The 112,677-nt window shown below is 64.1% G+C and carries 104 protein-coding genes, 1 tRNA gene and 1 riboswitch (1 of these 106 only partly in view); of the genes, 71 read left to right on the top strand and 34 right to left on the bottom strand.

Translation table 11 applies throughout. The annotated features are described in order from the left end of the window. The 6 genes in view from ACFVSI_RS08645 to ACFVSI_RS08620 are tightly spaced (at most 37 nt apart) and all read left to right on the top strand, a layout consistent with a single transcriptional unit that may run on beyond the window. Positions 1 to 538: the 3' portion of an ABC transporter permease gene (locus tag ACFVSI_RS08645; protein ID WP_387821975.1), read on the top strand. Its footprint begins 419 nt before the window's first position; 538 of the gene's 957 nt are visible here — the last part of the coding sequence; its start codon lies beyond the left edge, outside the window; its stop codon occupies positions 536 to 538. A 3-nt stretch (positions 539 to 541) separates the two neighbouring features. Next, the gene (locus ACFVSI_RS08640) at positions 542 to 2,653 is read left to right on the top strand and encodes a dipeptide/oligopeptide/nickel ABC transporter permease/ATP-binding protein (protein WP_387821973.1); all 2,112 of its coding nucleotides are present in this window, start codon (positions 542 to 544) and stop codon (positions 2,651 to 2,653) included. After that, positions 2,650 to 3,447 carry an ATP-binding cassette domain-containing protein gene (locus tag ACFVSI_RS08635; RefSeq protein ID WP_387821970.1) on the top strand — a complete coding sequence of 266 codons (798 nt, stop codon included), beginning with the start codon at positions 2,650 to 2,652 and terminating at the stop codon, positions 3,445 to 3,447. Before ACFVSI_RS08640 ends, ACFVSI_RS08635 begins: the two co-directional genes overlap by 4 nt. Positions 3,448 to 3,484: 37 nt before the next feature. Continuing rightward, the gene (locus tag ACFVSI_RS08630; protein ID WP_387821968.1) at positions 3,485 to 4,402 is read left to right on the top strand and encodes a dihydrodipicolinate synthase family protein; all 918 of its coding nucleotides are present in this window, start codon (positions 3,485 to 3,487) and stop codon (positions 4,400 to 4,402) included. Between the two features lie 6 nt (positions 4,403 to 4,408). Then, positions 4,409 to 5,395: an ROK family protein gene (locus tag ACFVSI_RS08625; protein ID WP_387821965.1), complete on the top strand. Its 987-nt coding sequence runs from the start codon at positions 4,409 to 4,411 to the stop codon at positions 5,393 to 5,395. After that, complete coding sequence (locus tag ACFVSI_RS08620) at positions 5,392 to 6,078, top strand: N-acetylmannosamine-6-phosphate 2-epimerase (protein ID WP_387821963.1); 687 nt, start codon at positions 5,392 to 5,394, stop codon at positions 6,076 to 6,078. Before ACFVSI_RS08625 ends, ACFVSI_RS08620 begins: the two co-directional genes overlap by 4 nt. A 59-nt stretch (positions 6,079 to 6,137) precedes the next feature. Here ACFVSI_RS08620 and ACFVSI_RS08615 read toward each other — a convergent pair whose 3' ends face one another. Beyond that, positions 6,138 to 6,977 (bottom strand): sulfurtransferase, encoded by an 840-nt coding sequence (locus tag ACFVSI_RS08615; RefSeq protein ID WP_387821960.1) that lies wholly within the window; start codon positions 6,975 to 6,977, stop codon positions 6,138 to 6,140. 155 nt (positions 6,978 to 7,132) lie between these two features. On the opposite strand from ACFVSI_RS08615, the gene ACFVSI_RS08610 reads away from it, so the two are divergent. The 5 genes from ACFVSI_RS08610 (at position 7,133) to ACFVSI_RS08590 (ending at position 12,953) form a co-directional block, all read left to right on the top strand. Further along, positions 7,133 to 8,590: a dihydrolipoyl dehydrogenase family protein gene (locus tag ACFVSI_RS08610; protein WP_387821958.1), complete on the top strand. Its 1,458-nt coding sequence runs from the start codon at positions 7,133 to 7,135 to the stop codon at positions 8,588 to 8,590. A gap of 70 nt (positions 8,591 to 8,660) precedes the next feature. Beyond that, a complete protein-coding gene (locus ACFVSI_RS08605; RefSeq protein WP_387821955.1) occupies positions 8,661 to 9,434 on the top strand; it encodes an ABC transporter ATP-binding protein in 774 nt (257 codons plus the stop codon). After that, complete coding sequence (locus ACFVSI_RS08600) at positions 9,431 to 11,467, top strand: YhgE/Pip family protein (protein ID WP_387821953.1); 2,037 nt, start codon at positions 9,431 to 9,433, stop codon at positions 11,465 to 11,467. Before ACFVSI_RS08605 ends, ACFVSI_RS08600 begins: the two co-directional genes overlap by 4 nt. Next, the gene (locus ACFVSI_RS08595) at positions 11,464 to 12,096 is read left to right on the top strand and encodes a TetR/AcrR family transcriptional regulator (RefSeq protein WP_387821949.1); all 633 of its coding nucleotides are present in this window, start codon (positions 11,464 to 11,466) and stop codon (positions 12,094 to 12,096) included. Before ACFVSI_RS08600 ends, ACFVSI_RS08595 begins: the two co-directional genes overlap by 4 nt. A gap of 143 nt (positions 12,097 to 12,239) precedes the next feature. Then, positions 12,240 to 12,953, top strand: coding sequence for a hypothetical protein (locus ACFVSI_RS08590; protein ID WP_387821947.1), 714 nt, complete (start codon positions 12,240 to 12,242; stop codon positions 12,951 to 12,953). Between the two features lie 43 nt (positions 12,954 to 12,996). Here the strand turns inward: ACFVSI_RS08590 and ACFVSI_RS08585 are convergent, their stop codons facing one another. After that, positions 12,997 to 13,908, bottom strand: coding sequence for an EamA family transporter (locus ACFVSI_RS08585; protein ID WP_387821944.1), 912 nt, complete (start codon positions 13,906 to 13,908; stop codon positions 12,997 to 12,999). Between the two features lie 72 nt (positions 13,909 to 13,980). Between ACFVSI_RS08585 and ACFVSI_RS08580 the strand changes: the two genes are divergently transcribed. Next, positions 13,981 to 14,892, top strand: coding sequence for a LysR family transcriptional regulator (locus ACFVSI_RS08580; RefSeq protein WP_387821942.1), 912 nt, complete (start codon positions 13,981 to 13,983; stop codon positions 14,890 to 14,892). A gap of 6 nt (positions 14,893 to 14,898) precedes the next feature. Here the strand turns inward: ACFVSI_RS08580 and ACFVSI_RS08575 are convergent, their stop codons facing one another. The 3 genes from ACFVSI_RS08575 to ACFVSI_RS08565 all read right to left on the bottom strand — a co-directional run bounded on the left by ACFVSI_RS08575 (position 14,899) and on the right by ACFVSI_RS08565 (position 17,981). Next, positions 14,899 to 15,423: a histidine phosphatase family protein gene (locus ACFVSI_RS08575; RefSeq protein WP_144661558.1), complete on the bottom strand. Its 525-nt coding sequence runs from the start codon at positions 15,421 to 15,423 to the stop codon at positions 14,899 to 14,901. 192 nt (positions 15,424 to 15,615) lie between these two features. Next, entirely contained in the window at positions 15,616 to 16,482 is an 867-nt protein-coding gene (locus ACFVSI_RS08570) for a winged helix-turn-helix domain-containing protein (protein WP_144661557.1), read from the bottom strand. 563 nt (positions 16,483 to 17,045) lie between these two features. Continuing rightward, complete coding sequence (locus ACFVSI_RS08565; RefSeq protein ID WP_387821939.1) at positions 17,046 to 17,981, bottom strand: hypothetical protein; 936 nt, start codon at positions 17,979 to 17,981, stop codon at positions 17,046 to 17,048. A 200-nt stretch (positions 17,982 to 18,181) separates the two neighbouring features. On the opposite strand from ACFVSI_RS08565, the gene ACFVSI_RS08560 reads away from it, so the two are divergent. The 7 genes from ACFVSI_RS08560 to ACFVSI_RS08530 all read left to right on the top strand — a co-directional run bounded on the left by ACFVSI_RS08560 (position 18,182) and on the right by ACFVSI_RS08530 (position 27,958). After that, positions 18,182 to 18,922, top strand: a complete 741-nt coding sequence (locus tag ACFVSI_RS08560; protein ID WP_387821937.1) for a response regulator transcription factor — start codon at positions 18,182 to 18,184, stop codon at positions 18,920 to 18,922. A gap of 3 nt (positions 18,923 to 18,925) precedes the next feature. After that, the gene (locus tag ACFVSI_RS08555; protein ID WP_387821935.1) at positions 18,926 to 20,425 is read left to right on the top strand and encodes an ATP-binding protein; all 1,500 of its coding nucleotides are present in this window, start codon (positions 18,926 to 18,928) and stop codon (positions 20,423 to 20,425) included. A gap of 108 nt (positions 20,426 to 20,533) precedes the next feature. Then, positions 20,534 to 20,718: riboswitch (cyclic di-AMP (ydaO/yuaA leader) on the top strand. Positions 20,719 to 20,721: 3 nt separating this feature from the next. Then, entirely contained in the window at positions 20,722 to 21,579 is an 858-nt protein-coding gene (locus ACFVSI_RS08550) for a hypothetical protein (protein WP_387821932.1), read from the top strand. Positions 21,580 to 21,712: 133 nt separating this feature from the next. Beyond that, a complete protein-coding gene (locus tag ACFVSI_RS08545) occupies positions 21,713 to 23,068 on the top strand; it encodes a glycosyltransferase (RefSeq protein ID WP_387821930.1) in 1,356 nt (451 codons plus the stop codon). Then, positions 23,065 to 25,140, top strand: a complete 2,076-nt coding sequence (locus ACFVSI_RS08540; RefSeq protein ID WP_387821927.1) for a glycosyltransferase family 39 protein — start codon at positions 23,065 to 23,067, stop codon at positions 25,138 to 25,140. The genes ACFVSI_RS08545 and ACFVSI_RS08540 overlap by 4 nt, the downstream gene beginning before the upstream one ends. 1 nt (position 25,141) lies before the next feature. Continuing rightward, positions 25,142 to 27,169 (top strand): ArnT family glycosyltransferase, encoded by a 2,028-nt coding sequence (locus tag ACFVSI_RS08535; RefSeq protein WP_387821925.1) that lies wholly within the window; start codon positions 25,142 to 25,144, stop codon positions 27,167 to 27,169. Between the two features lie 42 nt (positions 27,170 to 27,211). Next, complete coding sequence (locus ACFVSI_RS08530) at positions 27,212 to 27,958, top strand: MerR family transcriptional regulator (protein ID WP_387821922.1); 747 nt, start codon at positions 27,212 to 27,214, stop codon at positions 27,956 to 27,958. A 12-nt stretch (positions 27,959 to 27,970) separates the two neighbouring features. Here the strand turns inward: ACFVSI_RS08530 and ACFVSI_RS08525 are convergent, their stop codons facing one another. The 4 genes from ACFVSI_RS08525 to upp all read right to left on the bottom strand — a co-directional run bounded on the left by ACFVSI_RS08525 (position 27,971) and on the right by upp (position 31,212). After that, positions 27,971 to 29,362 (bottom strand): pyridoxal phosphate-dependent decarboxylase family protein, encoded by a 1,392-nt coding sequence (locus ACFVSI_RS08525; protein ID WP_387821919.1) that lies wholly within the window; start codon positions 29,360 to 29,362, stop codon positions 27,971 to 27,973. Between the two features lie 67 nt (positions 29,363 to 29,429). After that, positions 29,430 to 30,119, bottom strand: a complete 690-nt coding sequence (locus tag ACFVSI_RS08520) for an HAD-IA family hydrolase (RefSeq protein WP_387821916.1) — start codon at positions 30,117 to 30,119, stop codon at positions 29,430 to 29,432. A 32-nt stretch (positions 30,120 to 30,151) separates the two neighbouring features. Beyond that, complete coding sequence (locus ACFVSI_RS08515; protein ID WP_387821913.1) at positions 30,152 to 30,529, bottom strand: VOC family protein; 378 nt, start codon at positions 30,527 to 30,529, stop codon at positions 30,152 to 30,154. A 47-nt stretch (positions 30,530 to 30,576) separates the two neighbouring features. Next, a complete protein-coding gene (gene upp / locus ACFVSI_RS08510; RefSeq protein WP_144661546.1) occupies positions 30,577 to 31,212 on the bottom strand; it encodes a uracil phosphoribosyltransferase in 636 nt (211 codons plus the stop codon). Positions 31,213 to 31,234: 22 nt separating this feature from the next. Between upp and ACFVSI_RS08505 the strand changes: the two genes are divergently transcribed. Further along, positions 31,235 to 31,777, top strand: a complete 543-nt coding sequence (locus ACFVSI_RS08505; protein WP_387821910.1) for a nucleoside deaminase — start codon at positions 31,235 to 31,237, stop codon at positions 31,775 to 31,777. Positions 31,778 to 31,811: 34 nt separating this feature from the next. On the opposite strand, the gene ACFVSI_RS08500 is transcribed toward ACFVSI_RS08505, so the two are convergent. The 3 genes from ACFVSI_RS08500 to ACFVSI_RS08490 are packed head-to-tail and all read right to left on the bottom strand — an operon-like array spanning position 31,812 to position 34,211. Continuing rightward, positions 31,812 to 32,807 (bottom strand): glycosyltransferase family 4 protein, encoded by a 996-nt coding sequence (locus tag ACFVSI_RS08500; protein ID WP_387821907.1) that lies wholly within the window; start codon positions 32,805 to 32,807, stop codon positions 31,812 to 31,814. After that, positions 32,808 to 33,206, bottom strand: a complete 399-nt coding sequence (locus ACFVSI_RS08495; protein ID WP_387821905.1) for a 6-pyruvoyl tetrahydropterin synthase family protein — start codon at positions 33,204 to 33,206, stop codon at positions 32,808 to 32,810. Between the two features lie 3 nt (positions 33,207 to 33,209). Then, entirely contained in the window at positions 33,210 to 34,211 is a 1,002-nt protein-coding gene (locus ACFVSI_RS08490) for a zinc-binding alcohol dehydrogenase (RefSeq protein WP_387821902.1), read from the bottom strand. 137 nt (positions 34,212 to 34,348) lie between these two features. Between ACFVSI_RS08490 and ACFVSI_RS08485 the strand changes: the two genes are divergently transcribed. Beyond that, positions 34,349 to 34,438, top strand: a tRNA-Ser gene (locus tag ACFVSI_RS08485). A gap of 126 nt (positions 34,439 to 34,564) precedes the next feature. Here ACFVSI_RS08485 and ACFVSI_RS08480 read toward each other — a convergent pair. Next, entirely contained in the window at positions 34,565 to 35,752 is a 1,188-nt protein-coding gene (locus ACFVSI_RS08480) for a type II toxin-antitoxin system HipA family toxin (RefSeq protein WP_387821899.1), read from the bottom strand. Further along, complete coding sequence (locus ACFVSI_RS08475; protein ID WP_387821896.1) at positions 35,745 to 35,948, bottom strand: helix-turn-helix transcriptional regulator; 204 nt, start codon at positions 35,946 to 35,948, stop codon at positions 35,745 to 35,747. The genes ACFVSI_RS08480 and ACFVSI_RS08475 overlap by 8 nt, the downstream gene beginning before the upstream one ends. A gap of 244 nt (positions 35,949 to 36,192) precedes the next feature. On the opposite strand from ACFVSI_RS08475, the gene ACFVSI_RS08470 reads away from it, so the two are divergent. From ACFVSI_RS08470 to ACFVSI_RS08435, 8 genes are all read left to right on the top strand, one after another. Next, positions 36,193 to 36,768 (top strand): SRPBCC family protein, encoded by a 576-nt coding sequence (locus ACFVSI_RS08470; RefSeq protein ID WP_387821894.1) that lies wholly within the window; start codon positions 36,193 to 36,195, stop codon positions 36,766 to 36,768. A 2-nt stretch (positions 36,769 to 36,770) separates the two neighbouring features. Then, entirely contained in the window at positions 36,771 to 37,178 is a 408-nt protein-coding gene (locus ACFVSI_RS08465; protein ID WP_387821892.1) for a hypothetical protein, read from the top strand. Continuing rightward, on the top strand, positions 37,175 to 38,347 hold the full coding sequence (locus ACFVSI_RS08460; RefSeq protein ID WP_387821890.1) for a cation:proton antiporter: 1,173 nt from the start codon (positions 37,175 to 37,177) through the stop codon (positions 38,345 to 38,347). The genes ACFVSI_RS08465 and ACFVSI_RS08460 overlap by 4 nt, the downstream gene beginning before the upstream one ends. A 49-nt stretch (positions 38,348 to 38,396) precedes the next feature. Continuing rightward, on the top strand, positions 38,397 to 39,017 hold the full coding sequence (locus ACFVSI_RS08455) for a hypothetical protein (RefSeq protein ID WP_387821888.1): 621 nt from the start codon (positions 38,397 to 38,399) through the stop codon (positions 39,015 to 39,017). A gap of 107 nt (positions 39,018 to 39,124) precedes the next feature. Beyond that, on the top strand, positions 39,125 to 39,862 hold the full coding sequence (locus tag ACFVSI_RS08450) for a YcnI family protein (protein WP_387821885.1): 738 nt from the start codon (positions 39,125 to 39,127) through the stop codon (positions 39,860 to 39,862). A 102-nt stretch (positions 39,863 to 39,964) separates the two neighbouring features. Continuing rightward, positions 39,965 to 40,612, top strand: coding sequence for a DUF4232 domain-containing protein (locus ACFVSI_RS08445; protein ID WP_387822110.1), 648 nt, complete (start codon positions 39,965 to 39,967; stop codon positions 40,610 to 40,612). Positions 40,613 to 40,668: 56 nt separating this feature from the next. After that, complete coding sequence (locus ACFVSI_RS08440; protein ID WP_387821883.1) at positions 40,669 to 45,642, top strand: DEAD/DEAH box helicase; 4,974 nt, start codon at positions 40,669 to 40,671, stop codon at positions 45,640 to 45,642. Next, positions 45,635 to 46,465, top strand: coding sequence for a DNA-formamidopyrimidine glycosylase family protein (locus ACFVSI_RS08435; protein ID WP_387821880.1), 831 nt, complete (start codon positions 45,635 to 45,637; stop codon positions 46,463 to 46,465). The genes ACFVSI_RS08440 and ACFVSI_RS08435 overlap by 8 nt, the downstream gene beginning before the upstream one ends. Before the next feature lie 224 nt (positions 46,466 to 46,689). Here the strand turns inward: ACFVSI_RS08435 and ACFVSI_RS08430 are convergent, their stop codons facing one another. Then, positions 46,690 to 47,952, bottom strand: a complete 1,263-nt coding sequence (locus ACFVSI_RS08430; RefSeq protein ID WP_387821877.1) for a ricin-type beta-trefoil lectin domain protein — start codon at positions 47,950 to 47,952, stop codon at positions 46,690 to 46,692. Positions 47,953 to 48,250: 298 nt separating this feature from the next. Between ACFVSI_RS08430 and ACFVSI_RS08425 the strand changes: the two genes are divergently transcribed. From ACFVSI_RS08425 to ACFVSI_RS08415, 3 genes are read left to right on the top strand one after another with little or no spacing between them, the layout of a single operon-like run. After that, entirely contained in the window at positions 48,251 to 50,143 is a 1,893-nt protein-coding gene (locus tag ACFVSI_RS08425) for a glycosyltransferase family 2 protein (RefSeq protein ID WP_387821875.1), read from the top strand. A 54-nt stretch (positions 50,144 to 50,197) separates the two neighbouring features. Next, positions 50,198 to 50,635, top strand: coding sequence for an STAS domain-containing protein (locus ACFVSI_RS08420; protein WP_387821873.1), 438 nt, complete (start codon positions 50,198 to 50,200; stop codon positions 50,633 to 50,635). 1 nt (position 50,636) lies between these two features. Further along, entirely contained in the window at positions 50,637 to 51,896 is a 1,260-nt protein-coding gene (locus ACFVSI_RS08415) for a glycoside hydrolase family 26 protein (protein WP_387821870.1), read from the top strand. A gap of 77 nt (positions 51,897 to 51,973) precedes the next feature. On the opposite strand, the gene ACFVSI_RS08410 is transcribed toward ACFVSI_RS08415, so the two are convergent. Further along, entirely contained in the window at positions 51,974 to 52,603 is a 630-nt protein-coding gene (locus ACFVSI_RS08410; protein ID WP_306843663.1) for a YitT family protein, read from the bottom strand. Between the two features lie 61 nt (positions 52,604 to 52,664). Here ACFVSI_RS08410 and ACFVSI_RS08405 point away from each other — a divergent pair, with 61 nt between their 5' ends. Continuing rightward, positions 52,665 to 54,113, top strand: a complete 1,449-nt coding sequence (locus ACFVSI_RS08405) for a PLP-dependent aminotransferase family protein (protein ID WP_387821866.1) — start codon at positions 52,665 to 52,667, stop codon at positions 54,111 to 54,113. A gap of 73 nt (positions 54,114 to 54,186) precedes the next feature. On the opposite strand, the gene ACFVSI_RS08400 is transcribed toward ACFVSI_RS08405, so the two are convergent. After that, positions 54,187 to 54,681 carry a DUF4188 domain-containing protein gene (locus tag ACFVSI_RS08400; RefSeq protein WP_387821863.1) on the bottom strand — a complete coding sequence of 165 codons (495 nt, stop codon included), beginning with the start codon at positions 54,679 to 54,681 and terminating at the stop codon, positions 54,187 to 54,189. Between the two features lie 75 nt (positions 54,682 to 54,756). Between ACFVSI_RS08400 and ACFVSI_RS08395 the strand changes: the two genes are divergently transcribed. Then, the gene (locus tag ACFVSI_RS08395) at positions 54,757 to 55,332 is read left to right on the top strand and encodes a TetR/AcrR family transcriptional regulator (protein WP_387821860.1); all 576 of its coding nucleotides are present in this window, start codon (positions 54,757 to 54,759) and stop codon (positions 55,330 to 55,332) included. Between the two features lie 30 nt (positions 55,333 to 55,362). Here the strand turns inward: ACFVSI_RS08395 and ACFVSI_RS08390 are convergent, their stop codons facing one another. Together ACFVSI_RS08390 and ACFVSI_RS08385 are read right to left on the bottom strand one after the other, a co-directional pair. Continuing rightward, positions 55,363 to 56,055, bottom strand: a complete 693-nt coding sequence (locus ACFVSI_RS08390; RefSeq protein ID WP_387821857.1) for an SRPBCC domain-containing protein — start codon at positions 56,053 to 56,055, stop codon at positions 55,363 to 55,365. Next, the gene (locus tag ACFVSI_RS08385) at positions 56,048 to 56,698 is read right to left on the bottom strand and encodes an ArsR/SmtB family transcription factor (RefSeq protein ID WP_387821855.1); all 651 of its coding nucleotides are present in this window, start codon (positions 56,696 to 56,698) and stop codon (positions 56,048 to 56,050) included. The genes ACFVSI_RS08390 and ACFVSI_RS08385 overlap by 8 nt, the downstream gene beginning before the upstream one ends. Before the next feature lie 171 nt (positions 56,699 to 56,869). On the opposite strand from ACFVSI_RS08385, the gene ACFVSI_RS08380 reads away from it, so the two are divergent. Continuing rightward, positions 56,870 to 57,802 (top strand): RluA family pseudouridine synthase, encoded by a 933-nt coding sequence (locus tag ACFVSI_RS08380; RefSeq protein WP_387822107.1) that lies wholly within the window; start codon positions 56,870 to 56,872, stop codon positions 57,800 to 57,802. A gap of 68 nt (positions 57,803 to 57,870) precedes the next feature. On the opposite strand, the gene ACFVSI_RS08375 is transcribed toward ACFVSI_RS08380, so the two are convergent. After that, positions 57,871 to 58,410, bottom strand: a complete 540-nt coding sequence (locus ACFVSI_RS08375) for an O-acetyl-ADP-ribose deacetylase (RefSeq protein ID WP_387821852.1) — start codon at positions 58,408 to 58,410, stop codon at positions 57,871 to 57,873. A 54-nt stretch (positions 58,411 to 58,464) separates the two neighbouring features. Between ACFVSI_RS08375 and ACFVSI_RS08370 the strand changes: the two genes are divergently transcribed. Further along, complete coding sequence (locus tag ACFVSI_RS08370) at positions 58,465 to 59,115, top strand: DedA family protein (RefSeq protein WP_387821849.1); 651 nt, start codon at positions 58,465 to 58,467, stop codon at positions 59,113 to 59,115. Here ACFVSI_RS08370 and ACFVSI_RS08365 read toward each other — a convergent pair. From ACFVSI_RS08365 to ACFVSI_RS08350, 4 genes are all read right to left on the bottom strand, one after another. Next, positions 59,112 to 59,417 carry a hypothetical protein gene (locus ACFVSI_RS08365; protein ID WP_144661514.1) on the bottom strand — a complete coding sequence of 102 codons (306 nt, stop codon included), beginning with the start codon at positions 59,415 to 59,417 and terminating at the stop codon, positions 59,112 to 59,114. The genes ACFVSI_RS08370 and ACFVSI_RS08365 overlap by 4 nt on opposite strands. 103 nt (positions 59,418 to 59,520) lie before the next feature. Beyond that, the gene (gene ppc, locus ACFVSI_RS08360) at positions 59,521 to 62,319 is read right to left on the bottom strand and encodes a phosphoenolpyruvate carboxylase (protein WP_387821846.1); all 2,799 of its coding nucleotides are present in this window, start codon (positions 62,317 to 62,319) and stop codon (positions 59,521 to 59,523) included. Positions 62,320 to 62,477: 158 nt separating this feature from the next. Further along, on the bottom strand, positions 62,478 to 63,383 hold the full coding sequence (locus ACFVSI_RS08355) for an ATP-grasp domain-containing protein (protein WP_387821843.1): 906 nt from the start codon (positions 63,381 to 63,383) through the stop codon (positions 62,478 to 62,480). A gap of 23 nt (positions 63,384 to 63,406) precedes the next feature. Next, on the bottom strand, positions 63,407 to 64,870 hold the full coding sequence (locus ACFVSI_RS08350; protein ID WP_387821840.1) for a sigma-70 family RNA polymerase sigma factor: 1,464 nt from the start codon (positions 64,868 to 64,870) through the stop codon (positions 63,407 to 63,409). 235 nt (positions 64,871 to 65,105) lie between these two features. Here ACFVSI_RS08350 and ACFVSI_RS08345 point away from each other — a divergent pair, with 235 nt between their 5' ends. Both ACFVSI_RS08345 and ACFVSI_RS08340 read left to right on the top strand, forming a co-directional pair. Then, a complete protein-coding gene (locus ACFVSI_RS08345; RefSeq protein ID WP_387821838.1) occupies positions 65,106 to 65,888 on the top strand; it encodes a hypothetical protein in 783 nt (260 codons plus the stop codon). Positions 65,889 to 66,132: 244 nt separating this feature from the next. Next, a complete protein-coding gene (locus tag ACFVSI_RS08340; RefSeq protein WP_387821835.1) occupies positions 66,133 to 66,960 on the top strand; it encodes a DUF1684 domain-containing protein in 828 nt (275 codons plus the stop codon). On the opposite strand, the gene ACFVSI_RS08335 is transcribed toward ACFVSI_RS08340, so the two are convergent. Beyond that, complete coding sequence (locus ACFVSI_RS08335; RefSeq protein ID WP_387822104.1) at positions 66,957 to 68,228, bottom strand: acyl-CoA dehydrogenase family protein; 1,272 nt, start codon at positions 68,226 to 68,228, stop codon at positions 66,957 to 66,959. The genes ACFVSI_RS08340 and ACFVSI_RS08335 overlap by 4 nt on opposite strands. Next, positions 68,228 to 69,019, bottom strand: coding sequence for an SDR family NAD(P)-dependent oxidoreductase (locus ACFVSI_RS08330; protein ID WP_387821833.1), 792 nt, complete (start codon positions 69,017 to 69,019; stop codon positions 68,228 to 68,230). Before ACFVSI_RS08330 ends, ACFVSI_RS08335 begins: the two co-directional genes overlap by 1 nt. A 214-nt stretch (positions 69,020 to 69,233) precedes the next feature. Between ACFVSI_RS08330 and ACFVSI_RS08325 the strand changes: the two genes are divergently transcribed. Both ACFVSI_RS08325 and ACFVSI_RS08320 read left to right on the top strand, forming a co-directional pair. Then, on the top strand, positions 69,234 to 71,108 hold the full coding sequence (locus ACFVSI_RS08325) for an ATP-dependent endonuclease (protein ID WP_387821832.1): 1,875 nt from the start codon (positions 69,234 to 69,236) through the stop codon (positions 71,106 to 71,108). A gap of 35 nt (positions 71,109 to 71,143) precedes the next feature. Further along, positions 71,144 to 72,292: a glycoside hydrolase family 76 protein gene (locus ACFVSI_RS08320; RefSeq protein WP_387821831.1), complete on the top strand. Its 1,149-nt coding sequence runs from the start codon at positions 71,144 to 71,146 to the stop codon at positions 72,290 to 72,292. Here the strand turns inward: ACFVSI_RS08320 and ACFVSI_RS08315 are convergent. Further along, positions 72,289 to 72,897 carry a YdeI family protein gene (locus ACFVSI_RS08315; RefSeq protein ID WP_387821829.1) on the bottom strand — a complete coding sequence of 203 codons (609 nt, stop codon included), beginning with the start codon at positions 72,895 to 72,897 and terminating at the stop codon, positions 72,289 to 72,291. The two genes, ACFVSI_RS08320 and ACFVSI_RS08315, sit on opposite strands and share 4 nt — an antisense overlap. Positions 72,898 to 72,982: 85 nt before the next feature. Between ACFVSI_RS08315 and ACFVSI_RS08310 the strand changes: the two genes are divergently transcribed. The 5 genes from ACFVSI_RS08310 to tgt all read left to right on the top strand — a co-directional run bounded on the left by ACFVSI_RS08310 (position 72,983) and on the right by tgt (position 77,568). Next, complete coding sequence (locus tag ACFVSI_RS08310; RefSeq protein WP_387821827.1) at positions 72,983 to 73,705, top strand: hypothetical protein; 723 nt, start codon at positions 72,983 to 72,985, stop codon at positions 73,703 to 73,705. Between the two features lie 78 nt (positions 73,706 to 73,783). Further along, positions 73,784 to 74,323, top strand: coding sequence for an NUDIX hydrolase family protein (locus ACFVSI_RS08305; RefSeq protein ID WP_144661505.1), 540 nt, complete (start codon positions 73,784 to 73,786; stop codon positions 74,321 to 74,323). A gap of 73 nt (positions 74,324 to 74,396) precedes the next feature. After that, a complete protein-coding gene (locus tag ACFVSI_RS08300; RefSeq protein ID WP_387821826.1) occupies positions 74,397 to 75,428 on the top strand; it encodes a DUF6707 family protein in 1,032 nt (343 codons plus the stop codon). 71 nt (positions 75,429 to 75,499) lie between these two features. Beyond that, the gene (locus tag ACFVSI_RS08295) at positions 75,500 to 76,210 is read left to right on the top strand and encodes an SRPBCC domain-containing protein (protein ID WP_377547176.1); all 711 of its coding nucleotides are present in this window, start codon (positions 75,500 to 75,502) and stop codon (positions 76,208 to 76,210) included. Positions 76,211 to 76,257: 47 nt separating this feature from the next. Further along, positions 76,258 to 77,568, top strand: coding sequence for a tRNA guanosine(34) transglycosylase Tgt (gene tgt / locus ACFVSI_RS08290; protein ID WP_387821825.1), 1,311 nt, complete (start codon positions 76,258 to 76,260; stop codon positions 77,566 to 77,568). 82 nt (positions 77,569 to 77,650) lie between these two features. Here the strand turns inward: tgt and ACFVSI_RS08285 are convergent, their stop codons facing one another. Further along, a complete protein-coding gene (locus tag ACFVSI_RS08285) occupies positions 77,651 to 78,361 on the bottom strand; it encodes a queuosine precursor transporter (RefSeq protein WP_387821824.1) in 711 nt (236 codons plus the stop codon). Positions 78,362 to 78,614: 253 nt separating this feature from the next. Between ACFVSI_RS08285 and ACFVSI_RS08280 the strand changes: the two genes are divergently transcribed. The 9 genes from ACFVSI_RS08280 to ACFVSI_RS08240 all read left to right on the top strand — a co-directional run bounded on the left by ACFVSI_RS08280 (position 78,615) and on the right by ACFVSI_RS08240 (position 86,904). Beyond that, on the top strand, positions 78,615 to 79,277 hold the full coding sequence (locus ACFVSI_RS08280; protein ID WP_387821822.1) for a TetR/AcrR family transcriptional regulator: 663 nt from the start codon (positions 78,615 to 78,617) through the stop codon (positions 79,275 to 79,277). Beyond that, positions 79,274 to 80,167: a TIGR01777 family oxidoreductase gene (locus tag ACFVSI_RS08275; protein WP_387821821.1), complete on the top strand. Its 894-nt coding sequence runs from the start codon at positions 79,274 to 79,276 to the stop codon at positions 80,165 to 80,167. The genes ACFVSI_RS08280 and ACFVSI_RS08275 overlap by 4 nt, the downstream gene beginning before the upstream one ends. Beyond that, positions 80,164 to 80,664, top strand: a complete 501-nt coding sequence (locus tag ACFVSI_RS08270; RefSeq protein WP_387821819.1) for a hypothetical protein — start codon at positions 80,164 to 80,166, stop codon at positions 80,662 to 80,664. The genes ACFVSI_RS08275 and ACFVSI_RS08270 overlap by 4 nt, the downstream gene beginning before the upstream one ends. Positions 80,665 to 80,760: 96 nt before the next feature. Continuing rightward, a complete protein-coding gene (locus ACFVSI_RS08265; RefSeq protein WP_387821818.1) occupies positions 80,761 to 81,129 on the top strand; it encodes a hypothetical protein in 369 nt (122 codons plus the stop codon). A gap of 354 nt (positions 81,130 to 81,483) precedes the next feature. Further along, complete coding sequence (locus ACFVSI_RS08260) at positions 81,484 to 82,866, top strand: MFS transporter (protein ID WP_387821815.1); 1,383 nt, start codon at positions 81,484 to 81,486, stop codon at positions 82,864 to 82,866. 113 nt (positions 82,867 to 82,979) lie between these two features. Then, on the top strand, positions 82,980 to 83,642 hold the full coding sequence (locus ACFVSI_RS08255) for a response regulator transcription factor (protein ID WP_387821812.1): 663 nt from the start codon (positions 82,980 to 82,982) through the stop codon (positions 83,640 to 83,642). After that, positions 83,639 to 85,054, top strand: a complete 1,416-nt coding sequence (locus tag ACFVSI_RS08250; protein ID WP_387821809.1) for a sensor histidine kinase — start codon at positions 83,639 to 83,641, stop codon at positions 85,052 to 85,054. Before ACFVSI_RS08255 ends, ACFVSI_RS08250 begins: the two co-directional genes overlap by 4 nt. Next, positions 85,047 to 86,024 (top strand): TAXI family TRAP transporter solute-binding subunit, encoded by a 978-nt coding sequence (locus ACFVSI_RS08245; protein WP_387821806.1) that lies wholly within the window; start codon positions 85,047 to 85,049, stop codon positions 86,022 to 86,024. The genes ACFVSI_RS08250 and ACFVSI_RS08245 overlap by 8 nt, the downstream gene beginning before the upstream one ends. A 43-nt stretch (positions 86,025 to 86,067) precedes the next feature. Beyond that, positions 86,068 to 86,904: a hydroxymethylpyrimidine/phosphomethylpyrimidine kinase gene (locus ACFVSI_RS08240; protein WP_387821803.1), complete on the top strand. Its 837-nt coding sequence runs from the start codon at positions 86,068 to 86,070 to the stop codon at positions 86,902 to 86,904. A gap of 61 nt (positions 86,905 to 86,965) precedes the next feature. Here the strand turns inward: ACFVSI_RS08240 and ACFVSI_RS08235 are convergent, their stop codons facing one another. Further along, on the bottom strand, positions 86,966 to 87,895 hold the full coding sequence (locus tag ACFVSI_RS08235; protein WP_387821801.1) for a cytochrome b/b6 domain-containing protein: 930 nt from the start codon (positions 87,893 to 87,895) through the stop codon (positions 86,966 to 86,968). Between the two features lie 257 nt (positions 87,896 to 88,152). Here ACFVSI_RS08235 and ACFVSI_RS08230 point away from each other — a divergent pair, with 257 nt between their 5' ends. Next, positions 88,153 to 88,812, top strand: coding sequence for a TetR/AcrR family transcriptional regulator (locus tag ACFVSI_RS08230; RefSeq protein ID WP_387821799.1), 660 nt, complete (start codon positions 88,153 to 88,155; stop codon positions 88,810 to 88,812). A gap of 165 nt (positions 88,813 to 88,977) precedes the next feature. Here the strand turns inward: ACFVSI_RS08230 and ACFVSI_RS08225 are convergent, their stop codons facing one another. Then, on the bottom strand, positions 88,978 to 90,492 hold the full coding sequence (locus tag ACFVSI_RS08225) for an XRE family transcriptional regulator (protein WP_144661492.1): 1,515 nt from the start codon (positions 90,490 to 90,492) through the stop codon (positions 88,978 to 88,980). A gap of 155 nt (positions 90,493 to 90,647) precedes the next feature. On the opposite strand from ACFVSI_RS08225, the gene aceA reads away from it, so the two are divergent. Both aceA and aceB read left to right on the top strand, forming a co-directional pair. Further along, positions 90,648 to 91,964 carry an isocitrate lyase gene (gene aceA / locus ACFVSI_RS08220; RefSeq protein ID WP_387821795.1) on the top strand — a complete coding sequence of 439 codons (1,317 nt, stop codon included), beginning with the start codon at positions 90,648 to 90,650 and terminating at the stop codon, positions 91,962 to 91,964. Between the two features lie 243 nt (positions 91,965 to 92,207). Then, positions 92,208 to 93,860 carry a malate synthase A gene (aceB, locus tag ACFVSI_RS08215; protein WP_387821793.1) on the top strand — a complete coding sequence of 551 codons (1,653 nt, stop codon included), beginning with the start codon at positions 92,208 to 92,210 and terminating at the stop codon, positions 93,858 to 93,860. Between the two features lie 189 nt (positions 93,861 to 94,049). Here the strand turns inward: aceB and ACFVSI_RS08210 are convergent, their stop codons facing one another. Next, the gene (locus tag ACFVSI_RS08210; protein ID WP_387821791.1) at positions 94,050 to 95,243 is read right to left on the bottom strand and encodes a CynX/NimT family MFS transporter; all 1,194 of its coding nucleotides are present in this window, start codon (positions 95,241 to 95,243) and stop codon (positions 94,050 to 94,052) included. Between the two features lie 85 nt (positions 95,244 to 95,328). Continuing rightward, entirely contained in the window at positions 95,329 to 96,546 is a 1,218-nt protein-coding gene (locus ACFVSI_RS08205) for an ROK family transcriptional regulator (RefSeq protein ID WP_387821788.1), read from the bottom strand. A gap of 182 nt (positions 96,547 to 96,728) precedes the next feature. Here ACFVSI_RS08205 and ACFVSI_RS08200 point away from each other — a divergent pair, with 182 nt between their 5' ends. The 10 genes from ACFVSI_RS08200 to ACFVSI_RS08155 all read left to right on the top strand — a co-directional run bounded on the left by ACFVSI_RS08200 (position 96,729) and on the right by ACFVSI_RS08155 (position 106,591). Beyond that, positions 96,729 to 97,469, top strand: coding sequence for a sugar phosphate isomerase/epimerase family protein (locus ACFVSI_RS08200; protein ID WP_387821785.1), 741 nt, complete (start codon positions 96,729 to 96,731; stop codon positions 97,467 to 97,469). Beyond that, entirely contained in the window at positions 97,466 to 98,608 is a 1,143-nt protein-coding gene (locus tag ACFVSI_RS08195) for a Gfo/Idh/MocA family protein (RefSeq protein ID WP_387821782.1), read from the top strand. Before ACFVSI_RS08200 ends, ACFVSI_RS08195 begins: the two co-directional genes overlap by 4 nt. Positions 98,609 to 98,672: 64 nt before the next feature. Beyond that, positions 98,673 to 99,998 (top strand): ABC transporter substrate-binding protein, encoded by a 1,326-nt coding sequence (locus ACFVSI_RS08190; RefSeq protein WP_387821779.1) that lies wholly within the window; start codon positions 98,673 to 98,675, stop codon positions 99,996 to 99,998. Positions 99,999 to 100,060: 62 nt separating this feature from the next. Continuing rightward, entirely contained in the window at positions 100,061 to 101,068 is a 1,008-nt protein-coding gene (locus tag ACFVSI_RS08185) for a carbohydrate ABC transporter permease (RefSeq protein ID WP_144661484.1), read from the top strand. Further along, positions 101,061 to 101,900 carry a carbohydrate ABC transporter permease gene (locus ACFVSI_RS08180; protein ID WP_377547119.1) on the top strand — a complete coding sequence of 280 codons (840 nt, stop codon included), beginning with the start codon at positions 101,061 to 101,063 and terminating at the stop codon, positions 101,898 to 101,900. The genes ACFVSI_RS08185 and ACFVSI_RS08180 overlap by 8 nt, the downstream gene beginning before the upstream one ends. Before the next feature lie 60 nt (positions 101,901 to 101,960). Continuing rightward, entirely contained in the window at positions 101,961 to 103,163 is a 1,203-nt protein-coding gene (locus ACFVSI_RS08175) for a Gfo/Idh/MocA family protein (RefSeq protein ID WP_387821774.1), read from the top strand. Between the two features lie 2 nt (positions 103,164 to 103,165). Further along, complete coding sequence (locus tag ACFVSI_RS08170) at positions 103,166 to 104,167, top strand: sugar phosphate isomerase/epimerase family protein (RefSeq protein ID WP_387821771.1); 1,002 nt, start codon at positions 103,166 to 103,168, stop codon at positions 104,165 to 104,167. A gap of 10 nt (positions 104,168 to 104,177) precedes the next feature. Then, complete coding sequence (locus tag ACFVSI_RS08165; protein WP_387821770.1) at positions 104,178 to 105,077, top strand: TolB family protein; 900 nt, start codon at positions 104,178 to 104,180, stop codon at positions 105,075 to 105,077. Then, positions 105,067 to 106,113, top strand: coding sequence for a Gfo/Idh/MocA family protein (locus ACFVSI_RS08160; RefSeq protein ID WP_387821767.1), 1,047 nt, complete (start codon positions 105,067 to 105,069; stop codon positions 106,111 to 106,113). The genes ACFVSI_RS08165 and ACFVSI_RS08160 overlap by 11 nt, the downstream gene beginning before the upstream one ends. After that, entirely contained in the window at positions 106,106 to 106,591 is a 486-nt protein-coding gene (locus ACFVSI_RS08155) for a heme-degrading domain-containing protein (RefSeq protein WP_387821764.1), read from the top strand. The genes ACFVSI_RS08160 and ACFVSI_RS08155 overlap by 8 nt, the downstream gene beginning before the upstream one ends. Here the strand turns inward: ACFVSI_RS08155 and ACFVSI_RS08150 are convergent. After that, positions 106,578 to 107,246, bottom strand: coding sequence for a response regulator (locus ACFVSI_RS08150; protein WP_387821761.1), 669 nt, complete (start codon positions 107,244 to 107,246; stop codon positions 106,578 to 106,580). The genes ACFVSI_RS08155 and ACFVSI_RS08150 overlap by 14 nt on opposite strands. Further along, positions 107,243 to 108,841: an ATP-binding protein gene (locus tag ACFVSI_RS08145; protein WP_387821758.1), complete on the bottom strand. Its 1,599-nt coding sequence runs from the start codon at positions 108,839 to 108,841 to the stop codon at positions 107,243 to 107,245. The genes ACFVSI_RS08150 and ACFVSI_RS08145 overlap by 4 nt, the downstream gene beginning before the upstream one ends. A gap of 257 nt (positions 108,842 to 109,098) precedes the next feature. Between ACFVSI_RS08145 and ACFVSI_RS08140 the strand changes: the two genes are divergently transcribed. Genes ACFVSI_RS08140 through ACFVSI_RS08125 form a run of 4 tightly spaced genes read left to right on the top strand, consistent with a single transcriptional unit; the run spans position 109,099 to position 112,584 of the window. Then, positions 109,099 to 110,109, top strand: coding sequence for a Bug family tripartite tricarboxylate transporter substrate binding protein (locus ACFVSI_RS08140; protein ID WP_387821756.1), 1,011 nt, complete (start codon positions 109,099 to 109,101; stop codon positions 110,107 to 110,109). Beyond that, entirely contained in the window at positions 110,106 to 110,609 is a 504-nt protein-coding gene (locus tag ACFVSI_RS08135; RefSeq protein WP_387821754.1) for a tripartite tricarboxylate transporter TctB family protein, read from the top strand. Before ACFVSI_RS08140 ends, ACFVSI_RS08135 begins: the two co-directional genes overlap by 4 nt. Beyond that, complete coding sequence (locus tag ACFVSI_RS08130) at positions 110,609 to 112,195, top strand: tripartite tricarboxylate transporter permease (RefSeq protein WP_387821752.1); 1,587 nt, start codon at positions 110,609 to 110,611, stop codon at positions 112,193 to 112,195. The genes ACFVSI_RS08135 and ACFVSI_RS08130 overlap by 1 nt, the downstream gene beginning before the upstream one ends. Next, positions 112,192 to 112,584, top strand: coding sequence for a universal stress protein (locus ACFVSI_RS08125; RefSeq protein WP_387821749.1), 393 nt, complete (start codon positions 112,192 to 112,194; stop codon positions 112,582 to 112,584). Before ACFVSI_RS08130 ends, ACFVSI_RS08125 begins: the two co-directional genes overlap by 4 nt. Positions 112,585 to 112,677 lie beyond the last annotated feature (93 nt).

The raw sequence follows: 112,677 nt of genomic DNA, 5'->3' as shown, positions 1-112,677 counted from the left end.
AGCCGCCATCGCCACGCCGTCATTCTGGCTCGGCATCCTCCTTATCCAGTGGTTCGCACTCGGCGAGAACCCGATGTTCCCCTCGGGCGGTATCGCGACGCCGGAATCCGGTTTCGGCGGTTGGCTCAACTCGATGGCCCTCCCGGCTTTGGCGCTCGGCATTCCCGTCTCCGCCTCCCTGATCCGCGTGGTCCGGACGTCCATGGTTGAAGAACTCGACCGCGACTACGTCCGCACCGCCATCGGCAACGGCGTCCCCTACCGCGAGGTCGTCTCCAAGAACGTCCTCCGCAACGCGCTCGTCACGCCGGTCACCGTGCTGGGACTCCGCGTCGGCTACCTCCTGGGTGGCGCCGTCGTGATTGAAATGATCTTCGCACTGCCCGGCATGGGCCAACTGATCCTCAACGGCATCACCAACCTGGACGTCAACCTGGTCCAGGGCGTGGTGCTCACCATCTCGGTCACCTTCGTTCTGGTGAACATCGTGGTGGACCTTCTTTACCTGCTCATCAACCCCCGAATCAGGACGGTATAGCTCATGCGCAGCAAGCTCGCAGAACGGCTGAGCGCGCCGGGCCTTCGTTTCAAGGCCCTGCCCTGGGGCTCCCGCATCGCCCTGTCTTTCCTCATCCTCATTGTCCTTGCGGCCATCCTGGCGCCCGTCCTGGCGCCGCACGATCCGCTGGAGACATTCATCCCGGCAACTCCCCCGGGCGCCGAGCACTTCTTCGGAACGGACCGCCTGGGCCGTGACATTTTCTCCCGGCTCCTGTTCGGCGCCCAGTCCTCGCTGATGATCGGCCTCGGCGCCGTGGGCCTGGCGATCCTGGTGGGCGCGCTCTTGGGCTCGTTCGCCGCGACGTCGAGCAAGTCCGTCAACGAAATCATCATGCGGATCATGGACATCCTCATGGCGTTCCCGGGTATCGCGCTGGCCGCCGTGCTCCTGGCGGCCTTCGGCAACTCGGTCCCGACCATCATCATCGCGATCGCCATCATCTACACGCCGCAGCTGGCCCGCGTGGTCCGCGCCAACGTCCTGGCCCAATACGGTGAAGACTACGTCCGCGCCGAGCGTGTGATTGGCGCCGGCCGTTTCTACATCCTGGTCAAGCACATCGTCCGCAACACCGCAGCGCCGGTCCTGGTGTTCGCCACGGTGATGGTGGCCGATGCCATCATCCTCGAGGCATCCCTGTCCTTCCTGGGTGCCGGCGTGCAGGATCCCGCTCCCTCCTGGGGCAACGTCATCTCCTACGGCCGGAACCTGGTCCTGTCCGGCGGCTGGTGGGCCACCACCTTCGCTGGGCTGACCATCCTGCTGACCGTCCTGTCCCTGAACATCCTCGCCGAGGGCCTCACCGATGCGATGGTCAACCCCAGGCTTCGCAAGGCTCCGGTGGTGAAGGACGACGACGGCTCCTCCGCTTCCGTGGCCGTCGACACCGAGGTGGCTACGTCAGTTGCCCAGCCTTCCGTTGTTGAGGAACACGAGCTCGACGGCGTCCGCGCGGCTTCCGGTTTGGGTGCCACTGCCGAGGCCGGCCAGTCCGCCCTGCTCACCGATGTGCGCACCGCCGCAGCCAACCCGCACCTCCTCCTGGACCGCGAACTGGAACTCCTTGCCTCGATCGAAGCCAAGCGCACCGACCGCCTCCCCCAGGTACCGGCAGACGCACGCAACGTCCTTGAAGTGAAGAACTTGTCCATCCGTTTCCCCGGCCGTTTCGGAGACATCCCGATCGTGGACAACGTGTCCTTCACAGTCCGGGAGGGCGAAACCATGGGCCTGGTTGGCGAGTCCGGCTGCGGTAAGTCGATCACGTCCCTTGCCGTGATGGGCCTGCTGCCGAAGACTGCCCAGGTGACTGGCTCCATCGTCTTTGACGGCAAGGAATTGTTGGATCCCAAGACGAAGCACAGCAACCCCAAGGCCTACGTTGGTCTCCGCGGTGAGCAGATCGCCATGGTGTACCAGGACGCGTTGAGTTCGCTGAACCCGTCCATGAAGATCAAGGAACAGCTGGAGCAGCTCACCAAGCGTGGCGGCCGCAAGACCCCCACGGAGCTGTTGGAAATGGTCAAGCTGGACCCCGTCCGGACGCTGGCCAGCTACCCCCACGAACTCTCCGGAGGCCAACGCCAGCGCGTGCTCATTGCCATGGCGTTGTCCCGTTCGCCGAAGATCGTGGTTGCCGACGAGCCCACCACTGCCCTGGATGTCACCGTCCAGAAACAGGTGGTGGACCTGCTCAATGAGTTGCGGGAACAGCTCGGTTTCGCCATGGTGTTCGTCAGCCATGACCTCGCTTTGGTTGCTTCCCTCGCGCACCGGATCACCGTGATGTACGCCGGGCAGGTGGTCGAATCCGCACAGGCTTCCGAGCTGTTGCAGAACCCGAAGCACGAATACACCCGCGGCCTGCTGGGCGCTGTGCTCTCCATCGAAGCCGACGCCGCAAGACTCCACCAGATCCCCGGCACGGTTCCCTCACCGCACGATTTCGCTGTGGGAGACCGCTTCGCGGCACGCTCGCTGCGGCCCGATGCCGACCCCAACCAGAAGCTGGTCCTCACCACTGTCCCTGCGACGAACGGTGACGACGCCGACCACTACTGGGCGAGCCACCTGAAGGAGGATGCAAAGTGACTGCCACCCCAGTGATTGAACTCAAGGACGTCAAGGTCTACCACCGGGCGCGCACCGGCGGCTTGTTCCGTCCCAACATCGTCAAGGCCGTCGACGGCGTGGACTTCAGCATCAGCCGCGGCGAGACCGTCGGCATCGTTGGCGAGTCCGGCTGCGGCAAGTCCACCCTCGCGTCAGTGCTCGTGGGACTCCAGCCGCCGACGTCGGGCCAGGTCCTGTTCCACGGCAAGCCGGCCATCAAGCGGAACGCCGCCATGCGGAAGGAATTCGGCCGCTCCGTCTCCGTGGTCTTCCAGGATCCGGCAACGGCGCTGAACCCGCGCATGACCATACAGGACATCCTCACCGATCCGCTGCAGGTCCACGGCATCGGTACCGCCGCGAGCCGTCTGGCCAAGGTCAAGGAACTGTTGGCGCTGGTTGGCTTGCCGCAATCGGCGGCCGAAGTGACGCCGTCGCAGGTTTCCGGCGGCCAGCGGCAGCGTGTGGCGATCGCCCGCGCACTGGCGCTGGACCCGGACATCATCGTGGCGGATGAGCCGACGTCGGCTTTGGACGTTTCGGTACGGGCCCAGGTCCTGAACCTGCTCTCCGACCTGAAGACCCAGCTGAACCTCGGTATGGTCTTCATCTCGCACGACATCCAGACCGTCAGGTACGTCTCGGACCGGATCTGCGTCATGTACTTCGGCAAGATCGTCGAACAAGGCACTGCGGCCCAGGTCTTCGACAACCCCAGCAACGACTACACCCGGAAGCTGCTCGGCGCCGCGCCGAGCTTGCTTCACATCTAGTTTTCCCCCTCACAAGCTACAAACAACGGAGATTTCTGTGTCCACTCAGTTCCAGGGCGTCATTCCCCCGGTCATTACGCCCCGCCACGCAGACGGCAGCATCGACGTCCAGTCGTTGAAGAACGTCACCAAACACCTGATCGACGGCGGTGTGTCCGGGCTTTTCGTCCTGGGCTCCTCCGGCGAAGTCCCCTACCTCAGCAACGAAGAGCGCGAGCTGGTAGTGACCACCATCGCGGACGCCAACGCCGGGGCAGTGCCCCTGATCGTGGGCGCCAACGAGCAGACCACCAACCGTGTCATCGAGGAAGCCCGCAAGGTGGTGGACCTCGGCGCCGACGCGATCGTGGTGACGTCGATGTATTACGCCATTGGCAACGCCGCGGAAACAGAGACACACTTCCGCAGCATCCACGAGGCCATCGACAAACCGATTTTTGCCTACGACGTTCCCGTCCGGACCCACTTCAAGCTGCCCACCGACCTCCTTGTCCGGCTGGGCCGCGATGGCGTCATTGCCGGTGTGAAGGACTCCTCGGGCGACGACGTTTCCTTCCGGCAGCTCCTCCTGGCGGCAAAGGACATCCCGAACTTCGACATCTTCACCGGTCACGAAGTCGTGGTTGACGGCGCCCTCCTGGGTGGCGCGCAGGGTGTTGTTCCGGGCCTCGGCAACGTTGATCCCGCCGGCTACCGCCGCCTGTTCGACGCCGCACAGGCCGGCGACTGGGCCGGTGCTGCCCGCGAGCAGGACCGCTTGGCCGACGTCTTCGAGATCGTTTACACCCCTGGTGGCCGGGTGTCGGGCGGTGCCGCAGGCTTGGGTGCCTTCAAGACCGCCCTCCAGGTCATGGGCATCATCGAGTCCAACACCATGAGCTCGCCGATGCTGTCCCTGAACGAGTCCGAGACAGCCGCGATCCGCGAAATCCTGGAACGCAACGGGCTGGTCTGACCTTCCGTGACCGCTCTCCTGGCCCAAGCGACGCACGTGATCGGCGTTGACCTCGGCGGCACCAAGACCGCCGCCGGGGTTGTCTCCTCCTCCGGGGAGGTGCTGTTCGCAGACACCGTTCCCACACTGAACCGTGCCGGTGGCGAAGCGATCCTTGATGCCACCGCCGCACTGGTTGCGGGCTTGGTGGGGCGCGCCGCCGACGCCGGACTGACCGTGTCCGGCGTCGGCGTCGGCTCTGCTGGGGTCATTGATGCTTCTTCCGGCACCGTTGTTTCAGCAACAGATGCGATTCGTGATTGGGCCGGGACTGCGCTTGCCGGTGGATTGTCCTCGCGGCTCGGGCTGAAGGTCCGCACCGTCAACGATGTCCATGCCCACGCCCTCGGCGAAGCCTGGCTCGGTGCTGCTGCCGGTACCTCGAGTTCGCTCATGGTCGCTTTCGGAACGGGGGTTGGCGGCAGCTTCGTCCTGGACGGCACCCCCGTTCTTGGCCACCACTTTGTTGGCGGGCATGTAGGGCACTTCGCTTCGCCCTTTGCCGCTTTTGAGGGCCGCGCCGTGCCGTGTGTGTGCGGTTCTGCCGGGCATGTCGAGGCCATTGCCTCCGGACCCGCCATCCATGAGTCCTTCCTGCGCTTTGGTGGCTCTCATGCTGAAGCGGCGGACACGCGTGGCGTGTTCGAGCTCGCCAAGGGAACCCCCGACGGCGGTGCTGTCGCGGCCGCGGCGCGTACCGCCGTCGAACTCGGTGCGGTAGCCGCAGGGCAAGCGGTGGGTGGGCTGATCAACATCCTCGATCCCGAAACCGTGGTCATTTCCGGTGGCCTCGCTGATTCCGGCGAGCTGTGGTGGAAGCCCATGGAAGCCGCACTACGGCAGGAGCTGCTGGCTCCCTTGGCCGCCGTTCCTGTTGTCCGCGCGGCCCTGGGTAACAGCGCCGCCATTGTTGGTGCCGCGAAACTCGTTCTCCCTAAAGGAATTGTCCTGTGATCCTCACGTCCGAAAGCCTCGAAGCCCTGCGTTCCCAGCTGATCGTCTCTTGCCAGGCGTATCCGGGCGAGCCCATGCGGGATCCCCGGACCACGGGGCAGGTGGCAGCGTCGGCGGTGATCGGTGGTGCTGCGGCGGTCCGCGTTCAAGGGCTTGCCGACGTGCAGTTCACGCGTGCCGCCGTCGAAGTTCCTGTGATTGGACTCTGGAAAGACGGGCACGACGGCGTCTTCATCACGCCCACGCTCCGTCACGCACTGGCCGTGGCCAATGCCGGGGCGCATGTGGTGGCTATTGATGGAACGCGGCGTTCACGTCCGGACGGTCTTTCCTTGGCCGAGACGGTGGCCGGAATCCACGCGGAATCGCATGCACTGGTCATGGCGGACTGCGGTTCTTTCGATGACGCCGTTGCTGCTGTTGAAGCCGGCGCAGACCTCATCGGCACGACGCTGGCGGGGTACACCGGCGAGCGCCCGAAGACGGACGGTCCGGACCTGGAGTTGCTGGCGGAGATCGCTTCAGGGGACCTGGGCAAACCGCTCATCGCAGAGGGCCGCATCCACACCCCGGCCCAGGCGCGTCAGGCCCTCGACGCTGGTGCCTTCGCCGTGGTTGTGGGCACGGCGATCACCCATCCGGCCAGCATTACGGGCTGGTTCAAGGGCGCGATGCACGCCTAGTTACATTTTCTGCTGGATCATTCGTAGACCCATCCTGCGTCTTCCCTACCTGGCGCGGGTTACTCAAGGTGCAGCACCGAATGATCCAGCAGAATCTCCACTGGCCTGTCCATCGCATGTCCGTACTGGGACCACCCTCCGACGAACAGCTTGCCGTGCCCCATTCCGAGGTGTTCCATCATCAGCAGGTTGTGGCACGCGGTAACTCCTGAGCCGCAGTAGGTGATGGTCCCCGGTGCAGAGACAACGCCTGCCCGTTCGAAGTTTTGCCGAATCTTCGGTTCCGGCAGAAGGTATCCGGCGGCATCGAGGTTCTCCCGGCAAGGGACGTTCACGGCGCCAGGGATGTGCCCGGGTCGCGGATCGATGGGGTCTTGCCGGCCCTCGAAGCGGTAACGGTTCCTGGCATCAACCGCGGCGCCTGAAGCTGCCTCCGAAATGTCCGCAATGAACCGCGAGGGCCATGCCCCGGCTGTGAAACTGCCCCTGCCCGGCGAAGGGGTGTCCGTCGAGGGCTCCCCCGAGTAGGCACCCATTCCCCCGTTCAAAATCGCCGCGTTGTGCCCTGTAGACCGGAGCATCCACACGAGCCTGGCCGCAATGACTCCGCCGGCGTCGTCGTAAGCAACCACGGTGTCAGAGTCATTGATGCCGGCTTCCCGCATCCCTTCGGCGAACACCTCGGGATCGGGCAACGGGTTGCGCCCGGCTTCCGGGGACGCCGGGCCCGAAAGCCAGCGGTCCAAGTCCATGAAGACCGCACCGGGAAGGTGTCCACGTTGGTACGCGTCCAGCCCGGAAGCGCCATCGAGATACCAGCGGCAATCTGCAAGAACGAAGGTTCCGGCCCTGGCCGCACACCAGTTCCAGTCGACAAAAGGCTTCAGCTCATCACCCATACAGTGCAGCCTAGTCACGCGTTCCACATCGCAAGACGCCTATCCCATTATTTGGACAAGCGCCGCACTTGTGAGGCCTGCTCTGCGCCCCAAAACACACTCCAAGCACGCAGAACGGGCCTCACAAGGGGAAGGGTCCGGCGTAGGCTTTCCCCATGACTGCCGAAAGCTCCCGCGAGTACGACGTAATAGTGATCGGCGCAGGCGCCGTTGGGGAAAACGTGGCCGACCGGGTGGTTCGTGGCGGCCTGTCGGCGGTGATCATCGAAAGCGAACTGGTGGGCGGCGAGTGCTCCTACTGGGCCTGCATTCCCTCCAAGGCGCTCCTTCGCCCCGGCAGCGTCCTGCACGCAGCCCAAGGAATCCCCGGTGCCACGGAAGCCATCACCGGAACCTTGAACGCACCGGCAGCCCTGAAGCACCGGGACTGGTTCACCAACAACTGGCAGGACGGCAGCCAGGTCGAATGGCTGGACAGCGCCGGCATCGACCTGATTCGTGGACGGGGCAGGATCACGGGTCCCCGCGAGGTCCACGTGGATGCGCTCGACGGCAACAGCTACGCCCTCAAGGCCAACCATGCGGTCGTCGTGGCAACGGGTTCAACGCCCACCATTCCGGACATCGAGGGGCTCAAGGGCGTACCCTACTGGACCACCCGCGGAGCGACCGCGGCCCAGGAGATCCCCAAGCGGTTCGTGGTGCTCGGCGGCGGCGTGGCCGGCGTGGAACTGGCCCAGGCGTTCGCCCGGCTCGGCTCCGATGTCACGCTTGTTGCCCGCGGACGACTCCTGAGCAGCTACGCCGAGGAAGCGGCGAACCTGGTTCTGGCCGGGCTCCGCGCCGATGGAGTGACGGTCCACCTCCACACCGACGTCACCAGGGTTGAGAAGAACGACGACGGCGCCATCACCGTCACGCTCGACGGCAAGACACTCGACGCCGACCAACTCCTGGTCGCGTCGGGCAGGCGTCCCGCCCTGGCCAATCTCGGCCTGGAGAGCGTCGGCATTGACGGCGAGGACGGCAAAGCTCCGCGACTCACGACCGATGCCAGCGGCCTCGTCGAAGGACCGGCCAGTGATGGCACCAGCGGTTCCTGGCTGTACGCTGCCGGCGATGCCGCAGGGAAGGTTCTCCTGACGCATCAGGGCAAATACGAGGCCCGGGCCACGGGTGACGCCATCGTCGCCCGCGCCAAGGGTGAGCTCAAGGGCAGCCCGCGGCCGTGGAGTCCGTGGGCACACACAGCCAACGACCACGCCGTCCCCAGCGTTGTCTTCACGGACCCCGAGGTGGCCTCGGTGGGACAGGGCCTCGAGGAGGCACTCCTGCAGGGAAAGAACGTGGCCGGGGTTGAACTTCCCATCAATGTCAGTGGCTCCCAGCTGCACTCCCCGGACTATAAGGGGTGGGCCCAGATCGTGGTGGATGAGGACAAGAGGGTGATCATCGGAGCCACTTTTGCAGGCCCCGGCGTTTCTGAACTCCTCCATTCGGCAACCATTGCGATCGTTGGCGAGGTTCCCTTGGACAGGCTCTGGCATGCCGTGCCGTCGTATCCGACCATCAGCGAAGTGTGGCTCCGACTGATGGAGAAGTACGGCCTTTGAGTTCTATTTGAACTGACCAGTCAGTTTAGTTAGACTTATCGCAGACAACAGTTCTGCGAAAGGCTTCATTGTGCTGTCCGTACAGCAACTCCAGATCAACGGCCGCCGGGACGACCTCCTCCCGGCCACGTCGCTCCAAGTTCACCGAGGCGAACTCCTGCTGGTCGCCGGAGAAGGCCAGGACCAGCGCACCGCCCTCGCCTTGGCGTTGAGCGGCCGCATGAAGCCCGGCAACGGTGTGCTCAGCTGGGATAACGTCACCAAGACCAAGAAGATCCGGCTCGCGAGCGCTTTGGTGGACTCCCCCGGCGTCAACGAACCCGAGCAGCACCTCAGCGTCCGCGACCTCGTCACCGAAGACCTTTCCCTGATCCCCCGCCGCTACCGTGGCGCGCTGCTGAGCAAGCCGTGGCTCAAAGTGAACAGCTTCGAAGACATCGCCGGACTCTGGATCGAGCAGCTCCCCGCCTCCCGGCGCCTGGAACTCCTGACGGCACTGGCCCTGGCAGACCCTGCCACGGACCTGTTGATCGTGGACTCCCCCGACCGCCACAGCGCCGATCCCGGGACCTGGCTGCCGAGGCTCCAGGCTTTGGCCTCCGACGCCGGGCGGCCGCTTGCCGTCGTCGCCGTCGTGGGTGCCCTCCCGGAGAACTGGACCGGCCCGGCAGCGGTGATCGGCAACTCGGTCCGGCATCCCCCTGAACCGGAACCAAAGCCTGCGCCCGCACCCACTCAGCCAGCCGTCGTCGTCGAGCCCAAAGCCAAACACGCCGCCGAAGCCGCGCCGGACCTGGCCGAAGAAGAACCTGAAACCGAAACCCTCCAAAGGACTGCAAAGTGACTGTTCTGCGGCTTGCCCGCTCCGAACTCAAGCGCATGACCGGCGGGCTCCTGCCCAAGCTGACCATCCTCGCCCTGACCATGGTGCCTCTGCTGTACGGCGCCGTGTACCTGTACGCCAACTGGGATCCGTACGGAAACCTGAACCAGATCGACGCGGCATTGGTGGTCGAAGATACCGGCGCTACCGCGAAGGACGGCACGCAATTGCAGGCCGGCAAGAAAGTTGCCGACAGCCTGGTGGAGGGTCACGTTTTCAACTGGAAGCAAGTCTCCAACGCTGAAGAGGCAGACGCAGGGGTAAAGACCGGCGAGTATGCGTTCGCCCTGCGCATACCCAAGGACTTCTCGGCCAACCTCGTCTCCCCGGGCAGCTTCGACGCCGCAAACCAGGCCATGCTGCACGTCACCACGAACGACGCCAATAACTACCTCCTGAGCACCATCGTGGACAAGCTCACCACGGCAGTGCACTCCACGGTGGCCAAGGAGGTCGGCGAAGAAACCGCCAACCAGCTCCTGACCGGTTTTGGCACCATCCACGCCTCCATCGTGAAGGCCGCGGACGGCGCCTCCGAGCTGGCCACCGGAGTGGGAAAGCTCAGCGACGGCGCCGCCACCCTCCACACCGGCACGGGGCAACTGGTTACCGGCGCGGACCAGCTTGTGGCCGGCCAAACCCAGTTGCGCGACGGCGCTGTGCAACTGAACGCCGGTGCCGGTCAGCTGAGCTCCGGACTCACGGAGCTGAAGAACAAAACGGCCACCCTCCCCGCGGATTCGCAGAGGCTCGCCGATGGCGCCGCCCAGGTAGCCGCTGGAAACGCCGAGTTGAACGCAAAGGTCCAAGAAGTCGTCGGGCAATTGGACGCGGCGGACAAGGGCCTTCGCAACCGGGTGGTCGAGTCCAACGCGCGGCTTGTCGCTGCCGGCGTGCTGACCCAGGAGCAGGCCGACAAGGTCCTCGCCGACTTCGATGCCGCCGCCGCTTCCAGCCCGGTGACGGACGCCAAGGCGACAATCTCCGGTGATGCCGCGAAGATCCAACAGCTCTCGGATGGTTCTGCCGCAGTCAGCGCTGGCGCCCAAAAGCTCGCGGGCGCAACACCGGCTTTGACCGATGCCATCTCCCAGGCGGCAGCCGGAGCAGGGCAGCTGAATTCCGGGGCGGCCACCTTGGCCGCCGGTCAGCAGACCGCTTTGGATGGCGCTGTAAAGCTCGACGACGGCGCCCACCAACTGGACGACGGCGCCGGTCAACTGGCCAGCGGCGCAGTGACCGCGGCCGACGGTTCACACACGCTCGCCACGGAGCTCGCCAAGGGCGCGGGAGATATCCCGAACCCGAACGATGAACAAAAGAGCAACGTCTCCAAGGTCATCGCCGATCCCGTTGCAGTGAACAACGTCTCCCAAGCGAAGGCGGGTTCTTACGGCGCGGGTCTGGCCCCCTTCTTCCTGACGCTGGCCCTCTGGATCGGTGTGTTCATGCTTGTCCAGGCGATGCGACCTATCACCCAGCGGGCCCTGGCCTCGAACGCCCCCGCCTGGAAAATCGCCGTCGGAGGCTGGCTGCCGTTCTTCGTAGTCTCGGTGTTGCAGGCCACCATCCTGACCGTTGTGGTAGATCTCGGTCTGGGCCTGAATCCGGCCCACCCGATCGGGATGTGGCTGTTCATGCTGGCCGCGGTGATGGCGTTCAGCGCGATCATCCAGGGCATCGTGGCGCTGCTGGGTACGCCGGGCAAGTTCGTGGTCCTCATCCTGCTGGTCTTGCAGCTTGTGTCCTCCGGCGGCACCTTCCCGTGGCAGACCACCCCCATGCCGCTGCATGTGGTGCACGAGGTCCTGCCCATGGGCTACGTCGTCACCGGCATGCGGCACCTGATCTATGGCGGTGAACTCAGCATGATCTGGCCTACCGTGCTGGGCCTGCTTGGATACACTTTGCTGGGAGCGGCACTGTCCACACTGGCAGTCCGCAAGCACAAAATGTGGACCCTTAAGACCCTGAAGCCGGAGATCGCAGTATGAGCACCACCGAGCCGGCCCCTGCGGGAACTGCCGGGAAGAAGCTCCGTCCGGGCCGCACCAACGCCACCAAACAGCGCTTGTTCGAAGCGTCCATGGAACTGATCGGCGAACGTGGTGCGGCGGGAGTGACCGTGGACGAAATCGCGGCCGCGGCCGGGGTGTCCAAGGGGACGGTGTACTACAACTTTGGCAGCAAGTCGGACCTGATCGCCCAGCTTCTGCGGCACGGCGTGGACATCATGCTGGTCAGGCTCCAGGACGTCCAGGGGCAAAGCAGCGACCCCCTGGAATCCATGCAGAACATGGTGGGCCAGGCCATGGAGTTCATGGACGACTACCCCTCCTTCGCCCGGCTCTGGGTCAGCGAAAACTGGCGGACCCCCGGCGAATGGAGCGCTGTCTTTGCCGAACTCCGGGCCGAACTCCTGGCGGTAATCGGTTCCGCCGTGGAACGCGTCGCGGCCGGCTACACGGTGGATACGTCCATTGCCCGGGGCAGCCTTGAAGCGGCCATCTTTGGGGCCATCTTCGTTGTGGGCCTGGACCGGCAGACCTACAACCCGGAACGAACCCGCGAGCAAAGCGTGGCTGCGGTGATGACCATCATGCACGGGTACGTCATCAAGTAACGCCTCCCCCACGTTGCGAGGCCTGCTCTGCGTCCCATGGCATGGCCATTGGACGCAGACCGGGCCGCACAACGGTATCCAACTGCAATGTACGACGGCGTGGCGCAGCCACTTGGTCGGCGATGATTAACCTCATGCGTCACATGGGGAACAGCGGGAAGCTTGCGGTGGTGTCCGCCTTTGTAGCACTGGCGCTGTTGGTTCTTGCAGCGGTGGTGCTCGAAGAACTGGTGCTGTACTTGTTCCTCGGCAGCGTGCTGCTCTGCTACCTCGCGTCCCTCGTGCAGCTCTTCAACCGGCGACGCTACTTCGTAATCTTGCTCGGCGCCGTCGGCACGAGCCTGTTCATTGGTTGCAGCATCGCCTTCCTGCGGATGTGGGGCATCGCGTTCACCCAGGACGCCAACGCCCTTGGCGGTTCGGTGAGCGCCGGCAGCGCAGTGAGCACAAAAGATTCGGACATCTACTTCTACCTGGCGGCCGCTGCGGGGGTGTGCACCCTCGGCGTGATGTTCCTTGGAGCGGTGGTGCCCTCGTTCGGATTGCGGGCAGCTGCTCCGGTCAAACGGGCGGCACCTGCTGCCAAACGGGCACCTGGCCAGCGAAACCCTGCCCAACGCCCGGGCGGCCAACGACGCCCCGCAGCACAGCAACGTCCGGCCCAGGCCCAACGTCCCGTCAAGCGACCGGCCGCCCCGACCCCGGGTGCCAAGCGCCCGGCCACCCCGGCTGCCAAGCGTCCTACGCCTCAGGTGACCCCGGCTGTCAAGCGTCCCACGCCCCGTACGCCCGCCACCCCAGCCAAGCGACCGGCGTCGAGCGCTTCATCCCAACGCAAGCCATCCCCCAAACGCTGACTCCCCCGCGTTGCGAGGCCCGCTCTGCGGCCTTACGGACGGCTTACACGCGCAGAGCGGGCCTCACAACGGGTGCGCCGGGGCGCTTCCGGGAGGCGCCCAGCACCGCCGTCGCCACACCCAGAAGCAGGATCACGCCTCCCGTGATTTCGGCGGGCGTCGGAATTTCGTTCAGAACCAGCCATGCGGCCGTCATGCCCACCACCGGGACCAGGAGCGTGAAGGGCACGACGTCGGAACTCGGGTACAGTGACAACAGCCGGTTCCAGATGCCGTACCCCACCAAGGACGCGAACAGTGCGGTGTACACGGCGCTGAGGACGGTAGCGGGCTGCAGGTCGGTGAGCGTTGCCCACACGACCCCCGGACCATCCACCACCAAGGACAACGCGGCCAGCGGAACCGGCACCACGGCACCGGACCACACCACCAGGCCCAGTCCGGAGGCTGCTTTCGAATGCCGGGCCACCACGTTTCCCACTGCCCAGGACAGGGCTGCAGCCAGCACGATCATCAGCGGAAGAACCGGAGCCACGGCACTTCGTCCGACCGCCACCACCCCCAGTCCCACGATGCCCAGCACCACGCCAAGCAACTGGCGTCTGCTGGGCTTCTCCCCCAGGAACCGCGCCGCAAGCAGGATGGTGAACAGGACCTGCGCCTGCAGCACCAGCGAGGCCAAACCGGCTGGCATTCCGAGTGCCATGCCCAGGTAAAGCAGGCCAAACTGCCCCGCGCTCATAAAGAGCCCGACGCCGGCAATCGCCTTCCAGCCGACGTCAGGTTTGCGGATGAAGAAGATGAACGGAAAAACGACGAGCAGGAAGCGCATGGCCACGAAAAGCAAAGGTGGGACATCACGGCCGTTGGAGTGTAGCCCGAGGTCGATGGCGACGAAATTGACGCCCCACAGGACGGCTACAAGAACAGCGAGGAAAGAGTGGCGAAGGTTCACCACTACACTCTGACGCTCTTTTGGATGAAGCACCAGCATTGAATTCAGCATGAAACCACGTAGATTTGCTTCATGATCGATATTTCGGCTCTGCGGGCCCTGGTCGCCGTGGAGCAACACGGCTCGGTAGTAGCGGCCTCTGATGTCATGGGCTACAGCCCCTCCGCGGTGTCGCAGCAGATCAAGAAACTCGAAAAGCAAACAGGCGTTGCCGTCCTGGAGCGAAACGGCCGGGGCGTCCTGCTGACGGAACGGGGCCTGGCGCTGGCAGGTTACGGCCGACGGATCATGGGCGAACTCGAGGAACTCCAGGCGACGTTGCTGGCCGATCCGGCCAAGCCATCCGGGCTGTTGCGGCTGGTGGCTTTCTCCACGGCATGCCGCGGACTGGTAGGACCGGTCCTCGGGCGCATGGCCGCCAGCCACTCCGCCTTGGACATCACCGTCCTGGCCGAGGACCCGCGCGAAGCCGTGCAGCGGGTCGCCTCAGGCGAAGCGGAACTTGCGGTGGTCCACAACTGGAATTCGGTCCCGCTGGTGATCCCGGAGAACCTGGTGCACGAAGACCTCTGCATCGACCAGGCCGATGTCCTGGTCAACAGCACACACGCACTCGCGGGGCGGACCGCCGTCGAGCGTGAAGACCTGCTGGACGAGACCTGGATCAGCACCCCGGCGGGGGCCATCTGCAACGAGGCCCTCCTGCAGATCTTTGCGGGGCTGGGCCGGGTGCCTGACATCCGCGTTTACGACCCCGACTTTTCCACCCACATCGCCATGGTGGAACAAGGCGTGGCGGTCGCTCTGGTCCCCCGGCTGGGCAGGCCGCCGCTGCCGACAGGCATCGTGGCTATCCCCGTGGTCAAACCCACCCAGCAGCGTTCTGTTGGCATTGTGTATCGGAAAACCATGACGGCAAGCCCCAACATCAGGCATGTTGTCCGCTTGCTGCGGGAGGCAGCCGCGGAGCAACTGGATCACTAGCTGGCGCTAGTGCCGTGGCACCGTGAAGTGCGTCAGCCGGGCATCCTGCCCATCGAGCTCTGCCCAGGACTTCTCTGTCTCCATGACTGTCAAGGCACTGGTCGGGTACCGGGTGGCGGCATCCATGTAGGCGTCGTGGTCGGAGTCGCGGGAAGCCAGGTGCATGGCGAGGTCCTGCACGCCCGGCATGTGCGATATCACCATCAACGTTGTCACGGTGTCAGGAACGTGGTTGATCACTGTCAGCATCCGGTTGGCCGAGGCGGAATACAGCCCGTCCTCGAGCTTGGGTGTGGGTGCCTTCTCCCCCAGTTCGTCGCACACCCAGGTACATGTCTGCCGGGTCCTCAGGGCAGAAGAACAGAGGATGAAATCGGGAACTACGCCGTGCTTGAGCAACCATTTCCCGGCGAGCGGCGCTTCGCGATGACCACGCTCCTCCAAGGGACGCTCGTGATCCGGCACGCCCACAGGCCAGTCCGCCTTGGCATGGCGCATGATCACGAGTCGCTTGATGTGGTGGTCGCTCATGCAACAACCCTATAGCCGCGAAGGCACATGCTCACTGGCCGGACAAGCGGAAAGGCGGCACGTCCCGATAGCGCCGTTGTTGCTGGGCCCACGCCGCCCGGATTCCCTGACCGAGCTTGCGAGGTGAGGGAGGCGGTGGGGAGGAACGAGCGCAGGCGCAGAGAAATGTGCCGCCTTTCGGCAGTCAAAAGATCAGATCGAGTATTCCGGAGCGGCCCAGACGATGACCTCGGGGTGCTCGTAGAAGCGGTAGCCCTGCCCGCGGACCGTACGCACGGTGTTGGCCAGGCGGCCCAGCTTTGAACGGAGACGGCGGATGTGGACGTCGATGGTGCGCTCGTTCGGCACTTCTTCGGCGTTGCGCCACAGGCCCTCAAGCAATTCATCGCGACCCACAGTGCGCGTCCCGTTTTCGACAAGGTAGTTGAGGAGCTCGAACTCCTTGAAGGTCAAGTTCAGCGACTCGCCATCCAGGTGTACCTCGCGGCGGGCAAGATCGATCAGCACACCGGAGGGACGGGCCTCCTGCTGGGGCGCCGGACGCGGAGCTTCAGCACGCTGGCGGGAAGCCACGGTGGGGTCGCCGAAGGTGGAACGTACGACGTCGAGGGCGGAGCCGGGTGCCCCGGCGGGGGCGACGGCGACGGCCGCGTAGCTCTCGGCACCGGTCACCAGGGACTGCGCATAGGCGCGGATTTCCTGGGCGAGCTTTGCAATGGAAGTTCCAGCCGCGGCCGCAGTCTCTTCGTCAATGCCCATGTAGAGCACGAAACCACGGGCCACGTTGTCGTTGGCAACGGGGCGCAGCCTGTCCGAGTGTGCGATCACCGGGGTGGGGGCGGTAATGGGTGCCGGCTCGGTGGTGGGTACTGCACGCAACTGGCCGTAGGAGTTGGGGTTGTAGCCCTGGGGCACATAGCCGGGAGCCTGCTGGCCGGCACCCTGCGAAGCAGGAGAATAGCCGGGGCGGTTGCCGAAGCCGGGGCGGAGCCCCGCGTTCGATGCGGCCTTGTTGGCGTTACGGACGGAGATGTGGACGTATCCGGATGCAACTGACATGGAGTGCTTACCTCAAAAGTGAATAGCCGTCATCGCGGCTTCGAATGCTGAGTGTCCCCGCAATGAGTTTGGGGAGGGGCGCCCAACGCTGGGCTAGGGGGCGAATGCCTGAAACTTCTTGGGGTGGAAAGTTAGGCTTGCATTCGACAACAGCGGTCATCATGGCCAGCGGGTGTGCTGGACCAGGTTGCTGCGGCTGCAGGTGCTGTTGAGTTCTTGTTCACATTGGAAGTGTGCAACGTAACAAAGGCAACACGCAAGTAACAAAGCTCAGAACCGTCCACATTTTGAGACGTAGAGGTCTATTGTGCCGCAAATCACAATTCCGCAGAGTCCTGAATTGAACGCCGCGAGATTCGGAGTATGGAAGAAATATTCGCCTTCCAGTGAATTTTCTTCGGCCGATGAGGCATGATTCGCACCTTAAGGAACACCAAGCCTTCCCCTGCGGAATCTCACGATCTGAAACATGTGTTGTCCAATCGGCGCCTGAGCCGATCTCGATTTTTTTGGCTGAAATCTGTTAAAAGCGGCGAAATCGGGCTCGGCAAGCACCCGTCTTCTCAGGACGTCGTCCCTGAGCCGGACGTGGAGCCCTGCCCGGTTGACGACGTTCCAGTGGTCAACCGCACAGATGTAGCGTCGTAGCTGTCCCCACTCTTGGAAGCCGAGACCCGGACCGTGGCACCGGACGTTATGTCGGCCACGGTCAGGTTGCTGGACGTGCTGCCACGCTGCCGCGTTCCTTGCGCCACGGCAGTGTCCGGGCCGAGGACGTATGTTCGCGTGAATCCATCGGTACTCTTGACGGTCAACGAGTTCGAAGAGACCTCGCTGACAACTCCCACCTGATCGGCCATGGACACGTACTCGTTGTCGCGGAGAATGACGTATTCCGAATGGATGGCGGCGTTCAAGCCCCCTCCGAACCCATCGGGTGCCATCCCGCCCATCTGACCGGGCATTCCCTGGCCGGTTCCGCCCTGGCCGGTTCCATTTTGCCCTGTTCCGCCCGGCCCCAGTCCCTGTCCAGGTACGGTCTGGCCCTGCTGCCCACCCAATCCACCGGCCTGGCCCAAGGGAACGTTGGCAGCATCCGCAGAGCCTGCATTGCCCAGGGAGTAGAAGCCGGCGGCGGTGCCTGCCGCGACCACCACGGCAACACCGGCCACTATCAGCGTCCTCTTGAGGGTCCACCGGTTTTGCGCGCCCGTCCTGTCGTTGGCCACGGGCGATGCCCCCCAGCCGGACCCGGACGTTTCCGAAGACGGCGCGCCCCACCCTCTCGACGGCCCGTTGCTGCCCGGCTGGCTGCTTTGGGCCTGACCGGCCTGGGCCTCGCCCCAGGCCCAGGATGATCCGGGGTTGGGGGCGGCGGTTTCGGAAGGCTGCGGCCATGCGGCTTCCGGCTGCGGGTTGGCGGGGGTCGGCCCCTGCTGTGGCTGAGGCCCCGGGGTGTGGGGGAACTGGTGGTTTTCGGGGTATTTCTGCTCGCTCATGGTGGTCTCTCTTGTCTGTGGTTGTCCGAATACGCCCAGCGTCGGTGCCGTGGCTGTGCGGAAGCTGTGTTGGGGAGCAGTTGCTCCTGTGACCTGCAAATTCCTGTGTGTGCGGACTCCCACCTCGCTAGTGTTGACTTCACAGGGTCCTCACAGGAGCGGCTCAGCGCCGGCAAACCAGCAGAATGGAGAGTTGTCACATGGCCTCCCCGCACTCCATGACAAACAACCTTCCCCAGCTCACGCACCCGGACGGCTCGCCTATCCGCGCCTTGGTGGTTGACGACGAGCCGAGCCTTGCCGAGCTCATGAGCATGGGCCTCCGCATGGCCGGCTGGTCAGTAAGCGTGGCCGCTGACGGGCCCGAAGCCGTAAAGGTCGCCAAGGAATTCCGCCCCGACGTCCTGGTGCTTGATGTGATGCTCCCCGGTTTTGACGGCGTGGAAGTCCTCAACCGGATACGGGCCTTCGCCCCGGAAGTGCCTGCCCTGTTCCTGACAGCCAAGGACGCGGTGCAGGACCGCATTGTGGGTCTGGCGGCCGGAGGCGACGACTACGTCACCAAGCCCTTCAGCATGGAGGAAGTGCTGCTTCGCCTGCACAGGCTGGTCCAGCGCTCAGGTGTCGCTGCGATGGACACCGCTGAGCTCGTTGTGGGCGATCTGACCCTGAACGTGGACACCCGGGAGGTGACCCGCGCCGGGGAGGACATCACCCTGACGGCAACCCAGTTCGAGCTCCTGCGCTATCTCATGGAGAACCCGAAACGGGTTGTCAGCAAGGCCCAAATCCTGGACCGCGTGTGGGACTACGACTTCGGCGGCCAGGCCAACATCGTGGAACTCTATATTTCGTATCTACGCAAGAAGATCGAAGCGAACCACCCGCCGATGATTCACACGGTTCGCGGAGCCGGCTACGTCATCAAACCTGCGGACTAGGCCTTGAGCACACTCTCGGGGATTGCCAGGAGCCCGCAGCGCAGTTGGCTCAATCCCTCCACATGGCATCTACGCACGCGTTTGGTCCTGGTGGCCATGGCTTTGCTGGTGGCCATTTGCGGTGCAGTCGGGCTGGTCAGCTACGCCTCGATGGACATGGTTTTCAACAAGCAGCTCGACAGGCAGCTGGAACAGGCGTCGCGCCGCGCTGACGACTTCGGCAGGCCGCCGTCGAGCTTTCCGAATTCGCCAACAGGGCGCCCGGACCCGCTGGAGGCCCGCGGGCAGGCGGCCGGCACGCTGAGCGCCCGAATCGATGGATCAACGGTGCGCAGCTCCGGGCTGATTGACGCCGGGGGCAACCGCGTGTCTTTGTCCGCCGCCGACGAGCAGGTCCTCCTGGCGCTGCCGACGGGCGACCGTCCCGTGGACCGCTCGCTGTCCAACGGCGACTACCGGCTCATGGCCGTCAAAACCAATTACGGCGACGTGATCGTCACGGGCCTGCCACTCGCGGACAAACAGACTGCAGAGGCTTCGCTGGTCTGGACCATGGTGCTGGTGTCACTTGGCGGCCTGGTGGTGATCGGGCTGGTGGGAACGGTGATCATCCGTCGCACCATGCGGCCCCTGGAGCAGCTCTCCGAGGTCGCCACCAAGGTTTCACGACTGCCTCTCGACGCCGGCGAGGTGGCACTTGCGGTGCGTGTACCGCCGTCGGCCTCCCATCCCGGAACTGAAGTGGGCAGCGTAGGCCACGCCCTGAACCAGATGCTGAACAATGTCTCCAGCGCGCTGGAGGCCCGCCAGGAAAGCGAGACAAAAGTGCGGCAGTTCGTGGCCGACGCCTCGCACGAACTGCGGACGCCGCTGACGGCCATCCGTGGCTACACCGAGCTGCTGCGGATGACCGAGAACTTCACCGACGACGGCAGGAAGTCCCTGGCCCGGGTCCAGAGCCAGTCCGAACGCATGACGACGCTGGTGGAGGACCTGCTGTTGCTGGCAAGGTTGGACGAAGGCCAACCGGTGAAGGTCACGGACGTGGACCTGACACAGTTGGTGATCGAGACCGTGAGCGACGAGAAAGTCATGGCCCCGGACCACATCTGGCAGCTGACCTTGCCGGACGAACCGATCACGGTGCGCGGAGATGCCACGCAGCTGCATCAGGTATTGGCCAATCTCCTCTCCAACGCCCGCAAGCATACGGATCCCGGAACCACGGTGGTCACCGGGGTGATGCTCTCGGCAGACGGCAGCGCAGTGGTTACCGTAACGGACAACGGGCCCGGCATTCCCGGAGATTTCCAGGGCAGGATTTTCTCCCGGTTCGCCCGCGCCGATGCCGCAAGGTCGGGATCGGAAGGGACGTCCGGCCTGGGCCTGTCAATCGTTGAATCCATCGTCGAAGCCCACGGCGGAAGCGTGGAGGTGACGTCCAAACCTGGACGGACGGAGTTCGCTGTCCGGCTACCGGCCGCCAACAGCAACCGCGCATAGCGAAACCGGCAAGGCGACTCACCGGCGTCGTGATCTCTGTTACCTAAATGTGACTTCTGCGGAATCGTCCTGTACCGTCGAAAGGGTGGGTCGCTCAAAAGGGCCCGCATCCGGGATGCGCCGAGCTCTGCCACTTCCCGGAGTCCGTTCTTACTCCGAGGCAGAGACGGGGGACCCAGAGTCTCCGGGCCCAGGCATTCGCCGGCCCTTGGGGTGAAGCCGCAGCATGACGCGCGGCCGGATGACCTCATCCGAACCCGACAGCTAACTCCGCAGGCGCTGAGAGGTAATCACACATGTCTGAATTTAACGATCAGACGCGCCCTTCCGCGCGTCACCGCGACCAGAACGACTCCCCGTTGAAGAAGTCGCAGACCGTCCTCAAGAAGGCCGCCCGTGAGGGCAAGTCCGGCAACCGCATGCCCGTGGTGGCCGGCGTTATTGCCGCCGCGCTGGGCGTTGCGTCCCTCGGAACGGCTGCCAACGCCGCTCTTAACCTTCCCGAGGCAAGCCGCGTTGCCGAGACCCGGACCGCCGTCGAGGCCAGCAACGCCAAGGCCGCTGAGGAAGCCGCCGCCGCCAAGAAGGCCGCTGACGAAAAGGCTGCTGCCGCCAAGGCCGCCGCAGACAAAGCAGCAGCTGACAAGGCCGCAGCCGACAAGGCCGCTGCGGACAAGGCAGCGGCCGACCAGGCCGCCGCTGCGCAGGCAGCAGCTGAGAAGGCCGCTGCCGATCAGGCCGCAGCAGAAAAGGCTGCCGCTGACGCAGCCGCCAAGCAGGCAGCCGACGCCGCTGCTGCCGCCGCCGCAGAAGCCGCAGCCGCCGCAGCAGCCCCCAAGGCTGTTGACGACCCCGCTGCTGCCAAGGCCTACGCTGCCAGCATTCTGGGCAGCTACGGCTGGAGCGCCTCCGAGATGACGGCACTGAACACGCTGTGGGAGAAGGAATCAGGCTGGCGGACCACTGCCACCAACGCTTCCAGCGGTGCATACGGTATTGTCCAGTCGCTCCCGGCCGGCAAGATGGCTTCTGCCGGTGCGGACTGGCAGACGAACTACCAGACCCAGATCAAGTGGGGCCTGAACTACATCAAGGAACGCTACGGCTCCCCGTCAGCTGCCCTGGCCTTCCACCTGGCCAACAACTGGTACTAAGCCAAGAGATTCACTGAAAAGCCGCTCCCATTCCGGGGGCGGCTTTTCGCGTGGAAGAGGCCCTGAACACTTACACAGTCGCATCACAGCTTCCGCCTAAAGCCCTCACAATCGGCGGCCCCACTGTGAATGCATGACGCTCATAGATCCCGCCACCAGTGCGCTGCCGAACCCCGCCCATGCGGGGACCTTCGCCGCTCCTGCCTTGCCCCACCGGCAGCCGCGGCGTTCTCCCGTGGATACGCGGACCACGGTCCCTGTCCTGGACGTCACCATTCCCGTACACAACGAAGAGACCGACCTCGAGGAATGCCTGCGCCGCCTGCACGGGCACCTGGTGGAGACGTTTCCGCATACGTTCCGCATCACGGTGGCGGACAACGCGAGCACGGACAACACGCTGAAGATCGCCGAGCGTCTGGCCCGCGAGCTCCCTGAAATCGTCGTCATGCGCTTCGAGGAAAAGGGCCGGGGCAACGCCCTCCGCCAGGTCTGGCTCGCCTCGCCGTCCCCGGTGCTCGCCTACATGGATGTGGATCTTTCCACTGATCTTGCCGCCCTGGCGCCCCTGCTGGCTCCACTGATCTCCGGCCACTCAGACCTGGCGATCGGCACCCGGCTCTCCCGCAACTCCCGCGTAGTCCGCGGGCCAAAGCGCGAGTTCGTCTCCCGCAGCTACAACGTCCTCCTGCATACGTTCATGGGTGCCCGTTTCTCTGACGCCCAATGCGGTTTCAAGGCCATCCGGGCAGACGTCGCCCGCAGGATCCTTCCCCACACCATGGACAACGCCTGGTTCTTCGACACCGAACTCCTGGTCCTCGCCGAGCGCTGCGGTCTCCGCGTCCATGAAGTCCCCGTCGACTGGACGGACGATCCCAACTCAAGTGTCGACGTCGTACGCACCGCCCTCGCCGACCTTCGCGGAATGGCGCGCCTGACGCGCGACCTCGTCACCGGGCGCATCCCCGTCCCCGAACTGCGCGCGGCTCTGGCCCGCGGTCCGTTGCTTGCTTCATCGCGGACCTCCGAATCGACCCCACGCGCCAGCCTGTTCGGGCAATTGGTGCGCTTCGCGTTCATCGGTGCGGCCTCCACAATCGCCTACTTGCTGATCTTCCTGCTGTGCCGTGGATTCATGGACCCGCAGCTGGCCAACTTCCTGGCACTCATCGTGACGGCCGTCGCCAACACGGCCGCCAACCGCCGCTTCACGTTCGGCATCCAAGGCGGCAACCATGCCCGCCACCACTTTGAAGGCCTGATTGTCTTCAGCATCGGCCTGGCCCTCACCTCGGGCGCACTGGCCCTGGTGCACGGAGCCACGACGCCGGACCGCTGGCTTGAGGTGGCAACCGTTGTTGGCGCGAACCTCGCCGCGACCGTCGCACGGTTCCTGCTGTTCCGCCTGTGGGTGTTCCGCCGCCCCGCGACACCAGCCGCTCGCACCGAGGGCTCCGACACGACCACAGAGGTGGCAGCGAAATGATCACAGCCCTTCAGCCAAGCCATGCCGTTGACGAACCCGTGAAGAGTACGGAAACACCGACCCGCCTGCAGCGCATCGCTTTCGGGCAGCAACCCCGGTGGGTGCGTCCGTCCGCCATCGGGCTTCTGGTGGGGACCGCGTTCCTCTATCTCTGGAACCTTGCCGCCACCGGGTACGGCAACTCCTTCTACGCAGCAGCTATCCAGGCCGGCACCAAGGACTGGACTGCGCTCTTCTTCGGCTCGCTGGATGCCGGCAACGCCATCACGGTGGACAAGCCGCCGGCGTCCCTCTGGATTCCGGCCCTGGTGGGCAGGATCTTCGGCTTCTCCCCTACCAGCATGCTGGTTCCGGAGGCACTCATGGGGGTCGCCGCCGTCGGGCTTCTGTACCTGACGGTCAAGCGCGTATCCGGTCCCGCGGCAGGGCTCCTCGCCGGTGGCGCCCTGGCCCTGACACCCGTTGCTGCCTTGATGTTCCGCTTCAACAACCCCGACGCCATGCTGACCTTGTGCCTCGTGCTGGCCGCGTACCTGACGACCCGTGCCATTGAGAAGGCCGGCTGGAAGTGGCTGGCCGCGGCTGGCGCAGTGGTAGGCCTGGCTTTCCTGAGCAAGATGCTTCAAGGGTTCCTGATCGTGCCGGGCTTGGCACTGGCGTATCTCTGGGCCGCTCCCACAACTCTGCGCAAGCGGATCCTGCACCTCCTTGCGGCGGGCGCGGGCATCGTTGCCGTGGCCGGTACCTACATTGCGATCTTCCAGCTGACTCCGGCCTCGGCCAGGCCCTATATGGCCGGCTCGACGGGCAACAGCTTCCTGGAACTCACCTTCGGCTACAACGGGCTGGGGCGCATCACCGGCTCGGGTGAAGGCGGTGCCGGTGGTGGCATGCCCGGCGGTTCCGCTGGCGGCCTCGCTGGTGGGCCGGGTGGCGGCTTCGGCGGCGGCGGCTTCGGTGGTGCCGCCGGCCTCGGCCGGATGTTCGGAACCAGCTTCGGCGGTGAAGTCTCCTGGCTCCTGCCCGCAGCGTTGGTCCTGCTGGTGGCCGGGCTGTGGTTCACCCGTCGCGAAGCCCGCACTTCGCGAAGCCGCGCTGCCCTGTTGATGTGGGGTGGCTGGCTGATCGTCACGGCAGGCATCTTCAGTTTCATGAGCGGCATCGTCCACCCCTACTACGCAGTGGCCCTGGCCCCGGCGATTGCCGCCCTGATCGGGATCGGGTGCGTCGAACTCTGGCGCGGCAGGGCCTCGTGGATGGCACGGATCGTGCTGGCAGTGGTGGTGCTGGGCAGTGCGCTGTGGTCCGCAGTGCTCCTGGGCCGGGACGCCTCATGGCTGCCGTGGCTGCGGATCGTCGTGGTGGTCCTTGGTGTCCTCGCAGCAGCGGCACTCCTGCTTCGTGTGGATCAGCTGGGTGCCTCCAGGCTGAAAGGCGCCCTGAGGCGGCTGCCTGCTGCCGCCGTCGTCGTGGTGTCGTTGCTCGCCGGAGGGCTGGGAACCGGGGCGTGGACAGTGGCCACTGCGGCGACTCCGCACTCAGGCTCCATCCCGACGTCGGGACCTTCCGGCGCGGCCAGCGGCGGCTTTGGCGCCCGGGCAGGGATGGACGGAAGGAACCGCGACGTCGGCGATGCAGAGAACGGCCTCAGCGGAACGCCCGACCCGACAGCCAACGCCTTCCCGGGCGCCGGAGGATTCGGTGGCACTGGAGGATTCGGTGGTGCCGGAGGCGGGAGCACCGCGAACGCCGAGCTGACGGCCCTGCTGAAGTCCACCACCACCACATGGTCTGCCATTGTCTCCGGAGCCACCCAGGCTGCCGATCTGGAACTCGCCACGAACACCAGCGTGATCGCCCTCGGCGGCTGGAACGGCGGCGACCCCTACCCCACGCTGGCCCAATTCCAGGACATGGTGGACAAAGGCCAGATCAGCTACTTCATCTCCGGCGGCGGCATGGGCGGCGGCATGGGCGGCCGCGGCGGCAACTCCGAGGTCGCAGCCTGGGTAGCGGCCAACTACCAGGCCCAAACCGTCGGCGGCACCACCGTCTACAAGCTGGTGGGCTGACATGACCACGTACTTCAAACCGCTGACCGAACCAGCAGGCCAGGCGAGCGCGGCACCAAGCCGCCTGGCACAAGGAAGCTGGGCAGGACGTCGCAGCAACCGAGGCCCCGTCCGGCACCGCCTCGAACTCACGGCAGTCCTTGTGGGAACTGCGGTCCTGTACATCTGGGGCCTCGGAGCCTCCGGCTGGGCCAACGCGTTCTACTCCGCTGCGGCCCAGGCCGGCTCGCAGGACTGGACAGCGTGGTTCTTCGGTTCCTCCGACGCAGCCAACTCCATCACCGTGGACAAGCCTCCGGCGGCACTCTGGATCACTGGGCTGTCCGTCCGATTGTTCGGCTTGAACTCCTGGAGCATCCTGGTTCCGCAGGCCTTGATGGGGGTGGCCACCGCGTGGATCATGTACCTGGCCATCCGCCGGGCAGCGCTCCCCGCCACGGACAACCTTCGCTTGGCACACCGCGCCGGCCTCCTGGCCGCCGCGGTCCTGGCCCTCACCCCCGTTGCCACGCTCATGTTCCGCTTCAACAACCCGGACGCTTTGCTTGTCCTGCTGATGACCGCAGCGGGTTACGCCGTGGTCCGCTCCATCCAGGACCGGAAACTGCGATGGCTCATCCTTGCCGGGGTATTCCTTGGTTTTGGCTTCCTGGCCAAGCAGCTGCAGGTCCTCCTGGTGGTTCCGGGCTTCGCGCTCGCCTACCTTGTCTCGGCCCACCCCAAGCCAAGCAAGCGGGTACTCCACCTCCTCGCGGCAGGGGGCGCGATGGTGGCGTCGGCTGGTTGGTGGATTGCCGCCGTCGAACTTGTCCCCGCGAACCTGCGGCCCTATATCGGCGGGTCGCAGAACAACTCCATCCTCGAACTGACGTTTGGCTACAACGGCTTGGGCCGACTCAACGGCGACGAGACCGGCAGTGTGGGCGGTGGCGGCAACGGGTGGGGAACCCCGGGCTTGCTGCGCATGTTCGGCACGGAGTTTGGTGGCCAGATCGCCTGGCTCATTCCGACCGCGCTCATTCTTGGCGGTGCCCTCCTGTGGCTGGGCCGCCGCGCGCCGCGAACCGACGTGGTCAGGGCCTCCGTCATTGTGTGGGGTTCGTGGCTGCTGGTGACCGGGCTGGTGTTCAGCTACATGCAGGGCATCATCCACCCCTACTACGCAGTGGCGCTGGCTCCGGGAATTGCCGGGCTGGTTGGCCTGGGCGGTGTGCTGTTGTGGCAGCGGCGCCCGCAACTCCCTGTCGCCTTGCTCCTTGGGGCGTCACTGCTGGCTGCGGGGTTCACGGCCTTCGCCCTCCTGGGCCAAGCGCCGACGTTCCTTCCGTGGCTGCGGTGGGTGGTGATTCTTGGCGCCGTGGTGCTGGCCGCCGCCGTTGTCCTGACCGGCCGCTGGCGCCTGGTCTGGTTGACGCGTACGACGGCGGGACTCGCCGTCGCCGTTGGCCTCGCCGCGCCGCTGGCCTACTCAGTGGCGACCGCCGCCGTGCCGCATACAGGTGCGATCGTGAGCGCAGGTCCGGCCACGGCTGGAATCGGTCCCGGTTTCGGCCGCAACGCTTCAGCACAAGGTGTTCGGGGGCCGGCCACACGGCAGGGCACTGGGCAGACGCTGGGCGGGCAGGGTTTTGGTGGTGGCGGTTTTAACGGTGGCGGGCAAGGTGGCGCCATGGGCGGTCTGCTTGGTGCCACCACGCCGTCGTCCGAGCTGGTGACCGCTCTCAAAGCCGACGCCGGAAACTACACCTGGGCGGCCGCCGTCGTGGGTTCCAACAACGCGGCCGGCTACCAACTGGCCACCGGGCTTCCGGTCATGGCTGTCGGCGGGTTCAACGGAACGGACCCTTCGCCGACTCTGGCGCAGTTCCAGCAGCTCGTGGCGGACGGCAAGATCCACTACTTCATCGGAGGCCGTCTCATGCAGGGCAACGGCGGTTCGGACGCTTCCAGTGAGATCGCGGCTTGGGTGGCCGCGAACTACCAGGCGCAGACCATTGGTGGAACCACGGTGTACGAGCTTCGGGGCTAGGGGCTTGCACCTGACGCAACGTCAGGAATTAGCGTGGTTCCCATGACGGGAACAGCAGGGAACGGTCCGTGGAGCATCGGGGAACTGGCAGCAGCGTGTGGTGTCAGTGTTCGAACCCTGCACCATTACGACCAGATCGGGCTGCTGTCCGCGAGTGAACGGACAGCAGCCGGGCACCGCAGGTACGACGAGGGCGACCTCAGGCGGCTCTACCGGATCAAGGCGTTACAGATGCTGGGCCTGCCATTGGCCTCCATTGCTGACGCGCTGGACAGCCCCGAAGCTTCGCTTCTTGGCCTCTTGGAGCAGCAGTTGGCCCAGGTCCGCGAACATGCCCGACAGGTTCGCCTGCTTGAGGACCGATTGGGCCACTTGTTGGCCCGGATGGACGGACCCGCCATGCCCACCCCCGAACAGTTCATGACGACATTGGAGATGATCACCGTGTACGAACAGCATTTCACCGCGGAGCAGCGTCAACAGCTTGCTGACAGGCGCCAAGAGCTCGGAGCCGAAAAAATTGAGGATGCCAAGCAGAAATGGGCGGCATTGGTCGAAGAGGGCCTGGCCTTCGCCCGCACCGGTACGGCTGTCACCGACCCTGCAGTGCAGGAGTGGGTCCGCTCATGGGATGGAATCGGCGCCATGTTCCATTCGGGCGACGACACCAAAGCCGCAGCCCGGGCCGCCTGGCAGGAAAACAGCCAAGCCATCAGCGCCGAGCTGCCGTGGAGCCCCCAGGATCTGGCAGGTCTGATGGGCTATCTGGCAAAGGCCCGGGCGCAGTAGGGATCCGGGCCGCTATTCTTCCGGCTCTGCCTCGACCGCACCACGGACCGCTGCGATGGACGCCGCCACGTCTGCGGCATCCGTGGTCCAGTTGCTCACCGAGATTCTGAGGATCTCCCGGCCCCGCCACGACGAACCCGACATCCACACCGCGCCTTCGGCCATGAGTCGTTGAGTGATCCTGTGGGTGCGGTCGTCGCTGCCAAAGCTCACGGAGACTTGGGTGAACACCACGTCATTGAGGACTTCAACCCCCGGGATTGCGGCCAGACCGTCCGCCAATGCCCGCGCGTTCGCCGCCAGCCGCTCCACCATGGCTATCACACCGGATCGACCCAGTTGCCGCAGAGCAGCCCACACCGGGATGCCGCGTGCCCGGCGGGACATCTCAGGAACCTTCTCCAGAGGGTCACCCAGTCCCGTTTCGCTGGCAATCAAGTAGCTGGTGTGGACGCTGAAGGCGCGGCGCAGGGACTCCGGCCGCGAGACGATAGCCAGTCCGCAGTCATAGGGGACGTTGAGGGTCTTGTGGGCGTCGGTAGCCCAGGAATCAGCGCCCTCCACGCCGGCCAGCCGCTGCCTCAGAATCGGGCTCACAGCAGCCCAGAGACCGAAAGCACCATCCACATGGACCCACGCTCCACGGTCATGGGCCACCGCGATGGCTTCTTCCATGGGATCGAAAGCACCCGAGTGCAGGTTCCCTGCCTGCAAACACACCAAGGAAGGCCCCGGCTGCTCATCCATGGCTGCTGCCAGGGCGTCGGGGAGGACACGGCCCTCATGGTCAGCATCAACAGGAACGCAAGCACCCAAGCCCAGGTACCGCAGGGCGAGGTCCACTGCGGCGTGGCGTTCCCTGCCGGCGAAGGTGGTGATCCTCGGCCCGCCGTTCAGGCCCAACGACTCAAGGTCCCAGCCGGCTTCGTCCATCAGGTACTGCCGTCCCGCTGCCAACCCCACGAAGTTGGCGGTGGTAGCGCCAGTAGTGAATCCGACGTCGGCGGTTGGCGGAAGATGAAGAAGGTCCAGGAGCCAGGCAGCCGCGGATTCTTCGATGGCGGCCGCCGCCGGGGTGGCGAAGCGAAGTCCCGTGTTCTGGTCCCATGCCGAGACCAGCCAGTCGGCGGCCATGGCAGCGGGAAGGGTGCCGCCCATGACCCACCCGAAGAAGCGGCCGGACTGGATCGCCATGAGGCCCGGCTCAGCCAAAGCGGCGAGCTCGTCGACCACCTCGGCGGCATCGGTGGCCTCATCAGGGAGGCGCTGCAGGATGCTGCCGGCCACCTGATCGGCGTCGGAGGAAGGGCGGACAGGACGAGTAGGCACTGACGTGAGCCAAGCACCGGCGTGGACCATTGCCCGTTCCAATGCAGCCCCGTAAGCCTCCGGCATCGCAGACATGCGCACAGCGTACTCCCGGTTTTCCGGCGGGAACAGACCGGGCCGAACCTTACCAGGCCGACCCTTACTAGAGGGTCAGCGTCAGGAGGTGGCCGCCGTCGTCATCCTTCACAGCGGTGACCGTCACCGCCGTGTAGTCCGGGATCCGCCACATGCCCTCTTCCAGTTCGCCGCCGGAGTCACCGACGACAACGGTGCGCATGCCTGCCGCGCGCGCAGCGGCAATACCTGCGGGCGCGTCTTCAAAAACCACGACGTCGGCCGGTTCGGCTCCCAGCAGCGCGGCGGCTTTGAGGTATCCCTCCGGATGTGGCTTGCCCCGGGTCACTGATTCGGCAGTGACGGTGGTGGACGGCATGCTGAGCCCGGCAGCCTTCATCCGGATTTCCGCCAGGATGCGATCTGCCGAGGTGACCAACGCGATCGCCTCATCCGGCAGCCCCGCAAGCAGTGCCTCGGCACCGGGAAGCGCGATCACGCCGTCCGTCCGGGTGCGCTCCATGTCGCCGAGTTCTGCGGTCAACGCCTCCAAGTCAGCGCCGGCGGGCGCGTAGCGGCGTATGGTGTCGCCGGCCTGGACGCCGTGGGAGGTGCGAAGAATCTCGTTGTAGTCCAGGCCATAGCGTTCGGCGAACTCCAACCACACCTGCTCCACGATGGCCGTCGAATCCACCAACGTCCCGTCCATGTCGAAGAGGACGGCTCGGACGGTCAGCACGGGCGGTTCGGTGGCAGGATTCGCGGCAGGATGGGTCATGGTTCCATCCTGCCGCACCTGGCGGGGGTTACTCACCCATTGGGTCGCTGCGGCAGATACTGGACCGCCCACTTGTTGCCATCCGGATCCGCGAAGTACACAAAGTGGCCCCAGTCCTGGATGTCGACGTCGCTGACCTCCACTCCGTTGGCTTTGAGTTGCTCATGGGCTTTGTTGATGTCCGCCACCACGATCTGAAGCGACGGCGCCGTACCCGGAGGTGCGTCATTCAGGCCCTCGCCAATCGCGATGGAGCAGGCAGATCCTGGCGGGGTCAACTGCACGAAACGGATGCCGTCCGTGGGACGCTCATCGTAATCGGCGTTGAAACCAACCTTGTTGACGTAGAAATCCTTCGCCCGGTCGACGTCGGACACAGGGACAAATACCAGTTCAAGTTTCCAGTCCATGCGCCACAGGCTAACGGCGCGGGGAGGAAACCGGTAGGGGTTCCTGTCTAGCCGGCCACGCCGTAGAGGCGGTCGCCGGCGTCGCCAAGACCCGGCACGATGTACGACTTCTCGTTGAGTTTTTCATCAATCGAGGCCAGGACAATGTTCACGTTGGCGTCCGAAAGCTCTTCTTCCAGCTTGGCCAGCCCCTCAGGAGCGGCGAGCAGGCAGATGCAGGTGACGTCCGAGGCGCCGCGCTTGAAGAGGAACTTAATGGCCTCGCGCAGGGTGCCACCGGTAGCGAGCATGGGGTCCAGGACGAAGATCTGGCGGCCGGTGAGGTCCTCGGGGAGACGCTCGGCGTAGGTGATGATGTCCAGGGTTTCTTCGTCGCGGGCCATGCCCAGGAAGCCGACCTCGGCAGTGGGGACCAGCTTGGTCATGCCCTCCAGCATGCCCAGCCCGGCGCGCAGGATGGGAACCACCAGCGGCGTGGGCTTGGTGAAAGCCGTGCCGATGGTCTTGGTGACCGGGGTCTCGATCTCGACCGGTTGCGTCTTGACCTCACGGGTGGCTTCGTAGGCCAGGAGGGTGACGAGTTCTTCGGTGAGTTGCCGGAAGACCGGTGAAGGAGTGTTCTTGTCCCGCAATACGGTGAGCTTGTGAGCGACCAGCGGGTGGTCCACGACGAATGTGCGCATCCCCCAAAACTATCATTGAGACATGAGCGCCACCGAGCCGTATCACGCAGATCACTTGGCCTGGATGGGCCTTGCCCTGGACGAAGCCCGGTTGGCGTTGGAGACGGACGACGTGCCGATCGGCGCCGTCGTCTTAGGGCCCGACGGCGGGGTGCTGGGTTCCGGCCGCAACGAACGTGAGGCGCACGGGGACCCGACCGCCCATGCCGAAGTCGTCGCAATCCGGCAGGCGGCCGCTGCGCTGCGGCAACGCGCCGTGGATTCGGGTGCCTCCGGTGATGGGTGGCGGCTGGAGGACTGCACCTTGGTGGTGACCCTCGAGCCGTGCGCCATGTGTGCCGGTGCGATTGTGTTGGCCCGTATCCCCCGCGTGGTTTTTGGCGCCTGGGATGAGAAAGCCGGCGCGGCGGGCTCTGTCTTCGACATCCTGCGCGAGCGCCGCCTCAACCACTGGGTGGAGGTCTATGCCGGCGTCCGCGAGGACGAGTGTTCAGCGCTCCTCAGGGACTTCTTCGCCGCGCACCGCGTGGCCGGCTCCGCAGCCGCCCCGCGAGTTGGCAGTTAATGACAATCCGGCGGCCCGGGATTGTCATTAAGTGTCATCTCGGTGGAGCTTCCAAGGCGTCCAGGACGGTCCGGGCGGTGGATTCCCAGCGCTGCAAACCGCGCCGGGCTTGAAGGGCGTTGCTGCGCCAGGACTCTTGGAGGGCGTGGTCCGTGAGCCAGGTCCGCAGGGTTCCTCCCAGGGCTTCCTTTGGATCCCACACCGCGCCCGCGCCGCTGTGCCCCAGCGCCTCCACGGCACCGGTCCCCTGCCGCACCAGCACCGGGACGCCGTGAGCCAGGGACTCCGTCACTACCATCCCGAACGACTCGGACTGTGAGATCAGCACGCTCAGGTCCGCCCGACGCCACTGGTCCTGCAACGCCTGCCCAGTGAGTTCGCCGGTGACACTGAGGCGGTCCTGCAGACCGTGATGTTCGACGGCGGCCCTCACCTCGGCCGCGTACGCCGGGGCGGCTTCTTCCGAGCCGATGAGGGCTGCCGTCCAGGGGAGATCCTTGATCTGGCTTAGGGCTTCGATCAAGAGTGTTTGACTCTTGTTCGGCAGGAGGGCCGCGACGGACACGATGTGCTTGGGGTGGGAGCCTTCGCTGATGTCTGCCGGTTCCGCGCCCGGCGTGGCGACCGTGATGTCCAGTGAGCCGTGCCGGGCCTGAAGCTCCGCGGCGGAGTGCATGCTCGGGCAGATGATCCCGGTCGCAGCCGCCAGCGCTTTCGCCTCAAGATCGTGATGGTCCGCCAACGCCATGTGCGAGAGGATCCACACCTTGGTCCCGGCCTGCACGGCGCCCGCAACCTCCTCCGGTGCGCCGCTCGCCACCAAGCCGTCGGCAATCACGGTAGTGCCGCCGTCGAGCGCTTGCGCGAACCGCTGCCGGTCCGCCGGGCTGCCGACCGGCCAGTCGCCGTCGACCGTTACTGTCTCGACTGTCGCGCCAAGGGCATTCAGGTGTTCGGCAAGTTTGGCGTTGTATTTATTGCCGCCGGAGCCGTGCCGGACGTTGCCGGGGACGAGGAAGCGGATGCGCACTTACTTGGCCGGGAGCTCCAGCGAGTAGCCCGCCCAGGCGTCAGGGTTCTCGCGGAGGACGACGTCGATGCCAGCCAGCGCCGGGCCGTCCTCGGTGTCCTGGATCCGCGTGGCCATGGCGTCCGCGATGTGCTTGGCGAGGGCCTCGGTGGTGGAGAGCTTGCCCTTGAAAGCGGGGTGCTCGTCCAGGTTCCTGTAGTTCAGGTCTTCAAGGATCTCTTCCAGGATGCCGCCGGCGGCGCCGATGTCCAGGACGATTGCGTCGTTGTTGAGTTCACGACGCCGGAAGCTGACTTCGGCAACGAACGTGGCCCCGTGGAGGCCTTGGGCCGGGCCGAACGCTTCGCGGGGAAGGCTGTGGGCGATCATGAAGTGGCGTCGGACGGTCAGGCTGAACATGTATTAATCCTTCGGGTTTGGATACGCGACCACGTGGCAGAAACCGCCGGGCCGTTCAAGCAATCCAGCGAGTGTTGCGGGCAGGTTTTGGAACTGGCATTCACTGGTCAGGAACGTGTCGAACATTGGGTCCTTGAGTTGGGCAGCCGCTTCCTGCAAGCGCTGCGCATTGGTCCGCCGGTGCCTGCGGGGCAGGGCCACGGCGCCCACTTGGCTGGAGCGGATGTTCAGCCTGCGGGCATGGAAATCCTCACCGAGCGGCAGGGTGACTTCCTTGTCAGCGAACCAGGAAAGCTCAATCACGTCAGAGTCATCGCCGGCCAGTTGCAGGCTCAGTTTGAGGCCGTCGTTGGAGGCGGAGCAGTGGAAAACGATGTCGTTGTCGTTGTCCGCGTTGTCAGGCTCGGCAAATTCGATGCCCAGCTTGTCGGCGAGGTTTCGCTTTTCCGGGTCCGCGTCCACGAGCTGCAGGCGGCCCAGCGGATACTTCCGCAGCAGCGTCGCCAGGACGCCGCCCACCAAACCGCCACCGACGACGGCGACCCGGTCTCCCAGCCTCGGCCCGGCTTCCCAGATGGCATTGATGGCGACTTCGACGATGCCCGTGAGCACCGCGCGGCGCGCGGGGACGTCCGTGGGAATGGGAGTCAGCTGGCTGGTGGGGACGACGTAGAAGTCCTGGTGCGGGTGGAGGCTGAAGATGGTCTTGCCGAGCCATTCTTCCGGTCCCTGTTCGACGACGCCGACGCTCAGGTACCCGTACTTGACCGGGCCGGGGAACTCGCCTTCCTGGTGCGGGGCCTGCATCAGATCGGCTACGCGCTCGGGAACACGGCCCTCGTGAACCACCCGCTCAGTGCCCCGGCTGACCCCGGAGTACAGGGTCCTGACCAGGGCTTCTTCTTCTTTGGGGTTCTCAATGGCTTCGGGGCGCAGTTCACCATCGCCGGACTTGGTGACCCAGTAGGCGGTGGCTTGGTGCACGTGCTCGCGAGGAATAGTCATGGTACTTAGGAATCTAGTGGCGGGGCGCTTCGGATGGAAGTTGGCGCTGTTTCGCGGGTGTTTTGGGGGTGTCTCTGCTGGGGTGACGCGGCCTCGTTTTGGGGAACCGGGCCCAACTCCGGTACCCTATTTCAGTTGGTGACGTGTCCGAGCGGCCGAAGGTGCAACACTCGAAATGTTGTTTGGTGTAAAAGCCAACGTGGGTTCAAATCCCACCGTCACCGCCAATGAGAACCCCCGGGAAACCGGGGGTTCTCTGCATTTCCGGGAGTTCCGTGCCGCATTCGCCATGCGGTCGCGACGACAACTGGACGCCAGTGCACATGCATCACGGGCACTGGACCGAGTCCGGGTCAAGCAGCGAGCTCGGCTCGGCGGAACCGCAGCTCGCGCAGTGTCCCGTTCAGCGGCGAACCGGTGAACGGCAGCTCCTCGAGGTTGATAGCCGAAGCTGCCGCGAGGGCTACGGCGTTGGCCGCGGCCGCTGCCCGCTGGGGCAAGCCGATGGAAGCGGCAAACTCGCGCCAGTGTTTCGCCCTCAGCCCCTTGGCTCTTCCGTTGACAGTGAGTGCCATGGTGTCATCTCCGTAGAGGAGCGTGCACGAGATGTCATAGATCGGCGCCACCGCCCACCCTCCCTTCGGACGGCCCAGAACCGAAACGTTCTTGGCGTGAAGGTCACCGTTGCCGGTAAGCCAGGCAAACACGAACTGCAGATAGAGGTTCCGCACGGCCACCGGCCTGGCCTTACACAGTCCCGCCAAGGCCATAACGACATCCTCGGAGCTGACAGCGTACTTGGATGCCGGGGGAAGATTCATGGCCTGTGCAGCGTCCTCCAGGGGCAACCGGCGGATGTCACCGCCGTCGTTCTGGATGCGGTCGAACCGCTCCACGAGCAGTCCGTGCAGACCCAGCCGGTCGCGGACCATGCTGTGGGCCGCGACGGGAATCTTCAGGGCCTTGGCCCCAGCCAGGTGCGCCGCGTCATTGACCACAAGATGCCGGTGCAGCGGCGGGTCCAGCTTGAGCAGATACCGGCGGCCTGCCAGTGCGAGCGGAGTGGTGAGCATTGAGGCGCTGGCCTTGCTCTGTACACCCGGCAGTCCGTGCAGGTCCACGGCCTCGGCCAAGGCGGCAAAGTCGAGGTCTTCAGGCCTGGCCACGTCGGCCAGGGGTTCGGGCTCCAGCGGCGGCTTCCCAGCCGGGACGACCTGGACGTCGCCAGGAACATCGGCGCCGACGTCCAACAGAAGGCTGAGCTCGTCCGCCAGGCTCGTCTTGACGGCATCCTTGAGGACGGTCAGGCGGTGGCCTTCGGGCAAGAGACCGGCGAAAAAGGCCGGCAGCGCACCGTTCGGGGTTTCGACCGGACCAGGCGCGAAAGGCAGCGTACTCGCGACGGGACTGGCTGTGTAGTCCGGGACGTAGCCGAAGACCACACTGCCGCGCTGCGTGCGTTCCAAGTGGCCGGCCAGTACCCCCGATTTGTAGACATCCGCCTTTCGGACGAACTTCAGCTGGGCCAGATCCTCAGCCATCAATGGTCCCCAGTCGCAGGCCCACAGCATTGGCCGCCGCGACAACCGTCTGCAGCGATGGATTACCCGTTCCCGTTTCAATGGCGTGGACAGTACGCGCTGACGTGCCGATCAGATCCGCAAGAGTGCCCTGCGTGATACCTGCGACCTTCCGGGCATTCCTGATGCTCACACCAATCGCCTTGACGTCATCCATCTAGTGACCGTTTCTGAAATATGTTGCTGATTTGGCTTGCACGAACTCTTACGATGCCCGATATCGAGAGATTACGCAACATATTTTCGAAACGCTGCTGTTGCTGACCTCGCCGCCGCTCCCTGGACGAAATCGGCAACATACTTCCGCTTTCAACCTCGTAGTGGCACCCGCCGTAGCGCGGTACATTATTCACGGATGCCGCAATGACACCCTCGGAACGGCAAGAACGTCGGAGGCAACAATGGCCCGGTCAACCAGCAAGACAGGCAAAAGTACCGACTACGAATTCGTCACTGTCTGGCGCGTGGCGGGGACGCGTGAGGAAGTAGTGGACGTCCTTGGAGATGCCGGGACACTGAAGCAGTGGTGGCCATCGGTCTACCTGAGCGTTACGAGAGTGACCCCGGGCGGCCCCGACGGAGTGGGCGCTTCCTTCGACCTCCACACCAAAGGCTGGCTCCCCTACACCTTGCGTTGGCGGCTCACTGTCACGGAACCGGTGACCCTGGATGGCTTCGCACTCACAGCCGTTGGCGACCTCAACGGCACGGGGCGCTGGACCTTCGCAACGGATGGCCCCGAAACAGTCATCACCTACGACTGGCGGGTCAGCACAGCCAAACCCCTCCTTCGCAGACTGAGTTGGCTCCTCAAACCTGCATTCTCGGCGAACCACCACTGGGCCATGGCCCGAGGTGAGGAAAGCCTGAAACTTGAGCTCCGCCGTCGTAGGTCCACCACAGATCGGGGCAGCGTTCCGGCCCCACCGGGTCCCACCTTCACCTCGCGGCGCAAACAAACGCAGGAAGGACGTTGACGATGCCCGAGGCTCCCAGGAACAGCGTCCTCTGGCTGCCCGAACCCGAGGAACAGGACTACCCGGCCGCGGCGGACTACCTGTCCTTCCTGGGGTCTGACCATGTGGTGAACCAACTGGTGGATGCCCTGCGGAACGAGAGGATCGTGCATAGGAAAGCCAAAGATATTCTCCGCGCTTCCCGGCTGACCCTGCTGCCGGAGGACAACGCCCACGTGGCATCGGACCGGCGCAAGATCCGCAGCGGCAAAAGGCTTTCACCTGTGCTCATGGTGCGCGGGGACCTGTCCCGTGGCATCCCGGCCCAGATTGTCGATGGGTACCACCGCGTCTGTGCCAGCTACTACACGGACGAGAACACTGACATCCCGCTCAAATTGGCGGACCTCCCGCCCGAGCAAAACAGGTGACATTCCTTCAGCTCTCCCTGATTTCCGCAGTGGCCCTCCTGGGGCCACTATTGGCGTTGCCCCGGAAATGGCATCTGCCGGTAGTCCTTGGCCAACTGCTGGCGGGAATCCTCATCGGACGCACAGGACTGAAACTGGTGGATCCAGGGGATCCAACCTTCACGTTGCTGGCTGATGTCGGCTTTGCCTTGATCATGTTCGTCGCCGGGACCCACGTCCCCGTCCGTGACAAGGCGATCCGGGCGGCCCTGGGTGGTGGTGCGGCGAGAGCTGGAGCAGCAGCTGCGTTGGCGGTGGCAACAGGCATAGGTATCGCTGCCATTTTCGGGACTGGCCATGCACCGTTGTACATTGTGCTGCTGGCGTCGTCTTCCGCGGCCTTGGTGCTGCCGATCGTGGACTCCCTGAGGCTCGGCGGTCCCAAGGTTCTGACAATGATTGCGCAGGTGGCCATCGCTGATATCGCGTGCATCGTTGCGCTGCCTCTGGCCGTCGATCCGCCCAACGCGGGACGTGCAGCCCTGGGTGCGGTCGCGGTCGCGGCGTGCGCGCTGATCCTGTTCTTCGTCCTTCGCGCCTTGGAGCGCAGGGGTACCCGTGACCGGTTGCATAACGTTTCGGAAGACCGGAAGTTTGCGCTCGAGCTCCGGATCCAACTGGCCTTGTTGTTTGCCCTGGCGGGACTGGCCGTTCTTGGCCACGTCTCCGTGATGCTGGCAGGATTCTCCTTCGGCCTGGCCGTGGCGGCAGTAGGCGAACCGAGGCGGCTTGCCCACCAGCTTTTCGCCGTCAGCGACGGCTTCCTGGGCCCCGTCTTCTTCGTTTGGCTTGGGGCATCCCTGAACGTGAACGACCTCGCCGCTGATCCACGGATGATCCTGCTGGGCCTGAGCCTCGGCGTCGGCACACTGGTGGTCCACTCTGCAATGCGCGTCCTGGGTCAGCCCTTGCCCTTGGCCGTCCTCTCGGCATCGCAGCTGGGAGTCCCCGTGGCGGCGACCACCATCGGATCCCAACTGCACCTGCTGCAGCCCGGCGAAGGCGCGGCCATGATCCTCGGTGCGTTGATCACCATTGCAGCCAGTGCCGTGGCAGGGTCCCGGGCCGTTTCTGCGCAGGAAGCCGTAACCAACCCATCCGGGGCCGGACCGGCGCCGAACTCCCGATAGAATCAAGAGGCCGCAAGACAGGCCAACGCGATAAGAAAAGGGAGGACCCGTGCGCACTTCACAGCTCCGGGCACCCTTCCATGCGTTGCGGTCCGGCGCGATCGCGTTGGTGATTGTGGCTTTGGCGGCCGGTGCGCACGTTGTTGGCGGCGGCTTGCTGCCCATGGCCCCGGTCCTGTTGGCGCTGCTCGCCCTCACGGCGTTGGCCACCACGTTGGCAACCCGGTTCAAACTGAACGTCGTCACCATGGCAGCGCTCCTGGGCGCAGGGCAGCTCGCACTCCACGAGGCCTTCACCGCGCTCGGGCCCGTAGCCGCCGGCACAACCGGAGCGGCGCACCACCTCGGCAACGAGCAACTGACCCCGGCCCTGCACACAGTCACGGAACACACCCACGAGGTTGGCACCACAGTGGGCGTCCTGATGCTGATCGCCCACATCGCGGCCACGGTTGGGTCGTCTATCGTCCTGGCCAAGGGCGAGGACGCTTTGTGGCAGCTCGCCGCGTGGCTGCGCCCGCTTGTCGTCCTGCCCACACTGCTCTTCAGGCCCGACGCCGGCGCCTCACCTGTCGCAGTTGGCGCACCTGACGTTTTCATCCCCCGCCCCTGGCGGAACCTAAGGCAAGACAGCCGCCGCGGCCCGCCCGCCGTCGTCGTACTTCCCTAGTTCCGCCCGGCACCAAAGCCGCAAAGCAGGCACAAGCCTTTGCCTGGTGACGGGCTTTAAACCCGTACCCCGCGCCGCCTCAGTAGGCGCACCCGAAAGGCAATCCCATGAAGAAGTCCTCGCTCCGCCGTACCCTCTCAGCCACCGCCGTCGCCGGTGGTACTGCAGCCCTGATGATGGCCGGAATCGCCGGCGCTTCGGCCCACGTCTCGGTGGATCCGAACAAGACGGCTGCCAACTCCTACGCGTTGTTGACGTTCAGTGTTCCCCACGGCTGCGGCACGTCGGGCACCACCAAAGTGGCCATCAACCTTCCCGAGGAACTGACGGATGCCACCCCCACGGTGAACCCGAACTGGACCGTGGAGAAGGTGACCGAAAACCTGGCTGAGCCCAAGAAGCTGGAGGACGGCACGTCCATCACCAAGCGGACCAGCCAGATCGTCTACACGGCAAAGGCCCCGCTGGATCCCCACATGCGCGATGCACTGGTCCTGTCGGTGAAACTGCCGGACGCAGCCGGAAAGACCATCTACTTCCCCACGTACCAGACCTGCGAAACGGGCAAGACGGATTGGATCGAGATCCCCAAAGACGGCCAGAGCGAGGACGATTTGAAGTCGCCGGCACCGGCCATCTCCATCACTCCGGCAGCAGCGTCGGGTGACCACCACGCGGCATCCACCGAGTCCACGGAGCAGGCAGCAGCCGTAACCGACGACGGTTCGCAGGCCCGGAGCTGGGCCGGCCTGATCGCCGGTATCGCGGGGCTCGGCCTTGGTGGCGCGGCCTTCTTCCGCAGCCGCTCCGCAAAACCCGCAGCCGTGAAGGCAGATACGAAGTAACACCGCAGGTGGCGCCCGGAAAGATCACGATCCGGGCGCCAATCCGCGCTGTAACCCGTGGCTGAATTGACTCGGGCCACCGCCGGGGCAAGGCTGGTGCCCATGTGGACTCAGCGCATCAAAACCGGTCTTGTGACGACGACGGCGGCCGCCTCGCTGCTGCTCCTGGCGGCTTGCGGACCAAGCCCCAGCCCTGCGGACTCGAGCAGTGCTCCGCCTACTTCCTCCACTCCTTCGCCATCTTCAACGTCGGCCTCTCCCACTCCGTCGGCCACGACCACACCCTCGCAGCCACCCACCACGACACCCACGTCTGCCCCTCCGGCAGCAGTCGGACAGTGCAAGGCCGACTCCTTGACCGCGACCACCGATTCCACCGGCGGCGGCGCGGCCGGAAGTGTCTACGAGAAGCTGATCCTGAAAAACTCCGGAACGGCCCCCTGCATCATCGAGGGTTTCGCGGGAGTTTCCCTGACGGCTGACGCGAACGGCGACCCAATCGGCGAACCTGCAGCGCGCGAGTCCACAACCCCGGTCACCAAGATTGAGTTGGCTCCGGGCAAGGCCGCCTGGGCTGAAATCCGCTACACGCAGGCAGGCAACTACGGCGATTGCACCAAGGTCTCCGCAGCTGGCTTCCGCATCTATCCGCCCAACGACACGGCTTCACTGTTCGTCGCCGAGCCCCACGACGCCTGCAGCAACGCCGGCATCAAGCTGCTGACCGTCACCGCTTTCCAGGCTGTTTGATCCCGTCCCCCACGGTTCCGGCTTATTCTGTCGGAGCCGTGGGGCATGATGGATGAATGCAGGAGCCGCAGGCGCCCAATGGCGCCATCAGCCGTTTCAGCCAGGCAACCAGGGAATGGTTCCTCGGCGCTTTTTCCGAGCCCACACCTGCCCAGGATGGTGCCTGGAACGCGATCTCCTCGGGTTCGCACGCGCTGGTCGTGGCGCCAACAGGCTCCGGTAAAACACTCGCGGCATTCCTGTGGGCCCTGGACAGGCTGCACTCCACTCCAGCTGACACGCTCCCTGGTCTTGAGTCTGTGCCTGCCAACGGCAAAGGCCGGGCCAAACGACCCAAAACCAAAACCCGTGTCCTGTATATCTCGCCCCTCAAAGCGTTGGGTGTCGACGTTGAACGGAACCTTCGTTCGCCGCTGATCGGCATCACGCAAACGGCAAAGCGTTTGGGACTGCCTGCGCCGCTGGTGACGGTCGGTGTCCGTTCAGGAGATACGACGGCGGCAGACCGCCGAACGCTGCTGACCAACCCTCCGGATATCCTCATCACCACTCCGGAATCCCTTTTCCTGATGCTGACCTCCCGTGCCCGGGAAACGCTCAGCGAGGTGGACACCATCATCATTGACGAGGTGCACGCCGTTGCTGGCACAAAACGTGGCGCCCACCTGGCGGTTTCGCTGGAACGCCTGGACGCTTTGCTGCCGAAACCTGCCCAACGGATCGGACTTTCGGCCACGGTCCAGCCCCGGGAGTTGGTGGCTCAGTTCCTGGCCGGCCAAGCTCCCGTGGAGATCGTCGCGCCCCCGTCCAAAAAGAATTGGAACCTCACGGTCACTGTGCCTGTGGAGGACATGTCGGACCTTCAGGGTGCGGCCGGCGCGTTCGACTCCGGCCCGGCGTCCGGGCTCCAGCCACAAGCGTCCATCTGGCCGCATGTGGAGGAACAGATCGTGGATCTGGTCCTGTCCAAGCAATCCACCATCGTCTTTGCCAACTCCCGCCGGCTCTCCGAGCGCCTGACGGCCCGGCTCAACGAAATCTACGCAGAACGCCAGCTGATGGCCGTGGGCGGCAGCGAATGGGGGGCCTCTGAGGCGAACCCTGCTGTTCCTGCTTCCACGGCAACCCCGGCACACATGATGGCGCAGGCCGGCAGCACCACCGGAGCCGATCCGGTCCTTGCCCGCGCGCACCACGGCTCTGTCTCCAAAGACCAGCGGGCCATGATCGAGGACGACCTCAAGTCCGGCCGCTTGCGTTGCGTCGTAGCCACCTCATCCCTGGAACTCGGCATCGACATGGGCGCCGTTGACCTTGTGATCCAAGTGGAATCCCCGCCCTCGGTGGCCAGCGGCCTGCAGCGCGTGGGACGTGCCGGACACCAGGTGGGCGAGATCTCCGAAGGCGTGCTGTTCCCCAAGCACCGTGCTGACCTCCTGCACACCAGCGTCACCGTGGAACGCATGCTCAGCGGCCAGATCGAGCGGTTGAGCATTCCGGCTAACCCCTTGGACATTCTGGCCCAGCAAACGGTCGCCGCAACGGCCCTGGGCAGCATCGACGTCGAAGAATGGTTCACCACCGTGCGTCGCTCCGCTCCCTTCGCGAGCCTTCCACGCTCCGCGTTTGAGGCCACGTTGGACCTGTTGGCCGGACGCTACCCCTCCGACGAGTTCGCTGAACTGCGTCCACGGATCATCTGGGACAGGCAAGCCGGAACAATTGAGGGACGGCCCGGCGCCCAACGCCTTGCGGTGACCTCCGGCGGCACCATCCCGGACCGTGGCCTGTTTGGCGTGTACATCATCGGCACGGAAGTTGAGGGCTCGTCCTCTCCAGCCGGCGGGGACGGCAGTGAACCCACGGCGTCTGCCCGCGCGGCGAAGGGCGGCCGCCGCGTTGGCGAGCTTGACGAAGAAATGGTGTACGAATCCCGGGTGGGCGATGTGTTCGCCCTTGGCGCCACCAGCTGGAAGATCGAGGACATCACCCATGATCGCGTTCTGGTCTCCCCCGCTTTCGGCCAGCCGGGCAAGCTCCCCTTCTGGAAGGGGGATTCCCTGGGCCGTCCCGTCGACCTCGGTAAGGCCTTGGGCGCGTTCATCCGGGAACTGTCAGCGGCAGATGAGGCACCGGCCATGGAACGCTGCCAAGCCAGCGGCCTGGACGCTTTCGCAGCCAGCAACCTCCTGCAATACCTCAGGGAACAAAAAGAAGCCACGGAGATCGTCCCGAGCGACCGGACCCTGGTAGTCGAGCGTTTCCACGATGAACTCGGCGATTGGCGAGTGGTCCTCCACAGTCCCTTCGGCATGCCTGTCCACGCACCGTGGGCACTCGCCGTCGGACAACGCCTGCAGCAGCGCTACGGCCTGGACGGTTCCGCCATGGCAGCTGACGACGGAATTGTGCTGCGCGTGCCCATGATGGAGGACGAGCCGCCGGGAGCCGAGCTGTTCCTCTTTGACCCGGAAGAACTCGAGCAGATTGTCACGGCCGAGGTTGGCGGCAGCGCGCTGTTCGCTTCGAGGTTCCGTGAATGCGCTGCCAGGGCCCTGCTCCTCCCCCGCCAGAATCCCGCGAAACGGCAGCCCTTGTGGCAGCAACGCCAGCGGTCAGCACAGTTGCTGGACGTCGCCAAGAAGTACCCCTCGTTCCCCATCGTGCTTGAAGCTGTGCGTGAATGCTTGCAGGATGTGTACGATCTTCCTGCCCTGAAAGACATTGCGTCGTCCGTGGAACGCCGGGAACTTCGCATCGTCGAAACCACCACACAGCAACCCTCCCCCTTCGCAAAGTCACTGCTTTTTGGGTACGTAGCCCAGTTCCTATACGAGGGCGACTCCCCGCTTGCCGAACGCCGGGCTGCAGCCTTGGCCCTGGACTCCACCTTGCTCAACGAACTCCTGGGCCGTGTGGAACTCCGGGAACTACTTGACGCCGCAGTCATCGACTCCACCGAAATGGAACTGCAACGGCTCGCCCCGGGCCGCCGCGTCCGTGGGATGGAAGGCGTCGCTGATCTCCTTCGTCTGCTCGGACCGCTCAGTGTTGAGGAAGTAGCGGAACGGCTCCAAGGGACGGAGCAAGCGGAGGCTTCCCCCGGGCTGGCAGCGTTGGATCAGCCGTTCGACCCCGAATCACCGGATGAGATCGAGGAAACCCCTTCGATCGCGCCACACGGCACTGCCGCTGAAGCTACGGCCCACCTCGCGGCCCTCCACAAAGCCAACCGCGCGCTCAAGGTGACCATCGGCGGCGTCGAACGGTACGCGGCAGTGGAAGACGCCGCCCGGCTCCGCGACGCTATTGGCGTTCCGCTGCCCATGGGCGTTCCCCTGGCCTTTATCGAGCCGGTGAACGATCCCTTGGGGGATCTCGTTTCCCGCTATGCGCGTACCCACGGACCGTTCACGGCAGTGGAGGCCGCAGCGAGGCTGGGACTGGGCGTCGCCGTCGTCAATACGGCATTGAAGCGGCTGGCCGGAGATGGCCGGGTGGTCGAAGGCGAGTTCCGCCCCCATGCGGTCGCCGAGCAGCCCACCGAGGGTGTGGAGCCGGAACTCATGAGCCTGGACGCTCCGCCGTCCAGCGAGTGGTGCGATGCCGAAGTGCTCAGGAAGCTCCGGCGTCGCTCACTTGCCGCGCTGCGGGCCGAGGTCGAGCCGGTAGACACCGCGGCCTATGGCCGGTTCCTCCCCGCCTGGCAGAACGTCACCGCGCCGGGCAAGTCCAGAAGCCAGGCGTTGCGCGGTCTCGATGGCATCATCACAGCAGTGGACCAACTCTCCGGAGTACCCATTCCGGCGTCAGCCTGGGAGCCGTTGGTGCTGGCAAGCCGGGTGGCCGACTACAAGCCAGCAATGCTCGATGAACTCATGGCCGCTGGCGAGCTCCTCTGGTCCGGTGCCGGATCTCTACCCGGCAACGATGGCTGGATCAGCCTCCACGTGGCCGACTCCGCCGAGCTGACCCTCAACCCGGACCCCGAGTTCGAACCCGGGGATGCCCAACAGCGGCTCCTTGAACACTTCAGCGCCGGGGGTGGCTACTTCTTCCGGCAGCTCACCGAGGTGGCAGGGGGCATGGATGCCGTGCTCAGTGACGATGCCGTCGTCACCGCGCTGTGGGATCTTGTGTGGGCGGGGCGGGTCACAGGAGATACCTTCGCTCCCGTGCGGGCCATGATCTCCGGCGGCAAGACAGCCCACCGGCAGGTCGCCAAGGCTCCACGGGCAAGGGCTCCGCGTATGAGCAGGCTCGGCCGCTCGCACGGAACCGGGTTGCTTGGCTCACCGGGCCTCACCGGCGGACGCTACGGTTCGGTATCGGGTGGCATCGCGCCCGCGCCGCCGTCCGCCGTCGGCCGTTGGTCTGCCTTGCCCGCTCCGGAACTGGACCCCACCATCCACGCCCGGGGCACGGCAGAACTGTTGCTCGACAGATACGGTGTGGTGACCCGCGGATCCGTGATGGCGGAGAACATCCTTGGCGGCTTCGGCCTCATGTACAAGGTGCTGGCCCGGCTGGAGGAAGCAGGCAGGTGCCGCCGCGGCTACTTCATTGAACACCTGGGAGCGGCCCAGTTCGCCGTGCCGGCAACAGTAGACCGGCTTAGGTCTTTCACGGAGGACGCCCGCATCGCAAAGGCCGAACCTGTGGCGCTGGCACTCGCGGCTACGGATCCGGCCAACCCCTACGGTGCTGCGCTCCCTTGGCCTGCGTTGGCGGTTGACGCCGGTTCAGGCCACCGCCCCGGAAGGAAGGCGGGCGCGCTGGTAGTGATGGTCGACGGCGCCCTGGTCCTTTACGTCGAACGCGGCGGCAAGACGCTGCTCACCTTCAACCAGGACGAGGCCGTGCTGGCAGTAGCAGCACAAGCGTTGGTGGACGTGGTGCGTCGCGGCGCGGTGGACAAACTGTTCATGGAGAAAGTCAACGGCCACGACCTCCTGGAGACCCCCATCGCGGTTGCACTGGCAGCCGCTGGAGCTTACTCAACGCCGAAGGGACTACGGATCCGTGCCTGAAGGCGATTCCATCTGGCGGGCTGCCCACAGATTGCACGAGGCCTTGGCGGGCCAGGTCATCACGGCTTCCGACTTCCGCGTGCCCCGCTTCGCCACACTGAATCTCGCGGGCTGGACCATGACCGAGGTAGTTCCCAAGGGCAAGCACCTGCTCATGCGTTTGACCGGCCCCGAGGACACTGAGCCCGGGGCAAGCCGGAAACCCCGTGCACTGACCATTCACTCCCACCTCAAGATGGAGGGAAACTGGATGATCTACCCGCCGGGAGGCCGTTGGACCAAGCCCGGCCACACGGCCCGCTGCGTCCTTCGCACGTCAAGCGCTGACGCGGTGGGGTTCTCCTTGGGCATCCTGGAAGTAGTGCCCACGGCGGAGGAAGACAAGATCGTAGGACACCTCGGCCCGGACCTCCTTGGACCGGACTGGGACGAGGACGAGGCACTGCGCAGGCTGAAGGCAGAGCCGGACGTTACTGTCGGGTTCGCCCTGCTGGACCAGCGGAAACTGGCCGGCATCGGCAACATCTATCGCTGTGACTCATGCTTTTTGTCCGGAGTTCATCCTGCCCTGCCAGTGGGCCAGGTTCCGGATCTGGCCAAGATCGTCCGGGATGCCAAACGCCTCTTGGGCGAAAACCTCGGCCCGGGACGCCGGACCACGCTGGGTCCACGTGCCCTGCGCCCCGGCTATTGGGTCTACGGCCGGGAGCGTCAACCCTGCAGGCGTTGTGGAGCCATGATCCGGCGCGGCCTGCTCGCGGGCCCCGACGGCACGGAAGAACGCGATATCTACTTCTGCCCGCGCTGCCAACCGGCCCCCTAGCTGTCAGCCAACCCCTAATTACAGCGCCCGTTAACTGCAGCACACGTTCGAAACCGCGGCCCGGCCGGGAACTTGATCTCCGTCCGGCCGGGCACAGCGGTAACCGCCGCGACGGCGACGCGCGCCCGGCGCAAGGTCCCGTCGACTACTCCAGGAAGCTCCCCAGCCGCCCCAGCAATAGTCGCCGGACCCGCACTTACTGCGCGCCGCCGTCGGACGTTTTTCTACGCCATCCGCCACCATTTCTGGTTGGCGGAACCGGCGCAATCCCATAATTGCAGACGCGAACCATTCGCGGACCCCCAATCCGCCACATCCACGCATTTGTTGGACTGCGGATTAACCAAATCTCCGGCGGAGGTCAACACGAATTGTTGCGCTGCGTTTCCATTGCATGTAGCCAGCTGGATGCGGGCTCCATTGGCAGTGGAGCCCCAGGCCACATCCATGCATTTGCCCAACGATCGAACGGTTCCATTGCTGGCGAAAGTCCATTGTTCCGAGGCAGAGGCGTCGCAATCCCATAATTGCAGTTGGGAACCGTCGACGGCCTGCCGCCCGGCAACGTCGATGCATTTGCCGGCATAGCCCTGGATTCGGACAGAGGCCGGCGTGGCCGGTGACGTCGGTGCGGCCCCAAGTACGTAGACGCGGACGTAGTCCACCAGCAGCGACTGCGGAAACACCGTCCCTGCATCCGGAGCGCCCGGCCAGTAGCCGCCGACGGCGAGATTCAGCAGGAGGAAGAAATCATGGTCGAAGGCCCACACCCCGGAAACCGCGGCCGCGCTCTTTCGTGAGTAGGCAATGCCGTCGATGTACCACGTGATCGAGTCCGGTCCCCAGTCCACGGTGAAGGTGTGGAATGCGTCGGCCAGGGCCTTTCTGTTGGGAAGTGTGTAGCTGCCATTGGCCGAGTTGGCGCCGGAATAGCCCGGGCCGTGGATGCTGCCCCAGACCGTGCCGGGTTCCTTGCCGACGTTTTCCATGACGTCGATCTCGCCGCTTGTGGGCCAGCCGTCGGTGAAGACGTTGTTGCCCAGCATCCAGAACGCGGGCCACATTCCTTGTCCCTTGGGCAGCTTGAGACGGGCTTCGAAACGGCCCTGGGTCCGGCTGAACTTCCCTGCGCTTGTGAGGCGCGCGGAGGTGTATTGGCACGGTCCGTAGTGGCAGGAGTAGCCCTCGGGATTTTCCCGGCGCGCCGTGATGGCCAGGTTTCCCTTGCCATCCAACGCGGCGTTCCGCGTACTGCCGGTGTAGTACTGCAGCTCTCCGTTGCCCCAGCCCGAACCTCCCGTGTCATGAACCCATTTGCTGTTGTCCGGGGCGGTCCCCGCAGGCCCATTGAACTCATCGCTCCACACCAATGCACCGGCAGCCGGCATGCCGGCGGCAGCCAGCGCCGGAGGCTCAGGAGCGATGAGGGTCGCCACGAGGGTTAATCCGACGATGACCAGCACCAGGGGCGTGAGTCGTCGCTTCATGAACGCAACTCTGACGGCCCTTTCATACGGAGCGCAAGAGCCTGTGGGCGTGACACGCGAAACGTCACTGGAAGGAAATAATCAACGCGAAAGTACTTAGCAATCCCGTAACGGCGACGAAACGCAGGCGGGAGAAAGTGGGATAAGGAACTTCCGTTCGCAACTGAATTCCTTCCGCTGAGCATCGACGATGCATGCTCCAGGCGCGTCAGCCGTGTCCTCCCACATTTCGCCGTGAAGGCGTCCGGACACCCTGCCGCGCCTTTGCCTTTTCCCCAGCAGTTACCGGAGGCTAAATATGGGCATTCGCCAGCAAATTTTGGTCAGGATCCTTGCGGTCCTGGTGGTGTCTTTTGGATTGATCTACATCAGTTGGCGTTGGTCAGGGACCGTTGCGTGGGATGCGTGGTGGATCTCCCTGCCGCTTGTCGCCGCTGAGACGTACAGCCTGGGCGAGTCCACTCTGTACGCGGTCGCCATGTGGAACGCACGACGGCGGCCACCGCCCCCGCCTGCCCTGCCGGGCAGGACCGTGGACGTGTTCATAGCCACCTACAACGAACCCCTCGAGCTCGTCCTCAAGACCGCCATCGCGGCCCGGGACATGGAGTACCCCCACGAAACCTGGATCCTGGATGACGGGGACCGCAGCGCCTTTGCGAGCGCAGCCCGGCAGATCGGCGTCGGCTATATCACCCGGGGACCCGAGTGGGACGGCCGGCAGCGGTTCGCCAAGGCTGGCAACGTCAACAACGCCCTGTCCATGACCACGGGTGAATTCGTGGCCATCTTGGATGCGGACCAGGTCCCGGAGCCCCGGTTCCTTGACCGCGTCCTGGGCTACTTTGACGCCGAGGAAGTGGCCTTCGTACAGACCCCGCAACATTTCTGGAATGTACCGGACCGTGATCCCCTGGGCAGCCAGGCCGAGCTGTTCTATGGACCCATCCAGCAGGGCAAGGATGGGTGGGATGCCGCGTTCTTCTGCGGCTCAAATGCTGTCCTGCGCAGGGAGGCCCTCATGGCCCTGGGCCTGACGCGCTACACCCGGACCGCCACTGAACACACCTGGAGTGCATTGCGCCGGGGCCGTTCGCGTTTACAGGATCTCCTGGGTGAGCTGGGCCGTCGGCATCCGAATGCAATGCCGGTGGTTGAGCAGGCATTGGAGGCGCTCACCCGTGCCGAACAGCAGCTTCGCCGCGGTGAAGTCCTCGCCGAGATCACCTTCGAGCTCAGGGTCTCCTTCCATACGGCGGCGTTGGCTGTTCCGGATGCCATGGAGGACGTCGTGCCGGAGCTTGACGCTGTCCTCGAATCTGTGGACGTCGCCCACACAGACCAGGCATTGGCCATCCATCCGATGGATACCACCACCATTACGGAGGACATGGCCACGGCGATGCACCTTCATGCCATGGGTTGGGGCAGCGTGTACCACCACGAAGTCCTTGTCCACGGGCTGGCCCCGGAGGACGTGTCCACCATGCTCTCGCAGCGGCATCGTTGGGCAGCCGGAACCATGCAAGTGTTTTTCAACGACAACCCGCTGTTCCTGCGCGGGCTGACCCTTGCACAGCGCCTTATGTACCTGGGCACCATGACCAGCTATCTCAACGGCTTCGCGGCACTGAGCTACATCGCCGCGCCGGTGGTGTTCCTGCTCGCCGGCACCTATCCCCTGACGGCAAGTCCTGTGGTGTTCTTCTGCCTGTTCCTGCCGTTCTTTGTCTCATGCCAGCTCTTGTTCCAGGTTGCCGGCAAAGGATCACGCGGTTTGTGGCGCGGCCAGCAGTGGTCCTTTGCCCTGTTTCCCACCTGGATTGCTGCCACCTGCTCGGGTGCTGCGGCTGTCTTCCTGGGCAAGCATCTGACGTTCTCTGTCACGGCCAAGAGCAAGCAGGCGGCGGGCCACGGCTTCCGCCACGTCCGGCTCCAACTGGTGGCGATGGCCATCCTCATTATTTCCTCCGGGGTGGGCATAGCCCGTGCAGCTACTGGTGCGGCGCCGCTTTATCCCACGCTCATCACCCTCGCCTGGGTGGCATTGGACCTTGCCCTGCTCAGCGTGGTCATCGGGGCCGCCCGGTACCGCGGACCAGGAGAGGAAGAAGTAGATCCGATGCCCGTGCCCGACGAACTCGCCAGCCTCCTTGGCACAGATTCGCTCGCCCCGCCTGCCAGGCGCTGACCAGACATACCCACAAATAAACGCCGTTCCATCCCCCAGCAAGGAGCGACCATCATGTCCACGCTTTCCCATGTCTCACACGCCACGCCCACGTCACTAAAATCATTCGACCTGATCCTCGATGGCGCCTTGGACGCAGCAACGGTCCTCGCCATCCGGCACGACTCCGCCAACGCCGCAACCGACGGGCCCATCCTGGTCCTGTTGGACGTGACCGCAGTGACGGCGGTTGGCGCTTCCGGCGTCGTCGGGCTTTTGGAGGTGTTGCACCTCCTGCGCGCCCGCGGCGGCGATTTGCGCCTCTTCGGCAGCTCCGCGGCACTGGAAGACACCCGGCTCCAGGCCCATCTTGGGCAGGTCGCCCGCATCTACGAAAGCCGGGAAGAAGCCGTCGACGGCGGCTGCACACCAGTGCGGGCACGTCACCTGACGCCCCGGTTCGGTGTGCGCAACCTCTTCATGCGTCGGCATCGCACCTTTGGTTGGGGCTGACATGGCCCGGACATCCACAATGATGCCGAACCCGTCCCGGCAGAAAGCAACGCCTCCCACCTTCGCCGGCCATCCCAACCGCAAACGCCGACGCGCGAGCCTGCTGGTCCCCTTGCTCGTGACAGCCCTGGCGGCTACCGGGCTGGGCTTCGCCTCCAAGGAAGTAGTCCCGATCGTCCAGGCAATATCGCTGTGCAAAGCCGGTGACGCGGCAGCGATCATCCCCAAAGACGGCGTACTCATGGGGGTAAACCTGGACTGGCACTCCGAAACCCTTGCCGAGCACACACAGAATTTGGGGCACAATCCCGCGGTGGTGGTGCAGTTCTCCGACATCCCCTACGACGACGAAACGTGGTCGCACACCACCAACGCCGTCACCCAGGTCCGTGCCGCGGGCGGCGTGCTGCTCCTGACGCTTGAGCCGCACGGCGGCTTGGCGACCATGAGCGACGAAGTCATCGACAAGCTGGCCACCGACTTACGCGCCATCAACGATCAGGGGACGCCCGTCGTCGTACGCTTTGCGCACGAGATGAACGGTTCCTGGTACGCCTGGGGCCAGCAGCCAATCCGCTATGTGGAAGTATTCCGCAAGGTGGCCGCTGCAGTGCATACCAAGGCGCCGGGCACGTCCATGATGTGGGCGCCGAACTACGGGGGCGGCTATCCGTTCACCGGCGGCCAGTACGCGGCCCGTCCGGGCAGCCCGGATTTCGCCGTGCTGGACACCGACCACGACGGCACCCTCACCATGGCCGATGACACCTACGCGCCCTACTACCCGGGGGATGACGCAGTGGACTGGGTGGGCGTCTCGCTGTATCACTGGGGGAACCAGCGACCCTGGGGCAACAACGACATCGCCGAGCCCGGAAAATTCCTGGCCATGCTCACGGGAACGTACAACGGCACGGCCGGCAACGACAGTCCGGTGCCCGATTTCTACCAGGTGTACGGCGTCGACCATAACCGTCCGGTGGCCATCCCGGAGACAGCGGCGATCTTCACTCCCGCCCGCAACGGGGCGTCGGAACTGGACGTCAAGCGCACCTGGTGGCGCCAGGTCTTCTCCGCCGAAACCCACCAAAAGTATCCGCAATTGAAAATGATCAACTGGTTCGAGTGGAAGAAGTACGAGATCGAGATTAACGACGACGTCGACTGGAGGAGCGCTGGATCGCCCGCCATCCGGGACGCGCTGGCTCAGGACCTGCCGGATTGGTTGCGGTACGGCGAGGATTTGGAGGCGTGCCGCTAGGGGCAGCTCGGCTGTTGGAGGCGGCGAGGGCGTTACTGGCAGTCCGGCCTCTCGATGGGTGCCATCAAGGACTAGGTTCAGGCAGCGGTTGCGGCCTCCACGGCTTCCGTGGGGGCCGTCGCCTTTGTCCGTTCGGGCACCATGAACCTTGGCAGGAGCACTTGCACGATCGGGCCAATTGCCAGTGCGTACACCACAGTCCCGACGCCAACGGAACCGCCCAGCAGGAAGCCAACAGCAAGGACAACCACTTCAATTCCGGTGCGGACCAGCCGCACCGACCATCCTGTACGCCGGACAAGGCCTGTCATGAGGCCATCGCGGGCGCCGGGGCCAAGACGGGCACCGATGTAGCAGGCCGAAGCGATGCCGTTAAGGATCACTGCGCCGGCAAGCATGGCGATCTGTCCACCGAGATGCGAGAACTCCGGGATAAGCCACAGGCCAAGGTCCGCGAAGAGGCCCACCAGAACAGCGTTGGCAATGGTTCCTACGCCCGGCATCTGTCGCAGGGGAATCCAGAGCAGCAGCACCAGGAAGCTGACCGCGATGACCACGACGCCAATGCTGTAACCGGTCTTGCCGGCCAGCCCCTGGTGGAAAACGTCCCAGGGGTCCAAACCTAGCCCCGCCCGGATGAACATGGCCAGGGAGATTCCGTACATTGCCAGGCCGATCAGGAGTTGCGTGATTCTGCGGGTCATCATGATGTCCATCGTCCAGCAGAACTGGCCTTGTATTCCATAGCCAGTTTGGAATACTGGTCTGATGGCCCCGACACTGAATCCCACCGCGCTGCTTCGCCTCCTGGGGCACTGGAACACCGGCGCCCTGCCCGCGTACCGTGAGCTTGCCGACGTCGTGCGTTTGCTGGTGATGGACGGCCGCATCCCGCTGGACGTCGCGCTGCCCAGCGAGCGCGCTCTTGCACAGTCACTGGGCGTCAGCCGGACGACCGTCACGGCGGCGTATGCGAGCCTCCGCGAGCAAGGTTTCCTCACGGCGGGTCAAGGCAGCCGCGGGCGGACCTGCATCCCCCACCGCACCGCCCCTGCGAGCATGCCTGGCCTGGCCGCCCCGGAAGGGCTCCTGGATCTGGCCTACGCTTCGTTGCCTGCGGCCGGTGAAGCAGTCCACCGCTCGTTCGCTGACGCGCTCACGGAACTTCCGGCGCTCCTGCCGGGGTTCGGGTACGACGCCTTGGGCGTCACTGCCTTGCGCGAAGCGATCGCGGACAAGTACTCGGCCGACGGCGTGCCGACCACCCCCGGGCAAATCCTGGTCACGTCCGGGGCTCAGCACGCGCTCAACATCGTGCTGCGTACCCTGGCCGGCAAGCAGGACCGGGTCATGGTGGAACACCCCACGTATCCCAACGCACTGGACGCCATTCGCGCTGCGGGATGCCGGATCCTGCCTGTGGCCCTGCCGCCGGACACCACTCCCGCCTGGGACATCGACGCGATGGTGGCAGCCATGAGCCAACAACGGCCCGCAATGGCCTACCTGGTTCCGGACTTCCACAACCCGACGGGACGCATCATGTCCGACCTCCAGCGGCGGAGGCTGGCACGCGCGGCCGCCGCCGCGGGCACGGTGCTGGTGGTGGATGAGACGCTGCGTGGCCTAAACCTCGATGGCGTACGCACCTCCCCGATGTCTGCGTTCAGTCCCGCTGTGGTTTCGGTCGGGTCGCTCAGCAAGTCCCACTGGGCCGGCCTGAGGACCGGTTGGATACGCGCGGACGAGGCACTGATCCCGCGGCTGATCGCGACGAGAACAGTGATGGACCTGGGCGGACCCGTCGTGGAACAGCTAGCCGCAGCGCGCCTGGTCAGGTCGTTTTCCGAACCACTTGAAGCCCGCCTTGGAGAGCTCCGCCGCAACCGGGAGTCGTTGCTGGGTCTGCTTGGGCAACACCTTCCAGAGTGGGACGTGGAAAGGCCGCAAGGTGGCCTGACTGTGTGGTGCCGGCTGCCGAGCCCCTGCAGCACAGCCCTCACGGTGCTGGCTCCCGATTTCGGCGTGCGCTTGGCGGCGGGTCCGCGCTTCGGCGTGGGCGGGGCATTCGAGCACTACCTCCGCGTCCCGTTCACCCTGGCCCCTGAGCAACTCGAGGTTGCCGTCCTGGCCTTGCGTGCCGCCCAAGAGAAGCTCGACAGTTCTCCCCAACTGCGCCGGACCCTCAAGCCTGGGCGCCCGGCCGCCGTCGCCTAACCGGCCGCCGTCGCCCCCCAACTAGGGGACAGCTCTTGCTCCAATGAGGCTCCGTAGCGACGTTTGCTGTCCCCTAGTTGGGTGAGGTGGCCGCTGAACGCATCCGCTGCTTTGCGGTGTTGGTGCCTGGGCCAACCGGAACATGCGATGTCGCCTTCGCCAGTCCGAAGGCCGGCATGCCGTTGTACACCACTTCAATACCCGACGTCGGCACCTGGTACGTTTCGTGCCAGACGCCCACATCGCCGCTGCCTGCGATCTCCTTCATGAACTTCCGCCACGGCCCAAGGTGGGGCGAATCCCGGTCCGCAGCAAAGCGCCTCAGGTGCTCCGGGCTTTCCCAATAGCTCACGATGATCGTGGTGCGCCCGAACCACTGCTCACTGCCGAGAAGCCCCGCGTCCGGATTGGTGGCCAAGTGCTGCATCATCGCGGGCATGGCCGAGGCGACCTGGGCCACGCGGCCAATCTTCCACCACCTGTTGGCCCGCATACCGATGAGGAACACGGTCACTTCGCCGCGCCCCACGTCCGCCGTAAAGCGTCCGGGGAAGATCTCCTGTGCCATGGCAATCCTTTGTTCGTGGATGTAACCCAGTTTCGTAACACGGTTATAAAACGATGTTATGAAACAATGGGAGGCATGGCAAGACCCATCGTCCACGACCACCTGGTCCAGCAACGGCTTCTGGCAGTCACCGCCGATCTCGTCGACCGGGACGGCCCCGCCCGCGTCACGTTGCGCGACGTCGCATCCGCCGCGGAAACCTCGACGTCGGCCATCTACTCGCTCTTCGGCGGCAAGGCCCAGCTGCTGACGGCGGCCATCGACGATGGCTTCCGCTCGTTCGGCGAATCCCAGCGCGAGGCGGCGGCGGGCGGACTGCCGAATCTCGGCCGGGCCTATCGCACGTGGGCCTTGGAGCATCCGGCCCTGTACCGGCTCATGTTCGGCGGCGCTCTGGCGTCCTATGTTGAATGCAGCCCGACGCCGGATGTCGCCTCCGACTCGATGCTCCCCCTTGTTGAGGCGGTCACCTCAGCGCAGGAGGCCGGAAGGCTCCGGGCCGGGGACCCCATAGTGGTCGCGATGGCCATCTGGGGCCAGGTCCACGGCCTGGTAAGCCTGGAGCTGGCACAAATGAACCAGCCGGACACAGACTGGGCGGCCATCTACGATGCCGCCCTTGAAGGAGTGGCCCGCGCCTGGGCCCCCTAAGGAACCCAGGCGCGGGAACGGGTCCGGACCCTACGCGTACACCTTCTCCAGGAACGCACCCCAGCTTTTCGCGGTCAGCTCCGAGTCTCCTGAACCACTGAAGTCGTGCACGGTCATCCCCACGGGAGCACCAAAGACATTGCGGCCGAAGAACCGGTACATCGCATCCGCGGTCCGCAAGCCGAGGAAGTTCCCATCCGAGAAGTCCACTTCTCCACTCAGCCGCCCAACGCCGTCGAGCTCCAAGTCAACAGCAGTCCCGGCAGCGGTTCCATCAACCCCCAGAGCCTTCTTCAGCTGAACGAAACCATCCGGCGTTTGCGACGACGCAGGCGCCTGGATGTCCGTGAATGTCACGGGCTTGCCGTCGAAGAACTGCAAGTACTGGCCCAAGGTGTGCAGGTAGAAGCGGGTGTGCTTGCTGGCGCCGTCGTACTGCTCGTCCCAGTTGTCGGCGAAGATCCCGCTGTGCACGTAATGCAGCTTGGCGCGCCCACCTTCGAGCGGCTCCAGAACGTGCTCGAGTTGGTTGAACCAGCCGTCGGGGCCGTCCATGCGCGACACCAGATGCGTGGGGTACTCTTCCACCGTCCGCACGGCGGGCCACTGGTCCGTGGGGAACATCCAGGCCGGCGTGTCTGCGGTGACGGCGTTCCACACGCGCTCGGGGGTGCCGGGCAGCTCGGTATCGGCCACGATTTCGAATTTCCGGTTGTCAGTCATTGCTTTGGTCCTTGTCTGCTGAAGGTTCCCCTGCGGGAGCGGTTTGTGGTGTGGTTTTCAGGGCGGGATGAAGGACGACGACGAGCCGGTGCTTGCGTCCGCCACCCGCCTGGGCGGCAGGACCGGCGTCGTGGTATTTATCCACCAGGCGCGTCACCGCCACCCCGAGTTCCTCTGCGAACGCGGCGCGTTCCGCGGCGGAGCGGAAGGTGATCTGGCCGTCGATCGCGAAGCTGGCCAGCTTTTTCTTGGCTGCGGCAGCGCCGGAAATGAGCTTGCCCATCTCCTGGACAGTGCGTGAAGCGAGCGCCAGCAGCCAAAACGCGGAGAAGCGGTCCGCGAAACGCCGTGGATCCGGCGCAACGGAGGCCAGCGCCGTCGGCGAGATCAGGTAGGACGCCGCCGTCGCACGCAGTACGCGCTCGGTGACGTTGCCCTTGCGGCGCTCCTCCACCAGTTCCACCAAGCCATGACGCTCCAAAGCCTTGAGGTGGTAGTTCACTTTCTGCCGCGGCAGGCCGACCTTGGCGGCCAACTGTGTCGCCGATGCCGGCTCCACCAGCTCCTGGAGGATGCGTGTTCGGATGGGGTCCAGCGAAGCTTCCGCTGCTGCCGCGTCCTCGATCACTTCGATGTCCAACATGCTTCAAGTATGCCTACCGACAAATTTTCTTGTCAAGAACTTTTTTGTGTTCGGAGGTTCCTCCCGTTGCGAGGCCCGCTCTGCGCCCTACGAGCCTCGAATAGGGCGCAAAGCGGGCCCCACAACGCAGACAAAGTAGACGCAACGCCAGCAACGTAGAATTGTCCGGTGATGCAATCCCCCCTCCCCGTGCGTGACGGCGTGAACGCCACCCGCCTCCGCCTCCCGGACGAGGGCCCCTGGGACACTGCGATGGACTACATGATGCATCGTTGGGGACACATCGACCCCCAGGGCATCGAGGACCGTTTTGACGCCGGTGAAATCGTGGGCGAAGGCGGCGTACCCCTGACGCGGACCACCAAGCTGGAGGACCACACCTTCATCTGGTACTACCGCACGCTGCCCCCGGAAACCCGCTTGCCCGTGGAAATCACCATCCTCCACCAGGACGAGCACATCCTCGTTGTGGACAAGCCGCACTTCCTGCCCACCACCCCGGGCGGCACCTACATTCAGGAATCGGCGCTGGTCCGGCTCCGGAACCAGCTGGATCTGCCGGACCTCATCCCCATGCACCGCTTGGACCGGATGACCGCGGGCCTGCTGCTCCTCTCCACCAACCCGGAGACACGGGGCAAGTACCAGGTGCTCTTCGAAAAGCGCCAGGTCCAGAAGGAATACGAGTGTGTGTCCGCCGCGACGCCCGCCGCCGGCTATCCCGACGTCGAATTCCCCGCCACGGTCCGCAACCGCATGACCAAGTCGCGCAGCTACCTGCTGGCCGAAATCATCGACGGCGAACCGAACGCGGAGACGCGCATAGAACAGACAAAAACGTTCGACGCCGGCACTCAGCGGCGCGCCCTCTACCGGCTGGAACCCCACACCGGCAAGACGCACCAGCTGCGGGTGCACATGGCCTCACTCGGCCTGGGAATCGTCAACGACGCCTTCTACCCGGAGCTGCTGGACAAGGCCCCGGACGACTACAGCAAGCCGCTCCAACTCCTGGCCCGCGGGATCACGTTCGTGGACCCCATCACCAAGAAGCCCGTGGAGTACCGGAGCCAACTGGAACTCAGCGAAGCCCACCCCTCCTGAAGCAACGCGGGGTCAGATATGGCCCATGATTGGCCGCAACACGGGCCATAAGTGACCCCGCGTTGCTTTCAGCGGTCAAAGGCTGAGCGGAAGACCGCCGTCGTGTCCTCCGAGAACAGCACAAACTCCACCAACTCCAGCGGGCTGTCCTGCGTTTCACCTACCGCAACAGACGACGCAAACTGATCAACGGCGTCGAACGCTACCTCCGCAACCTGGCGGGCGTCCCAACCGTAAATACCGGCGCTGATCGCGGGAAAGGCAACCGACCGGGCACCCAGGCCGGCAGCCACCACCAGGCTCTCGCGGAAGCAGGAGCCCAGCAGCGCCGGGTCGGTCTGTCCGGCGTGCCGGTTCGGTCCCACCGTGTGGATCACCCACTGCGCCGGGAGCCTGAAACCTGGCGTCGCGACGGCGGCCCCCACCTGCAGTCCGCCGGGCAATTGGGTGCGGCGCAATTCGCGGCAAGCCTCCAAAAGCTCCGGTCCGGCGGCCCGGTGAATGGCGCCGTCCACTCCCCCGCCGCCGAGCAGCGACGCATTGGCCGCATTGACGATTGCGTCCACTGAACGGGTGGTGATGTCCCCCTGCAGGATGTCGATGCGCATGCCCACAGTCTCGCGTCCGAGCGGCGGACCCGGCAAGTGCGGTAATTTGTGCGCATGGACATCACCGCCCCGGAGACCTGGGGATCCGCAATCTACCTGTGGATCGTCCCCATTGTGCTGGGCGATGCCATCTTCCCGCCGATCCCCTCCGAGATGGTGGTCATCACCGGCGGAGCGCTCGCAGCAGACGGGCATGCCAACTTCTGGCTGATCCTTTTCCTCGCCGCGTTCGCTTCCTGGCTCGGCGACATGGCGGTGTTCATGCTCTTCAAGCGGAGGATCAGCCACGTCCTGGACCGCTGGTCGTGGGGCCGCCGCGTTCACCGCGGTATCCATGAAGCGATCGCCAAAGCGGGGCGTTCGTCCACCTACGGCGCCATCATCGGCGCGCGGTTCATCCCGGGCGGCCGGCTGGCGACGTCGGCGGCAGCCGGAATCGCCAACGTCTCCATCCGCGGATTCGGTTTTTGCGCGAGCCTCGGCGGCGTCCTGTGGGCGGTGTGGCAAGTGGGACTGGGCTACTTCACCGGCTCGGCTACCAAGCTCCCGTTCTGGGCCAGCTCGCTCATCGGGGTGGGCGTCGGCTTGGTGATCGGCGTGGTGGTAGGCCTGATCGTCACACGGCGGCGCGGGTCCCGCTCTCCGGTGGATGAGCCGTTCGACGCCGACGGGCCCGGCAGCGTTGCGCGACCGGAAGAAAGCTAGACCGGCGACCAGCGGCCACGGCTGCGGCGCAGCACGTACAGGCTGCCGGTAACAGCAACACGTTCGACGGCGTCGCGCATCATGGCGGCAGATGTCAGGGCATCGTCGTTCTCACCTGCGTAATCGCGGTCATTCACCGTGAAGCGCAGGCTGATCTGCGGAACGCCGCCCACGATGTCCAACTGGTTGGATTCAACATGGTGGCGGGTTTCCAGGGCCTCGATCGCCGCGGCCATGACGGACTCCGGAGCGTTTCCCGGTTTGAGGCCAGTGATCTTCAGCTTGGTTTGGAACGACGGCATCCCACCACCCTAACGCTCTCTCACATTCCACCCCCTTGAACCGATCCCTCCCTCATCGGGTGAGGGAGGGATCCGATTTATCCCGGGGGATGTGACCGAGGGTCTAGCCGGTGTTGCGCAGGCCGGCCGCCACACCATTGACGGTGATGAGCATGGCCCGCTGCAGCCGCTCGTCGATTTCGGCGCCGGAGACGGACTCCTCGCGGACACGGCGGAGAAGTTCCACCTGCAGGTAGCTGATCGGGTCCAGGTACTGGTCCCGGATCTCCAAGGAACGCTTCAGCGTTGGCTGGGCGTCCAGCAACTCGATCTCGCCGGTAAGCCGTTCCACCTCAGCCACCGTGAGCTCGTACTCATCCCGAATCATGTGGAACAAGCGGTGCAGTTCCTCCGGGACCAGCGAGGAAACGTAGTGTCCCGCGATTTCCATGTCCGTTTTGGCCAGGGTCATCTCAACGTTGGAGATGACCGAGCGGAAGAAGTGCCAGCGGTCCATCATCTCGCTGAGCTGCCCGGTGTCGCCGGCCTCGCGGGCGGCCTTCAATCCGGAGCCAACTCCGAACCAGCCCGGCACGATCTGGCGGGACTGCGTCCACCCGAAGACCCACGGAATGGCGCGCAGGCCACCGAGTCCTGCGCCGGAGTCCGGACGCTTGGACGGCCGCGATCCGATGTTGAGGGAACCGAGCTGCTCCACCGGAGTTGAGGACAGGAAGTAGGCCGGGAGGTCGGGATCGTCGATGAGCTCGCGGTAGCGGGCAAACGCGGCGTCGGAAATGGTCTCCATGACGTTGGCGTAGCGTTCACGCTCGTCTTCGGAGGTCCGGGGGGTGCGGTGCAGTGCCGAGCCCTGCATGACTGCGGCCAGTGAAAGCTCAAGGTTTTCCCGGGCAAGGTCGGGCAAGGAGTACTTGTCGGAGATGACTTCGCCCTGCTCGGTGAACTTGATTTCCCCTTCAAGGACACCGTTCGGCTGGGCCATGATGGCGTCGTAGGTGGGTCCGCCGCCACGGCCCACGGAACCACCGCGGCCATGGAACAAGCGGACGCGCACGCCATGCTTGGCAGCAACATCGCGCAGCTTCCGCTGGGTCTTGTGAATCTCCCACTGGCTGGTCATCACGCCGGATTCCTTGTTGGAGTCCGAGTAACCGAGCATGATTTCCTGGATGTCCCCACGGAGACGGACCAGCTCACGGTAGGAGGGATCGGACAACAACTGGTCCACGATCTCCGCCGAGGCACGCAGTTCTTCCACGGTTTCCAACAACGGAGCGAAACCGATCTTGGCGTGGGGCTTTGCGCCGAAGAGATCGATCAGGCCGGCTTCGCGGGCCAACACTGCAGCGGCCAGGACGTCGTCGGCACCGCGGGTCATCGAGATGATGTACGTCTCCACCACGTCCGGGCCATAAGTGTGCAGTGCCTGCCGGATGCTGCGGAAGACGTCATAGGTGCCGTCAGCCGTTCCCTCAAGTTTGATCGGGTGGCCGGAAAGCGGCCTGCGCGACGCGAGCTCGGCGCCAAGGAATTCGAACCGCTCCTCACGGGTCAGGTCTCCGTACGGCTTTTCAGTTCCCAGCCGGTCCACCAGCTGCCCGACGGCGTCATGGTGGTAGTCGGCATGCTCACGGATGTCGAGGGTGGCCAGGTGGAGGCCGAAAGCGGCGATGGCCCGGCGGACGCGTGCCAGGGCACCGTCGGCCACCAGTCCCGCAGAGTGGTTCCGAAGCGAGGCTTCCAGAAGACCGAACTCGGCGAGCAGCTCCGGCGTCGTGGAGTAATCCCGGCCCGGCTCGTGATGGGTCGAGGCCGCGATACGCCGGCCCGTGTTGATGAGCTTTGCCTTGATGCACGTGAGCTTGAGCCGGTATGGTTCCTGGGCGTTCAGCTCAAGGATGCGTTTGTCCAGGCCCGGCAGGTTCTTCAGGTCGACCTCGATCGAGTCCAGCAACTCCTGGTCCGCACCGAACAGAGCGGTCGAGTTGGACAGGACAGAGATCAGGTCATCGATGAGCGCGATACCGATACGGACTGCGTTCTGGTTTTGGAGCTGCAGGATTTCGCGGGTCACTGCCGCCGTGACGTTCGGGTTGCCGTCGCGGTCTCCACCAATCCACGAACCGAAACGGAGCGGAGCGCCCGCGGCCGGGAGCTTCACGCCGTGCTCGGCCAGGAGCTCGGCGAGGTCTGTGAGCATCTCCGGCATGGCGTCCGTGAGAATGCTGTTCAGGTAATAGATCGCGTTGCGGGCCTCGTCCACAGGTGTGGGCCGGACCTTGCGCAGTTCGTCGGTCTGCCACATCTGGTCGATGATTTCGGACAGCTGACGGTCCTGGCGGCGACGGGCGGATGTCCCTTCCTCCGTCGGTTGGGCCAGGACATCCGAGAGCTTCCGGATCTTGTCCAGCACCGACCGTCGTGAAGCCTCGGTAGGATGCGCCGTGAAGATCGGACGGACGTCCAGCTCGTTGACGACGTCCTGCAGGACCTGGGGGCCCGCCTGTCCGGCGATCTCGGACACGGCCTTGGCCAGCCAGCCATCCTTCTCCTGGCGGGTACGGAGCCCGCGCACCCGGTGCACTTGTTCAGCAGCGTTGCTGAGGTGGAAGTAGAACGCGAACGCGCGGACAAGGTCGGTCGCCTGCTCCAGTGGCAGGGAGGCGAGCAATTCACGGACCTGGGCAACGACGTCGTGCGCGCTCCAAGGGCCCGTGGCGTCGGCGCCGCCCCGCGCTGCTTCCTTTGATTCCTTTGTCAGCAAGCGGACCTGCTCCACGAGTTCGAGCAGTTCGGGACCGTGCTGCCGGACCAGTGACTCCCCCAACAGGGTGGAAACGCGGCGCACATCGGCGCGCAGTTCTGCAGCGAGGTCGGTGTCTTGATGGGCAGTGTGAACCATGGATACATACCTTCGGGGAGAGGTTTGGCCCGTACACTGCGCTGGATACTGTGAGCCGGATTACTGTTGTTTCCTACGGGATCTTACCCGGACCCAACCCCAGCAAAGAATGCGTCTCAAAATTTGGCACCGGCTGTTGCGCCCGGCCGTAAAGTTATTTACGGCCCTCCCGCCACCTGGCTGACGGCGTAGGGCTTCATGGTGAGGTGCAGGAGCTCCGGCGCATACGCACTGTTCGGGCCGAACCGTGCATTGACTTCCAGGACTACCGGCGTTCCGTCAGGCATGCGCCGGATGTCCATATCAACAATCCCACTCAGGCCCAACGCCGCTGCCGCCGCTGCTGCGGTACTGGCGACGTCCGATGCCGACGACGGTTCAAGCCTCCTGAGCGAACCCGCACGTCCCCAACGCCCGTACTTCTGCTCAGCTTTTTCCAGCACAACCACCACGTGCCCACGATCTTCTTCTCCGCTTCGGTACACCATGGGCGCATACTCGGTTCCTGTTGCAAAGCGTTGGACAAGCCAGGAATCGTCCAGGGTACGCCAGATGCGTTCGGCGTTCCGGCCGCCGTCGGTGTGCCTTTCCAGGACCTGCACTCCCCGCCCGCCGCGGGACACGCGCGGTTTCACCACCAGCCATCCGCCCATCCTGGCCATCGCCTCATTCATGGAGCTGAAGTCTCCCGGCAATCCGAAATCAGGCACCGCTACGCCAACGTTGGCCAAGCACTTCATGGTCAGGTACTTGTCGGTCGCAATGGACACCGGTGCAGGTTCTGCAATCAGCATCTCCGCGCCTGGCGCAAAGTCCTTCCGGGCCGCAGCCGCGGCCACCAACTCCCCGCTGAGCGTCGGAATGACGACGTCGATGCCGTGGGCGGCCACGAGTCCGCGCAGTTCCCACAGGTAGCCGGGTGTGTCCACCGGCGAAACCACGGCCACGGCATCGGCTGCGGAACCATGGACCGGCCGCATATCGACGCCCAGAACCCAGTGTCCAAGGTCCCTGAGCTGACGTGACAGCGAAAGCCCTGTTGACCCACCGACACCTGTCACCATTACCCGTACCATCGCGACTCCCATCAGTATTTGCAGACAAAGTTGGCGGTCGTAAGACCAGTGCCACTGAGGGAGTAGCTGAGCAGGCCTCCGGCATTGGGCACTTTAGGCGACGATTCCAAATGAAAGTGGAGGCCGCTTCTCTGGACCAGATCCGTCACGCAGGACACCGCGCTGGAATTTATTGCCGAGCACGACCAGCCAGCGGGAGCCGCCACCGGCTGGGCTCCGATCAGGACATCGTTATCCAGCGCCAGGACAACCTTGCCGCTCCCCAGGGGTTCGGTTCCCGAGGCGGTGAAAGTGATGTCCCAGCTTGAAACGCTGGAGGTCTGTGACCCGTTACGATCCGTCGTGGTGACCCACTTTGCTGAACCGCTGACGGCTGCCAACGACGTCGTGCGCGGTTTGGGCGTGGTGGTCGCGGACGGCGTCGGGACTGGTGCGGGCGTGGCCTTCGGCTCCGGCGGGATGACAGGTACCGGTGGCTCTTCCACGGGTGCCGGAACTTCGACTGTGGGCGCCGTGGTGGTGCTCGGCGGCGGTGGGGGTGTCGACGGCCACGGACTCGTCTCCGGAGACACGGCGCCCGTTTCGACAGCCTGGGGCTCCTGCGGAGCATCGGGCACAATGATGTCCACGATTCCCACGGCACCCAGCACCAGTCCGACGGCGGCAGCCGTGGTGAGTGCCATGGCGCCCGGATGTGCCAAGGCGGGTACGGCAAGGAAACCCTTGACCGGCAAAATCCCGCCCAGCACCCCAAGCCCCGCACCTTTTCCCACCCATGCTGCCAACGGTATGCCCGTGATCAGGGGCAGGAGTACGGCACGCATGGTTCCCTGAACGTCTTTCAACTCAGCGAGGGCTGCCGTGCACTTGGCACAGCCCTCAAGATGCCTTCGAACCTTGAGCTCAGCACTGCGGGAAAGGCCGCCCCGGATGAAGGAGCCGAGCTTCTCAGCGAACTCTGCGCAGTTGCCATCAGTTTTTTCGGCAAGGTGGAACTGCAGGTACTGTCTCCGCAATCCTTCACGGGCGCGTACTGCCAAGGCGGAGACGGCATTGGCAGACAATCCCAGGATCGGAGCAACAGCCGCGGGCTTCATGCGTTCAACGTCCAAGTACCATAGGACCGCCTGCCATCGTTCGGGCAACGACCGGAACGCCCGCGCCACCGTGGTGGACTCGAAAGCCTCGACGACGGCGTCCGGCTCGGTCATGGTTTGGTCCAGTAAAGACTCATCGCCACTGGGAACCAGCCTGCCGCTCCTACGATTGTGCTGGTGCGACAACCTGGTCACTGTCGATAACAGATATGCCCGGAAAAAGGTGTCCGGCCCTTTGCCGGCCACCAGGCTCCGGAGCACCGATTGGAAGGCCTCGGCTACGACGTCTTCCGCATCGCCGGGGTTGTCCACATTACGTTTGGCAACGGTAGAGGCGATGGCTACGTGGCGCTCATAAAGGTGGTTAAAGGCGGACATGTCTCCGTTGCGCACCAGCTCAATCAGATGTCCGTCGTCGTTGACTCCACGGTTTGATGTGTTGCTCGAGCGTGACCCCCGTGCCATCTAAGCGCCCCCAAAACGTAATGAACCGTGCCCATATAGATGAGTGGGGGCCAGCTGGAAGTCGTGACGCGAATTTGTCCACAATGTTTACCAACGTTCTCTTGGAACTGTGTCGTCACGAAACGGCGTCGGTGGGCACTGTTCCGATATGACATCGTTCCGGACAAAGCCACTTGCCGAATGCGCCTTTCCGCGGCATCTTTTGCTGCGCCGGTGGCAAACCACCAGCTACCAGGCAGGCTGGCGGTTCCGCTCGGATTGGTTCCAGCCGGAGGTCCGGACGGTGGTAACGTCCCTCGCCACACGTGCCGTCGTTCCGGCAAACACGGCCAAGTCCCTGGGGGCTGCGCGGGCCAGGAATGGCGTAGGCATCAGCGAAACCATGATGGATTTCAGGGCCCTCTTCACGGCTGCGAATCAATCCCTGGACGTAGACGCCCTTCAGTCGCTGGCCGAGGGTTGGGCCGAGGCCGCCGAGTCCGCTCCGCCCATTTCCTGCACCGATGTTTACACGGGCTTGGCTACCAAGGCCCATTTCCAACGCCGGATCCACGAGGTATCGGGGTTCGCCACGGGGTGTCAAGGGGCGTACGCGCTGGCGGTCATCTCGATGCCCGACCCCCAGGGGAGCCGCAGCCATTGTTGGACCCAGCTGGCTCTCCTTGGAGCGGCCGTCAGAGGACAACTCAGCGGGACCGGAGCCACGGCCATGTACCAGGACTCCGCGGTCCACGTCCTCTTTCCCGTCAGCGAAGACAACGTGTCCAGGATGATGCAGTGCAAAACGGCCCTGGAAGCTGTTGAGGACGGCGCGCTCACACCAATCCGCATCGCGTTCTATCCTCTGGCATCCGATCCTGCGGCGGCGTCCGATGCTTCGGCGGTGTCCGCAGCAAAGGCCCCTGTAGTCTCCTTCTTCGAATCGAACTGAGGATCCACTGCGTCATGAAGTGCGGAGAACTGACACTGACTCTTTGATGGACCACCCCGGGGCTCTCCTGGCGTGCCATCACACGCGGCTCGCGCTGGCATGGGTTGGGGGCCAGCGCGAGCCGTTCCAAGCAGCCGTCCCGCGCCGCCGTTCCGTGTCGCCGTTCCGCAATGTCCGGGAATGCAACCCCCTGGTGCATGGTTGAGAGGAGTGCACACAGCGCGCCCTTCAGCCAAGGAGAACCATGAGCTCGCCAACCACAGCAACCGACCCCCTGCTCGCCCGTTGGGAGCGGTTCCGTGAGGGGCGGAATTCAGTCTTGGCCACCGAACACGGTTGGCTGACGTTGACGTCATTCCAGTGGCTCGCCCCGGAGCCGTCCCCGGTGGAGCTGGCGCCCGGCCTTTGGTCGACGGACGGGACAACGGCCTTCCTGACAGCCAAAGCCGAGGAGGGCCTCACGATCGTTGCCACCGGCGAGAACGTTGACGGAACCATCAGCGCGGTGCTCGAAGATGAAGAGTCGCTGATGTGGGTCCAGTACGGCGGTGCGGACGGCAAGCAGGTCGTGGTGGAATTGGCCATGCGCGCGGACAAGTACGCCATCCGCACCCGTGATGACGCCTCTCCTGTCCTGACGGAGTTCACGGCTGTGCCCACCTACGATTACAACCCCGAGTGGGTGGTCAACGGTCGCTTTGAGCCCTACGCGGAACCCCAGGATGTCCCCATCGGCACGGCCAACCCGTTGGTGGACGGCGTGCACCGTTCAGTGGGTGAGGTTGTCTTCCATGTCCCTGGCATCGGGCACGAGATCCGGCTCCATGCCGAGGCGGAAAAGCTTGGCGCGCTCAACGTCACTTTCCACGACGAAACCAACGGGGACACAACGGATGAGTGGCGCAAAGTCTTCATCCCCCGCCCCCGGCCCGACGGCTCAGTGGTGATCGATTTCAACCGTGCCATCAACTACCCGAGCGCCTTCACGCCGTATGGCACCTGCCCCATGCCCGTCCGGGGCAACTCGATCGATGTCCGGGTGGAAGCCGGGGAGAAGATCCCTGCGGCTTAGGCGATGGCGGACACGCCCGTCACGGCCCGGCCGGCGATCAGTGAGTTGATCTCATACGAGCCCTCGTAGGTGTAGATGGCCTCGGCATCTGCAAAGATTTTGGCCATCCGATAATCGCTGACGATCCCGTTCCCACCGAGGATGGACCGTCCGCGGGCCACGGTGTCGCGCATGCGGGCGCTGCAGTAGGCCTTGGCGAGCGCCACCTGGGCCATGTCCGCGCCTCCGTGCCGCTCTCCGTTGGCATCCGTGAATATGTCCTCTTGCAGCTGTGCGATGCGAACCATCATCCCCATGCTGGCCACTGCGTTTCCGAGCATTTCCACCAGGTTCTGTTGAACGAGTTGGAACCTCGCCAGCGGACGACCGAACTGCAAACGCTCGACGGCGTACTGCCGGGCGACGTCGAACGCCGCCAGTTGCTGGCCTACAGCCTGCCACGCCACCATGATGCGCGATCCCCGCAGCAGGTGGTTGGTGTCGGCAAAACTGCTGATACCTGAGAACCGGTCAGCCTCGGCAACGTGCACATCGTGGAAAACAATATCCGCGTTCTGCACTGTCCGGAGGGCTATCTTGTTCTCGATGCGGCTGCGGGTAATGCCGGGCAAGGACGCGTCCACGATGAAGGCCCGAATGGCTCCGTCGGCTTCGTCCTTGGCCCACACCAGCATGTAATCGCAGAACGTCCCGTTGCCGATCCAGCGTTTGGCGCCGTTGACCACCCAGTAGTCGCCGCCGTCGGACGCTGGCCTTTCCACCCGGCGGGCGGTGGTTTCCATGCCGCCTGCGACGTCGGAACCGTGGTCCGGTTCGGTGAGCGCGAAGGCGCCTGTGGTCCGGAGGTTCGAGGCGTCGTCGAGGTAGCGGTCCTGCTGGGCGTCACTGCCGAAGTCGTACAGGGACTCCACGAAGAGATCATGGTGGACCATGAAGAACGTCGCGATGGAAGTATCCACGCGCGTCATCTCGGCGATCACAAGTCCCGCGAACAGGTGCGTGTACCCGCGTTGGGCAGGGGCGCTGAGCCGCAGTGCGGCGAGCTTGGGCAGGATGTGCTCGGGGAATTCCGCCTTCTCCCACCATTGCCCGGCGTAGGGTGCGATCTCGGTGGCCAGGAAGGCCCGGAGTTCGTTGAGTTTCCGCTGTTCCTGGACACTGAGGAGCGATTCGAAATCGAAGAAATCCGCAGTGGGGAGGCCGGCTACCGAGACGGGGGCGGAACCGGCCGAGCCTACTGATGCGGGGCCACCGCTGTAGTCGCCCATCATTTGATTCCCATCCGGATGGCACCGTCGAGGCGGATGGTTTCGCCGTTCAACATGGCGTTTTCCACGATGTGTGCTGCGAGGTTGGCATATTCCGCGGCCCGGCCCAGGCGTGCCGGGTGGGGAACCTGCTGCCCCAGCGAGTCCTGGGCGGCTTGGGGAAGTCCGGCCATCATGGGGGTTTCAAAGATGCCCGGAGCGATGGTGGCCACGCGGATCAGCGAGCGCGCCAGCTCACGTGCCAACGGGAGCGTCATGGCAGCTACTGCCCCTTTGGAGGCTGCGTAGGCGGGCTGGCCGATCTGGCCTTCGAAGGCAGCCACGGATGCGGTGTTGATGATGACCCCACGCTCCGGACCACCCAGCTCTGTTGACACGGGTTCGGTTTCCGCCATCGCCGCAGCGGCAAGTCGGATCACGTTGAAGGTACCCACGAGGTTGATCTGGATGACCCTGTTGAAGGTCTCAAGGGGAAGCACGCCGTCCCGCCCAAGAACCTTGCCCGGCGTCGCAATACCGGCACAGTTGACCACGATGCGCAGGGGGCCCAGCGATGACGCCGTGTCGACGGCGGACTGGATCTGGGCCTCGTTGGTGACATCAGCCGGGGCGAAGACCGCCTTGCCGCCGACGCTCCGGGCGTTCAGTTCTGCCGCGTATGCCTCGCCCGCTGACTGGGGCAGATCCACCAGCACCACCGAGGCCCCGGCGTCGAACAGACGCTTTGCCGTGGCCGCTCCCAAACCCGAGGCGCCGCCAGTAACCAGGGCCACCGTGCCGTTGATGTCCATCCATCCTCCTTGATGCAGAACCTAAATCCGTTAATGCATGTTAACTGGAATTGTGATCCGGCGCACCCCGGAACGACTACCAGAGCATCGCTTACTACAGGCCCGCTTATGCACTCCGACCTGGGAGGAAGTCCAGTCGAGCCAATCCAGACGACTGGAGCGGATGTGGCATACCGTTACCACAACATATCCTCCGACTGAAAGGGTGCCCACAATGCGCTTCAAGTCCTTCGAATTTGAAAATTTTAAGGGTATCCAAGAAGCACGACTCGACCTGGAGGTGCGAGGCACTCGCCCAAGAATTTTCACGCTCGTAGGCCTGAACGAGAGTGGAAAAACCACCATCCTTGACGCCATTTATAACTTCATCCCCTCACGAGACGAGACAAGCGTAACCCCTCGCACCCTGGATGAAGAGGTCTTTGATGCCAGCGACCTAATCCCCATAGCCAAAAAAGCAAACTTTAACGGTAGCGTGAACATAAAGGCGATTTTGCAACTTGACGACACCGATGTCGTGGCGATTCGAAGAGAACTCAAGAAGCGCGATCAATACCAAATGAACAGCATATCGGATGAAATCAGTGTGAGGGTTAGCTATAACTTCACAAACAGCAAGTTCACGGAGCGGAAGACATACTGGGGTCCACTCAAAGCATCTGGCAAAGGTGAGCGCGCGAGAATATATAAGCCAATACAATCTCCGTCTAAAGAATGGCGGACAATCATCGATGTAGTCAACTCACGTATTCCCAAAATATGGTATTTTCCCAACTTTCTATTCGACTTTCCACAGCGCGTACTACTGAACCCCGCTGAAGCCAGCGACGAAAGTCGAACCAATAGACTTTATAGAGATCTTTTTCAGGACATTTTACATGCGACTGATGTAACTTTAGACATGCAGACGCATGTAATTGAAAGGGCGCTGTCCGATGATGTCGGGGACCATCGTCTACTTGATCAACTTGTCCTAAATCTCGGACGCGAAGTAACGAAGAGTGTTGTTTCAGCTTGGAATGACATGTTTGCTAGCAAGGAACTGACCGACAAGAAAGTGGTCTTGAAATGGATCGTTGAGGATGGAGAAATTTACCTCGAATTTCTCCTGGAAGACAATGATGGAATCTTCGCTATCAAGGACCGGTCCCTAGGATTCAGATGGTTCTTCGTCTATTTACTCCTGACTACTTATCGAGGTCAGAGGAGGAGCAACACGAGTGACATGGTCTTCCTCTTTGATGAGCCCGCGTCCAACTTGCACTCATCTGCTCAGGCTATGCTCCTTCAAAGCCTGGAGCGGCTCGCCCAAACTTCCGACATAATCTACACAACGCATAGCCCCCATCTGATAAACCCTACTTGGCTCAACAGCACATATGTCGTGGAGAATCGTGCAGTAATTGAGATGAATGGCACCAGTGCCGCAACTATTTCTACTCACACCGATATAGCTCTCGACCGATATGCAAACTTTGCAGCGCAAAATCCGAAGCGACGGGATTACTTTCAACCTGTCCTTGATGTTTTAGATTACCAGCCGTCAAAGCTTGAACTAGTTCCGGACGTCGTAATGGTCGAAGGTAAGGGAGATTATCAGCTTCTTCGCTATGCGAAGGAGGTTTTGCTTCCAAGCCAACCAGGGGATGAGAAACTATATTTGCTTCCAGGCACCGGCTCTGGATCACTTACGCAGATGATCCAACTTTACGTAGGCTGGTCTCGCAACTTCATCGTCTTACTCGATGGCGATTCAGCAGGAAAAAGTGCAAAGACCAAATACATTGCTCTATTTGGCGAGTGGATCTCTCCATTAATATTTACTCTATCGGAGGTCTCGGAGGATGCAACTGTAACCGCAGCCGAGAGTCTCCTGACACGAGAGACCCGGTTATCCGTTGAACAGTCGGCCAAGGATGATGTCGTGCGAACTACCAAGAAAGGATTCCAAACTGCGGTGGAGTATCTGTTGGCCTTGCGGAAGCCAGTCGAACTGGACGATGTTAGTCAAAATCGCCTCCAAAACGTCATCTCCGCCTTAGAAAAGACCTTGCGCGATATCGCTGTTGAACGCGGTAGTGAATTGTGATCCGGCGCACCCCGCGTCCCCGATAGGCTGGGTCAATGACCAGCCATGCCGAGCCGTCAACGAACCCCAGCGAATGGGCCGCGCGCGCCAACCAGGCGGCCCGTTCCGTGACCCGCAGTTTTGGCAGGCGGCTTTTGTTCCTGCCCGGCACCCACATCGGCGCCATCAGGATTCCGGGCAACAGCATCCGGAGCCTGATGGGACCGTGGCATTACTGGTGGCAGGCGCACTACGTGGATTGCCTGGTGGACGCCGGTCGCCGGGAACTCGCCACAGGCACAAGGTTCGACGGCGACTCCCGCCCGAGCGCGGGACGGCTCGCCTCCCGGCTGGTCACCACCATCCGGCTGCGGAACCTGCTGAGGTTCGAGAACCATTTCTACGACGACATGGCATGGTTGGCCCTCTCAACGCTCAGGCTCGAAAAGCTGGCGGAGGAAACCAGGAAGCCGGGCCGACGCCGCAATGCCTACGTCCGGAAGCGGTTGACCCTGCAGTTCGACTCAGCCTCCACCGACGACCTCGGCGGCGGCACGTTCTGGAGCACCAAGAGGGACTTCAAGAACACCCCGGCCACCGCTCCCGTAGCCCTTTTCTATGCCCGGACCGGCCACGGTGAACGGGCGCAAGCACTGGTGCAGTGGCTCAACTCCAGGCTCCTGCATCCTGAGCGTGGCGTTTACCAGGACGGCATCCGGATCAGGAACGGGGCTACGGTCCTGGAGGACGCCGTGTACACCTACAATCAGGGACCCATCCTCGGGGCCTTGCTGGAACTGGGCGGGCAGGAAAACCTTGACCGGGCCGCACGCCTGGTTGATGCCGTCGCCCGCGAGCTGACGGTACCGGGCACGCGCGTGATCCGTGGCGATGGGACCGGCGATGGCGGCCTCTTTACCGGCATCCTGGTCCGCTATCTGGCCTTGGCAGGGCGGGACAACCGGCTGCCCGAGCCAACGCGCGAAACGGCGCGGAGCATGGTCCGCGCCACGGCGGAGGCCTTCTGGGCAAGCCGCCGTGAAGCACTTGAACTTGCGCAAGGTACTGCACACGGCAACCCTCCGCTGCTCTTCTCCCCCGACCCGCTGCGACCGGCGGCCGAAACCTATCCGGCGGGTACCGGCGTCGAACTTTCCACCCAGCTGCAAGCATGGATGACTTTCGAGGCCGCCGCCACGCTCTAGCCGGGTTCGGTTTGTTTCGGCTGCTTCTTTTGCGGATACGGGCTCTCATGGCGGGCCAGCATCTCCACAAAAGCTGCGATCTTGCGTGCCCGTGTATCGGCCCGCTTGACCAGATTCGTCCGGTGGATCAAGGCGAATCGGTTCTGGGAGGTGAGGACGTCGAACATGGCCTGTGCCTCCGGAACCGCGGCGATCGCTGCCGCGAGGTCTTCCGGTACCACCGAGTCCGCTGGGCCCGCGTAGGCAGCTTCCCAGCGGCCGTCGGCTTTGGCGGCCTCGACGGCCGCGCGGCCAGCGTCGGTCATCCTGCCTTCGGCTTCGAGGCGGGCGATGTGCCCCACATTCCGTGCGGACCAGATGCTGCGGCGGCCGCGCGGGGTCATGCGCTGGAAGTAGCTTTCGGCGTCGCGGCTCCTGGACTGGCCGTCGATCCAGCCAAAGCAGAGGGCCTCGTCCAGGGCGGCGTCGTAGTCCAGTTCCGTGACGTTGCCGCCCTTTTTGTGCAGGACCAGCCACACGCCAGGACTGTCCGCGGCATGATCGGCCAGCCATGCGCGCCATTGGGCACCGTCTTTGACGATCAATTCCTCAAGCTCGATGGGCATGGTCCCATTCTGCTGTGGAAGCGGCGGGCACGGATACGGCCACGCGGAATAGGCTGGGAACCGACCATCAGAAACCGGAGGACCAATGCTGCGAGCCCGCCCCATCCACTACACCTCCCGGCCGGAACAATGGTCCGCGCTGCTGCACGCCTTGGGCTTGGCAGCGACCGTTGACGACGGCGACTGGCTGGAGTTCGACGCCGGTTCCGGCCGCCTTGCCGTGGCCCGGGTGGAGCACGGCCACCCCCTGGACGCCAGCACCATCTTCAGCGTGGAAGTCGGAGATCTGGAGGAATTCGCACGGCGCACCGAAGACGACGGCACCCAGGCGGAAGTCCACCAATCGCCGGACGGCGCCACAGTGCAGATCTCAGCTGATGACGGGTTCGAGTTCTTTGCCTTCCCGGCACAGCGTGCAGCAGACGGCTCGTGGGCCACGTCCCCGGAGGCCGATCCAACCTTGACGGTAGTGGCAACGTGGATCAGCCCGCTGGTGGGTGTCGCAGCCAATGATCTCCGGAACATCGGCGCCCGGCCCCGGACCCAGGACGACGAATCGGCCACGTTCACCACCAAAAACGGCGGAATCCTGCGAGTTATCCACGGCGTGGACAGCGGGAACGGCGACCTCGCATTTGAGTACGACGGCGATCTGGAACCACTGCAGGAGCGGCTCCATTCCGCGGGCATGGACGCGAGGATCGAGGATGATGTCCTCTACGTGGCCAACCCTGATGCGACCGGTGGCTCCGCGCCGGCGTCGATAGTAGTGGAAAAGTCCCGCGCCGCAAGCACACCGGCCCCCTAATGCCGCCGAGAGCGTAACGGCCCCCGCAACCGGGAAGCCTCCACGGAACTTCCACCGGGGATGCGGTAGAACTTAACCATGAGCGTACGTACACCTGACCCGTATCCAGGCTGGCTTTCCGATGAAGACCTCTTCGAAGCCCGCGGTCGTCTGCCCATGGTTTACGTGGAGGCTGTTCCCGTCAGGTTGGATCCGCTCGGGTACGTCAACGAAGTCGGCACCCTGCTCCAAGGCGACGCCGACGGCAACATGGTCCGCTACCTCGTCTCAGGCCGCGTCCTGTACCGCGAGACCATCCGCGCGGCGCTCCTGCGGCACATGGAAAAGGATCTTGGGCCCTTGGCGTTCCCTCAGTTGCCCATCAGCCCGGTTCCCTTCACTGTGGCCGAATACTTCCCGGCTCCCTCCCAGACGGGCTTCACCGACGAACGCCAACACGCCGTGTCGCTGGCCTACGTCATCCCGGTTACTGGCGAATGCGAACCCCGGCAGGATGCTTTGGAGCTGACGTGGATGACGCCGCAGGAAGTGCTCAGCGACAACGTCCAGCAGGAATTCGACGGCGGGCGCGGGAACCTCGTGCGCCAGGCATTGGCTTTCTCGGGCGTCGTTCTCTAGCGGGTCACGGCCCCTCTGACAGCCCGTCTTTGTAGACTGGACGGCGGACCCCAAGAGAACCAAAGGATTTCCGATGACTCACAGCCCAGCCACACAGCAGTACAGGGAAAAGCAGGCTGGGGACCTGCGGCCAGGGGATTTCGTGTTCCCACCCGGCGACGGGCCGGCCCAGGAAATCGTCAGTATCGACGTTGAGAATGATGACTACGGCGTCGCCGCTTTGTTGCTCGTGACAATGGGCGACGGCGGCACGGTGCGGATCGCTGTCGGGTCCAGTGTCCCGGTAGGGGACGGTGTTTCCGTGGGCGCCGACGCAGGCGTGGGCGCCGACGGGATTGACGACGACGCCGATGCGGCCGCCGTGCCAGCCGCCGTCACCCCGGACTCCAGTACCCCCGCGGAAGCCAGCGCCGACGCGGCCGCCGGGCCCGCCGTCGTCGTGCCCCCGAGGCCCGAAACCCCACCCACGTACACCGGCCCCAGCGCCGAGGAACTCGCGCTCATCCCCGAGCCGGACGGGACACCCGAAGCCGTGGTGCGGTCCGCCGCGGCGAACCACAAGGGTAAGAACAGCGTCCAAGTGCTGGCGGAGAGGCTCGCGAAAGGCATCAACACCAAGTCCGGAAGCTGCCTCAGGGACCTCAGCAATCTGGCGTTCGATCTTTGCATCGTGCTGCGCGACCCGGACAACGCCCTGGCTGTAGCGGACCTGCTGAACGTCCTGCCCTTCGACGGAAACCTCGACAGGTGGGCCTCGATCGAGCGGGCTCTGGCCCTTTCCAGCTTCATCTGCCGGGAAGCCGGCCAAAGCGAACGCGCAGCCGTGTACGAGAAACTGCTTCGCGCCCCTGAATCCCAGGAGGAAGACCCCTTCAAGGCGCGGGTCAACGCGCGAGTGCGCCAACGCTCGCTGAACGAACCCAACCTGTATGACAAGGAAATCTTCCGCGCGATCGACAACGGCAACCACGAGGCCGAGCGCGACTGGCGCTTCCTCCGCCTCGAAGCGCTGCTGTTCCTGCGGGCACACGGCGGCTCGAAAACCATCAGCGAGGACGAGCTCGCCAGGCGGATCGACAGCGAATTGGAATCCGTGCGCGCCTAGTTTTCCTGCGCCTTGGGCCGGGTAATTTCAAGGCCTGTTATGTGGGCTCGAACGGCGGTAGATTCGGGGCCATGACGAACAATCTGAGCGTTGTGGTTAATGCCGATGCGCAGCAGGTGTGGACCATGCTGCGTGAACCGTCGTTGGTGGCCCAATGGCACGGTTGGGAAGCCGACGATCTCGCAGATGAAATCAAACAGATCTACTTCAACACGGACGTCGTGGAAGGACCCGAGCACACGAGCCTAACGGTCAATGGCGGGGACGTCTTTGAGCTCCACCCTGTTTCCGGAGGCACGGAAGTCCGCGTCACAAGAGTTGCCTTGGACCACGATTCCGAGTGGGCCGACTGGGACGAGGACATCACCCAGGGCTGGCTGACGTTCCTGCACCAGCTCCGCTTCGCGTTGGAGCGGCACCCCCACGGTCAGCGGCGGACGCATTTCGTGTCGCTGCCCGGCAAAGGTGGTCCGGCGATTGAGAAGCTTGGCCTCGGGGACCTGCCTCCGGTTGGTGAGGAGTACTCGCTCACGCTCGCTACGGGTGAGAAGATCTCCGGCAAAGTCTGGTTCAAGAGCCGGCATCAGGTGGGCCTTACGGTTCACAGTTATGCCGAGCACGGGGATGGCCTGTTGATCGTCGCCGAGCAGCTGCCGATTCCGGAAAAGAGGCCCGACGGCGGGTCCATGGTCATCGCCTCAACCTACGATTTGGGGGCACACACTTTGGCGGACATCCGGTCATCGTGGGACAACTGGAAGGCTGAAAACTACGGCTCCTAGGCCCTATCCGGCAGGTTGCTCCCGGTAAAGCTGGCACACTTGGTAGCGTGCCAGCTTCCTCCTCTGCTCCTGCTTCGTCCCCTTCGCTGCCCGGCTTGTCCGAGCGGCAATCCGAGTTCTCCTTTGCAGTGGGCAAGCGCCTGACTGAAACGTGTTCGCCGTCGTCCTCCCTCGTAGAGGCGAACGGCGGGGAATTCCTGGGGCGGACCGGCACCATCACCACACCGCACGGGACCATCCAGACGCCCGCGTTCATCGCCGTCGGGACCAAAGCCACCGTCAAGGCGGTGCTGCCTGAGTCCATCGCGGACCTCGGCGCGCAGGCCGTGCTGGCCAATGCCTACCACCTTTACCTGCAGCCCGGACCGGAAATCCTCGACGCCGCGGGCGGGCTGGGCGCTTTTATGAACTGGTCGGGCCCGACGTTTACGGACTCCGGCGGATTCCAGGTGATGAGCCTTGGTTCCGGGTTCAAGAAGGTCATCGACATGAAGAACGTGGACTCTTCCGGGCCTGACGACGCCGTGGCCCCCGGCAAGGAACGGCTGGCGCACATCGACGACGACGGAGTCTGGTTCAAGTCGCACCTCAACGGCGACCGGCACAGGTTCTCGCCGGAGATCTCCATGAAGGTCCAGCACCAGATCGGTGCGGACATCATGTTCGCCTTCGATGAGCTGACCACGCTGCAGAACTCCCGCGGCTACCAGGAAGAGTCGCTGGAACGGACGCGGTTGTGGGCTCTTCGGTGCTTGGAGGAGCATTCGCGTTTGACGGAGTCCCGCGCGGGGAAGCCGTACCAGGCGTTGTTCGGCGTGATCCAGGGCGCCCAGTACGAGGACCTGCGCCGCAAAGCCTGCCGCGACCTCGGGGCGATGCCTTTTGATGGCTACGGCATCGGCGGGGCGCTGGAGAAGGAAAACCTGGGGACGATCGTGCGTTGGTGCAATGAGGAACTGCCCGAGGACAAGCCCCGTCACCTGCTGGGCATTTCCGAGCCCGATGACATCTTCACGGCCATCGAGAACGGCGCCGACACCTTCGACTGTGTCTCCCCCACCCGCGTGGCCCGGAACTCCGCGTTCTACACACCGTTCGGGCGCTTCAACTTGTCCGGGGCGAAGTACAAGACCGATTTCGGCCCCTTGCAGGAAGGCTGCGACTGTTACGCGTGCGCCAATTACTCCCGCGCGTACATCCATCACCTGTTCAAGGCGAAGGAAATGCTTTCCGCGACGCTGATCTCCATCCACAACGAGCGCTTCGTGGTGAAGATGGTCGACGACGCCCGGCTTGCCATTGAAAACGGGGACTTCTTCGAGTTCAAGGCCGAGACGCTGGGGCGGTACTACTCGTAATTGCGGCGAGTTCGCGGGAAACGTGCGACGGCGTTGGGAAACTTCCAGCGAATTGGCACGTTTCCGGCGAACTCGGCGAGGGTTAGGCCGCGACTGCTCCGTAGCTCGGTTCGCGCTTCTTGATCCAGCCCACCACCAGCACGGTGATCGGCACGAAAATGAACTCGACTGCGGTCTTGTAGAGGAAGCCGACGAGGACGTAGTTGACGAACGAGCCCACGTCGGAGATGCCAATCACTGACGCCGCAATGCTGCAGAAGATCAGGGTGTCCACGAATTCGCCCACCACCGAGGAACCCATCAGTCGTGCCCACAGGCTCTTTTCGCCAGTGCGCGCCTTCATCTTCACCAGGATCCAGGAGTTGATGGTCTGTCCTGCCAGGAAAGCCAGCAATGAGGCGAGCACGATCTGCGGCACCGGACCGAGCGCGCCCTCGATGGCTGCCTGCTTGGCAGTTCCGTAGTCGTCGTTGAAGCCGGGAAGGATGATGATCACCCAGTAGCAAAGCGACGCGAACACGGAGAGCGCGAAGGAGGTGATGATCGCCTTGCGCGCCACTTTGAAGCCGTAGACCTCACTCATCACGTCGCCCAGTATGTAGGCCAGCGGGAAGAGGAAGAACCCTCCGTCCGTGATGATCGGGCCGAGCACCACGCCCTTGGAGGCGCCAATGTTGGAGAGGATCAGCACCACTGCCATGACGGCCAACATGATGCCGAAGTAAGGGGAACCGATCGAGGCAAAGCGCGGTGCCGGTTTGCTGAGCGTGCTGGAGCCAGAGGGCGTGGGCATTGGTCATCCATTTCGTAGTGGTTCGCGCAGGCACCCCGTTTCGGAGGCAGCCCCGCTGTATTAACACTGGGCGGTGGGGCATGCAGCCGGCACCGGTTCCATTCTCCCACCCCGCCCCACCAACCTTCACTCACAACCCACCCCCCCCTCACCCAAACCCTCACTCACACCCCACCCGCTTGCCCCTTTTGAACACGTTCAAGAATATGCAATACTCGTTTCTGAACACGTTCAAAACCGCAAGGAGCAACCCATGGCTGCGAAAAGTGAACAGACCCGCCAACTAGTGGCCGACGTCGCGCTGAAGATGTTCCGCGAGATCGGCTTCGAGAAGACCACCATGCGCGCCATCGCCCAGGAGGCCGGGGTGTCGGTCGGCAACGCCTACTACTACTTCGCTTCCAAGGACGACCTCGTCCAGGAGCTCTACATCCAGGTGCAGGATGAGCACGCCGTGGCTGCCGCCCAGGCCCTAGAAAACGTTCAGGATCTCGCCGGTCGACTGAAGGCGGTCCTTCACACCGGCATCGATGTCATGACGCCGTATCACCAGTTCGGTTCCGATTTCATCGCAACGGCGATCCGGCCAACGTCGCCCGTCAATCCGTTCGGAGAGGCGTCCACCGCCGCCCGGGACGCGTCGCTCGCGATCTTCCGCACCGCCGTCGACGGTTCCTCGCCCGCCGTCGCCAAGAAGCTGCGCGGCGACCTGCCCGAACTGCTGTGGCTGGCGTACATGGGTGTCGCACTGTTTTGGGTCTACGACAAATCCGAGGGCCAACGCCGCACACGCAGGCTCATCGACGGCGCAGCGCCGCTGGTTGCCCGCGGCCTCTCGCTCGCGAAGATTCCGGGGGTGGGCAAGGTGTTCGACGACGTCCTCGGACTCGTGCGCAGCGTGAAGGAAGCCTCATGAAAACTGTGGTGATCGCAGGGGCGTCCGGCTTCATCGGCAGCTACTTCGCGCGACGCTTTCGTGAGGATGGTTGGCAGGTCCGGACGGTTGGGCGGGCCGCGTCGGCCAACGCGCAATGGGACGACGACGCCGCCATCACCAAAGCGCTGAACGGCGCCGAGCTGTTGGTGAACCTCGCCGGACGCTCCGTGAATTGCCGTTACAACGAGCGCCACCGACGGGAGATCCTGGAATCGCGGGTTTTGACGACCCGGGCTCTGGGACGGGCGGCTGCTGCTTGTGCCGAACCTCCACGGACGTGGATCAACTCGAGTACCGGAACCATTTACCGGCACGCTGAGGATCGACCGCAGTCAGAGGCCTCGGGCGAATTGGGCAGCGGGTTCTCCGTGGACGTGGCGCGTGCTTGGGAGGAGGAGTTAGCGGGGGCTGTTGTGCCGGCTACGCGGAAGGTACCGCTGCGCATTGCGATCGTGCTGGGCGCCGGCGGCGTCATGGGTCCCCTCCGGAACCTCGCCCGTCTTGGCCTGGGCGGGCACATGGGTCCGGGCACGCAGAAGTTCAGCTGGATCCATGTGGAGGACTTGTTTCGAGCGGTGCTGTTCATTCACGAACGGCCAGAGCTGACTGGTCCCGTCAACGCCGCCTCGCCCTACCCGGTGGAAAATGGTGAGCTCATGGCTCTGGTGCGACAGAGCCTGGGTGTCCCGTTCGGCGTTCCGACCCCTGCATGGCTGCTTGAGGCCGGGGCTGTTCTCATCCGGACTCAGACCGAGCTGGTGCTGAAGAGTCGATGGGTTGAGCCCCGCAAACTGCTCGATGCTGGATTCGCGTGTGAGTACCCGTCGCTGGCCGGTGCGCTCAATGAGATCGCCGAGGGAAACCGGTGAAGCCAGAAGCAACGGGGACACCGTGGCCTTACGGGCCCAAGGACCGCGTGGTGCTGGGCCGGAAGGGCCTAGTGGTGGGAGTTCTACTTTCAGACATTGTGTTCTTTCTGGTGCCGGGAGTCATCGGCGCCCTTCGAAGCCCGCAATATGCCGACTATCAGCTTTCATGGCTACCTATCCTCATGGCCTTTGGCGCCATTCCTATCTGCGTGGTAGCGGTCCCTACGGCGATGCTGCTGGGCAAAGTGTTGCGCAGCGTTCGCAGCCAATGGGTTCACGTAGCTGCCTTCACCCTCGCAGGAGCTCTTGTGGGAAATCTAGTTGGCGCTTCCTTCACGGGGTGGACCGCTCACACTTTGTTTCATATGACACTGCCTGCAGCGCTTGCGGCCGGCGTCGGACGACTCGCCATCTGGAAACTCGTCATGGTCAACGACCATCCCTCACTCACCTATCCGCCCCTTCCCTCAAACCCCCACTCACAAAATCCGGGGTAACCCATGGACGATGGCAGCTGGATAAACGAGTCTGGGTACGGGATTAATACGCCTGGGGCACGGAATGGATGGCGATACGGATCGAAAGACCGGGTAGTGATCGGAGGAGGAGGCCGCGCGGTTGGCGTCGCGGTGGCGCATCTGACCTTCTGCCTATTGCTTGCAGCCCAGTCACCCGGCGTATGGGCCATCATCTTCTTCATTTACAGTCTTCTCCCAGTGTGGGTTGTGGGTGCTGCCGCCGGATCTCTCCTCGGCCTGATCCTGCGACGCATACCCAACCAATGGATGCATGTGGCCGCCTTCTTCGCAGCCCCTTTGCTCATGAGCGCGCCGTTGGGCGGGCTGTCCGCGGCTGGCCCGATCTTGTTCTCGTTGTCCATGGCCATTGCGGCCGGCTTTGGACGACTCTCAATTTGGAAGATGGTTCGCGTCAAAGATCCCAGTCCGGGCCATGGAATATGAGTGAGCGTGCGCCCCAAGCCCGCGGGACGTGACCGAGCGTGCGCCCCAAGCCCGCGGGACGTGACCGAGCGTGCGCGTGAAAGGCGCGGGACGTGACCGAGCGTGCGCGTGAAACCCGCGGAACCTGAGCGAGCGTACGCCCGAAACCTAAGGAAGTGTTAGGAAATCCGCCCCCGCGTTGGCTGTGCCGTGCATCACCCATAGTTTGGAATACGTCCTCTTCACCCCCAAGAGGGCCTTTCTTAGTCGACGAAGAGCCATGCGCAACGAAGCCATGAGCACCCGCTTCATGGACAGAACGAACACATGCAAGACACGGCCGCCTCAGCTGCTGCCGTCCAGGAAGGTTCATTGATGAGCACCCAACAAGCTGCACCTCTGAGCGAAGCCGCCCAGACCCGCAAGGCAGTGAGCAACATCCTCAAGGGCTCCGCGGGCAACCTCGTGGAGTGGTTCGACGTGTACGTCTACACGGCGTTTGCGGCGTATTTCCAGTCGCACTTCTTCAACTCCTCGGACGACCTCCAGGCCGGCCTCGAAGCGATGGCCGTCTTCTCGACGTCGTTCCTCATGCGTCCCATCGGCAGCTGGTTCTTCGGCCGCTACGCGGACCGGAAGGGCCGCAAGGCCGCGCTGACGCTGAGCGTCACCATGATGTCGGCCGGTTCATTCGCTATCGCCATCCTCCCAACCCAGGATGTCATTGGCCTGTGGGCGCTCATCTTGTTGGTCTTCGTCCGGGTGGTCCAGGGCTTCTCTGTCGGCGGTGAGTACGGAACCAGCGCCACGTATATGTCCGAGGCAGCAACCGCCAAGCGCCGCGGCTTCTTCTCGAGCTTCCAGTACGTGACGCTTGTCGGCGGTCAGATGCTGGCGCTTTTGGTGCTCGTGATCCTGCAGAACACCATGACCAAAGAAGCCCTGACCGAGTGGGGCTGGCGTATACCGTTCGCGATCGGTGGCGTGGCGGCGCTTGTGGTCCTGTGGCTGCGCCGTTCCATGGAAGAAACGGTCTCCGCTGACCAGATCCGCGCGGCACACGTCAAGGTGGCAGGCGAAGCACAGCCCGGCACCATGAAGCTCCTGTTCACCAAGCACTGGAAGCCGTTGCTGATCTGCATCGGCATCACGCTTGGCGGCACGGTGGCGTTCTACACCTACACCAACTTCATCCTGAAGTTCATGAACGATACCTCCGGCATCGCCAAGACGGACACGTCGGTGATCAACTTCTGGGCCCTCTTCATCTTCATGCTGCTGCAGCCCGTGTATGGCCTGATCTCGGACAAGATCGGCCGCAAGCCGTTGCTTGTATGGTTCGGTGTGACCGGCGTGCTGTTCACGTGGCCGCTGCTCTCCACTCTTGCAGGCACCAAGGATCCCTTTGTTGCCTTCCTGCTCATGATGGGTGGCCTGCTGATGGTTGGTGGTTACACCTCCATCAACGCCCTCGTGAAGGCCGAACTGTTCCCGGCTTCCATCCGCGCCCTCGGCGTCGGCCTGGGCTACGCAATCGCCAACTCGCTCTTTGGTGGCACGGTCCCGCTGATCGGCGCAGCGTTGCAGAAGGCCGGTCAGGAGGACTTGTTCTTCACCTACGTCACGGCAGCAATCTTTATCTCATTGCTGGTCTACGTGTTCGCCCTGAAGAACAAGAAGGCCACGCACCTGGATACTGAGCAGGGCCACGCTTGGAAGGGCCGGGGCGACGACAAGAAGGACCTGATCGACGCCTAAATGCCCCCTTGCGAGGCCCGCTCTGCGCCCTTTGGCTACCCCGAAGGGCGCAGAGCGGGCCTCACACGGTTAAGCTCAAAGGGCCAACCCGATAGAAAACCAAAGGAACCACCTTGCACGTGCTCATCGTCGAGGATGACGACGCCATGGCCTCGGCCTTGAGCGCCGCCGTCTCCTCCGCCGGGCACAAGCACACCCGGGTATCCAGGGGCGAGGACGCGCTTCTGGCCCACCGGCAGCACGAGGTGATCCTGTTGGACCTGGGCCTGCCGGATCTGGACGGCTTGGACGTCCTCAGGAAACTGCGCCAGGTCACGGATATCCCCATCCTGATCCTGACGGCCCGCGATGACGAACGCAGCGTGGTCCTCGGCCTCCGTTCAGGTGCGGACGACTACCTGGTCAAACCCGTGAAACTCGTGGAATTGCTGGCCCGTATCGAGGCCGTGACGCGTCGAACCAACCGCGCCGGCCAGGAAGCTCCCCACACGATCGTCCTTGGCGAACTGGAAGTTGACGTTGACCGTCGCGTTGCATCGATCGGCAACGGGGAACTCCCCCTCACAGCGACGGAATTCGACCTCCTCGCGTTGCTTGCAAAAAACGCGGGCTCCGTGGTCACCCGGGAGCAGATCCTGGATGCCCTCTGGGGCGATGCCTTCCTGGCCCATTCCCGTTCACTGGACGTGCACCTGACGGGCCTCAGATCCAAGCTCAAGATGCCGGGGTTCATCATCAATGTCCGGGGCGTCGGCTACCGCGTCGAGCAGCCGTGAAACTCCGGGTCCTGGGCATCCTGAGCCTGTTGGTGGTGATCATCGTGGTGACGGTGTCCAGCGTGATCCTGACATCGGCCAGCCGCGAGCTCACCCAGGAGCTGCAAATCAACCGCGTCGCCGCCCTGAACCGCTTCGCGCAGCTGGCAACTGACGCCCTGGAGGACAACAACACCACCCAACTCCAACGTGAAATGAACCGCTACTCCGAGCTGTATGGCGAAGGAATCCTGATCCATATGCAAGGCCAAACCCTCCACTCAGGGGAACTTCGCGATGACCAGCCACAGGTCCGGGACGCACTCGGCCGGGCAAGCCTGAACCTCAGCGACACCACCTTGGATCCCGTTCGCGCCTTCGGGACAGGCAACCAAACCATCTCCCGTTCCTTCGGCACGGCCAGCCAGGTCCTCGGCGAGGTAGTGGTGGAAGTGGATCTCGACGTCGCCCGCCAGAAGTTGCGGGAGCGGTGGCTCGTCGTCGGGGTGGCCGCCCTGGCGCTTGGCACCCTGCTCCTGTTGGCGGCCGCGCGCGTCACGGCGTGGGTGCTGCGCCCGGTCCAACGGCTCAGCAAAGCCGTCCACGAGCTCGAAGCCACAGGCACCACCAGCCAACTCCCCGAAGCGGGCCCACCGGAACTGCGTGAACTCAGCCGCTCGTTCACCACCATGGCCAACACAGTGAGCCAGAGCATGGAATCGCAGCGCCGCCTCATCGCGGACACCTCGCACCAGCTCCGCAACCCGGTCGGGGCCTTGCGTTTGAGGATCGATCTGCTGCAGCTGGCGCTCCGTTCCGAACCGGAGAAGGCCGCCGCTGCCGAGGTCGTGGCCGAGCTTGAGCGGGTGGAAGGAATGCTCGACGGCGTGCTGAAGCTGGCGACGGCGGAGCATCGCGCCTCCGCGGGGGCTGCCCACGCCGATCAGGAGTCTCAAAACCAGCGCCTTTCGGTGATCGACCCCTTTCCCATCCTGCAAGGAGAAGTGGAACGGGCATCCCCCGCGGCCGCTCAGACAGGCGCCACAATCAGGCTCAGCCAGCCGCCACGGCCAATCACCATCGCCTGCAACCCGGAAGAACTCGCGCATATGGTCGGTGAGCTCCTGGCCAACGCCATCAAATACGCCCCGGCCGCCCACATCGAAGTGGCGACCCACCCCGCCCAAGGAGGCACCGCCGTCGTGATTTCCGACGACGGTCCCGGCCTCCCAGCCGATCAGCGTGCCGCGTCCACCAGCCGGTTCTGGCGGGCGCCCCAACACAACAGCATCCCCGGCAACGGCCTGGGGATGACGATCGTGGAACGGTTGGCGGAAGCGAACGGGGCGAGGTTGGTGCTGGAAGACAGCAAGCCACACGGATTGACGGTTCGCTTGGAATTCGGGGGCCTAAGGAAGGGTTCCGATGCCTGACTTTCCCGCGATCTCGCGGCGGAACGCCATGAGAGCCGCCATGTCGTTCGGTGTGCTGGCTTCGGCTGTTGGCTGTTCCCCGGCGGAGAAGCCTCAAGAACTCACTGTGGCCGGCGGCGAACAGGGCGGCTTCTACCTTGAATTCGCCGCGCTCTTGGCCGACTTGCTGCAACGCGAACGCATCGCGGACAAGGCCCGGGCGCTGACCACCGGCGGCAGTCTCGAGAACATCCAGCGGGTGTTGTCCGGCGAGGCGACCTTCGCCGTCGCCCTGGCCGACGCCGCCGCCCAACCCGCCGCCAGCAGCCACAGCGAAGGACGACTGGTTGCCCTCGGCAAGGTGTACCAGAACTACGTCCACTGCATCGTGCGGGAGGACAGCGCCATCCGGACGTTCGCGGACCTCGCCGGTAAGACCGCGGGGGTGGGCGAAGTTGGTTCGGGAACCACCCTTACGGCCGGCAGGATCATTGCCGCGGCGGGTCTTGCGCCGCAGACGGCACCGCCGGACAAGGCCTTGAAACAGGTCAACCTCGGCTTGAACCAAGCCATAGCGGCCCTTGCCGACGGATCAATCGACGTCATGATTCAGTCCGGTGGCGTCCCGACGGCGCCCATCGCCGCTGGTGCCCAGGACATCGGCGTCCGGCTGCTTGATCTTTCGGGGCTGATCCCGGCAACGCGTGCGGAGTCCGGTTTCTTCTACGACCGCGTCCTCATTCCAGCCAACAGCTACGGCAACGCTCCTGCGGTGTGGACTGTGGGCGTCGCCAACCTGCTCCTGTGCCGCAGCGACTTGGCAGACCACGTTGTTCGGCAGACCGTGGAACTCATGGTGGAAAAGGCCCAGGACCTGGTGCCGAAGTCGAGCGCAGGAGTTCAGTTCCTCAGCCCGGAAACGCTGATCAACACCGCTGGTGTGCCCTTGCATCCGGCTGCCGAGGCTGCTTACCGGGCCTTGCACGGCTAGCCCCGTTTAGGAGTCGCACAGGAGCAACTGCCAAAATGGAATCATGACTTCCGCCGTTGCCCCAGCCATTGCCCTGACCATCGCCGGCTCCGAAGCGACCGGTGGCGCCGGCGCGCAGGCCGATCTCAAGACCTTCCAGGAACTCGGTGTGTTCGGAATCGCGAACCTCACCTGCATCGTTTCCTTCAACCCGCAGGACAACTGGAACCACCGTTTCGTGCCGGTGGACCAGCAGGTCATCGCGGACCAGCTGGAAGCCACGACGGCGGCATACGGCGCCGCTTCAGGCGCACCTTCGGTTCTGGACACCGTGAAGATCGGGATGCTGGGAAGCCCGGCAACCATCAGCACAGTGGAGAAGGCCCTGGCGGATGGCTCCTTCAATCACGTGGTGCTCGACCCCGTGTTGATCTGCAAAGGCCAGGAGCCCGGCCACGCCCTGGACACCGACCAGGCTTTGAAGGCGCAGATCCTGCCACTGGCCACGTTCGTCACGCCCAACCACTTCGAAGCCGAGTCGTTGTCAGGGCTCACGATCACGGACGAGGAATCCCTGAAGGCCGCAGCCATCCGGATCCACGAGGTCAGCGGCGCAGCAGTCCTTGCCAAAGGCGGGGTGCGGCTGGAAGGACCCGACGCCGTCGACGTCTACTACGACGGCGAAACGCTGGAAGTCCTGCGCGCGCCGAAGGTTGGCGAAGTTGCGGTCTCTGGTGCCGGCTGCTCGCTTGCTGCGGCTGTAACCGCGGAGCTGGCCAAGGGCGCGACGCCCCTGGAAGCCGCCCGCACCGCCAAGGCCTTCGTCACGGCGGGCATCAAGAACCGGGTGTCCTCCGGCGCACCGTTTGATGCGCTGTGGCAGGGTGGGGCGTTGAGCTAGCCTCCTAAGACCAAAACAGCCGCTCCGGAAACCTTCCGGAGCGGCTGTTTTTGCATATGAACTAGCGCGAAACCTTGCCCATCAGCGAGGCGATCGGGCGCAGGAACAACGGCCGTGCCAGGAACCAGGCGGCGGCTGTGAAGACGATGGAGGCCGCGAAGATTCCGAAGCCCCACCAGCTGTAGTCGTTGTTGGACGCGTACATGTGGTTCAGGTTGTTCAGCGCGCCGGTGGCCAGCACCAGGGTGACGTGAACAATTACGAACGCCACGAAGTAGATCATCACCGGGAAGTGGATCTTGCGGGCCAGCTCGATCGGGTAGAACTTGTTGATGGCGGCCTTCTTGGGCCAGGCGCCGGACATCCGAATGCCTGTGATGATGGCTAGCGGCGCGGCGATGAAGACAGTGATGAAGTAGGTCAGGAGCTGGAGGCTGTTGTAGTTGTTCCAGCCGTTCTCAACGGGCCAGTTCAGCGAGGCGTACTGAAGGCCGGCCGAAACCGCGTTCGGGAAGACGTCCCAGTTGGTCGGAACGATCCTCAACCATTGGCCGGTCGCGAAGAGCAGCACGATGAAGATGATGCCGTTCAGGACCCACAAGGCGTCCAGTGTCAGGTGGAACCAGAGGTCCAGGCTGATTTTGCTGGGCGGGTTCTTGGTCTTGATGAAGCCCTTGTTGTTCCTGGTCCAATACGCCGGCGGGCGGGTAGTGGTGCGCACCTGCCAGCCCGACCGGATGATCAGGACAATGAAGAACATGTTGAGGAAGTGCTGCCAGCCAAGCCAGGCAGGGAACCCTGTGGGCGTACCCTCGGGGATCGCTGAGTGGCCAGGGTAATCCGTCAGGAATTGCTGCACCGGCTGCAGGGTTCGGAGCCACTGTGCCAGGAGAACCAGGATCAGGGCCACCACCAAAGCTCCCGCAGTGACGACGACGGGTTTGAACCACCTGTTCGACGTGATCCCGGACGACTTGCTTGAAACGGACATCAGGCCGCGTTCCTCTCTGGCTTGGTTGGCTGCGACCAGTTGGCGCTATATAGCGATTCAACCAGTTGCAGCCCGACGGCGAAAACGGCACCCGGGTTTCGGGGCGTCCCACGTCAAAAATCGCAGCATTCGGATATATGCCGCAATATGTATTTCTAGAACCGACTTCCAAAATTATTTCCCGTCCCTGTTGCGCTGGTCAAGGGTCACTGCTGGCTATGTGGATAATTTCGGGGGTAGGATTCCAGAAAGTAACGGTGAAACACGCCGGTTCCTGGCCCATCCGTGAAGGGAGTTCCGGTTTGGTCCGCAAAACCTCCGAAGCAGCAACCTCCGCGGGCTCCTGGAAGTGGACACGCACCGCGGCAACGCAGCGCAACCTGTTGGATGCAGCCGCCGACGTGTTCGTGGAACACGGCTTCACGGACGCCAGCATCTCCGACGTCGTGGCCCGCGCAGGATCCAGCGTTGGCAGCCTCTACCACCACTTTGGCGGCAAGACCGAGCTCTTCCTGGCCCTCTGGGACGATTACCAAAACGAGCACGAACGCCTTGTAGCTGCCGCAGTGGCCAAGGCCCGCAAAGCCGGGGAAACCGATCCACTTGCCCTGTTCAACGTCGGCAGCCGCAGCTACTTCGAGTACACCTGGAAGCACCGTGACTTGGAGCGCGTGTTCATCGAGGGCGACACTCCCCCGGGCTTTGAGGTCCTCCGTCGTGAACGCGGCCGTGAATGGGTCCGCCAAAACTCGGTGCTGCTCGGAACCAGCGAGGACACCCTGGGACGGCTCACCGTCGCGGTGATCACGGACATCATTACGGTTGCCGGCCACGAGGTCGCCTTGAGTGCCACCAAAAAGGCGGCGGACGACGTCGTCAACGCTGCGGCAGTGCTGGTGGCGCGGCTGGTTCCCTAGCCCTTTGGCGCCGCGAGTTCGTGGGAAAGCGGCGAGATCGCCCGGAAACTTCCAGCGATCCCGCAAGGTTCCCGCGAACTCGAGCCGCAGTCCCGCAAGGTTCCCGCGAACTCGAGCCGCAGTCCTGCAAGCCCACGCGCCCCGAGCCACCGGCCACCGAGAGACTCAGCGCCCGGAGTGAGCCTCCAGGAAGGAGTACACCTCGGTCTCGTCCACGCCGGGGAACGCCCCCGGAGGCATCGCGGCGAGCAGGTGTGAGTGAGCCCGGGCCGAAGGCCAGGCGTTTCCGGCCCACTCATCGGCCAGCGCAGCCGGCGGACGCTTGCAGCAGTTGGGATCCGGGCAGTTCGACGTTGCTCGGGCAGTGGTTTCACGGCCCCGGAACCACTTCACGTGCTGGTACGGAACCCCGATGCTCAGGGAAAACTCCCCCGAGGCCGAGCGCTCGGTGCGGGCCGTGCACCAGTACGTTCCGGACGGCGTGTCGGTGTATTGGCTGTAGGCGCTGAACTTGTCCGGCACATCGAACACAGCCCGCGAGGTCCACGCCTTGCACGACGGCTGCCCCTCGATCGCCCCGGTGTGATCCTGCGGGAACGTCACGCCGTCGTTCTCGTAGGCCTTGTAGATGATGCCGGACTGGTGGGTCTTCTGGAAGTGCGTGGTGATGCCCAGGTGCTTGGTGGCCAGGTTGGTGAAGCGGTGCGCGGCGGTTTCGTACGACACGGCGAAGGCATCGCGGATGTCCTCCACCGCGATTTCCTTGGCGGCTTTGGCCTTTTGCAGGAACTCCACTGTGGCGTGCTCGGGCAGCAACAAGGCCGCAGCGAAGTAGTTGGTTGCCACCCGCTGGGCCAGGAAATCGCCGTAGTTCCGCGGAGTTTCATGCCCAAGGACGTAGTGCCCCAGCGCCTGCAGCAGCACAGAGCGGGGGTCGTGGTCCTGCCTCTGGTTCTGTGTCAGGTAAATTCTGCGGTTCTTCAAATCCGTCACGGAACGCGTGGAATGCGGCAGGTCACCCACATGGTGAAGCGAAAAACCGAGGTTCTCGGCGATGTCCGCAATGACGTGCTGGCTCAGCGGACCCGTGGTGTAGCCGACCCCTTTGAGGACCTTCTGCGCCTCGGCCTCATACTCGGGGAAATAGTTACCGCGCTCGCGCATCATGGCACGCAACTCGCCGTTCGCGCGGCGGGCTTCTTCCGGCGTCGCGGCTTGCTCATTAAGTTTGCGTTCGAGCTCCTGAAGCAGCCCCACCTGCGACTCCAGAACCTCCAGCGGAAGCCGCGAGCTGATGCGGATTTTGGGCAGGTTCAGCGATTCGTACAGAGGTCCGCGCTGGTACCTTTCCAGCTCGATTTCCAAGGCCGCGCGGCGGCTCGGAGGCTCTGCTCCCAGCAATTGGTCGATGCTCACGTTGAGGGACGCGGCCAGCTGCTGAAGCAGCCCCAGTTTGGGCTCGCGCTTGCCGTTTTCAATCAGGCTCAGCTGGCTTGGTGCGGTCCCGACGGCGGCACTCAGGTCATCGAGCGTCAGGCCGGCCTGCTTGCGTAAATGGCGCACGCGGCGGCCGAGGCTGATGACGTCCAGTTCAGGGGACGGGACGGACGACGACGGCGACGCGACGTCGCGATTCCAGCTTGAAGGCGACATTTCTTGAGAATACGCGAAGAAGTGCATTTCTTTCCATACTTTTCCTCTAGAAAGCCTCTTGAAAGTGCAGAAAAGTAGTTCTCACGAAAAGAAATACAGACCCCGGTCAAGCCGGCCGAAGCAGCAAGGAAGCAGCGGAGGCCGGCCCCGGGGAGCCCCGCCAGGATATGAGGAGACATGCAATGACCGCATCGTTTGAACCAGCAGAGCAGACCGCCGAACAGCAGGCAGCAGCGCTGGAACTTGAATGGTCCGCCAACCCGCGCTGGGAGGGCGTCACCCGCGATTACTCGGCTACCGACGTCGTCCGTCTCCGCGGCCGCGTCTCCGAAGAGCACACCCTGTCCCGCCGCGGTTCGGAGAAGCTCTGGAAGCAGCTCACCGAGGAAGCCCCCAACGGCGGCTACACCAACGCCCTCGGTGCGCTGACCGGCAACCAAGCGGTACAGCAGGTCAAGGCTGGACTGCGAGCCATCTACCTGTCCGGCTGGCAGGTTGCAGCCGATGCCAACCTCTCCGGTCACACCTACCCGGACCAGTCCCTGTACCCGGCCAACTCGGTGCCGCAGGTTGTCCGCCGCATCAACAACGCACTGCTCCGCGCAGACCAGATCGAATATGCCGAGGGCGTCAAGACCGTTGAGGACTGGCTGGTCCCGATCGTCGCCGACGCCGAGGCCGGCTTCGGTGGCCCGCTCAACGCCTACGAGCTCATGAAATCCATGATTACCGCCGGCGCCTCGGGTGTTCACTGGGAAGACCAGCTCGCATCCGAAAAAAAGTGCGGACACCTGGGCGGTAAGGTCCTGATCCCCACCCAGCAGCACATCCGGACCCTGAACGCAGCCCGGTTGGCAGCCGACGTCGCCGGTACCCCGACCGTCGTCATCGCCCGCACCGACGCCGAGGCAGCAACCCTGATCACTTCCGACGTCGACGAACGCGACCAGGAATTCATCACCGGTGAACGTACCCCGGAGGGCTTCTACAAGGTCCGCAACGGCATCGAACCCTGCATCGCCCGTGCCAAGGCCTACGCACCGTACTCCGACCTCATCTGGATGGAAACGGGCACCCCGGACCTGGAGCTGGCCCGCAAGTTCGCCGAATCGGTCAAGGCCGAATTCCCGGACCAGATGCTCTCCTACAACTGCTCCCCGTCGTTCAACTGGCGCAAGCACCTGGATGACGCCACCATCGCCAAGTTCCAGCGCGAACTCGGCGCCATGGGCTTCACGTTCCAGTTCATCACCCTGGCCGGCTTCCACGCCCTGAACTACTCGATGTTCGACCTCGCCCACGGCTACGCCCGTGAAGGCATGAGCGCCTACGTCGAGCTCCAGGAAAAGGAATTCGCCTCCGAATCACGCGGCTACACCGCCACCAAGCACCAACGCGAAGTCGGCACCGGCTACTTCGACGACATCGCAACCGCGCTCAACCCGAACGCCTCCACCCTCGCACTGGTCGGATCGACCGAAGAGGGCCAGTTCCACTAACCACATTCAGCCCAAGGTGAGCTGTCAGTTTCGCTCACCGGAAGGCACGACGGCGGCACTCACCGCCACCGGCCGGGATGGGGAATCCGGAAGCGTGCGTAAAAGGGGCCCTGTCCCGGACGCCGGCCGAGCCCCGCGAGGCCCCGCGGCCGGGATGGGGAATAGCACGCGGAGGATTTCCCATCCCGGCCCCAACCCACTCACGCAAGTGCCGCCGTCGAACATTTTCTTAGGAGTCTTGAAATGAACAGCTTCACCGACAACTTCACTATCAACGGGATTACTTTGACCGCGCAGCCCATTTCGCGGCAGAACGAGGTCCTCACTCCGGATGCGCTTGAGTTCGTCGGCAAGCTGCACCGTGCTGTTGCTGATCGTCGGCAGGAGCTGATGCAGGCACGGCACGCCCGGCGTAACGCGATTTCGAGTGGCCAGGATCCCCGTTTCCTGCCGGAAACCGAGGGCATCCGCAATGACCCGTCCTGGCGTGTGGCTCCCCCGGCACCGGGTCTCGAGGACCGCCGCGTGGAGATTACGGGTCCGGTGGATAAGAAGATGACCATCAACGCCTTGAACTCCGGCGCAAAGGTCTGGCTCGCGGATATGGAGGACTCCTCCACCCCGACCTGGCGCAACGTGATCCAGGGCCAGCTGAACCTGACCGACGCGCTGGAGCGCCGCATCGACTTCACCAGCCCCGAAGGCAAGGAATACAAGCTTCGTCCTGCTGAAGAGCTGCCCACCATCGTGGTCCGCCCGCGTGGCTGGCACCTGCCGGAGAAGCACATGCTGATCGACGGCAAGCCGATCGCCGGCGGAATCGTGGACTTTGGCCTGTACTTCTTCCACAACGCCCGCCGCCTGCTCGCCCAGGGCAAGGGCCCCTACTTCTACCTGCCGAAGATCGAAAACCACCTCGAAGCCCGGCTGTGGAACGACATCTTCATCCTGGCCCAGGACCTGCTCGGTATCCCCCAGGGCACCATCCGCGCAACGGTATTGATCGAGACCATCACGGCTGCCTTCGAGATGGAAGAGATCCTGTACGAACTTCGGGACCACGCGAGCGGTTTGAACGCCGGCCGCTGGGACTACATCTTCTCGCTGATCAAGAACTTCCGGACCCGTGGCCCGCGTTTCGTGCTCCCGGACCGCGGCCAGGTGACCATGACCCAGCCGTTCATGCGGGCCTACACCGAGCAACTGGTCCGGGCCTGCCACCGACGCGGAGCCATGGCAATTGGGGGCATGGCAGCAGCGGTTCCGAACCGTAAGGACGAGGCAGCCAACGCGGCTTCCTTCGAGAAGGTCCGTGCGGACAAGACCCGCGAAGCCAACGACGGCTTTGACGGCTCCTGGGTGGCCCACCCGGACCTGGTGCCCATCTGCCGCGAAGTCTTCGATTCGGTGCTCGGAGAGAAGCCGAACCAACTCGCCAAGACCCGTGAGGACGTCACCCCGGACGACCGCGCCCTGATCGACATCTCCACCACCCAGGGAACCATCACCGAGGCCGGGGTTCGCCTGAACATCGAGGTAGGCATCCGGTACATCGAGTCCTGGCTGCGCGGAAACGGTGCGGTGGCCATCCATAACCTGATGGAGGACGCCGCCACCGCCGAAATCTCCCGGTCCCAGCTGTGGCAGTGGATCCACTCCCACGCCATCACCGACCAGGGCGACATCATCACCCGCGAGTGGGTTGAGGACATGTTGGATGAGGAATTTGCCCGACTGGAACGCTTCGACGGCGACCGCTTCGCTGATGCACGCGCCATCTTCGAAGAAGTGACCCTGGCCGAGGAATTCCCCACCTTCCTGACCATCCCCGCCTACGCCCGCTTCCTCACCGAAGCCCGCGAAGAGGCAACGGAAGAAGAACTCGTCGCCGCCTAGCAGCACTCGCCAAAGCAACCCAACAAGCCCCGTCGCTGGGCTGCCTGCACTCTTCGCAACAAGTGACCCCGAAGGCCGGGGAGGCAGCCCAGCACCGGAACAACCACCCAACTAGGGGACAGCAAACGCTCCACTGAGCGCTCAATGGAGCGTTTGCTGTCCCCCAGTTGGGTTTAAGCCGGGACGGGTTTAGGCCTGGCGGGATACCCAGCGCACGGACAACGTGGTGCACACACAGAACGCGAGCACCGAGCCCAGGATCACGAACAAGGGCACGGTCCAGCCATCGGTCACACTGTGGACGTAGCCAACAATCGTCGGCGCCAGCGCAGCGAAGCAGTAACCCACACCCTGCACCACGGCGGACATCTTCCCTGCCGCGGCCTGGGAACGGGCGAACTGGATGATGGCAATGAAGATCACCGTAATCCCGCCGCCCTGCGCAATCCCACCGAGGGAAGACCACAGCCACCACCACGACGGCGCCAGCAACAAACCAACGGGCACCGTCAGCCACGACGCGCTCAAGGTGGCCGCGACCGCCGTCGTACTGCTGAAGCGGGCCAGGAGCGGCACGCCCAAGCCGCCCACGATCGCGAATATCTGGAACAGCGAGGAACCTGCGCCTGCTTGGGCAGTGTCCATCGCGAGTTCGTCGGACAGGAAACTCGGAAGCCACGCGGTGACGCCGTAGTAGGAAAACGCCTGACCCGCGAATCCGAGGGTCAAGCCTGCAGTCAGCCATCCAACACCGGCGACGCGCCCCGAACCGGACGGCGCGGAGGATACGACGGCGGCAGGCACTAAAGCGCGCCTCGCACCTACCGTGGGGATCCAGAACAGGATGGCCGCCAGCGCCAGCACCGCGCTTGCAGCCAAGGAAAGCCGCCAGCCCACCAGTTCAGCCAACGGTGCTGTGGCCACCGAGGTGAGGAACGATCCGATGTTCAGTGCCGCCGTATAGACGCCCATCGCAGTCGCTTGCCGCCTCGGAGCGAAGTCCCGCCGGATGATCAACGGAACTGCGATGTTGCCAATGGTGATGGCCACGCCAATGACCACCGTGCCTGCCATCACCAGCGCGCCGCCACCGACGGAACGGATCACCACACCAGCCAGCACGCCCAGCAAGGTGAGCATCACCGCGAACTCGGCGCCCAGACGGCGTCCGGCCAAGGATGCCAGCGGTGAGGCAAGGGAGAAACAAAGCACAGGGATGCCGGTCAGCAATCCAAGTTCCACCGGCGAAAAGCCCAGATCCTGCCGGAGCAGATCCACCACGGGCGCTACAGCCACAAACGGCCCGCGCATGTTCAAGGCAATCAGCCCAATGCAGGCCAGCAGCAACCAGCCCCTGGGAACTTTGGCGAGGAACTGGTTCATGGTGCGGGTCGAAGAATGGCAGGAAACGTTTTCATCAGATTCATTGCTATCACGCCTGCGCGCCCCCACCAGCATCCATGAAGGATCAACCCGTAGCTTGGAGCGTGGCCTCGATCACCGCGGGCGAGAGGACGTACCGGGTCACCATCTGGCTGGCGCCCAGAATGGCGGAGCGGTCCCCGGCCATCGAAATGCCGATGCGAAGATGCGTGGTTGCCAGTGGCAGCGAACGCCGGTAGACCACCTCGCGGATGCCGGCCACCAAGTGCTCGCCAGCCTCTCCCACACTGCCGCCAATGATGATCATGGAGGGGTTCAGCAGGTTGACCACGGTGGCCAGGACGTCCCCAACGTCGCGGCCCGCCTGCCGCAGCGCCTGGATGGCCTGTAGATTTCCCGCGCCCACCAGGCGCAGCACATCGGCGCCGTTGCTGGCTTCCAGCCCTTGCGTTCGGAGTTGGTGCGCGACGGCGGGACCTGACGCGAGCGCCTCAAGGCATCCGTAGTTGCCGCAGCGGCAAAGGACGTCGTCTCCGCGTGGAACCCGGACGTGGCCGAGGTCGCCGGCGGTGCCGTTGGCGCCGCGCTGCAACTCCCCGCTGCTGATAATGCCCGCGCCAATGCCCGTGGCCACCTTGATGAAGAGGAAATTGTCGTGGTCCGGCCAGAACGCAGTCCGCTCCCCCAGCGCCATGATGTTGACGTCGTTGTCCACCAACACGGGAACAGGAAGCGAGCGCTGGACGTAAGTGACGACGTCGAACCCGTCCCATCCCGGCATGATCGGCGGCTTCACGGGCCGCCCGGTGTCGTGTTCCACGGGGCCCGGAAGTCCGATGCCCATGCCCGCAAGGTCGCCCGGCTCCCGACCGGCTTCGGCCAGGAGCTCGCGGCCCGCGGACACCACACGGTTCAGGACCACCTCGGGACCGTCGGCTACTTCCTGCTTCAGCCGCCGCTCCGCAAGGACGCTGCCGCCGAGGTCAGTGACGGCAACAATCATGTGGGTCGCTCCGACGTCGACCGCCAGTACCACCCGCGCGGCAGGGTTGAAGGCAAAGCGCGACGGCGGCCTGCCGCCACTGGAGCTTGCCTCACCGGCCGGGCCGACCAGGCCGGAATTGATGAGGGCGTCGATGCGGGAGGCGACGGTGGAGCGGGCCAATCCCGTGGTGAGGGCCAGCTCGGCGCGGGTCCGGGCCTGGCCGTCGCGGAGAAGTTGGAAGAGATCACCAGCGCGCGACAAATTGCCGGCCTCTAAGACCGGGGCGTTTCCGGCGTCGTTCGCGGGTGCTGGAGTCATGCACTTAGTGAAGCACGATTGCTTATGCGTGTCATGCAATAAAAGTTTGTCGGCCATATTTCAACTTTTGCTTGACCGCCGTCAAAAGTCCCCCTAGGTTGTGATGAGCAGCACATCACGACCGCAGATGGTGGTTATCACCCCGGCCGATCCGCACTCACCCACAATGACGAGGAGAGACAGTGTCATATTCGATCCAGCTCTACACGGTCCGAAAGGCCTTGGAAGAGGATCTTGCTGGAACCATCCAGCGTTTGGCAGAAATTGGTTTCACGATGGTGGAGCCGTACCGCTTTGTGGCCAAGGCCGCTGAGCTGAAGCAGGCATTGGCAGAGAACAACCTCACCGCCCCCTCCGGCCACGCTCCCTTGCTGAGTGATGACCAGGACGCAATCTTCGCCGCTGCACAGCAGTTGGGCATCGGCACTGTCATCGACCCGCACGTTCCCATTGAGCGCTGGAACAGCATCGAAGACATCAAAGAAACCGCCAACCAGCTCAACGCAGCTGCCGCCAAGGGTGCGGAGTACGGCGTCCGCGTCGGCTACCACAACCACTGGTGGGAAGTTGAGTCGGTCATTGACGGGAAAACCGCCATCGAGCACCTCGCCGACCACTTGGCACCTGAGGTCGTTCTGGAGCTCGACACCTACTGGGCAGCCGTTGGTGGCCAGAACCCGGCTGAACTCCTGGCTCGCCTCGGTGACCGGGTGAAGTTCATCCACATCAAGGACGGCCCGGTCACCTCGGATCCCTCCCAGCAGTTGGCTGTGGGCGACGGCAAGATGCCCGTCTGGGAGGTTCTTGACGCAGCAGGTTCGCTGGAGGCCGGCGTCGTCGAGCTTGACGACTTCGAGGGCGACATGTTCGAAGCCGTCCGCGACAGCTACAACTACCTCAGCGCTGGAAAGGTCAACGCATGAGCCACGCAACAGGAGCATCCTTCGGCCCGGTGGGTTCCGGCCCGGTCGGAATCGGCATTATCGGCGCCGGTGTCATCAGCAAGCAGTACCTGGATAACCTCACCAGCTTCCCGGACGTCAAAGTAGTAGCCATTGGCGACCTGTTCGAAGAAGCGGCAGCCGCGCGCGCTGCTGAGTACGGGATTGCAAAGCACGGCGGGGTGGACGCCGTCCTGAGCGACCCCGACGTCGAAATCGTCGTCAACCTTACCATTCCGGCCGCCCACGTTGAAGTAGCTACCCAAGCGGTCAACGCCGGAAAACACGTCTGGAGCGAGAAGCCCTTCTCCCTGGACCGCGAAAGCGGACTTGGCCTGCTTAAGGTCGCTGATGCTGCAGGTGTACGCCTGGGATGCGCGCCGGACACCTTCCTCGGCGCCGGGCTCCAGACGGCCCGCCGCATGATCGAGCGCGGAGACATCGGCACCCCGCTGACCGCCCTGACGCTTATGCAGTCCCCAGGTCCTGAGTCCTGGCACCCCAACCCCGCCTTCCTCTTCCAGGACGGCGCCGGGCCGCTGTTCGACATCGGCCCGTACTACCTGACCACGCTGGTTCAGACCTTTGGCAGCATCCGCCGGGTTGCCGCTTTCGGTTCGAAGTCCCGCGAGACCCGGGTCATTGGTTCCGGCCCCAAGGCAGGCGAAGTCTTCGACGTCACCGTTCCCACGCACGTCAGCTCCATCCTTGAGTTCGAAGGTGGCGAGTCCGCGCAGAGCATCTTCAGCTTCGATTCGCCGCTCAAGCGGGCAGGGTTTGTCGAAATCACGGGAACGGACGCCACCATCGCGCTTCCGGACCCCAACATGTTCGACGGCGACATCAGGATCTGCGCGCTGGGTTCCGACGATTGGACCACCGTTCCGTCAGTGGGCTCAACCGCGAGCCGGGGCGCCGGCGTCCTTGAAATGGCACGCGCCATCCGCGAAGGCCGTCCGCACCGTGCACAGGGCGAGTTGGCCTTCCACGTCCTGGACACGATGGCCTCCATCGCGGAGTCGATCGACAACCGGGCCTTCGTGGATGTCGAAAGCTCCGCTGACAAGGTTCCCGCCCTCCCCGAGGACTGGGACCCCACCGCAGCAACTCTCTCCGCCTGATCAACAGCAAGCACCAGCCCCAATCAACATAGCCCCAGCTCGACGACGAGAAATCGGAGCAATAATGAAGAACCCCCTGAAAGTCCTTTCGGCATTCGCCGCCACCGCCGCCCTGGCCCTGAGCATGAGCGGCTGCGGTGGAGGCGATACTCCGCAGGCCTCCAGCGACACCATCACGTACTGGGCCTCCGACCAGGGCAACAGCCTTGACGACACCGCGGCCAAGTTGAAGCCCACCCTTGACCGCTTCACCGAGAAGACAGGCGTCAAGGTCAAGCTGGAAGTCATCGGCTGGACCGACCTCTACAACCGCATTCTTACAGCAGTAACCAGTGGGGACGGTCCCGACGTATTGAACATCGGCAACACCTGGGCTGTGACGCTGCAGGAAACGGGAGCCTTTGAGCCCGTGGAAGGCGAACTCCTCAACGCCGTTGGCGGCAAGGACCGCTTCCTGCAGACCAGCTGGTCAACAGGTGGCGCCGAAGGCAAGACGCCGACGTCGGTCCCCCTGTATGGCTTGGCCTACAACCTGTACTACAACACCAAGATGTTCAAGGAAGCCGGCATTGAAAAGGCGCCGGTCACCTGGGACGAGTTCGTGGCCGACGCCAAGAAGTTGACCAAGGACGTCGACGGCGACGGCAAGCCGGACCAGTGGGGCTTCACCGCAGCCGGAGCTTCAGTTTCGGCCAACTCGCACCAGGCGTTTGTCCGGGGCCTCCAGAACGGCGGCACGCTCTTTGACAAGGACGGCAAGCCGACGTTCGACAGCGATCCCCAGGTCCAGGGCGTCAAGCAGTTCGTTGACCTGATGGCTGTGGACAAGGTGATGTCGCCCTCCGACGCCGAGCTGAGCCAAGGCAGCCAGAAGGTGGACAACCTCATCAACGGCAAGGCAGCCATGATGTTTGACCAGAGCCCCTTGAAGAACTTCGCAGCACGTGACTTCAAGGACTGGGGCGTTGCCGCCATCCCGATGATGACCGCCGATGCAACGGGCGACCGCGCCACCCAGAGCCACGTGGCGGGTATCAACCTGAGTGTGTTCAAGAACAGCAAGAACAAAGCAAACGCCATCAAGCTCGCTGCCTTCCTGACAAGTGACGAGGAGCAGGTAGCCCTGAACAAGGCCTACTCTTCCCTGCCTGTGGTCAGCGCGGCTTCCAAGGACGCTGCATTCCAGACCGAAGAGGTCAAGGCCAAGAACGAAGCCTTGTCCAACCACTCCCTGCCGATGCCGCTGATCGCCAAAGAAGGACAGATGGAGACCCTGACGGGTACTGCGATCAAGAACCTCTTTGCCAAGGCAGCAACCGGAACTGTTTCCGAAGACGACATCAAGGCGGCTCTCAAGGACGCCAATAACCAGATGGCCGCGGCCCAGTAACCATGCCCTGAGGGTGGAGGCGCCACAGCTTGTGGCGTCTCCACTCCGGCAAAGGAGTTTCCATGTCACATTCAGCGCTGGACAGCGGAAAAGCCGCTGCGGGCAGCACAACGGCCGCCCATCCTGAGCCCGACGGGCCCACCCCTTCGACGCCGATCCGCAAACGGCGCCGGTCCTTCCTTCCCTACGGCCTGATCGCTCCGGCCGCCATCCTCGAACTCCTCATCCACATCGGCCCCATGCTCCTGGGTGTGTGGATCGCGTTCATTTCCCTGACGCAGCTCAACCTCACCAACTGGCTCAACGCCCCGTTCGTGGGCCTGCAGAACTTCATCAACGGCCTCAACCCGGAGAGCACCATCGGGCAGGCCTTCTTCAGCACGGTCGGCCGCACCCTGCTTTACACCATCCTCGTGGTGGGCTTTTCTTGGGTACTGGGCATGGCCGGAGCCGTCTTCCTTTCCTCGAACTTCAAGGGCCGCGCCCTCCTGCGGACCTTCTTCCTGGTTCCATACGCACTTCCCGCCTACGTCGGAACCATCGCGTGGGCCTTCATGTTCAACCAGCGCGACGGTGCGGTTAACCAGATCCTGGTGGACACCCTTCATCTGTTCGGTGACCACCGCCCCTTCTGGCTCCTTGGCGAGAACTCGTTCGGAGCCATGGTGGTAGTCAATGTCTGGCAGCTGTGGCCTTTCGCTTTCCTCATGCTGATGGCGGCACTGCAGAACGTTCCGAACGATGTCTACGAGGCAGCAGCCATTGACGGCGCCACCCTGTGGCAGCAGTTCCGGACCATTACCCTGCCCATGGTCCGCCCGGCCAACGGAGTGCTGTTGATGGTGATGTCCCTGTGGACGTTCAACCAGTTCAACATTCCTTTCGTCCTGTTCGGTGCCACTTCCCCCAAGGAAGCCACCCTCATTTCCCCCTTGATCTACCAAAACTCATTTGGCAGCTGGAACTTCGGCCTCGGCGGAGCAATGAGTGTTCTCCTGCTGATCGCCCTGTTCATCGCTTCTGTCTTCTACATCCGCATGGTGCTGCCAAAGGGAGCCGACAATGATTGAGACCCGCAACTTCCGGATCCTGAGGAACGTGGTCCTGACCATCCTCTCCATCTGGGTCGCAGTACCGCTCTTCGTGGTGGTTTCGACATCGATCAAGCCGTTGAAGGACGTCGCCGGACTGTTCCAGTGGATTCCGCGCGAAATCACCCTGGCTCCCTATTTTGATATCTGGACCACGGTTCCGTTGGCAAAGTACTTCCAGAACAGCCTCATCATCACCATTGCTGCCACGGCGTGCTCCGTAACGGTCGCTGTTCTGGCCGCGTACGCGATCGCAAGGTTGCCGTTCAAGGGCAAGCGCATATTCAGCCTTACAGTCCTGTCCACCCAGATGTTCCCGGGCATCCTGTTCCTGCTGCCGCTCTACCTGATCTTCACCCAGATCCGGAACATCACCGGCCTTCAGCTGCAGGGTTCCTACCTCGGCCTGATCATCACCTACATGACGTTCACGTTGCCGTTCGCCATCTGGATGCTGAGCGGGTACTTCGCATCCATTCCCAAGGAGTTGGAGGAAGCCTCCATGATTGACGGCACGGGACGCATGGGCGCACTCTTCCGCGTCATCCTCCCGGTCGCCAAGCCGGGAATCATCGCTGTGGCGGTCTACTCATTCATCTCGGCGTGGGGTGAAGTGCTGTTTGCCTCGGTCCTTACCAATGAGTCCACCAAGACTCTGTCCCTTGGCTTGAAGGCTTATGCCAGCGAATCGGATGTGTTCTGGAACCAGCTCATGGCCGCCTCCGTGGTAGTCAGCCTGCCGGTCCTCATCGGATTCATCCTCGTCCAGAGGCACCTTGTCGCCGGCCTTTCAGCGGGCGCAGTCAAGTAGCTGCCGAGCACATCACGCCTCCGGGCACTGTCCACCGGACCCTTATTTAGGAGCATCACAATGAACACGGCGCAGACGCCCGCACTGTCGAAGGACAGCACAGACCGCCCCCTGGGCGTGGCCGCCATCGGTTACGCCTTTATGGGGAAGGCCCATTCGAATGCGTGGCGGAACGTGGCCAGTTTCTTCGACGTCCCGGCCTTCGAGCAGAAAGTGCTCGTGGGCCGGGACGCCAGCCAGGTGGCCGAAGCCGCCGCCAAGTACGGATGGTCCGAATCGGCCACCGACTGGCGTGAAGTCGTCGAGCGCGAGGACATCGACATCATCGATATCTGCGCACCCGGTTGGATGCACGCCGAGATCGCCATCGCCGCCCTTGAGGCCGGCAAACATGTCCTGGTGGAGAAGCCGCTGGCCAACACACTGGGTGAAGCAGAGCTCATGACCGCCGCCGCTGCCAAAGCCCGCAAACGTGGCGTCCAGTCCATGATCGGCTTCAACTACCGCCGGGTTCCCGCCCTCGCCCTTGCCCGCGAGTTGATTGCCGAGGGTCGCCTCGGCACCGTGCGCCATATCCGCGCCGCCTACCTGCAGGACTGGCTCTCCGACGCAGAATCCCCCATGACCTGGCGGCTCCGGAAGGAAACCGCGGGCTCCGGCGCGTTGGGCGACATCGCCTCGCACGCCATCGACCAGGTCCTCTACCTCCTCGGCGATGCCGTCACCGAGGTCTCGGGCCGCCTGCAGACCTTCGTTGACCGTCGCCCTGGCGACGCGGGGCTGGAAGAAGTAACGGTCGACGACGCCGCTTGGGCCACGCTGACCCTCGCCTCCGGAGCAATCGCCTCAGTGGAAGTCAGCCGCGTGGCCACCGGCCGGAAGAACTCCCTCACCCTCGAGATCTACGGCGACAAGGGCACCATCCTCTTCGACCTCGAGGCGTTGAACGAGCTCGGCTTCCTGGACTCGACAGTTCCGGTGCGGGAGCAGGGCTTCCGCCGGATCCTGGTCAACGAGCCCGGGCACCCGTACCTTGAAGCATGGTGGCCGCAAGGGCACATCATCGGCTGGGAACACACCTTCACGCACCAGATCCGCGACTTCCTGACCGCCATCCGCGACGGAAGCCAGCCGTCGCCGTCGTTCGAGGAGGGCCTGAACGTCCAGCACATCCTGGCCGCCGTCGAAGAGTCGGCGGCCGCCAAAAGCTCACTGATCCAACTGTCCCCCAAGCCAATCAACACCGCTATCGAAGGAGCCTGACCATGCCCCGCCCGTACACCCTGTTCACCGGCCAGTGGGCCGACCTCCCGTTCGAGGAAGTCGCCAAGCTCGCCTCGGGCTGGGGCTACGACGGCCTGGAAATCGCCGTCTCCGGAGACCACCTGGACGCCTGGCGCTGGGACGAGCCCGGCTATGTCGAGTCCAAGCTTGCCGTTTTGGAGAAGTACAACCTCAAAGTCTGGGCCATCTCCAACCACCTCAAGGGCCAGGCCGTCTGTGATGACCCGATCGACTTCCGCCATGAAGCAATCGTCGGTTCCAAAGTGTGGGGCGACGGCGACCCCGAAGGCGTCCGCCAGCGCGCCGCCGAGGAAATGAAGCACACTGCCCGCCTTGCCAAGGCGCTCGGCGTGGACACCGTTGTCGGGTTCACCGGTTCCTCGATCTGGCAGTACGTGGCCATGTTCCCGCCGGTCCCCGAGAAGGTCATCGAAGCCGGCTACCAGGACTTCGCCGACCGCTGGAACCCCATCCTGGACGTCTTCGACGAATGCGGGGTCCGCTTCGCCCACGAAGTCCACCCGAGCGAGATTGCCTACGACTACTGGACCACGGTCCGCACGCTTGAGGCTATCGGCCACCGCGAAGCCTTCGGCCTGAACTGGGACCCCTCCCACATGATGTGGCAGGGCATCGATCCCGTCTCCTTCATTTGGGACTTCAAGGACCGGATTTACCACGTGGACTGCAAGGACACCAAGGTCCGCCAGACCGGTCGCAACACGGTTCTCGGCTCGCACCTGGCCTGGGGCGATCCCCGCCGCGGCTGGGACTTCGTCTCCGCCGGACGCGGCGACGTGCCCTGGGAAGCCTCCTTCCGTGCACTCACCGCCATTGGCTACAACGGACCCATCTCCGTCGAATGGGAAGACGCCGGCATGGACCGCCTCCACGGCGCCCCCGAAGCCCTCGCCGCGCTGAAGAAGTTCGACTTCCCCGCCTCCCAGACCAGTTTCGACGCCGCCTTCAGCAGCAAAGACTAAGGACACACACGTGATCCGCACCTTGCAAACGGGACAGCGCTGCGAGGTGCGGATCGCGTCGGTCTCCAGCCGCAGCGAACTCCTTTACAGCACCGGGGATATCCTTCTTGAAGCCCCCAACTGGACCCTGGACGGTCAGTCCCTGATCCTGAACGGGGACGGAAGGCTCTGGAAGCTGGACGCGCATTCCGCCGAGCTGACGGAAATCCAGCTCACGGGCATCCCGGACCTCAACAATGACCACGTCCTCGATCCCGGTGGCGACGACATCTTCCTCTCCGCCAACGACGGCCACATCTACCGCGCACCGCTCAAGGGCGGCAGGGCGGAGCGCATCACCAAGGACGACGGCGCCCTCCACTTCCTCCATGGCGTAAGCCCGGACGGCAAAGAACTCGCCTACGTGGGCATCGAAGCCGGTGACTTTACGCGGCCCGGTCGCCTCATGGTCATGGCGTCCGACGGCGGTGCTGCCGCCCCCATCGACGTCGGTCCCGGCCACTGCGACGGGCCGGAGTACTCTCCCGACGGTGATTGGCTGTACCTGAACTCCGAATCCTTCAGCACGGCCAAGGGCCACGCACAACTCGCCCGGATCCGCCCGGACGGCAGCGGTTTCGAGCAGCTGCTCCAGTCCGAGTCAGTTGACTGGTTCCCCCATCTTTCCCCCGACGGTCGCTATGCCAGTTACCTCCGGTTCCCCCGCGGGACCGTAGGCCACCCCGCCGACTTGCCCGTCGACGTCGTGCTTGTTTCGACCGAAAACTGGGCCGCCCCGCTCAGGACGTGGCCACTTTCCGGCGGTCAGGGTACCCTCAACGTCAACAGCTGGTCGCCGGATTCCGCGTGCTTTGCGTTTGTGGCGTACCCCGTTACCGATCCGGCAAAGGACCAACCACGTGACGCTTAGCAATGGGACATCCGAGGGCACCATCCGTTGGGGGATCCTCGGCACCGGATTCATCGCCGGACTGCAAACGCGGGACCTGAAGGACAACGGATTCACTGTGCAGGCCGTTGGTTCGCGTTCCTTGGACACCAGCCGGGCCTTCGCGGAAGAGTATGCGGTGGCCGCGGCGCACGGCAGCTATGAAGAGCTGGTGGCAGACCCCCTGGTGGACGTGGTCTACATCGCCACGCCACACCCCATGCACCGCGCCAACGCGCTCCTGGCGCTCAACGCGGGCAAGCACGTGCTGGTGGAGAAGTCGTTCACGATGAATGCCCGCGAAGCCCAGGAAATCGTTGACCTCGCTGCTTCCAAAGGGCTCGTCGCGCTGGAAGCCATGTGGACGCGTTTCCTTCCCCACATGGTCAAGATCCGCGAAATCATCGCCGCCGGGACCATCGGCGAGGTCCGGAAAGTCATCGCCAGCCACAACCAGAGCCTGCCCAAAGATCCCGCGCACCGCCTCAACGATCCCGCCCTGGGCGGCGGCGCGCTGCTGGACCTTGGTATCTACCCCATCTCCTTCGCGTTCGACATCCTGGGCGCACCGTCCGCCATCCACGCCAGCGCGTCAATGACCGCCACCGGAGTTGACCGCCAAACGGCGGCGATTTTCGATTACGACGGCGGTGCGCAGGCTTTGGTGGATTGCGAACTGGACGCGGCCAGCGCCAACCGTGCCCTGGTGATCGGCACCGAGGGGTGGATCGACATCGAGCACACTTGGTACAACCCCGTTCCATTCACGGTTCACGCAGTGGATGGCGGCGTTGTGGAGCGGTACGAGCAGCCAGTGAACAGCCGGGGAATGCAATACCAAGCCGCGGAATTGGAACGCCTGGTCCGCGAAGGTTCCGCCGCGGGAACCATCTTGCCCCCAGGCGAGAGCGTGGCCATCATGGCAGCCATGGATGAAATAAGGCGACAGATCGGGCTGCGCTACGAGGCGGACGCTGTCTCGGAAGACTCTCTCCGGTCGGGAGATGACAATGACTGAATCCCCGCGCCTCACTGAACTCCGCCGGCAAGAAGAAGAGCTGGTCTTCGCTTCGTTTGACCACCACGACGCTTGGCGGCTCGGTTCGTTGATCGCCAACCATGCCATCGCTTCGGAGTTTGGTGTGGCCATCGACATCCGCCGGCACAACATCGTGCTCTTCCGCTGCGTCCTGCCCGGTGCTACGTCCGACCAGGAAGAGTGGATCCGCCGGAAATCCGCTTCCGTGCTGCGTTTTGAGCACAGCACCGCTTTGCTTTCCGAGGAATTCGCGGCCCGGGGCCACAGCCCGGTGGGTGGAGGTTGGCTGGCCCACGAGGACTACACGTTGGCGGGTGGATCCTTCCCTCTCCGCGTGCGTGGTGCAGGGGTGATCGGGGCTGTGACGGTGTCCGGTCTGAGCTCCGACGAGGATCATCAGCTCGTGGTGGACGGGATCCGGAGCTACCTGAAGACGGTGGGGGTCAGCGCCCCTTGAGCACGTACCGCCTCTCGGGACGCCCGACGCCGTACTTAAGTCTCACGTCCAGCGCGCCTTCGTCATGGAGGTACTCCAGGTAGCGGCGGGCACTGACCCGGGAGGTACCCAACTGTTCGGCGACCTCCGCTGCGGAAAGGTCACCCGGCGCTGATTTCAACGCGGACTCGACCAGTTCCAGTGTCTCCACACTGCACCCCTTGGGCAGCGAGCGCTCTGAGACGCTCAGGCCGAAAACCTTGTTGACATCGGACTGCTCGGCCTGGCGTTTCGAGGCATCCAAACCTTGATACGCGCTGAGGTAATGCTCCAACCGCTCCTGGAGATCGGACTGGGAGAACGGCTTGATCAGGTAATGGACAATCCCGCCGCGAAGGGCTTTGCGCACCGTCTCCACCTCGCGCGCAGCACTGATCACCAACACGTCCAGGTCCGGGGCGACATTGCGCAGTTGATGCATGAGCTCCAGCCCGTTGATGTCCGGGAGATGGATATCCAGCAGCACAAGATCGGGCTGCAGCCGCTGTGTTTCTGCCAATGCCTGGGCGCCTGTATGGGCAACGCCCACCACCCCGAACCCGGGGCTCCGCTGGATGAAGCCGGCATGAACCTTGGCCACCATGAAGTCATCATCGACAATCAGGACCTTGATCACTGTCGTATTGCCCCTTTGCTCATTTCCGTACTGTGCTTGCTGAATCGCGCGGTGAACACCGCACCGGGATCGTTTGCCACCGTCAGGTCGCCACCGCTGCGCCGGCAGATAACCCGGGACAGCGCAAGGCCGAAGCCCCTGGCATCTCCGGGTCCCGGTTCCTTGGTGGAATAGCCCTGCTGGAAGATATCCTCAGCAGATTCAGAAGGCACTCCGGGCCCGTTGTCCTGGACGGTCACCACCACGTCGTCAGGCGAGTCCACCACCAGCACGCGGACCGATGCCCCCGGAAGGCCGGTGACGGCGTCGAACGCGTTATCCACCAGGTTGCCGACCACTGTGGTGATGTCCCGCGAAAGTTCATCGTTGACGCGCGGAAGCGCGGACTGCGGATCCAGCTTCAGCTCGACGCCGCGTTCAGTGGCCAGGCTGGCCTTCGCGATCAGCAGGGCGGCGAGCGCCGGGTCCTCGATCCGGCGGGTCACGTCGTCGTTGAGCCGAGTGCGTTCAACCGTGGCGCCGTTGACGAACTGCACCACGGAATCGTACTCGCCGATCTGGATCAGGCCGGAGATGACGTGGAGTTGGTTGGCGAACTCGTGGGCCTGCGCGCGCAAGGTATCGGTGACTGTGCGGGTGGCACCGAGTTCGCTCTCGAGGGAGGACAACTCGGTGCGGTCCCGCAGGGTGGTCACCGAACCGATGTCCCGCCCGCGTGAATGGAGGGCCACGCGGTTCATCACCACCAGCCGTTCGCCGACCAGCACCAGCTGGTCAGGATCCGACTGTTCGCGGGTCAGCACCACCTTCAGTGCCGGATCTACAGGCAAGGTTCGCAGCTTCTTACCAACGCAGTCGTCGGGCAATCCGAGCAATTGGCGGGCACTCTGGTTGGCGACGGTGATCCGTTCGTGGGGATCCAATGCCACCACGCCTTCTTTCAGGCCTTGCAGCATGGCTTCCCGGTTCTCCACCAGCCCGGTGATTTCCCGTGGTTCCATGCCGAGGGTCTGCCGTTTCACCCGCCGGGACAGGAGCAGGGACCCAGCAACTCCCAGGACACTGGCCACGCCGAGGTAGGTGAGGAGGTTGGGGACGGCGTCGCCCAGTCTTTCCAAAGCGGAAGGGTAGTTGCGGCTGATCGAGGCTATGCCGATCACTTCTCCGGCGTCGTCAATCACCGGCACATGGGCGGAGAGGACTTCCCCGGTGCTTCCCTTGAGGACGCCCGTCCAGGCCCGTCCTTCCATTACCCTGCTCTCACCCAGCGGCAAGGGCCGGCCAATCAACCCAGGGTCCGAGGCCGTGATGACGGTTCCGTCCAGTTTTGCCAGGGCCACATGCGCTGAACCCGATACTGTCCTCACGGATTCGGCGACGGCGGGAAGCGCCGAACCGCCGCGCGGCTCGGCGGTGGGGAGCAAGGCGCGTACCGTGGGGTTGTTGCCCAGGGCCTCGGCAGCGGACAGTGCCCTGCGGCCCTCGGTGCGTTCAAAGGCGGCGGCAGACTGTGCCAGCGAGATGGCCACCACCGCCACCAGGACGGCAAGGACAATCAGCAACTGCAGCACAAGGTACTGCCCGGCAAGGGACATGCCTCTTCTTCGAGCCAGTCGAGTCACTGAATTTCCTTTGGTGGTGCCAGAGAGTGGAGCATGCTGGGGGCGCTCCGCGTGGCGTACCGGAACTATACCCCAGAGCCGCAGGGGACCTTCCACCACCGTGAACGCAATGAACTTAAAGATCACTGCGAACACAAGAGTAACCACCGTCACACCCGCCCCTAGCATCAATGCACAGGGCACAACGTTGATCGCCCTGCACAGAACTCAACACTGAGAAGAGGAACACCATGCGCCAGATCCGCGCATTGCGAGTCGCCGCCGTCGCCGCCGGCCTCGCCCTGATGGCCACCGGTTGCGGTGCCACGGGCAAGAGCTCCACAAGTTCTGAAAGCTCCGGCGCTGCCGCCGGCCCCATCACCGGCCTCCAGATCATGGTTCCGAACACTCCCGGTGGCGGCTACGACACCACCGCCCGGGCAGCGGCCAAGGTGCTGGACGACGAAAAAATCGCCAACAACACCGAGGTCTTCAATCTTGCGGGTGCTGGCGGCACTGTGGGCCTGGCACGCGTGGTGAATGAGAAGGGCAACGGCGACCTCGCCATGCTGATGGGCCTGGGCGTCGTCGGCGCCAGCTACACCAACAAGTCCCAGTCGAAGCTGACGGATACCACCCCCTTGGCCAAGCTCATTGAAGAGCCCGGGGCCATCATGGTCAGCAAGGACTCCCCCTACAAGACCATCGACGACCTCGTGAAAGCCTGGAAGGCCAACCCGGCGTCCATCTCCGTAGGTGGAGGGTCCTCCCCCGGTGGACCGGACCACCTCCTGCCGATGCAGCTTGCCGGTGCTGTCGGCATCGACGCTACCAAGGTCAACTTTGTCTCCTACGACGGCGGCGGCGATCTCCTCCCCGCCATCCTCGGCAACAAGCTGGGGTTTGCCGCATCCGGTGCCGGTGAGTACCTGGAGCAGATCAAGTCCGGTGAAGTCCGGGTCCTGGCCACCAGTGGCGAGAAGCGGCTTGACGGCGTGGATGCCCCGACGCTCAAGGAATCCAACATCGACCTCGTGTTCAGCAACTGGCGCGGCATCGTGGCCCCTCCGGGCATCAGCGACGCCGACAAGAAGTCGCTGATCGCCGCACTGGAGAAGATGCACGCATCTGAGGGGTGGAAGCAAGCGTTGAAGACGCACAGCTGGACCGACGCCTTTGTCACTGGCGACGAGTTCAAGACCTTCCTGACTGACCAGGACAAGCGGGTGGCAGACGTACTCACCAAGCTTGGTTTGGCGTGAGCTCTCCAGCAACAGGCTTGAAAGGCCGCGCCGAGCTGGGGGTCGCCCTCCTGCTCGGCGTGGTCGGCGTCCTTGTCTTCCTGGATGCCAACGGCCTGGTAACCCCGTACTCGAAATCGGATCCGGTGGGTCCCAAAACGGTCCCCTTCATCGTTGCCGGAATGCTCCTCGTCTGCGCCGTGATGCTTGCCATCAACGTTCTCCGCGGCGGCAAGGGCGAAGCCGAAGAAGGCGAAGATGTGGACCTGACCCACCCTGCGGACTGGAAGACCATCCTTCCGCTCGCCGGCGCGTTTCTGTTGAACATCCTGCTCATCGACTGGGCCGGCTGGGTCATCTCAGGCACCATCCTGTTCTGGGGCAGCGTCCTTGCCCTTGGCAGCCGCCGGTACATCCGCGACGGAATCATCTCCGTGGCACTTTCCCTGCTCACCTTCTACGGCTTCTACCTCGGCCTCGGCATTGCTTTGCCGGCCGGGCTCCTGGAAGGAATCCTCTGATGGACGTCTGGTCCTCCTTGATGGACGGTTTCTCCACCGCCCTGACTCCCATGAACCTGATGTACGCCATGATCGGCGTCATCCTGGGCACCGCCGTCGGCGTCCTCCCCGGGCTGGGCCCGGCCATGACCGTGGCACTGCTCCTCCCCGTCACTTATGCCCTCGAGCCCACCAGCGCGTTCATCATGTTCGCCGGTATCTACTACGGCGGCATGTACGGCGGGTCCACCACGTCCATCCTGCTCAACACCCCCGGTGAATCGTCGTCGGTGGTGACGGCAATCGAAGGCAACAAGATGGCCAAGGCGGGCCGCGCCGCCCAAGCGCTCGCGACGGCGGCCATCGGCTCGTTCGTGGCGGGCACCATCGGCACCACCCTCCTTGCCGTCTGCGCACCGATCGTCGTGAAGTTCGCCGTCAGCCTCGGCTCCCCCAGCTACTTCGCCATCATGATGCTCGCGCTCCTGGCCGTCACTGCCGTTCTGGGCAAGTCACGACTTCGTGGTTTCGCCTCCTTGGGCCTCGGTTTGGCTATCGGCCTGGTGGGCCTGGATTCTGTGACCGGTCAAAGCCGCCTCACGTTCGGCATTCCGCTGTTGTCTGACGGACTGGACATTGTTGTGGTGGCCGTGGCCATCTTCGCCGTGGGCGAGGCACTCTGGGTAGCCGCCCATTTGCGCCGCAACCCGTTGCACATCATTCCCGTCGGCCGTCCGTGGATGGGCAAGAAGGACTGGCAGCGTTCCTGGAAGCCGTGGCTTCGCGGTACCGTCTTCGGTTTCCCCTTTGGGGCCTTGCCCGCCGGCGGTGCCGAGATCCCCACCTTCCTCTCCTACGTCACCGAAAAGCGCCTCAGCAAGCACCCTGAAGAGTTCGGCCACGGAGCCATCGAAGGCGTGGCAGGTCCGGAAGCGGCGAACAACGCTGCTGCTGCCGGCACCCTCACCCCCATGCTGGCGCTCGGCCTTCCGACCAATGCCACGGCCGCGGTGATGCTCGCAGCGTTCACGTCCTACGGCATCCAGCCCGGCCCCCAGCTCTTCTCAAGCCAGGGACCGCTGGTGTGGGCACTGATCGCGAGCCTCTTCATCGGCAACCTGTTGCTCCTCCTGATCAACCTGCCCCTGGCGCCGATGTGGGCCAAGTTGCTGCAACTGCCCCGACCGTACCTGTACGCAGGCATCCTGTTCTTCGCCACGTTGGGTGCCTACTCCGTGAACCTCCAGGCGTTCGACCTGGTGATCCTGCTGGTCCTGGGCGCGTTGGGCTTCATGATGCGCCGGTTCGGACTCCCCGTCCTGCCGCTGATCCTCGGTGTGATTCTGGGCCCGCGTTTGGAAGGCCAGCTCCGCAAAACCCTTCAGCTCAGCGCCGGTGACCCGGCAGGGCTCTTCAGCGAGCCGATCGCCGTCGGAATTTACGTCATCATCGGCATCATCCTGGCCTGGCCGCTGGTGTTCAAGCTCATCCGGCGGAACCGTCCGGCGCCAGTGCTCACCGTACCGTCAGGTCCGAACAGCCATGCAGAGCCCGAATCAATCCACCACGAGACCACCCCGGTCCAGCACAAACAGGAGAAACCATGACCATCGTGGTGGGATACGTCCCCACACCAGAGGGCGAAGCTGCGTTGACGCAGGCGATCGCCGAGGCCAAGAAGAGCAACGACACACTGCTGGTCATCAACTCGTCCAAGGGCGATGCCCTGGTGGATAACCGTTTCGCCCAGGAGCCGGAAATACAGAGCATCGAGGACAGGCTGGCCGAACACGGCATCCAGCACATCATCAAGCAACCCATCCGCGGCCATGACGCAGCGGCCGAGGTACTGGATGCTGCCGAGGAGCACGACGCCGGCCTGATCGTCATCGGCCTTCGCCGCCGCAGCCCGGTGGGCAAGCTCATCATGGGCAGCGTCTCCCAGCGCATCCTCCTGGAGGCGGACTGCCCGGTCCTTGCGGTCAAGGCCGACTAGGAGTTTTCGTACAGCTAATGCCCTTAAGACGCGTTCTTAGGGGCATTGGCTGTACAAAAACTCACGACGGCGGCTGGTCACTTAGGTGACCAG

The sequence above is a fragment of the Paenarthrobacter sp. NPDC057981 genome, assembly GCF_042886835.1.
Taxonomy (GTDB): Bacteria; Actinomycetota; Actinomycetes; order Actinomycetales; family Micrococcaceae; genus Arthrobacter.
This window is presented reverse-complemented; position numbering and strand designations above follow the sequence as displayed.

What these genes read in the sequence shown, in the direction of transcription:
- ACFVSI_RS08335 (WP_387822104.1), bottom strand. Translation starts at nt 68,228, where the DNA reads ATGGGCGACTACAGCGGTGGCCCCGCATCAGTAGGCTCGGCCGGTTCC.
- ACFVSI_RS08475 (WP_387821896.1), bottom strand. Translation starts at nt 35,948, where the DNA reads ATGGATGACGTCAAGGCGATTGGTGTGAGCATCAGGAATGCCCGGAAG.
- ACFVSI_RS08355 (WP_387821843.1), bottom strand. Translation starts at nt 63,383, where the DNA reads ATGGTGACAGGTGTCGGTGGGTCAACAGGGCTTTCGCTGTCACGTCAG.
- ACFVSI_RS08125 (WP_387821749.1), top strand. Translation starts at nt 112,192, where the DNA reads ATGACCATCGTGGTGGGATACGTCCCCACACCAGAGGGCGAAGCTGCG.
- upp (WP_144661546.1), bottom strand. Translation starts at nt 31,212, where the DNA reads ATGCGCACATTCGTCGTGGACCACCCGCTGGTCGCTCACAAGCTCACC.
- ACFVSI_RS08530 (WP_387821922.1), top strand. Translation starts at nt 27,212, where the DNA reads ATGACGGGAACAGCAGGGAACGGTCCGTGGAGCATCGGGGAACTGGCA.
- ACFVSI_RS08205 (WP_387821788.1), bottom strand. Translation starts at nt 96,546, where the DNA reads ATGACTCCAGCACCCGCGAACGACGCCGGAAACGCCCCGGTCTTAGAG.
- ACFVSI_RS08375 (WP_387821852.1), bottom strand. Translation starts at nt 58,410, where the DNA reads ATGCGCATCGACATCCTGCAGGGGGACATCACCACCCGTTCAGTGGAC.
- ACFVSI_RS08140 (WP_387821756.1), top strand. Translation starts at nt 109,099, where the DNA reads ATGCGCCAGATCCGCGCATTGCGAGTCGCCGCCGTCGCCGCCGGCCTC.
- ACFVSI_RS08540 (WP_387821927.1), top strand. Translation starts at nt 23,065, where the DNA reads ATGATCACAGCCCTTCAGCCAAGCCATGCCGTTGACGAACCCGTGAAG.
- ACFVSI_RS08225 (WP_144661492.1), bottom strand. Translation starts at nt 90,492, where the DNA reads ATGCACTTCTTCGCGTATTCTCAAGAAATGTCGCCTTCAAGCTGGAAT.
- ACFVSI_RS08385 (WP_387821855.1), bottom strand. Translation starts at nt 56,698, where the DNA reads ATGTTGGACATCGAAGTGATCGAGGACGCGGCAGCAGCGGAAGCTTCG.
- ACFVSI_RS08525 (WP_387821919.1), bottom strand. Translation starts at nt 29,362, where the DNA reads ATGTCTGCGATGCCGGAGGCTTACGGGGCTGCATTGGAACGGGCAATG.
- ACFVSI_RS08155 (WP_387821764.1), top strand. Translation starts at nt 106,106, where the DNA reads ATGACTGAATCCCCGCGCCTCACTGAACTCCGCCGGCAAGAAGAAGAG.
- ACFVSI_RS08320 (WP_387821831.1), top strand. Translation starts at nt 71,144, where the DNA reads ATGACCAGCCATGCCGAGCCGTCAACGAACCCCAGCGAATGGGCCGCG.
- ACFVSI_RS08405 (WP_387821866.1), top strand. Translation starts at nt 52,665, where the DNA reads ATGGCCCCGACACTGAATCCCACCGCGCTGCTTCGCCTCCTGGGGCAC.
- ACFVSI_RS08465 (WP_387821892.1), top strand. Translation starts at nt 36,771, where the DNA reads ATGCCCGAGGCTCCCAGGAACAGCGTCCTCTGGCTGCCCGAACCCGAG.
- ACFVSI_RS08550 (WP_387821932.1), top strand. Translation starts at nt 20,722, where the DNA reads ATGTCTGAATTTAACGATCAGACGCGCCCTTCCGCGCGTCACCGCGAC.
- ACFVSI_RS08590 (WP_387821947.1), top strand. Translation starts at nt 12,240, where the DNA reads ATGGGGAACAGCGGGAAGCTTGCGGTGGTGTCCGCCTTTGTAGCACTG.
- ACFVSI_RS08430 (WP_387821877.1), bottom strand. Translation starts at nt 47,952, where the DNA reads ATGAAGCGACGACTCACGCCCCTGGTGCTGGTCATCGTCGGATTAACC.
- ACFVSI_RS08130 (WP_387821752.1), top strand. Translation starts at nt 110,609, where the DNA reads ATGGACGTCTGGTCCTCCTTGATGGACGGTTTCTCCACCGCCCTGACT.
- ACFVSI_RS08175 (WP_387821774.1), top strand. Translation starts at nt 101,961, where the DNA reads ATGAACACGGCGCAGACGCCCGCACTGTCGAAGGACAGCACAGACCGC.
- ACFVSI_RS08235 (WP_387821801.1), bottom strand. Translation starts at nt 87,895, where the DNA reads ATGTCCGTTTCAAGCAAGTCGTCCGGGATCACGTCGAACAGGTGGTTC.
- ACFVSI_RS08180 (WP_377547119.1), top strand. Translation starts at nt 101,061, where the DNA reads ATGATTGAGACCCGCAACTTCCGGATCCTGAGGAACGTGGTCCTGACC.
- ACFVSI_RS08640 (WP_387821973.1), top strand. Translation starts at nt 542, where the DNA reads ATGCGCAGCAAGCTCGCAGAACGGCTGAGCGCGCCGGGCCTTCGTTTC.
- ACFVSI_RS08615 (WP_387821960.1), bottom strand. Translation starts at nt 6,977, where the DNA reads ATGGGTGATGAGCTGAAGCCTTTTGTCGACTGGAACTGGTGTGCGGCC.
- ACFVSI_RS08260 (WP_387821815.1), top strand. Translation starts at nt 81,484, where the DNA reads ATGAGCACCCAACAAGCTGCACCTCTGAGCGAAGCCGCCCAGACCCGC.
- ACFVSI_RS08570 (WP_144661557.1), bottom strand. Translation starts at nt 16,482, where the DNA reads ATGTCAGTTGCATCCGGATACGTCCACATCTCCGTCCGTAACGCCAAC.
- ACFVSI_RS08190 (WP_387821779.1), top strand. Translation starts at nt 98,673, where the DNA reads ATGAAGAACCCCCTGAAAGTCCTTTCGGCATTCGCCGCCACCGCCGCC.
- ACFVSI_RS08390 (WP_387821857.1), bottom strand. Translation starts at nt 56,055, where the DNA reads ATGACTGACAACCGGAAATTCGAAATCGTGGCCGATACCGAGCTGCCC.
- ACFVSI_RS08275 (WP_387821821.1), top strand. Translation starts at nt 79,274, where the DNA reads ATGAAAACTGTGGTGATCGCAGGGGCGTCCGGCTTCATCGGCAGCTAC.
- ACFVSI_RS08185 (WP_144661484.1), top strand. Translation starts at nt 100,061, where the DNA reads ATGTCACATTCAGCGCTGGACAGCGGAAAAGCCGCTGCGGGCAGCACA.
- ACFVSI_RS08310 (WP_387821827.1), top strand. Translation starts at nt 72,983, where the DNA reads ATGCTGCGAGCCCGCCCCATCCACTACACCTCCCGGCCGGAACAATGG.
- ACFVSI_RS08170 (WP_387821771.1), top strand. Translation starts at nt 103,166, where the DNA reads ATGCCCCGCCCGTACACCCTGTTCACCGGCCAGTGGGCCGACCTCCCG.
- ACFVSI_RS08395 (WP_387821860.1), top strand. Translation starts at nt 54,757, where the DNA reads ATGGCAAGACCCATCGTCCACGACCACCTGGTCCAGCAACGGCTTCTG.
- ACFVSI_RS08245 (WP_387821806.1), top strand. Translation starts at nt 85,047, where the DNA reads ATGCCTGACTTTCCCGCGATCTCGCGGCGGAACGCCATGAGAGCCGCC.
- ACFVSI_RS08595 (WP_387821949.1), top strand. Translation starts at nt 11,464, where the DNA reads ATGAGCACCACCGAGCCGGCCCCTGCGGGAACTGCCGGGAAGAAGCTC.
- aceB (WP_387821793.1), top strand. Translation starts at nt 92,208, where the DNA reads ATGAACAGCTTCACCGACAACTTCACTATCAACGGGATTACTTTGACC.
- ACFVSI_RS08300 (WP_387821826.1), top strand. Translation starts at nt 74,397, where the DNA reads ATGACTCACAGCCCAGCCACACAGCAGTACAGGGAAAAGCAGGCTGGG.
- ACFVSI_RS08580 (WP_387821942.1), top strand. Translation starts at nt 13,981, where the DNA reads ATGATCGATATTTCGGCTCTGCGGGCCCTGGTCGCCGTGGAGCAACAC.
- ACFVSI_RS08295 (WP_377547176.1), top strand. Translation starts at nt 75,500, where the DNA reads ATGACGAACAATCTGAGCGTTGTGGTTAATGCCGATGCGCAGCAGGTG.
- ACFVSI_RS08535 (WP_387821925.1), top strand. Translation starts at nt 25,142, where the DNA reads ATGACCACGTACTTCAAACCGCTGACCGAACCAGCAGGCCAGGCGAGC.
- ppc (WP_387821846.1), bottom strand. Translation starts at nt 62,319, where the DNA reads ATGGTTCACACTGCCCATCAAGACACCGACCTCGCTGCAGAACTGCGC.
- ACFVSI_RS08450 (WP_387821885.1), top strand. Translation starts at nt 39,125, where the DNA reads ATGAAGAAGTCCTCGCTCCGCCGTACCCTCTCAGCCACCGCCGTCGCC.
- ACFVSI_RS08610 (WP_387821958.1), top strand. Translation starts at nt 7,133, where the DNA reads ATGACTGCCGAAAGCTCCCGCGAGTACGACGTAATAGTGATCGGCGCA.
- ACFVSI_RS08350 (WP_387821840.1), bottom strand. Translation starts at nt 64,870, where the DNA reads ATGTCCGCCTTTAACCACCTTTATGAGCGCCACGTAGCCATCGCCTCT.
- aceA (WP_387821795.1), top strand. Translation starts at nt 90,648, where the DNA reads ATGACCGCATCGTTTGAACCAGCAGAGCAGACCGCCGAACAGCAGGCA.
- ACFVSI_RS08470 (WP_387821894.1), top strand. Translation starts at nt 36,193, where the DNA reads ATGGCCCGGTCAACCAGCAAGACAGGCAAAAGTACCGACTACGAATTC.
- ACFVSI_RS08240 (WP_387821803.1), top strand. Translation starts at nt 86,068, where the DNA reads ATGACTTCCGCCGTTGCCCCAGCCATTGCCCTGACCATCGCCGGCTCC.
- ACFVSI_RS08515 (WP_387821913.1), bottom strand. Translation starts at nt 30,529, where the DNA reads ATGGACTGGAAACTTGAACTGGTATTTGTCCCTGTGTCCGACGTCGAC.
- ACFVSI_RS08340 (WP_387821835.1), top strand. Translation starts at nt 66,133, where the DNA reads ATGAGCTCGCCAACCACAGCAACCGACCCCCTGCTCGCCCGTTGGGAG.
- ACFVSI_RS08145 (WP_387821758.1), bottom strand. Translation starts at nt 108,841, where the DNA reads ATGTCCCTTGCCGGGCAGTACCTTGTGCTGCAGTTGCTGATTGTCCTT.
- ACFVSI_RS08345 (WP_387821838.1), top strand. Translation starts at nt 65,106, where the DNA reads ATGACATCGTTCCGGACAAAGCCACTTGCCGAATGCGCCTTTCCGCGG.
- ACFVSI_RS08210 (WP_387821791.1), bottom strand. Translation starts at nt 95,243, where the DNA reads ATGAACCAGTTCCTCGCCAAAGTTCCCAGGGGCTGGTTGCTGCTGGCC.
- ACFVSI_RS08410 (WP_306843663.1), bottom strand. Translation starts at nt 52,603, where the DNA reads ATGATGACCCGCAGAATCACGCAACTCCTGATCGGCCTGGCAATGTAC.
- ACFVSI_RS08195 (WP_387821782.1), top strand. Translation starts at nt 97,466, where the DNA reads ATGAGCCACGCAACAGGAGCATCCTTCGGCCCGGTGGGTTCCGGCCCG.
- ACFVSI_RS08520 (WP_387821916.1), bottom strand. Translation starts at nt 30,119, where the DNA reads ATGACCCATCCTGCCGCGAATCCTGCCACCGAACCGCCCGTGCTGACC.
- ACFVSI_RS08545 (WP_387821930.1), top strand. Translation starts at nt 21,713, where the DNA reads ATGACGCTCATAGATCCCGCCACCAGTGCGCTGCCGAACCCCGCCCAT.
- ACFVSI_RS08495 (WP_387821905.1), bottom strand. Translation starts at nt 33,206, where the DNA reads ATGTTCAGCCTGACCGTCCGACGCCACTTCATGATCGCCCACAGCCTT.
- ACFVSI_RS08280 (WP_387821822.1), top strand. Translation starts at nt 78,615, where the DNA reads ATGGCTGCGAAAAGTGAACAGACCCGCCAACTAGTGGCCGACGTCGCG.
- ACFVSI_RS08400 (WP_387821863.1), bottom strand. Translation starts at nt 54,681, where the DNA reads ATGGCACAGGAGATCTTCCCCGGACGCTTTACGGCGGACGTGGGGCGC.
- ACFVSI_RS08415 (WP_387821870.1), top strand. Translation starts at nt 50,637, where the DNA reads ATGGCCCGGACATCCACAATGATGCCGAACCCGTCCCGGCAGAAAGCA.
- ACFVSI_RS08560 (WP_387821937.1), top strand. Translation starts at nt 18,182, where the DNA reads ATGGCCTCCCCGCACTCCATGACAAACAACCTTCCCCAGCTCACGCAC.
- ACFVSI_RS08480 (WP_387821899.1), bottom strand. Translation starts at nt 35,752, where the DNA reads ATGGCTGAGGATCTGGCCCAGCTGAAGTTCGTCCGAAAGGCGGATGTC.
- ACFVSI_RS08505 (WP_387821910.1), top strand. Translation starts at nt 31,235, where the DNA reads ATGAGCGCCACCGAGCCGTATCACGCAGATCACTTGGCCTGGATGGGC.
- ACFVSI_RS08575 (WP_144661558.1), bottom strand. Translation starts at nt 15,423, where the DNA reads ATGAGCGACCACCACATCAAGCGACTCGTGATCATGCGCCATGCCAAG.
- ACFVSI_RS08325 (WP_387821832.1), top strand. Translation starts at nt 69,234, where the DNA reads ATGCGCTTCAAGTCCTTCGAATTTGAAAATTTTAAGGGTATCCAAGAA.
- ACFVSI_RS08330 (WP_387821833.1), bottom strand. Translation starts at nt 69,019, where the DNA reads ATGGACATCAACGGCACGGTGGCCCTGGTTACTGGCGGCGCCTCGGGT.
- ACFVSI_RS08370 (WP_387821849.1), top strand. Translation starts at nt 58,465, where the DNA reads ATGGACATCACCGCCCCGGAGACCTGGGGATCCGCAATCTACCTGTGG.
- ACFVSI_RS08380 (WP_387822107.1), top strand. Translation starts at nt 56,870, where the DNA reads ATGCAATCCCCCCTCCCCGTGCGTGACGGCGTGAACGCCACCCGCCTC.
- ACFVSI_RS08425 (WP_387821875.1), top strand. Translation starts at nt 48,251, where the DNA reads ATGGGCATTCGCCAGCAAATTTTGGTCAGGATCCTTGCGGTCCTGGTG.
- ACFVSI_RS08305 (WP_144661505.1), top strand. Translation starts at nt 73,784, where the DNA reads ATGAGCGTACGTACACCTGACCCGTATCCAGGCTGGCTTTCCGATGAA.
- ACFVSI_RS08285 (WP_387821824.1), bottom strand. Translation starts at nt 78,361, where the DNA reads ATGCCCACGCCCTCTGGCTCCAGCACGCTCAGCAAACCGGCACCGCGC.
- ACFVSI_RS08365 (WP_144661514.1), bottom strand. Translation starts at nt 59,417, where the DNA reads ATGCCGTCGTTCCAAACCAAGCTGAAGATCACTGGCCTCAAACCGGGA.
- ACFVSI_RS08445 (WP_387822110.1), top strand. Translation starts at nt 39,965, where the DNA reads ATGTGGACTCAGCGCATCAAAACCGGTCTTGTGACGACGACGGCGGCC.
- ACFVSI_RS08420 (WP_387821873.1), top strand. Translation starts at nt 50,198, where the DNA reads ATGTCCACGCTTTCCCATGTCTCACACGCCACGCCCACGTCACTAAAA.
- ACFVSI_RS08565 (WP_387821939.1), bottom strand. Translation starts at nt 17,981, where the DNA reads ATGAGCGAGCAGAAATACCCCGAAAACCACCAGTTCCCCCACACCCCG.
- ACFVSI_RS08490 (WP_387821902.1), bottom strand. Translation starts at nt 34,211, where the DNA reads ATGACTATTCCTCGCGAGCACGTGCACCAAGCCACCGCCTACTGGGTC.
- ACFVSI_RS08440 (WP_387821883.1), top strand. Translation starts at nt 40,669, where the DNA reads ATGCAGGAGCCGCAGGCGCCCAATGGCGCCATCAGCCGTTTCAGCCAG.
- ACFVSI_RS08315 (WP_387821829.1), bottom strand. Translation starts at nt 72,897, where the DNA reads ATGCCCATCGAGCTTGAGGAATTGATCGTCAAAGACGGTGCCCAATGG.